This window comes from Antiquaquibacter soli, from assembly GCF_030580675.1.
Classification (GTDB): Bacteria; Actinomycetota; Actinomycetes; order Actinomycetales; family Microbacteriaceae; genus Rhodoglobus; species Rhodoglobus soli.
Genome location: NZ_JAUQUB010000001.1, coordinates 1,464,168 through 1,578,050, shown reverse-complemented (window position 1 = coordinate 1,578,050; position 113,883 = coordinate 1,464,168). Strand labels below are relative to the sequence as shown.

108 protein-coding genes and 4 tRNA genes (2 of these 112 running past the window's edge) are annotated in these 113,883 nt (G+C 68.8%); 74 read left to right on the top strand and 38 right to left on the bottom strand.

All coding sequences use genetic code 11. The annotated features are described in order from the left end of the window. Nucleotides 1–208: the 3' portion of a DUF2510 domain-containing protein gene (locus Q5716_RS07760; protein ID WP_305002504.1), read on the top strand. 356 nt of this gene lie to the left of the window's left edge; 208 of the gene's 564 nt are visible here — the last part of the coding sequence; the start codon falls outside the window, past its left edge; the stop codon is at nt 206–208. Here Q5716_RS07760 and Q5716_RS07755 read toward each other — a convergent pair. Genes Q5716_RS07755 through kdpA form a run of 6 tightly spaced genes read right to left on the bottom strand, consistent with a single transcriptional unit; the run spans nt 205 to nt 8,466 of the window. Next, nucleotides 205–912, bottom strand: a complete 708-nt coding sequence (locus Q5716_RS07755) for a VIT1/CCC1 transporter family protein (protein ID WP_305002503.1) — start codon at nt 910–912, stop codon at nt 205–207. The genes Q5716_RS07760 and Q5716_RS07755 overlap by 4 nt on opposite strands. A 16-nt stretch (nt 913–928) precedes the next feature. Further along, nucleotides 929–1,606 carry a response regulator gene (locus tag Q5716_RS07750; protein WP_305002502.1) on the bottom strand — a complete coding sequence of 226 codons (678 nt, stop codon included), beginning with the start codon at nt 1,604–1,606 and terminating at the stop codon, nt 929–931. After that, on the bottom strand, nt 1,603–4,092 hold the full coding sequence (locus Q5716_RS07745; RefSeq protein ID WP_305002501.1) for a DUF4118 domain-containing protein: 2,490 nt from the start codon (nt 4,090–4,092) through the stop codon (nt 1,603–1,605). The genes Q5716_RS07750 and Q5716_RS07745 overlap by 4 nt, the downstream gene beginning before the upstream one ends. A 3-nt stretch (nt 4,093–4,095) precedes the next feature. Beyond that, on the bottom strand, nt 4,096–4,683 hold the full coding sequence (gene kdpC, locus Q5716_RS07740; RefSeq protein WP_305002500.1) for a potassium-transporting ATPase subunit KdpC: 588 nt from the start codon (nt 4,681–4,683) through the stop codon (nt 4,096–4,098). Nucleotides 4,684–4,705: 22 nt separating this feature from the next. Continuing rightward, nucleotides 4,706–6,784 (bottom strand): potassium-transporting ATPase subunit KdpB, encoded by a 2,079-nt coding sequence (gene kdpB, locus Q5716_RS07735; RefSeq protein ID WP_305002499.1) that lies wholly within the window; start codon nt 6,782–6,784, stop codon nt 4,706–4,708. Nucleotides 6,785–6,786: 2 nt separating this feature from the next. Continuing rightward, a complete protein-coding gene (gene kdpA / locus Q5716_RS07730) occupies nt 6,787–8,466 on the bottom strand; it encodes a potassium-transporting ATPase subunit KdpA (protein WP_305002498.1) in 1,680 nt (559 codons plus the stop codon). 306 nt (nt 8,467–8,772) lie between these two features. Here kdpA and Q5716_RS07720 point away from each other — a divergent pair, with 306 nt between their 5' ends. Next, entirely contained in the window at nt 8,773–9,537 is a 765-nt protein-coding gene (locus Q5716_RS07720) for a putative protein N(5)-glutamine methyltransferase (protein ID WP_305002496.1), read from the top strand. On the opposite strand, the gene ppgK is transcribed toward Q5716_RS07720, so the two are convergent. Then, nucleotides 9,534–10,292, bottom strand: coding sequence for a polyphosphate--glucose phosphotransferase (ppgK, locus tag Q5716_RS07715; protein WP_305002495.1), 759 nt, complete (start codon nt 10,290–10,292; stop codon nt 9,534–9,536). The two genes, Q5716_RS07720 and ppgK, sit on opposite strands and share 4 nt — an antisense overlap. 18 nt (nt 10,293–10,310) lie before the next feature. After that, nucleotides 10,311–11,195 carry a type I methionyl aminopeptidase gene (gene map, locus Q5716_RS07710; protein ID WP_305002494.1) on the bottom strand — a complete coding sequence of 295 codons (885 nt, stop codon included), beginning with the start codon at nt 11,193–11,195 and terminating at the stop codon, nt 10,311–10,313. A gap of 72 nt (nt 11,196–11,267) precedes the next feature. Here map and Q5716_RS07705 point away from each other — a divergent pair, with 72 nt between their 5' ends. Further along, the gene (locus Q5716_RS07705; RefSeq protein ID WP_305002493.1) at nt 11,268–11,438 is read left to right on the top strand and encodes a methionine aminopeptidase; all 171 of its coding nucleotides are present in this window, start codon (nt 11,268–11,270) and stop codon (nt 11,436–11,438) included. Here the strand turns inward: Q5716_RS07705 and Q5716_RS07700 are convergent. Together Q5716_RS07700 and panB are read right to left on the bottom strand one after the other, a co-directional pair. Continuing rightward, complete coding sequence (locus Q5716_RS07700) at nt 11,435–12,250, bottom strand: DUF72 domain-containing protein (RefSeq protein WP_305002492.1); 816 nt, start codon at nt 12,248–12,250, stop codon at nt 11,435–11,437. The genes Q5716_RS07705 and Q5716_RS07700 overlap by 4 nt on opposite strands. A 9-nt stretch (nt 12,251–12,259) precedes the next feature. After that, the gene (panB, locus tag Q5716_RS07695) at nt 12,260–13,075 is read right to left on the bottom strand and encodes a 3-methyl-2-oxobutanoate hydroxymethyltransferase (RefSeq protein WP_305002491.1); all 816 of its coding nucleotides are present in this window, start codon (nt 13,073–13,075) and stop codon (nt 12,260–12,262) included. A 71-nt stretch (nt 13,076–13,146) separates the two neighbouring features. On the opposite strand from panB, the gene glnA (Q5716_RS07690) reads away from it, so the two are divergent. The 3 genes from glnA (Q5716_RS07690) to Q5716_RS07680 all read left to right on the top strand — a co-directional run bounded on the left by glnA (Q5716_RS07690) (nt 13,147) and on the right by Q5716_RS07680 (nt 18,282). Further along, nucleotides 13,147–14,484 (top strand): type I glutamate--ammonia ligase, encoded by a 1,338-nt coding sequence (gene glnA, locus Q5716_RS07690; RefSeq protein ID WP_305002490.1) that lies wholly within the window; start codon nt 13,147–13,149, stop codon nt 14,482–14,484. A gap of 12 nt (nt 14,485–14,496) precedes the next feature. Further along, nucleotides 14,497–17,433, top strand: coding sequence for a bifunctional [glutamine synthetase] adenylyltransferase/[glutamine synthetase]-adenylyl-L-tyrosine phosphorylase (locus Q5716_RS07685; protein ID WP_305002489.1), 2,937 nt, complete (start codon nt 14,497–14,499; stop codon nt 17,431–17,433). A gap of 81 nt (nt 17,434–17,514) precedes the next feature. Beyond that, entirely contained in the window at nt 17,515–18,282 is a 768-nt protein-coding gene (locus tag Q5716_RS07680) for a hypothetical protein (protein ID WP_305002488.1), read from the top strand. Here the strand turns inward: Q5716_RS07680 and Q5716_RS07675 are convergent. Together Q5716_RS07675 and glnA (Q5716_RS07670) are read right to left on the bottom strand one after the other, a co-directional pair. Continuing rightward, nucleotides 18,279–18,917: a hypothetical protein gene (locus Q5716_RS07675; protein ID WP_305002487.1), complete on the bottom strand. Its 639-nt coding sequence runs from the start codon at nt 18,915–18,917 to the stop codon at nt 18,279–18,281. The genes Q5716_RS07680 and Q5716_RS07675 overlap by 4 nt on opposite strands. Before the next feature lie 73 nt (nt 18,918–18,990). Further along, complete coding sequence (glnA, locus tag Q5716_RS07670; RefSeq protein WP_305002486.1) at nt 18,991–20,415, bottom strand: type I glutamate--ammonia ligase; 1,425 nt, start codon at nt 20,413–20,415, stop codon at nt 18,991–18,993. Between the two features lie 136 nt (nt 20,416–20,551). Here glnA (Q5716_RS07670) and Q5716_RS07665 point away from each other — a divergent pair, with 136 nt between their 5' ends. Beyond that, nucleotides 20,552–20,956 carry an RDD family protein gene (locus tag Q5716_RS07665; RefSeq protein WP_305002485.1) on the top strand — a complete coding sequence of 135 codons (405 nt, stop codon included), beginning with the start codon at nt 20,552–20,554 and terminating at the stop codon, nt 20,954–20,956. Nucleotides 20,957–20,975: 19 nt separating this feature from the next. On the opposite strand, the gene Q5716_RS07660 is transcribed toward Q5716_RS07665, so the two are convergent. Genes Q5716_RS07660 through lipB form a run of 3 tightly spaced genes read right to left on the bottom strand, consistent with a single transcriptional unit; the run spans nt 20,976 to nt 23,348 of the window. Next, nucleotides 20,976–21,689 (bottom strand): DUF4191 domain-containing protein, encoded by a 714-nt coding sequence (locus Q5716_RS07660; RefSeq protein ID WP_305002484.1) that lies wholly within the window; start codon nt 21,687–21,689, stop codon nt 20,976–20,978. A 19-nt stretch (nt 21,690–21,708) separates the two neighbouring features. Then, nucleotides 21,709–22,707 carry a lipoyl synthase gene (lipA, locus tag Q5716_RS07655; RefSeq protein ID WP_305002483.1) on the bottom strand — a complete coding sequence of 333 codons (999 nt, stop codon included), beginning with the start codon at nt 22,705–22,707 and terminating at the stop codon, nt 21,709–21,711. After that, entirely contained in the window at nt 22,704–23,348 is a 645-nt protein-coding gene (gene lipB, locus Q5716_RS07650; protein ID WP_305002482.1) for a lipoyl(octanoyl) transferase LipB, read from the bottom strand. The genes lipA and lipB overlap by 4 nt, the downstream gene beginning before the upstream one ends. Nucleotides 23,349–23,455: 107 nt before the next feature. Between lipB and Q5716_RS07645 the strand changes: the two genes are divergently transcribed. Then, complete coding sequence (locus Q5716_RS07645) at nt 23,456–24,793, top strand: protein kinase domain-containing protein (RefSeq protein ID WP_305002481.1); 1,338 nt, start codon at nt 23,456–23,458, stop codon at nt 24,791–24,793. Here Q5716_RS07645 and sucB read toward each other — a convergent pair. The 3 genes from sucB to Q5716_RS07630 all read right to left on the bottom strand — a co-directional run bounded on the left by sucB (nt 24,790) and on the right by Q5716_RS07630 (nt 29,314). After that, nucleotides 24,790–26,298 (bottom strand): 2-oxoglutarate dehydrogenase, E2 component, dihydrolipoamide succinyltransferase, encoded by a 1,509-nt coding sequence (gene sucB / locus Q5716_RS07640; protein WP_305002480.1) that lies wholly within the window; start codon nt 26,296–26,298, stop codon nt 24,790–24,792. The two genes, Q5716_RS07645 and sucB, sit on opposite strands and share 4 nt — an antisense overlap. 60 nt (nt 26,299–26,358) lie before the next feature. After that, nucleotides 26,359–27,732, bottom strand: a complete 1,374-nt coding sequence (gene lpdA / locus Q5716_RS07635; protein ID WP_305002479.1) for a dihydrolipoyl dehydrogenase — start codon at nt 27,730–27,732, stop codon at nt 26,359–26,361. A 97-nt stretch (nt 27,733–27,829) separates the two neighbouring features. Beyond that, nucleotides 27,830–29,314 carry a leucyl aminopeptidase gene (locus Q5716_RS07630; RefSeq protein ID WP_305002478.1) on the bottom strand — a complete coding sequence of 495 codons (1,485 nt, stop codon included), beginning with the start codon at nt 29,312–29,314 and terminating at the stop codon, nt 27,830–27,832. A gap of 81 nt (nt 29,315–29,395) precedes the next feature. Here Q5716_RS07630 and Q5716_RS07625 point away from each other — a divergent pair, with 81 nt between their 5' ends. The 5 genes from Q5716_RS07625 to Q5716_RS07605 all read left to right on the top strand — a co-directional run bounded on the left by Q5716_RS07625 (nt 29,396) and on the right by Q5716_RS07605 (nt 35,164). After that, nucleotides 29,396–30,322, top strand: coding sequence for a proteasome assembly chaperone family protein (locus Q5716_RS07625; RefSeq protein WP_305002477.1), 927 nt, complete (start codon nt 29,396–29,398; stop codon nt 30,320–30,322). A gap of 18 nt (nt 30,323–30,340) precedes the next feature. Then, complete coding sequence (locus Q5716_RS07620; protein ID WP_305002476.1) at nt 30,341–31,669, top strand: MFS transporter; 1,329 nt, start codon at nt 30,341–30,343, stop codon at nt 31,667–31,669. A 166-nt stretch (nt 31,670–31,835) separates the two neighbouring features. Then, on the top strand, nt 31,836–33,230 hold the full coding sequence (locus Q5716_RS07615; protein WP_305002475.1) for an RNA polymerase sigma factor: 1,395 nt from the start codon (nt 31,836–31,838) through the stop codon (nt 33,228–33,230). An 81-nt stretch (nt 33,231–33,311) separates the two neighbouring features. Then, a complete protein-coding gene (locus tag Q5716_RS07610; RefSeq protein ID WP_305002474.1) occupies nt 33,312–34,508 on the top strand; it encodes a Mur ligase family protein in 1,197 nt (398 codons plus the stop codon). Further along, nucleotides 34,505–35,164 carry a type 1 glutamine amidotransferase gene (locus tag Q5716_RS07605; protein ID WP_305002473.1) on the top strand — a complete coding sequence of 220 codons (660 nt, stop codon included), beginning with the start codon at nt 34,505–34,507 and terminating at the stop codon, nt 35,162–35,164. Before Q5716_RS07610 ends, Q5716_RS07605 begins: the two co-directional genes overlap by 4 nt. 3 nt (nt 35,165–35,167) lie before the next feature. On the opposite strand, the gene Q5716_RS07600 is transcribed toward Q5716_RS07605, so the two are convergent. From Q5716_RS07600 to Q5716_RS07590, 3 genes are read right to left on the bottom strand one after another with little or no spacing between them, the layout of a single operon-like run. Then, on the bottom strand, nt 35,168–36,211 hold the full coding sequence (locus Q5716_RS07600; RefSeq protein ID WP_305002472.1) for an alanine racemase: 1,044 nt from the start codon (nt 36,209–36,211) through the stop codon (nt 35,168–35,170). After that, on the bottom strand, nt 36,208–36,894 hold the full coding sequence (locus Q5716_RS15965) for an alanine racemase (protein WP_434056594.1): 687 nt from the start codon (nt 36,892–36,894) through the stop codon (nt 36,208–36,210). Before Q5716_RS15965 ends, Q5716_RS07600 begins: the two co-directional genes overlap by 4 nt. A 17-nt stretch (nt 36,895–36,911) precedes the next feature. Then, nucleotides 36,912–37,142, bottom strand: a complete 231-nt coding sequence (locus Q5716_RS07590; protein ID WP_305002471.1) for a DUF7455 domain-containing protein — start codon at nt 37,140–37,142, stop codon at nt 36,912–36,914. Nucleotides 37,143–37,302: 160 nt separating this feature from the next. Between Q5716_RS07590 and Q5716_RS07585 the strand changes: the two genes are divergently transcribed. Genes Q5716_RS07585 through Q5716_RS07570 form a run of 4 tightly spaced genes read left to right on the top strand, consistent with a single transcriptional unit; the run spans nt 37,303 to nt 42,038 of the window. Next, nucleotides 37,303–39,381, top strand: coding sequence for a DNA gyrase/topoisomerase IV subunit B (locus tag Q5716_RS07585; RefSeq protein ID WP_305002470.1), 2,079 nt, complete (start codon nt 37,303–37,305; stop codon nt 39,379–39,381). Between the two features lie 34 nt (nt 39,382–39,415). Next, nucleotides 39,416–40,939: a carboxylesterase/lipase family protein gene (locus tag Q5716_RS07580; protein WP_305002469.1), complete on the top strand. Its 1,524-nt coding sequence runs from the start codon at nt 39,416–39,418 to the stop codon at nt 40,937–40,939. Between the two features lie 60 nt (nt 40,940–40,999). Continuing rightward, nucleotides 41,000–41,713 (top strand): AzlC family ABC transporter permease, encoded by a 714-nt coding sequence (locus tag Q5716_RS07575; RefSeq protein ID WP_305002468.1) that lies wholly within the window; start codon nt 41,000–41,002, stop codon nt 41,711–41,713. After that, the gene (locus Q5716_RS07570) at nt 41,706–42,038 is read left to right on the top strand and encodes an AzlD domain-containing protein (protein ID WP_305002467.1); all 333 of its coding nucleotides are present in this window, start codon (nt 41,706–41,708) and stop codon (nt 42,036–42,038) included. The genes Q5716_RS07575 and Q5716_RS07570 overlap by 8 nt, the downstream gene beginning before the upstream one ends. On the opposite strand, the gene Q5716_RS07565 is transcribed toward Q5716_RS07570, so the two are convergent. After that, a complete protein-coding gene (locus tag Q5716_RS07565) occupies nt 42,035–44,488 on the bottom strand; it encodes a DNA gyrase/topoisomerase IV subunit A (protein ID WP_305002466.1) in 2,454 nt (817 codons plus the stop codon). The two genes, Q5716_RS07570 and Q5716_RS07565, sit on opposite strands and share 4 nt — an antisense overlap. Before the next feature lie 78 nt (nt 44,489–44,566). On the opposite strand from Q5716_RS07565, the gene Q5716_RS07560 reads away from it, so the two are divergent. After that, on the top strand, nt 44,567–45,625 hold the full coding sequence (locus tag Q5716_RS07560) for an alkaline phosphatase family protein (RefSeq protein WP_305002465.1): 1,059 nt from the start codon (nt 44,567–44,569) through the stop codon (nt 45,623–45,625). Nucleotides 45,626–45,628: 3 nt separating this feature from the next. Here Q5716_RS07560 and sepH read toward each other — a convergent pair whose 3' ends face one another. Next, nucleotides 45,629–46,642 carry a septation protein SepH gene (sepH, locus tag Q5716_RS07555; RefSeq protein WP_305002464.1) on the bottom strand — a complete coding sequence of 338 codons (1,014 nt, stop codon included), beginning with the start codon at nt 46,640–46,642 and terminating at the stop codon, nt 45,629–45,631. 211 nt (nt 46,643–46,853) lie between these two features. Between sepH and Q5716_RS07550 the strand changes: the two genes are divergently transcribed. Then, nucleotides 46,854–47,147 carry a DUF4193 domain-containing protein gene (locus Q5716_RS07550; RefSeq protein ID WP_305002463.1) on the top strand — a complete coding sequence of 98 codons (294 nt, stop codon included), beginning with the start codon at nt 46,854–46,856 and terminating at the stop codon, nt 47,145–47,147. Here Q5716_RS07550 and Q5716_RS07545 read toward each other — a convergent pair. Beyond that, the gene (locus Q5716_RS07545; RefSeq protein WP_305002462.1) at nt 47,144–47,578 is read right to left on the bottom strand and encodes a DUF3093 domain-containing protein; all 435 of its coding nucleotides are present in this window, start codon (nt 47,576–47,578) and stop codon (nt 47,144–47,146) included. The two genes, Q5716_RS07550 and Q5716_RS07545, sit on opposite strands and share 4 nt — an antisense overlap. Before the next feature lie 70 nt (nt 47,579–47,648). Between Q5716_RS07545 and dut the strand changes: the two genes are divergently transcribed. The 6 genes from dut (at nt 47,649) to Q5716_RS07515 (ending at nt 55,927) form a co-directional block, all read left to right on the top strand. Further along, the gene (gene dut / locus Q5716_RS07540) at nt 47,649–48,083 is read left to right on the top strand and encodes a dUTP diphosphatase (protein ID WP_305002461.1); all 435 of its coding nucleotides are present in this window, start codon (nt 47,649–47,651) and stop codon (nt 48,081–48,083) included. Between the two features lie 19 nt (nt 48,084–48,102). Next, nucleotides 48,103–48,690, top strand: a complete 588-nt coding sequence (locus tag Q5716_RS07535; protein WP_305002460.1) for a DUF3710 domain-containing protein — start codon at nt 48,103–48,105, stop codon at nt 48,688–48,690. Continuing rightward, nucleotides 48,687–49,424: a DUF3159 domain-containing protein gene (locus Q5716_RS07530; protein WP_305002459.1), complete on the top strand. Its 738-nt coding sequence runs from the start codon at nt 48,687–48,689 to the stop codon at nt 49,422–49,424. The genes Q5716_RS07535 and Q5716_RS07530 overlap by 4 nt, the downstream gene beginning before the upstream one ends. 139 nt (nt 49,425–49,563) lie before the next feature. Then, the gene (gene acnA, locus Q5716_RS07525; RefSeq protein ID WP_305002458.1) at nt 49,564–52,398 is read left to right on the top strand and encodes an aconitate hydratase AcnA; all 2,835 of its coding nucleotides are present in this window, start codon (nt 49,564–49,566) and stop codon (nt 52,396–52,398) included. 9 nt (nt 52,399–52,407) lie between these two features. Next, the gene (dxs, locus tag Q5716_RS07520; protein ID WP_305002457.1) at nt 52,408–54,348 is read left to right on the top strand and encodes a 1-deoxy-D-xylulose-5-phosphate synthase; all 1,941 of its coding nucleotides are present in this window, start codon (nt 52,408–52,410) and stop codon (nt 54,346–54,348) included. A gap of 70 nt (nt 54,349–54,418) precedes the next feature. Then, complete coding sequence (locus Q5716_RS07515) at nt 54,419–55,927, top strand: S1C family serine protease (protein WP_305002456.1); 1,509 nt, start codon at nt 54,419–54,421, stop codon at nt 55,925–55,927. 63 nt (nt 55,928–55,990) lie between these two features. Here Q5716_RS07515 and Q5716_RS07510 read toward each other — a convergent pair whose 3' ends face one another. From Q5716_RS07510 to Q5716_RS07495, 4 genes are all read right to left on the bottom strand, one after another. Next, a complete protein-coding gene (locus tag Q5716_RS07510) occupies nt 55,991–58,138 on the bottom strand; it encodes a 3-hydroxyacyl-CoA dehydrogenase NAD-binding domain-containing protein (RefSeq protein WP_305002455.1) in 2,148 nt (715 codons plus the stop codon). Beyond that, nucleotides 58,138–59,334, bottom strand: coding sequence for a thiolase family protein (locus tag Q5716_RS07505; RefSeq protein WP_305002454.1), 1,197 nt, complete (start codon nt 59,332–59,334; stop codon nt 58,138–58,140). The genes Q5716_RS07510 and Q5716_RS07505 overlap by 1 nt, the downstream gene beginning before the upstream one ends. A gap of 74 nt (nt 59,335–59,408) precedes the next feature. Then, nucleotides 59,409–60,635, bottom strand: a complete 1,227-nt coding sequence (locus Q5716_RS07500; protein WP_434056607.1) for a ribonuclease D — start codon at nt 60,633–60,635, stop codon at nt 59,409–59,411. Nucleotides 60,636–60,657: 22 nt separating this feature from the next. Then, nucleotides 60,658–61,251: a DUF3000 domain-containing protein gene (locus Q5716_RS07495; RefSeq protein WP_305002453.1), complete on the bottom strand. Its 594-nt coding sequence runs from the start codon at nt 61,249–61,251 to the stop codon at nt 60,658–60,660. Nucleotides 61,252–61,322: 71 nt separating this feature from the next. Between Q5716_RS07495 and Q5716_RS07490 the strand changes: the two genes are divergently transcribed. Continuing rightward, entirely contained in the window at nt 61,323–62,510 is a 1,188-nt protein-coding gene (locus tag Q5716_RS07490; RefSeq protein WP_305002452.1) for an alpha/beta hydrolase family protein, read from the top strand. Here the strand turns inward: Q5716_RS07490 and Q5716_RS07485 are convergent. The 3 genes from Q5716_RS07485 to Q5716_RS07475 are packed head-to-tail and all read right to left on the bottom strand — an operon-like array spanning nt 62,482 to nt 64,546. Continuing rightward, on the bottom strand, nt 62,482–63,195 hold the full coding sequence (locus Q5716_RS07485; protein ID WP_305002451.1) for a dihydrofolate reductase family protein: 714 nt from the start codon (nt 63,193–63,195) through the stop codon (nt 62,482–62,484). The genes Q5716_RS07490 and Q5716_RS07485 overlap by 29 nt on opposite strands. Further along, nucleotides 63,192–63,629 (bottom strand): SufE family protein, encoded by a 438-nt coding sequence (locus Q5716_RS07480; RefSeq protein ID WP_305002450.1) that lies wholly within the window; start codon nt 63,627–63,629, stop codon nt 63,192–63,194. Before Q5716_RS07480 ends, Q5716_RS07485 begins: the two co-directional genes overlap by 4 nt. Before the next feature lie 17 nt (nt 63,630–63,646). Then, nucleotides 63,647–64,546, bottom strand: a complete 900-nt coding sequence (locus Q5716_RS07475) for a sulfurtransferase (RefSeq protein ID WP_305002449.1) — start codon at nt 64,544–64,546, stop codon at nt 63,647–63,649. A 151-nt stretch (nt 64,547–64,697) separates the two neighbouring features. Between Q5716_RS07475 and zapE the strand changes: the two genes are divergently transcribed. From zapE to Q5716_RS07455, 4 genes are all read left to right on the top strand, one after another. Beyond that, nucleotides 64,698–65,717: a cell division protein ZapE gene (gene zapE, locus Q5716_RS07470; protein ID WP_305002448.1), complete on the top strand. Its 1,020-nt coding sequence runs from the start codon at nt 64,698–64,700 to the stop codon at nt 65,715–65,717. A gap of 198 nt (nt 65,718–65,915) precedes the next feature. Next, nucleotides 65,916–67,181, top strand: a complete 1,266-nt coding sequence (locus tag Q5716_RS07465) for an ammonium transporter (protein ID WP_305002447.1) — start codon at nt 65,916–65,918, stop codon at nt 67,179–67,181. A gap of 23 nt (nt 67,182–67,204) precedes the next feature. Continuing rightward, on the top strand, nt 67,205–68,293 hold the full coding sequence (locus Q5716_RS07460; RefSeq protein ID WP_305002446.1) for a hypothetical protein: 1,089 nt from the start codon (nt 67,205–67,207) through the stop codon (nt 68,291–68,293). Further along, a complete protein-coding gene (locus Q5716_RS07455; protein WP_305002445.1) occupies nt 68,290–69,015 on the top strand; it encodes a YqjF family protein in 726 nt (241 codons plus the stop codon). The genes Q5716_RS07460 and Q5716_RS07455 overlap by 4 nt, the downstream gene beginning before the upstream one ends. Here Q5716_RS07455 and Q5716_RS07450 read toward each other — a convergent pair. Beyond that, nucleotides 68,972–69,781 carry an EI24 domain-containing protein gene (locus tag Q5716_RS07450; RefSeq protein ID WP_305002444.1) on the bottom strand — a complete coding sequence of 270 codons (810 nt, stop codon included), beginning with the start codon at nt 69,779–69,781 and terminating at the stop codon, nt 68,972–68,974. The two genes, Q5716_RS07455 and Q5716_RS07450, sit on opposite strands and share 44 nt — an antisense overlap. Before the next feature lie 36 nt (nt 69,782–69,817). Then, nucleotides 69,818–69,890 (bottom strand) — tRNA-Val (locus Q5716_RS07445). Between the two features lie 97 nt (nt 69,891–69,987). Here Q5716_RS07445 and Q5716_RS07440 point away from each other — a divergent pair. From Q5716_RS07440 to Q5716_RS07405, 8 genes are all read left to right on the top strand, one after another. Then, nucleotides 69,988–70,059 (top strand) — tRNA-Gly (locus Q5716_RS07440). Between the two features lie 40 nt (nt 70,060–70,099). Continuing rightward, a tRNA-Cys gene (locus Q5716_RS07435) sits at nt 70,100–70,170 on the top strand. A 33-nt stretch (nt 70,171–70,203) separates the two neighbouring features. After that, nucleotides 70,204–70,278: transfer RNA gene (locus Q5716_RS07430), tRNA-Val, on the top strand. Between the two features lie 113 nt (nt 70,279–70,391). After that, on the top strand, nt 70,392–72,296 hold the full coding sequence (gene thrS / locus Q5716_RS07425) for a threonine--tRNA ligase (RefSeq protein ID WP_305002988.1): 1,905 nt from the start codon (nt 70,392–70,394) through the stop codon (nt 72,294–72,296). Between the two features lies 1 nt (nt 72,297). Beyond that, on the top strand, nt 72,298–72,864 hold the full coding sequence (locus Q5716_RS07420) for an HIT family protein (RefSeq protein WP_305002443.1): 567 nt from the start codon (nt 72,298–72,300) through the stop codon (nt 72,862–72,864). A 65-nt stretch (nt 72,865–72,929) separates the two neighbouring features. Then, nucleotides 72,930–73,832, top strand: coding sequence for a pyridoxal 5'-phosphate synthase lyase subunit PdxS (gene pdxS / locus Q5716_RS07415; protein ID WP_305002442.1), 903 nt, complete (start codon nt 72,930–72,932; stop codon nt 73,830–73,832). Continuing rightward, complete coding sequence (pdxT, locus tag Q5716_RS07410) at nt 73,822–74,418, top strand: pyridoxal 5'-phosphate synthase glutaminase subunit PdxT (RefSeq protein ID WP_305002441.1); 597 nt, start codon at nt 73,822–73,824, stop codon at nt 74,416–74,418. The genes pdxS and pdxT overlap by 11 nt, the downstream gene beginning before the upstream one ends. Before the next feature lie 33 nt (nt 74,419–74,451). Next, the gene (locus tag Q5716_RS07405; RefSeq protein WP_305002440.1) at nt 74,452–75,057 is read left to right on the top strand and encodes a hypothetical protein; all 606 of its coding nucleotides are present in this window, start codon (nt 74,452–74,454) and stop codon (nt 75,055–75,057) included. On the opposite strand, the gene Q5716_RS07400 is transcribed toward Q5716_RS07405, so the two are convergent. After that, nucleotides 75,048–75,446 (bottom strand): hypothetical protein, encoded by a 399-nt coding sequence (locus tag Q5716_RS07400; protein ID WP_305002439.1) that lies wholly within the window; start codon nt 75,444–75,446, stop codon nt 75,048–75,050. The genes Q5716_RS07405 and Q5716_RS07400 overlap by 10 nt on opposite strands. A 51-nt stretch (nt 75,447–75,497) precedes the next feature. On the opposite strand from Q5716_RS07400, the gene Q5716_RS07395 reads away from it, so the two are divergent. The 9 genes from Q5716_RS07395 (at nt 75,498) to Q5716_RS07355 (ending at nt 84,425) form a co-directional block, all read left to right on the top strand. Continuing rightward, a complete protein-coding gene (locus tag Q5716_RS07395; RefSeq protein WP_305002438.1) occupies nt 75,498–76,256 on the top strand; it encodes a YebC/PmpR family DNA-binding transcriptional regulator in 759 nt (252 codons plus the stop codon). A 4-nt stretch (nt 76,257–76,260) separates the two neighbouring features. Further along, a complete protein-coding gene (ruvC, locus tag Q5716_RS07390) occupies nt 76,261–76,842 on the top strand; it encodes a crossover junction endodeoxyribonuclease RuvC (RefSeq protein WP_305002437.1) in 582 nt (193 codons plus the stop codon). Then, nucleotides 76,839–77,441 (top strand): Holliday junction branch migration protein RuvA, encoded by a 603-nt coding sequence (gene ruvA / locus Q5716_RS07385; protein WP_305002436.1) that lies wholly within the window; start codon nt 76,839–76,841, stop codon nt 77,439–77,441. Before ruvC ends, ruvA begins: the two co-directional genes overlap by 4 nt. Before the next feature lies 1 nt (nt 77,442). Next, the gene (gene ruvB, locus Q5716_RS07380; RefSeq protein WP_305002435.1) at nt 77,443–78,486 is read left to right on the top strand and encodes a Holliday junction branch migration DNA helicase RuvB; all 1,044 of its coding nucleotides are present in this window, start codon (nt 77,443–77,445) and stop codon (nt 78,484–78,486) included. 81 nt (nt 78,487–78,567) lie between these two features. Then, nucleotides 78,568–78,996 carry a preprotein translocase subunit YajC gene (yajC, locus tag Q5716_RS07375; protein WP_305002434.1) on the top strand — a complete coding sequence of 143 codons (429 nt, stop codon included), beginning with the start codon at nt 78,568–78,570 and terminating at the stop codon, nt 78,994–78,996. Nucleotides 78,997–79,093: 97 nt separating this feature from the next. Next, the gene (gene secD, locus Q5716_RS07370) at nt 79,094–80,821 is read left to right on the top strand and encodes a protein translocase subunit SecD (RefSeq protein ID WP_305002433.1); all 1,728 of its coding nucleotides are present in this window, start codon (nt 79,094–79,096) and stop codon (nt 80,819–80,821) included. Further along, nucleotides 80,821–81,819 carry a protein translocase subunit SecF gene (secF, locus tag Q5716_RS07365; protein ID WP_305002432.1) on the top strand — a complete coding sequence of 333 codons (999 nt, stop codon included), beginning with the start codon at nt 80,821–80,823 and terminating at the stop codon, nt 81,817–81,819. Before secD ends, secF begins: the two co-directional genes overlap by 1 nt. A gap of 2 nt (nt 81,820–81,821) precedes the next feature. Next, the gene (locus tag Q5716_RS07360; RefSeq protein WP_305002431.1) at nt 81,822–82,142 is read left to right on the top strand and encodes a rhodanese-like domain-containing protein; all 321 of its coding nucleotides are present in this window, start codon (nt 81,822–81,824) and stop codon (nt 82,140–82,142) included. Between the two features lie 33 nt (nt 82,143–82,175). Continuing rightward, entirely contained in the window at nt 82,176–84,425 is a 2,250-nt protein-coding gene (locus Q5716_RS07355) for a RelA/SpoT family protein (protein ID WP_305002430.1), read from the top strand. On the opposite strand, the gene Q5716_RS07350 is transcribed toward Q5716_RS07355, so the two are convergent. The 3 genes from Q5716_RS07350 to Q5716_RS07340 form a co-directional block, all read right to left on the bottom strand. Further along, nucleotides 84,412–84,951, bottom strand: coding sequence for a type IV toxin-antitoxin system AbiEi family antitoxin (locus Q5716_RS07350; protein WP_305002429.1), 540 nt, complete (start codon nt 84,949–84,951; stop codon nt 84,412–84,414). The genes Q5716_RS07355 and Q5716_RS07350 overlap by 14 nt on opposite strands. A gap of 73 nt (nt 84,952–85,024) precedes the next feature. Then, nucleotides 85,025–86,254, bottom strand: a complete 1,230-nt coding sequence (locus Q5716_RS07345) for a DUF349 domain-containing protein (RefSeq protein ID WP_305002428.1) — start codon at nt 86,252–86,254, stop codon at nt 85,025–85,027. Nucleotides 86,255–86,340: 86 nt separating this feature from the next. Further along, nucleotides 86,341–87,129: a peptidylprolyl isomerase gene (locus tag Q5716_RS07340; protein ID WP_305002427.1), complete on the bottom strand. Its 789-nt coding sequence runs from the start codon at nt 87,127–87,129 to the stop codon at nt 86,341–86,343. A gap of 97 nt (nt 87,130–87,226) precedes the next feature. On the opposite strand from Q5716_RS07340, the gene Q5716_RS07335 reads away from it, so the two are divergent. The 15 genes from Q5716_RS07335 to nusB all read left to right on the top strand — a co-directional run bounded on the left by Q5716_RS07335 (nt 87,227) and on the right by nusB (nt 100,479). Next, nucleotides 87,227–88,558, top strand: coding sequence for a replication-associated recombination protein A (locus Q5716_RS07335; protein WP_305002426.1), 1,332 nt, complete (start codon nt 87,227–87,229; stop codon nt 88,556–88,558). Nucleotides 88,559–88,726: 168 nt separating this feature from the next. Further along, nucleotides 88,727–89,356 carry a 30S ribosomal protein S4 gene (gene rpsD, locus Q5716_RS07330; protein WP_305002425.1) on the top strand — a complete coding sequence of 210 codons (630 nt, stop codon included), beginning with the start codon at nt 88,727–88,729 and terminating at the stop codon, nt 89,354–89,356. Nucleotides 89,357–89,430: 74 nt separating this feature from the next. Continuing rightward, nucleotides 89,431–89,808: a DUF948 domain-containing protein gene (locus Q5716_RS07325; protein ID WP_305002424.1), complete on the top strand. Its 378-nt coding sequence runs from the start codon at nt 89,431–89,433 to the stop codon at nt 89,806–89,808. Nucleotides 89,809–89,850: 42 nt separating this feature from the next. Continuing rightward, the gene (locus tag Q5716_RS07320) at nt 89,851–90,075 is read left to right on the top strand and encodes a hypothetical protein (RefSeq protein ID WP_305002423.1); all 225 of its coding nucleotides are present in this window, start codon (nt 89,851–89,853) and stop codon (nt 90,073–90,075) included. Nucleotides 90,076–90,131: 56 nt separating this feature from the next. Next, complete coding sequence (gene alaS / locus Q5716_RS07315; RefSeq protein ID WP_305002422.1) at nt 90,132–92,786, top strand: alanine--tRNA ligase; 2,655 nt, start codon at nt 90,132–90,134, stop codon at nt 92,784–92,786. Nucleotides 92,787–92,788: 2 nt separating this feature from the next. Then, a complete protein-coding gene (ruvX, locus tag Q5716_RS07310; RefSeq protein WP_305002421.1) occupies nt 92,789–93,250 on the top strand; it encodes a Holliday junction resolvase RuvX in 462 nt (153 codons plus the stop codon). Continuing rightward, complete coding sequence (mltG, locus tag Q5716_RS07305) at nt 93,251–94,693, top strand: endolytic transglycosylase MltG (protein WP_305002420.1); 1,443 nt, start codon at nt 93,251–93,253, stop codon at nt 94,691–94,693. Then, on the top strand, nt 94,686–95,516 hold the full coding sequence (locus Q5716_RS07300) for a shikimate dehydrogenase (RefSeq protein ID WP_305002419.1): 831 nt from the start codon (nt 94,686–94,688) through the stop codon (nt 95,514–95,516). Before mltG ends, Q5716_RS07300 begins: the two co-directional genes overlap by 8 nt. Nucleotides 95,517–95,546: 30 nt before the next feature. Beyond that, nucleotides 95,547–96,752, top strand: a complete 1,206-nt coding sequence (aroC, locus tag Q5716_RS07295) for a chorismate synthase (RefSeq protein WP_305002418.1) — start codon at nt 95,547–95,549, stop codon at nt 96,750–96,752. Beyond that, nucleotides 96,745–97,254 carry a shikimate kinase gene (locus Q5716_RS07290; RefSeq protein WP_305002417.1) on the top strand — a complete coding sequence of 170 codons (510 nt, stop codon included), beginning with the start codon at nt 96,745–96,747 and terminating at the stop codon, nt 97,252–97,254. Before aroC ends, Q5716_RS07290 begins: the two co-directional genes overlap by 8 nt. Further along, complete coding sequence (gene aroB, locus Q5716_RS07285; protein ID WP_305002416.1) at nt 97,247–98,323, top strand: 3-dehydroquinate synthase; 1,077 nt, start codon at nt 97,247–97,249, stop codon at nt 98,321–98,323. Before Q5716_RS07290 ends, aroB begins: the two co-directional genes overlap by 8 nt. Further along, nucleotides 98,320–98,964: a LysE family translocator gene (locus tag Q5716_RS07280; protein ID WP_305002415.1), complete on the top strand. Its 645-nt coding sequence runs from the start codon at nt 98,320–98,322 to the stop codon at nt 98,962–98,964. The genes aroB and Q5716_RS07280 overlap by 4 nt, the downstream gene beginning before the upstream one ends. Nucleotides 98,965–98,989: 25 nt before the next feature. Beyond that, nucleotides 98,990–99,430 (top strand): type II 3-dehydroquinate dehydratase, encoded by a 441-nt coding sequence (locus tag Q5716_RS07275; protein WP_305002414.1) that lies wholly within the window; start codon nt 98,990–98,992, stop codon nt 99,428–99,430. 43 nt (nt 99,431–99,473) lie between these two features. Then, nucleotides 99,474–100,037: an elongation factor P gene (gene efp, locus Q5716_RS07270; RefSeq protein ID WP_305002413.1), complete on the top strand. Its 564-nt coding sequence runs from the start codon at nt 99,474–99,476 to the stop codon at nt 100,035–100,037. Nucleotides 100,038–100,065: 28 nt separating this feature from the next. Then, nucleotides 100,066–100,479, top strand: a complete 414-nt coding sequence (gene nusB / locus Q5716_RS07265; RefSeq protein ID WP_305002412.1) for a transcription antitermination factor NusB — start codon at nt 100,066–100,068, stop codon at nt 100,477–100,479. Between the two features lie 9 nt (nt 100,480–100,488). Here nusB and Q5716_RS07260 read toward each other — a convergent pair whose 3' ends face one another. Next, nucleotides 100,489–101,253, bottom strand: coding sequence for a glycoside hydrolase family 16 protein (locus Q5716_RS07260; protein WP_305002411.1), 765 nt, complete (start codon nt 101,251–101,253; stop codon nt 100,489–100,491). A gap of 91 nt (nt 101,254–101,344) precedes the next feature. On the opposite strand from Q5716_RS07260, the gene Q5716_RS07255 reads away from it, so the two are divergent. From Q5716_RS07255 to rpoZ, 12 genes are all read left to right on the top strand, one after another. Then, nucleotides 101,345–102,175 (top strand): ABC transporter ATP-binding protein, encoded by an 831-nt coding sequence (locus tag Q5716_RS07255; protein WP_305002410.1) that lies wholly within the window; start codon nt 101,345–101,347, stop codon nt 102,173–102,175. A gap of 12 nt (nt 102,176–102,187) precedes the next feature. Beyond that, nucleotides 102,188–103,225: an aliphatic sulfonate ABC transporter substrate-binding protein gene (locus Q5716_RS07250; RefSeq protein ID WP_305002409.1), complete on the top strand. Its 1,038-nt coding sequence runs from the start codon at nt 102,188–102,190 to the stop codon at nt 103,223–103,225. Beyond that, entirely contained in the window at nt 103,218–104,108 is an 891-nt protein-coding gene (locus Q5716_RS07245; RefSeq protein ID WP_305002408.1) for an ABC transporter permease, read from the top strand. The genes Q5716_RS07250 and Q5716_RS07245 overlap by 8 nt, the downstream gene beginning before the upstream one ends. Before the next feature lie 75 nt (nt 104,109–104,183). Continuing rightward, nucleotides 104,184–104,711 (top strand): bifunctional pyr operon transcriptional regulator/uracil phosphoribosyltransferase PyrR, encoded by a 528-nt coding sequence (gene pyrR, locus Q5716_RS07240; protein WP_305002407.1) that lies wholly within the window; start codon nt 104,184–104,186, stop codon nt 104,709–104,711. After that, on the top strand, nt 104,708–105,652 hold the full coding sequence (locus Q5716_RS07235) for an aspartate carbamoyltransferase catalytic subunit (protein WP_305002406.1): 945 nt from the start codon (nt 104,708–104,710) through the stop codon (nt 105,650–105,652). The genes pyrR and Q5716_RS07235 overlap by 4 nt, the downstream gene beginning before the upstream one ends. Further along, complete coding sequence (locus tag Q5716_RS07230; RefSeq protein ID WP_305002405.1) at nt 105,649–106,950, top strand: dihydroorotase; 1,302 nt, start codon at nt 105,649–105,651, stop codon at nt 106,948–106,950. The genes Q5716_RS07235 and Q5716_RS07230 overlap by 4 nt, the downstream gene beginning before the upstream one ends. Next, nucleotides 106,943–107,440 carry a PH-like domain-containing protein gene (locus Q5716_RS07225; protein WP_305002404.1) on the top strand — a complete coding sequence of 166 codons (498 nt, stop codon included), beginning with the start codon at nt 106,943–106,945 and terminating at the stop codon, nt 107,438–107,440. The genes Q5716_RS07230 and Q5716_RS07225 overlap by 8 nt, the downstream gene beginning before the upstream one ends. Next, nucleotides 107,437–108,585 carry a glutamine-hydrolyzing carbamoyl-phosphate synthase small subunit gene (gene carA / locus Q5716_RS07220; protein ID WP_305002403.1) on the top strand — a complete coding sequence of 383 codons (1,149 nt, stop codon included), beginning with the start codon at nt 107,437–107,439 and terminating at the stop codon, nt 108,583–108,585. The genes Q5716_RS07225 and carA overlap by 4 nt, the downstream gene beginning before the upstream one ends. Next, nucleotides 108,585–111,893: a carbamoyl-phosphate synthase large subunit gene (carB, locus tag Q5716_RS07215; protein ID WP_305002402.1), complete on the top strand. Its 3,309-nt coding sequence runs from the start codon at nt 108,585–108,587 to the stop codon at nt 111,891–111,893. Before carA ends, carB begins: the two co-directional genes overlap by 1 nt. After that, complete coding sequence (pyrF, locus tag Q5716_RS07210) at nt 111,886–112,713, top strand: orotidine-5'-phosphate decarboxylase (protein WP_305002401.1); 828 nt, start codon at nt 111,886–111,888, stop codon at nt 112,711–112,713. Before carB ends, pyrF begins: the two co-directional genes overlap by 8 nt. Continuing rightward, entirely contained in the window at nt 112,710–113,639 is a 930-nt protein-coding gene (gene gmk, locus Q5716_RS07205) for a guanylate kinase (protein WP_305002400.1), read from the top strand. Before pyrF ends, gmk begins: the two co-directional genes overlap by 4 nt. Continuing rightward, a protein-coding gene (gene rpoZ / locus Q5716_RS07200; protein WP_305002399.1) for a DNA-directed RNA polymerase subunit omega crosses the window boundary here: on the top strand, nt 113,632–113,883 show its 5' portion. The gene runs 9 nt beyond the window's last position; the window shows 252 of its 261 coding nt (coding positions 1–252); the start codon lies at nt 113,632–113,634; the stop codon falls past the right edge of the window. The genes gmk and rpoZ overlap by 8 nt, the downstream gene beginning before the upstream one ends.

The following is a 113,883-nucleotide window of genomic DNA, read 5'->3' as shown; positions in this document are numbered from 1 at the left end:
GCTCGTGCCGAGCATCCTCGCCATCGTCCTGGGCGCCCAGGCGCTCACACGATCGAATCAGTTGCGCGCGGCGGGTCAGGAGGACAAAACCAGGGGACTCGCGGTCGCCGGGTTCGCCATGGGCGTCGTCGGGGGCGTGTGGGGGCTCATCCAGGGACTGATCTTCGTGATCGGCTTCCTGCCGGTGTTCTTCTTCGACGTCTCCTAGACCACGCCCGAGGTGTTGAGGAGTGTCCCGACGAGGAACGTCACCGCGAGGGCAAGCGCTCCGCCGACGACGATGCGCACCGTCGGGCGCAGCCAGTGGGCGCTGCCGATGCGCGCGCTCGTGATCCCCGTGAGGGCGAGCGCGATGAGCACGGCCGCGAACGTGACGGGCACCCGCCAGTCCGGCGGGGGCAGGAGAATGGCGAGCATGGGCAGGACGGCCCCGATGAGGAAGGCCAGGGCGGATGCTCCGGCTGCCTGCCACGGGCTCGCAACGTCATCCTCGGTGATCCCGAGCTCCGCCTCGAGGTGGGCGGTGAGGGCGTCGTGGTTCGTAAGCTCTTCGGCAACCCGCTCCGCGGTCGCGCGGGAGAGCCCCTTGCCCTCGTAAAGCCCGATGAGCTCCTCGAGCTCCTCATCGGGGAGCGAGGCGAGCTCCGCCTTCTCCTTCGCGATGAGGGCGCGCTGGGTGTCGCGTTGGCTCGACACCGAGACGTACTCGCCGAGCCCCATCGAGATCGATCCTCCGATGACGGCTGCGACGCCCGCGACGAGGATGGGAGACAAGTCGGACGTGGCCCCGGCGACACCGACGACGACGGCCGCGACGGACACGATTCCGTCGTTGGCCCCCAGAACGCCGGCGCGCAGCCAGTTCAACCGACCGGACAGGCTGCCCTCGTGCGCTTCTCCCGGATGGCTCATGGGGCGAGTGTAGCGCTCACCTGTCGGGGACGAAGCGGTAGCCCATGCCCGCCTCGGTGAGCAGGTAGCGGGGGTTGGACGGGTCGGGCTCGAGCTTCTTGCGGAGCTGCGAGAGGTAGAGCCGCAGGTACCCCGTGTCGCTCGTGTACTGAGGACCCCAGACCTCCGTGAGCAGTATCTCGCGCGTGACAAGCCGGTCGGGGTGGCGCAGGAGCACCTCGAGGATGCGCCACTCGGTCGGGGTGAGTCGAACGGGGCTACCGGCGCGGGACGCGAGCCGGGCAGCGAGATCGACGGCGACGTCCCCGAACTCGACGACGGGCTCATCCGGCGCCGGAGTAGCGCGACGGGAGAGCGCGCGAACTCTCGCGAGGAGTTCGTCGGCGGAGAACGGTTTCGTGACGTAGTCGTCCGCACCCGCATCGAGGGCCTCGACCTTGTCCCAGCTCTCGGTGCGTCCCGACACCACGAGGATGGGCACGTCGGTCCAGCCGCGGAGGGCCTCGATCACCTCGAGTCCCGTGAGTCCGGGCATCCCCAGGTCGAGCACGACGAGGTCGGGATGGGTCGCAATCGCCTGATCGAGAGCACCGCGCCCGTCCTCAGCCACGACGACGTCGTATCCGCGCGCGCCGAGCGTGATGCGGAGGGCGCGGACCATCTGCGGGTCGTCGTCGGCGATCAGTATCCTCACGGCGTCTCCGCACTCGCGAGGGGCAGCTCGAGCACGAGGGTGAGTCCGCCGCCCGGGGTGTCCTCGGCGTCGATGGTGCCGCCCATCGCCTCCAGGAATCCCTGGGACAGCGCGAGTCCGAGCCCGATCCCCGTCGAGCTGTCGGTGTCGCCGAGTCGCTGGAACGCCACGAAGACATCATCGCGCCTCTCGGGCGGGATGCCCGGACCCGAGTCGATCACCCGGATCTGCGCGTGGTCGCCGAACGTGCTCGTGGCGACGATCGGGGGTTCGCCCCCCGAGAACCGGACCGCGTTGTCGAGGACGTTGACGAGGGCGCGCTGGAGGAGCACGGGATCGGCGACGACCGGCGGGATGCCCGAGCCGAGCTCCAGTCGAACCTCGCCGGGACCGAGTCCCAGCTCCTCGATCGCCCCGCCGACCACGTCGTCGAGTGCGATGGCGCGGGCGTCGACGCCGAGGGCTCCTGCCTGCAGTCGGCTTGCATCGAGGAGCTTGGTCACGAGGTCGGCGAGGACCGCGAGCGACTCGTCGGCCGCAGCGAGCAGCTCTGCCTCGTCGGCCGCGGAGAGCTGCACGTCGGAAGCGCGCAAGGCCGTCACTGCCGCGGTCGCTGCGGCGAGCGGACGACGCAGGTCGTGGCCGACGGCGGCGAGGAGAGCGGTCCGCAGGCGATCGGCGTCGGCGACCGGTCGCATCCGCTCGGCCTCCGACGCGAGGGCGCGCTGGGCCACTGCCGATGAGATCTGGGAAAGGAAGGCGCCGAGGATGCGCCGGTCGGAGGCGGCGAGGTCGGGTCCGCGGAGGTACAGCGAAGCGCCCGAGCCGACGGCGAAGGTCGACTCGACGTCGTCGTCGCTCGCCCGTCGCGCATCCGTCGAGGTGTACGGCGAGGCGCCCTCGATCCGGAGCATCACGCTTGTCATCGCGAAGGACTCACGGAGCCGCGCGACGAGCGCCTGCAGGGCATCCTGTCCGCCGATGACGCTGCCCGCGATGCTCGACAGCGTCTCGGACTCGGCGGCTGCGCGGGTTGCGGCGCGCGATCGCCGGGCGGAGCGGTCGACGACGACGCTGACGAGCACGGCGACGATGACGAAGATGATGAGCGCAAGAAAGTTCTGCGGGTCGGCGATCGTGATCGTGTAGAGCGGCTCGACGAAGAAGAAGTTGAGCGTCAGCCCGCCCGCGACCGCGGCGAGCAGGGCGGGCCAGATACCTCCGACGAGGGCGACCACGACGACGAGGAGCTGGAACAGGAGCAAGTCCGTGGCCACAGCGTCGGGGCTCCGGAAGGCGCTGAGGAGCGCCGTCAGCCCCGGCAGTGCGACCACCACGAGCGCGAACCCCAGGAGACGCCGGCGCAGGGAGAGCGCTCCGCTCGAGGTGGGCAGCTCTCTCGTGCGTGAACCCGAGTGCGAGACGATGTGGACGTCGATCTCGCCGGCCTCGCGGATAACCGTTGCCGCCGTCCCCGGGCCGCCGAGGAGTCGTGCGAGGGCACCGCGGCGGCTTACCCCGATAACGAGCTGCGTCGCGTCGACGCCGCGGGCGAAGTCGACGAGCGCGCGGGGGATGTGCTCACCGACCACCTGATGGAACGATCCTCCGAGGGACTCGACGAGGGACCGCTGCGCCGCGAGTACCTCGGGTGACGAGCGCGCGAGGCCATCCGGGGTCGTCACGTGCACGGCGAACAGCTCGCCCCCGCTCGAGCGGCTCGCGATTCGCGCGGCCCGTCGCACGAGAGTCTCGCCCTCGGTGCCGCCCGTCAGAGCGACGACCACCCGCTCTCGGGCCTTCCACGGGCTGTCGATGCCCTTCTCTGCTCGATAGCGCTGGAGGGCCGAGTCCACCTCGTCGGCGAGCCACAGCAGGGCCAGCTCGCGGAGAGCAGTGAGGTTGCCGAGTCGGAAGTAATTGCTGAGCGCGGCATCCACCCTCGCCGCCGGGTAGACCAGCCCCTCACCGAGCCGATCCCTGAGGGCCTGCGGCGCGAGGTCGACGAGCTCGACCTGGTCCGCCGAGCGGAGCACGGCGTCGGGCACGGTCTCGCGCTGGAGCACCCCCGTGATCTCCCGCACCACATCGACGAGCGATTCGATGTGCTGGATGTTGACGGTGGAGATCACGTCGATGCCGGCATCCAGGAGCTCGGCGACATCCTGCCAGCGCTTCTCGTGCCGTGAACCCGGCGCGTTCGTGTGGGCGAGCTCGTCGACGAGGGCGAGGTCGGGGGAGCGCTCGAGGAGCCCGTCGAGATCGAGGTCGTCGAGCGCGACGCCGCGGTGCTCCACCGCGCGGCGGGGCATGACCTCCAGACCGTCGAGAAGGGCGGCGGTCGCTGCGCGCCCATGGGTCTCGACAACGGCGACGACCACGTCGCGACCGGCGTTCCGCAACCGGCGACCCTCCTCGAGCATCGCGAACGTCTTGCCGACGCCGGGTGCGGCGCCGAGCATCACCCGGAGCCGACCCCGTGCCATGAGCTAGTCCGTTTCCGCGAGTGCGATGTTGAGCTGGAGGACGTTGACCGTCGGCTCGCCGAGATAGCCGAGGTCGCGTCCCTGAATCATAGACTCCACGAGCTCGCGCACGGTCGACTCGTCGAGCCCGCGGGCTGCCGCGACGCGCGGAACCTGCAGGAGCGCGTACTCGGGGCTGATATGGGGATCGAGGCCGGACGCGGAGGCGGTGAGGGCATCCGCGGGGACCCGGTCGGGGTCGACCCCCTCGAACTCGGCGATCGCGGCTCGCCGTGACTCGATCGAGGCGACGAGCTCGTCGTTGCTCGGCCCTAGATTGGAGCCGCTGGATGCCCCGCCGTCGTAGCCGGCGCCGGCCGCCGAGGGCCTCGACTGGAACCACTCCGGCAGGGGAGCGCCCTCAGCGTCGGTGAAGGACTGCCCGAGGAGCACGGAGCCGACGATCTGACCGTCGAGGCGCTCGAGGGATCCGTTCGCTTGGGCGGGCAGCGCCCCTTGGCCGATCGCCGTCACGACGAGCGGGTAGCCGAGTCCGAGCACGAGCGTGAGCACGAGGAGGGCGCGCAGTGCGGTCCAGAACTGTCTGATCATGGGATGTCTCCTTGGTCGGGGCTCAGAAGCCCGGGATGAGGCTCACGACGAGGTCGATGAGCTTGATGCCGATGAAGGGCGCCACGATCCCGCCGATGCCATAGACGAGCAGATTGCGCGACAGGAGGCGGCTCGCCGCGACCGGGCGGTAGTGGACACCGCGAAGGGCGAGCGGGATGAGCGCGACGATGACGAGGGCGTTGAACACGATCGCGCTGAGGATCGCGGAGGCGGGCGAGTGCAACCCCATGATGTTGAGGGCTGCGAGGCCCGGGAACGCACCTACGAACATCGCCGGCACGATGGCGAAGTACTTGGCCACGTCGTTCGCGATCGAAAACGTCGTGAGCGAGCCGCGGGTGATGAGCAACTGCTTGCCGATGCGCACGATGTCGATGAGCTTCGTCGGGTCGGAGTCGAGGTCGACCATGTTGCCGGCCTCCTTCGCCGCCGACGTCCCGGTGTTCATCGCCACGCCGACGTCCGACTGCGCGAGGGCGGGGGCGTCGTTCGTGCCGTCGCCGGTCATCGCGACGAGGCTCCCACCCGCCTGCTCCCGCTTGATGAGCTCCATCTTGTCTTCGGGGGTGGCCTCGGCGAGGTAGTCGTCGACGCCGGCCTCGGCCGCGATCGCTTTCGCCGTCAGCGGGTTGTCTCCCGTGATCATGACCGTGCGGATGCCCATGGCCCTCAGTTCCGCGAAGCGCTCGCGCAGACCGGGCTTCACGACGTCCTTGAGATGGACGACGCCGAGCACCTGACCCGCGCCTGTGGCATCGCGCTCGGCGACGACGAGCGGGGTGCCGCCCGACTGGGATACAGCGGTCACGATGTCGTCGAGGTCGGGCGGAACCGCGCCGATCCACGAGGCGACCATGGATCCCGCTCCCTTGCGCACCGAGGAGCCGTCGGCGAAGTCGAGCCCGCTCATCCGAGTCTGGGCGGTGAAGGGCACGACCGTCGCGTCCTGCGGAACCGCAGCACCTCGATCACCCAGGAGCTCGACGGCGAGGTCGACGACCGAGCTGCCCTCGGGGGTCGGATCGGCGAGCGAGGAGAGCCGTGCCGCCGTCACCAGGTCGTCGAGAGGCACCCCCGCTACCGGGAGGAATTCGCTCGCCCGGCGGTTGCCGTAGGTGATCGTGCCTGTCTTGTCGAGGAGCAGGGTCGTGACATCGCCCGCTGCCTCAACCGCCCTGCCGGACATCGCGAGCACGTTGTGCTGCACGAGGCGGTCCATCCCTGCGATGCCGATCGCGCTCAGGAGCGCCCCGATGGTGGTCGGGATGAGGGTGACGAGCAGCGCGACGAGCACCGGAACGCTCACCGGGCTTCCGACGAAGCCCGCGATCGGGCCGAGGGTGAGCACGACGACGAGGAACACGATGGAGAGACTGGCGAGGAGGATCGTGAGTGCGATCTCGTTCGGTGTCTTCTGCCGGGCCGCGCCCTCGACGAGCCGGATCATCCGGTCGACAAAGGTCTCGCCGGGCTGAGACGTGATTCTCACGACGATACGGTCGGACAGGACGCGCGTGCCGCCCGTGACGGCGCTGCGGTCTCCGCCGTGCTCCCGGATGACGGGGGCCGACTCGCCCGTGATGGCCGACTCGTCGACGGACGCGATACCCCAGACGATGTCCCCGTCGCCGGGGATGGTCTCCCCGGCCGACACGACGACGTGGTCGCCCACCGTCAGCTCGGCGCTCGACACCTCGTCGGCGCGGGTCGTCGACGCGGAGGCGTCCGTCGTGGCGTCGTAGTGCTCGACGCGGTGGGCGACAGTGGACGTCCTCGTCTGTCGCAGGGTCGCGGCCTGCGCCTTGCCGCGCCCCTCGGCGACCGACTCGGCGAGATTCGCGAACACGACCGTGGCCCAGAGCCAGAGGGCGATGCCGGCCGTGAAGAGCGGTGCCTCGTCCGCGACGCCGAGTAGGGGTTGGACGACCGCGAGGAGCGTCGTGAGTGCCGCACCGACTTCGACGATGAGCATGACAGGGTTGCGCCACATCGAGCGCGGGTCGAGCTTGCGCAGTGCGCCGGGGAGCGCCGCGCCGAGCTGCCGGGGCGAGAGCGTCCGGGGTGAGGTGGTCGTGGACATGGTTACTGAAGCCCTTCCGCCAGGGGACCCAGCGCGAGAACGGGGAAATAGGTGAGTGCGGAGACCAGGACGATCGTCCCCGCGAGGAGGCCGCCGAATTGCACGGTGTGGGTCGGGAGTGTTCCCGTCGTCGGCGGCACTGCGTCCTGTCCCGCGAGCGAGCCGGCGAGGGCGAGCACGAACACGATCGGCAGGAAGCGGCCCAGGAACATCGCGACCGCGAGAGCGGTGTTGAGCCACGGCGTGTTGGCCGTCAGTCCGGCGAACGCCGATCCGTTGTTGTTGGCCGCCGACGTGAACGCGTAGAGCACCTCCGAGAATCCGTGGGTGCCGGGGTTCCAGATCGACGTCGACTCCACGTCGGCGCGCACCGGAGGGATCGCGAAGCTCAGCGCTGTCCCGACGAGCACGAGAGTCGGCGTCGTGAGGATGTAGAGGCTCGCGAGCTTGATCTCCCGCGCGCCGATCTTCTTGCCGAGGTACTCGGGGGTCCGGCCGACCATGAGTCCGGCGATGAAGACGGCGATGATCGCGACGACGAGAATGCCGTAGAGACCGGCGCCCACGCCCCCCGGCGCCACCTCGCCGAGCATCATGTTGACGAGCGCCATCCCGCCGCCGAGCGCCGTGTAGCTGTCGTGCATGGAGTTGACCGCGCCCGTCGAGGTGATGGTCGAGGTGGTGGAGAACACCGTCGATCCGATGATGCCGAATCGCGCCTCTTTGCCTTCGAGCGCGCCGCCCGCAGCCTGGGGCGCGGTGCCGCCGCCCGAGAGTTCGGCCCACGTCATGAGCGACACCGAGACGAGGAACAGCGCTGCCATGACACCGGCGATGGCGACCCCCTGCCGGTCGTCGCCGACGATGCGACCGAAGGCCCGCGGAAGGGCGAACGGGATCGCGAGCATGAGGAGGATCGAGGCGAGGCTCGTCCACGGCGCCGGGTTCTCGAACGGGTGGGAGGAGTTCGCGTTGAAGAAGCCTCCTCCGTTGGTGCCGAGAAGCTTGATCGCCTCCTGCGAGGCCACGGGGCCGCCCGGGATGACTTGGGTGCCACCCGTGATCGTCGACACCTCCTGGAAGCCGGCCAGGTTCTGAATAACGCCGCCCGCCATCAGGACGACGGCGGCGACGATCGAGAACGGGAGCAGGATCCGCAGGGTCGACCGGGTGAGGTCGACCCAGAAGTTGCCGATCTCCCCGCGGCGTCGGTAGGCGAAGCCGCGCGCGAGGGCGATCGCGATCGCGATGCCCACGGCGGCCGACAGCACGTTCTGCACGGCGAGGCCGAGCAGCTGGACGGCGTAGCCGAGCGTGAGCTCGGGGGAGTAGCTCTGCCAATTGGTATTCGTCACGAACGAGATCGCCGTGTTGAATGCGAGATGCTCGCTCGTCGCAGGCAGACCGAGCGAGTAGGGAAGCCACTGCTGGGTGCGCTGGAGTGCGTACACGACGAGGATGCCCACGGCGGAGAACGCGAGCACGGACCGCACGTACGCGCCCCAGGACTGCCCGGAATCCGGGTCGGCGCCGATCAGGCGGTAGAAGCCCCGCTCGATTCGCCAGTGCCGCGGCGAGGTGAGCGCGACGGCCAGGTAGTTGCCGAGCGGGATGTAGAGCGCGACGAGGACCGCCGCGATGGTGGCGAGTTGCGCCACGAAGAGCCAGACCGTCGCATCCATCAGAAGCGCTCCGGCTTCACGATGGCGACGACGAGAAGGGCGATGGCCGCGAGGGCGAGGACGGCGGCGGCGATCTCGATGACGATCACAGTCGCTGCACCCCCCGCGCGACGAGGGCGACGAGCGCGACGAGCGCGAGCACGGCGCCGATGAAGACGACATCGAGCACGGTTGCTGGACTTCCTTTCGAGGAACTGACGAGTACGCAGTCAACGCCTCGGCGGGTGCCCTCCGCCCGGTCCTCACGAAATCCTCACGCCCGAGCGCCGATCCCGTGCGCTCTCCTCACGGCGGTAGGGTTCAGGGATGCCCGACCTCGACCCGATCGTCGCCCGGCTGCGCGCCGCCGGCTGCGTGTTCGCCGAGGAGGAGGCCGCCGTCCTGCGCTCGTCCGCCCGCGATGAGGCTGAGCTCATCGCCTTCGTCGCCGAGCGCGAGACGGGGGTGCCGCTCGAGCACGTCGTCGGGTGGGCGGAGTTCTGCGGACTCCGGGTGATCGTCGAGTCCGGCGTCTTCGTACCGCGTCCGCGGACGGAGCGGCTCGTCGAGCGCGCCCGGGAGTTCGTACGTGCCGGGGATGTCGTGGTGGATGCGTGCTGCGGTTCGGGAGCTGTGGGGCTCGCCCTCGCGACGCTCGAGCCGGGCATCCGGCTTATCGCCACCGACATCGACGAGCGCGCGGTCGCCGTCGCGCGACGCAACCTGGTCGGCGTCGGCGAGGTCGTCGTCGGGGACGCGCTCGATGCTCTGCCCACCGCGGTCCTCGGCAGCGTTGCACTGCTCGCCGTCATCGCGCCCTACGTGCCGACGGGCGACATTCCCCTCCTGCCCCACGAGGCCCGCGACTTCGAGCCGCTGCTCGCCCTCGACGGCGGGCCCGACGGTCTCGGTGTGCTGGCGCGCGTGGTCGGGGACGCGCCCCGTTGGCTCGCGCCCGGCGGAGTGATCATCACCGAGGTCTCCGAGCAGCAGGCTCCCGCCGCTGCGCGACTCATCCGGGCGGCGGGTCTTGCCGCGGAGATCGACAGCGACGAGGAGTCCGGCTCGACCCTCGTGCTCGGTCGGGCCTAAGCGGGCGGGGCGGGCTGCGCGGCGAGCGCGGCGGCGCCGAGGATGCCCGCGTTGTTGCGGTGCACCGCCGGCACGATCGGGGTCTGGAGGTGCAGGAGCGGGAAGAACTCCTGGTAGTTCTTCGACACGCCGCCGCCGACGACGAAGAGATCCGGGGAGAACAGCGACTCGAGGTGCGTGTAGTACTTCTGCAGCCTCTTCGCCCACGCCTTCCAGCTGAGCCGGCCCCGCTCCTTCGCGGAGTAGGCGGCCCTCCGCTCCGCGTCTCGACCCCACAGCTCGAGATGGCCGAGCTCCGAGTTCGGTATGAGCACGCCGTTGTAGATGAGCGCGCTCCCGATTCCCGTGCCGAGGGTCGTGAGCAGGACGAGGCCCGGAACGCCCTTCGCCGCGCCGTAGCGCACCTCGGCGTAGCCCGCGGCATCCGCGTCGTTGACGAAGTGGATGTCGCGGCCGAGTGCCTTCTCGAAGAGCTTCTCCGCCTCGAGGCCGATCCACTTCTTCGACACGTTCGCGGCGGACATGGTCCGCCCGTTCCGCACGATCGCGGGGAAGCAGACGCCCACCGGTACGCCGTCCTCCAGACCGCCGAGTTTGTCGATGAGCTCGACGACCGTCTTCACGATCGCGTCGGGCTCGCCGCCAGCGGGGGTGGCGAGCTTGAGCCGCTCGCTCACGAGCTCGCCGGTCTCGACGTCGACGATGGCCGCCTTGATTCCCGTGCCGCCGATGTCGACGCCGAGTGCCTTGCTCATGCTGTGTTCCTTGACTGCTCAGGGGAGGGTGAGGATGTCGGCACCGCTCTCGGTGACGACGAGGGTGTGCTCGAACTGGGCGGTGAGTGACTTGTCCTTGGTGGTGACGGTCCAGTCGTCGTCCCACATCTCCCACGCCCACGTGCCGGGGTGCTCGGGAGTGCCGAGGGTGAGCATCGGCTCGATCGTGAAGACCATGCCGACCTCCATCACCCGGTCGAAGCCGGGGGCGGCGTCGTAGTGCGGGATGACCAGGCCGGAGTGGAAGGATTCGCCGACGCCGTGGCCCGTGAAGTCGCGCACGACGCCGTAGCCGAACCGCTTCGCGTAGGACTCGATGGCGCGGCCGATCACATTGATCTGGCGACCGGGCATGACGGCTTTGATGCCGCGGTTCATCGCCTCGCGCGTGCGGTCCACGAGATCGACGACCTCGGGCGCCGCGTCGCCGACAATGAAGGTCTTCGAGAGGTCGCCGTGCACGCCCTCCTGGAATGCCGTGATGTCGATGTTGATGATGTCGCCGTCCTGCAGCACGGTGTCGTCGGGGATGCCGTGGCAGATGACCTCGTTGATGCTCGTGCACACCGACTTCGGGAAACCGCGGTAGCCCACCGTGGAGGGATAGGCGCCCTGGGACACGATGAACTCGTGCGCGATCACGTCGAGCTCCTCGGTCGTGACGCCGGGGCGGATGGCCTCGCCGACGAGTTCGACGGCGCGCGCGGCGATGCGGCCGGAGCGCCGGATGCGCTCGATCTCGTCAGGGCTGTACACGTCGTCGCCGGCGTATTCGCGGGGACCAGGGCGACCGACGTACTCCGGGCGGGGGATCGAGGCGGGCACGGCCCGCTGCGGGGAGACCCGACCCGCGACGAGGTGGCCGGATGCGTCGCGGGGCATAGTGTTGATCCTACTTTCCCCTCGCTCGACGAAGATAACCGGGCGCTCGACGAAGATAACCGGGAGGACGACATGGCCGAATGGTGGTACAACCACGTGACCGGTGAGGTCGAGGAGGGGCCGCAGTCCCTCGGAATCGACCGCGACGGGCCGTTTGCGTCTCGCGAGGAGGCCGAGCGGGCTCCCGAGATCGCCGCTGAGCGCGCCCGCCGGTGGGCCGCCGAGGACGCGAGCGAGAACTAGAGCCGCTCAAGCAGGCTCATCGCGTCGATCGGCGCGCGCACCTTCGTGTCGTTGTCGAAGTAGACGTACGAGTCGAGGCCCTCGGCTGCCCACCCGGTGACCGTCGCCGCCCACCGGTCGAGGTCGGCGGGCTCGTAGTAGCCGCCGGGGTACTTCTTCTCGTCGGCGTGCAGTCTCGCGTAGCGGAAGTCGGTCGTGGCTTCGTCGATGACCGGCCACTTGCCGGCCGAGTCCCCGAATGCGATCGCGACCCCGTAGCGACGCGCGAGCTCGACGAACTCGGGGGAGTCGAAGGTGCGGTGGCGTACCTCGAGCGCGTGGCGGACGGGACGGTCGGCATCCGTCTCGAGGTGCTCGCGGCCGTGCATCCGGGCGCTCCGCTCCTCGGCGAGGGCGACGGCAGCGGGCGTGCCGTGCGGGAGTTGCTCGAGGAAGCGCTCGAGCAGGTACGGCTCGAACTCTAGGCTCGGCGGCAGCTGCCACAGGATGCACCCGAGCTTTCCGCCGAGCGCCAGGATGCCCGACGCGAAGAAGTTCGCGAGCGGCTCGTGCACGTCGTCGAGGCGGCGGATGTGCGTGATGAACCGCGGTGCCTTGACGGAGAACACGAAGTCGTCCGGCGTGGCATCCCGCCACGAGACCCAGCTCGACGGCTTCTGCAGGGAGTAGAACGAGCCGTTGAGCTCGATCGAGGTGACGTGGGTACTCGCGTAGGCGAGCTCGTTCTTCTGGGTGACGCCCTTCGGGTAGAAGGTGCCGCGCCAGTCGGGGTAGACCCACCCGGCCATGCCGACGACGATCCGCCCCGTCACCGTCGGTGCCTAGTCCTCGTAGGAGTGCTCGGGCCCGGGGTAGCTGCCTGCCTCGACGTCGGTGCGGTAGGCCGATACGGCGTCCGTGAGCGTCTGGCGCAGGTTCGCGTACTGCTTGACGAACTTGGGGATTCGACCCTTCGTGAACCCGGCCCAGTCGGTCCACACGAGCAGCTGGCCGTCGACGTGGGGCCCGGCGCCGACGCCGATGGTCGGGATGCGCAGCTCCGCTGTAACGCGGGCGGCTGCTTCCGCCGGCACCATCTCGAGCACGACCGCGAAGGCGCCGGCATCCTGCACCGCTCGGGCGTCCGCGAGGAGCTGCTCGACCTGCTCGCCCCGCCCCTGGATGACATGGCCACCGAGACCGTGCTCGCTCTGCGGGGTGAAGCCGATGTGCGCCATGACGGGGATGCCCGCCGACACGATCCGGCGGATCTGCTCGGCACTGCGCACGCCGCCCTCGAGCTTGACCGCGTGGGCGGCCGTCTCCTTCATGAACCGGAAAGCGGTATGCAGTGCTTCGTCGGGGCCGGTCTCGTAGGAGCCGAACGGCATGTCGGCGACGACGAAGGCGCGCTTCACGGCACCCGCGACGGCGCGGGCCAGGGGGATGAGGTCGTCGATCGTGACCGGGAGCGTCGTGTCGTAGCCGTACACGTTGTTGCCCGCCGAGTCGCCCACGAGGAGGAAGTCGATTCCCGCCTCGTCGAATATGCCCGCCGTGAGCTGGTCGTAGCTCGTGAGGCCGGTGATCTTGATGCCGTTCTCCTTCGCCCGTTGGAAGTGTCGGGTCCGGACGCGCTTCAGTGCCTCATCAGCCATGTCGACAGTCTAGGTTGCCAGTAGCCTAGGAGGGGTGCCGCGGGCGCCGCGTAGATGACTGAGGGAGCTTGATGGACAAGCAGCGCGACTTCGTTCTTCGGACGATCGAAGAGCGGGGTGTGAAGTTCGTGCGACTGTGGTTCACGGACGTCGTGGGTACGCTCAAGAGCGTCGCGATCACGCCGGCCGAGGTCGAGGGCGCCTTCGCCGAGGGGCTCGGTTTCGACGGCTCCGCGATCGAGGGATTCACCCGCGCGTACGAGGCCGACATGCTCGCCCTGCCCGATCCGTCGACGTTCCAGATCCTCCCGTGGCGCGGCGAGATCGACCCGACCGCGCGGATGTTCTGCGACATCTCCACGCCCGACGGCCAGCCCTCGCTGTCCGATCCCCGCAATGTTCTCAAGCGGGCTCTCGCGAAGGCCGCCGACCGCGGGTTCTCCTTCTACACGCACCCGGAGATCGAGTTCTACCTGCTCAAGTCCTCGAAGCTCAAGAACGGCGCCCCGGAGCCCGTCGACTCCGCAGGTTTCTTCGACAACGTCCCCGGCGGTACCGCGCACGACTTCCGCCGACGCTCGGTGCGGATGCTCGAGGACCTCGGCATCTCCGTGGAGTTCAGCCACCACGAGGCCGGTCCCGGCCAGAACGAGATCGACCTGCGGTACGCCGACGCGCTCACGACCGCCGACAACATCATGACGTTCCGCACCGTGGTCAAGGAGGTGGCGATCGAGCAGGGCGTGTACGCCACGTTCATGCCGAAACCGCTGTCGGGTCATCCCGGATCGGGGATGCACACCCACATGTCGCTCTTCGAGGGCGACACGAACGCGTTCTACGACCCGTCGGGGCACTACCAGCTCTCGAAGATCGGCAAGCAGTTCGTCGCGGGACTGCTGCGCCACGCTCCTGAGATCACCGCAGTGACGAACCAGTTCGTCAACTCCTACAAGCGGCTCTGGGGCGGCGACGAGGCTCCGAGCTTCGTCACGTGGGGCCACAACAACCGCTCGGCGCTCGTGCGCGTGCCGCTCTACAAGCCGGGCAAGGGGCAGAGCGCGCGGGTCGAGTACCGCGCCATGGATTCCGCCGCGAACCCGTACCTCGCGTTCTCGCTGCTGCTCGCGGCGGGTCTCAAGGGCATCGAGGAGGGCTACGAGCTGCCGCCCGAGGCGGAGGACAACGTGTGGGAGCTCTCCGACGCAGAGCGCCGCGCCCTCGGCTACGAGCCGCTGCCCGCGAGCCTCGACCGGGCGGTCTCGCTCATGGAGGACTCCGAGCTCGTCGCCGAGACGCTGGGTGAGCGCGTCTTCAACTACGTGCTTCTCAACAAGCGCCGCGAGTGGAAGGCATACCGGGCCCAGGTGACGCCGTACGAGCTGGAGAGCAACCTCGAGATCCTCTAGGTCGCCGCTGTCATGACCCGTGCTCCCTCGACGCTGACCGAGCTCGCGCGGCTCGGTTTCGCCGAGCTCGGCGAGACGAGCGAGCGACTCGGCGAGCTCGACGCGCCCGATCTCGTGCCGTACTTCGCGTCTGCGGCAAACCCCGACCAGGCGCTGCGCCTTCTGATGGGGTTGCGGGCCGTGGCATCCGACCACCTCATCCCGCTGCTCGCAGACACCGAAGCGGCCGGCCGGCTCGTGCGCGTCCTCGGCGCGTCGGAGGGGCTCGCGTCGTTCCTCGCGCGGCATCCGGAGCAGCTGGATGCCCTGCTCGAGCCCCTCGGAGCCCCGCCGACGGCGGCCGACTATTCCGACGATCTCGAGGCCGCGGTGGAGGGGCTCTCGGGCGAGGCCGCGTGGGTGGCCTTGCGCATCCGCTACCGCCGCCACCTGACCCGGCTCGCCGCGTGGGACCTGGAGCACGCCGACCCGATCCTGGCCCTCGACCGGGTTGCCGCGGCACTCGCCGACGTGGCCGGTGCGGCGCTCGACGCGTCGCTGCTCGTGGCGCGCCGGGACGCGCCGTTCCCGCCGGACCAGATCGCGGCGACGAAGCTCGCGATCATCGGGATGGGCAAGGCGGGCGCGCGCGAGCTCAACTACGTGTCCGACGTCGACGTGATCTTCGTCGGCGAGGGGAGCGAGGGTCTCGCCGACGACCGCGCGGTCGAGATCGCCACGCGACTCGCCATGCTCACGATGCGGGGCATCCACGAGCTCGCGACCGAGCCTTCCCTGTGGGAGGTGGACGCGAACCTGCGGCCGGAGGGCAAGGACGGCGCGCTCGTGCGCACCCTCGAGTCCCATGTCGCGTACTACGAGCGCTGGGCGAAGGGCTGGGAGTTCCAAGCGCTGCTCAAGGCTCGGCCGCTCGCGGGTGACGTCGAGCTGGGGGAGCGCTACGTCGCTGCCATCTCGCCGATGGTGTGGTCGAGCGCCTCCCGCGAGGGGTTCGTTGAGTCGGTGCAGCGCATGCGCGAGCGGGTCACCGAGCACATCCCGGCATCCGAGGTGGACGTCCAGCTGAAGCTCGGGCCGGGCGGACTCCGGGACGTCGAATTCACCATCCAGCTGCTGCAGCTCGTCCATGGCCAGAGCGACCCGCGGGTGCGGCAGCGCGACACCCTCTCGGCCCTTGTCGCCCTCGCCGACGAAGGCTACATCGGTCGGGTGGAGGCGGCCGAGTTCGGCCAGGACTACCGGTTCCTGCGACTTCTCGAGCACCGGCTTCAGCTCAGCCGCCTGCGGCGCACCCACCTCATGCCGACGGATCTCGAGGCGCTGCGTATCCTGGCGCGGGCTACGGGCCTCGCGACGAACGCCGACGACCTCGCCGAGCAGTGGCAGCGCACCAAGCACGCGGTTCGCAGGCTCCACGAGCGGCTCTTCTACCGCCCCCTTCTCTCGGCGGTCGCCGCGCTTCCCGAGGACGGTCTCTCTCTCACGAGCGAGCAGGCCGTCGCGCGGCTGGCTGCGATCGGGTTCCGCGACCCGCGCGGTGCGCTCAACCACATCGCCGCCCTCACGGGCGGGGTGTCGCGTCGGGCGACGATCCAGCGCAACCTGCTTCCCGTCATGCTTCAGTGGTTCGCGGAGGGCGCCGACCCGGACTACGGGCTCCTCGCCTTCCGCAAGCTGAGCGAGGACCTCGGCGAGGCCTACTGGTTCCTCCGGATGCTGCGCGACTCGTCCGGCGCGGCCCAGCGCCTCACGAGCGTGCTCTCCGGATCGCGTTTCGTCGGCGCGCTGTTCGAGCGGATCCCCGAAGCGGCGGCGTGGCTCGAGAACGAAGACGAGTTGCGCCCTCGTCCGCTCGAGCAGCTCCTCGAGGAGACTCGAGCGACGATCGCTCGGCACGCGGACGACGAGGATGCCGCGGCGAGCGCCCTGCGCACGGCCCGTCGCCGCGAGATCCTCCGCCTCGCTCTCGCCGGGATCGTCGGCACCATCACGATCGGCGAGCTCGGTCATGGCTTGTCCGACATCACGACCGCCGTCCTGACGGGTGCACTCGCGATCGCCCACCGTTACGGCGACGGCATCGAGTTCGGGATCATCGCGATGGGGCGGTACGGGGGAGCGGAGCTCGGCTTCGGCTCGGATGCCGACGTGATGTACGTCTACCGGCCGGCCGGGGCATCCGACGAAGAGGCGCAGCAGCGGGCCGAGCAGATCGTGCACGCCCTGTCGCGGCTGACCGAGGACCTGCGCATCCCGCTCGACCTCGACATCGGTCTGCGTCCCGAGGGGAAGAACGGCGCGATCGTTCGCTCCCTCGAGTCGTACCGCGCGTACTACGCGCGATGGTCGCTGACGTGGGAGGCCCAAGCGCTGCTGCGTGCTCGCGGTGTCGTTGGAGACGCGCCGCTACTGGACGCGTTCGAGGAGCTTGCCGACGAGGTGCGTTATCCGGCGAGCATCTCGGAGCAGGACGTTCGCGAGGTGAAGCGCATCAAGGCTCGCGTCGAGAACGAGCGCCTACCCCAGGCCGCCGACCCGGCCCGGCACCTCAAGCTCGGCCGGGGGTCGCTGAGCGATGTCGAGTGGTTTGTCCAGCTCCTCCAGCTGCAGCACGGGGCGCGGGTGCCGGGCCTGCGCACCACGTCGACCCTCGAGGCCCTCGCCGCCGCGGAGACGGAGGGATTCGTGGATGCCGCGGACGCGGGTCGCCTCCGGGACGCCTGGATCCTCGCCTCTCGTGCCCGCTCGGCCATGACGCTGTGGACTGCGAAGACCTCTGACGTGCTGCCGACGGATCATCAGCAGCTCGAGGGCGTCGCCCGTCTGCTCGAGTACCCACCAGGTTCGGCGAGCCGCTTCGAGGACGACTACCTGCGCGTCACGCGGCTCGCCCGGCAGGTGTTCGAGCGGCGCTTCTACGGCGATTCGCGGCCGGGCAGTAGGCGGTAGTAGGTCTGCCGAGACCCAAGAGCAATCGACTCGTTACGCGAATGAGACAGCAGCGCGAGCGGTGTCTCCTAGCGTGAAGTCATGCGCCGTTCCTGGGTACTGGGTCTCATCGGCCTAGTGATCGTGCTGACGTTGTCGGGCTGCGTGCGCTTCTCCGGATACGGAGTCCGGCTGAACGCTTCAGGTACGGTCGACGCCGTGAATTGCGGCAGTTCCCACGCTGTGACGAGGATCCTGACCCAACCCGATTGGGAGGTCGTCAGCGTGTTCGATAACGAGGTACGTCGTAGCGAACTCGTCGTCGACGAATGGACGTGGTCCGGGACGTCGCCGGTGCCATACGCTCCTGAGCGCCCTTGCGCGCTGGGAGCCCAGTTCGTGTCCGGTCCCGTGAGCCCGTCCCTGCCCGCTGTTGTTCTGGTTGCTGCGGTGGTGTCGACGGCACTCGCTGCACTCCTGCTCGCCATCAGACTGACGCTGAGCACGCACCGTCATCGGCGCTCGGACGCGGGGGATCGGCGCTTCTGGCTGACAGTCGGCCTGCTCGGTGTGCCGATGGCGGTCGAAGTCGCACTGGGCGTCCCTCGTCTGCTCGAGGACGATCCGACAGCCCTCGTGCTCCCCCTGCTCTTGGGTGGTCCGCTCAGCGTCATTCCTGCTGTCGAGTTCGTGGTGGCTGCAGGGCTGATTCGACCCGCGGAGTGGGCGGCGTTCGGCTATCTTTTGGTGTCGCTCGCCACACTTGTCGCTATCCCGGCGTGGGCTTTCATCTCCATCGTAGGCGTCCGTCGGCTCACTCAGTCCAGTGCCGAGCGGAGCTCCAGGGGGAGTCTGCCCAGCCAGGCCTAGGACCGCCGGTGCCACGTGCCGACGTGCTCGCGCGTCGGCGTCCAGGTGGCCAGAGCCGCGGCATCCAGCCCGCTCATCCGTGTGGTCGGGATGCTCCCGAGCAGCGGTGATGGATTGCCGGAACGACGGCGGATGCCCTCCGCGACGCTCGACACGGACAGATCGATGTCGACGCTTGCCACGACGAGGTCGTCGCCTGAGGCGAGGGTGGCGGCTCGGGCGATGATCGTACGGACTCGCCAGTCGTCCCAGAACGGTGGTCGTGGCCGGTATGGGTCGGGGAACTCCACGGGCGCCGCGAGTTCCATCTCGAGAGGGAAGCGCACGACGCTGTCGAGGCTGATGTTCTGCGAGAGGGACTCGAGCTGGGCGGGTGCCGCGAGCCAGTTCGAATGCCACACGATGTCAACGCCTGCCGCGGCCTGAGTGCGCAGAGCGTCGAGGGCGGACTCGAGTACGATGACGCTTCGGTCGCGCCCGTGCGGATCCGTAATCTCGAGCTCTCGAGCGCCGGCGGGGACGGGAGTCCCGGAGTAATCGCCCGAGCCCTTGTACGACGCGTACTCGAGCACCGGGTCGACGGTGTCGATGAGGAGGGTCGCGTCGACGTCGAGGAGGAGCGTGCGCCGTGCCATCCCTCAAGTATGCGGCGCTTAACGGCGACGGGGCCGCCTCCCGAAGGAAGCGGCCCCGCGCTGTGCAGGATGCCTAGACCGAGAAGTACAGCTCGTACTCGAACGGGTGCGGACGCTGCGAGGAGGGGATGATCTCCTTCTCGCGCTTGTACGCGATCCAGGTCTCGATGAGGTCCTTCGTGAAGACGTTGCCCTCCATGAGGAACTCGTGGTCCGCCTCGAGCGCGTTGAGGCACTCGGCGAGCGAGCCGGGGACCTGCGGGATGAGCTTGGCCTCCTCGGGGGGCAGCTCGTACAGGTCCTTATCGACGGGCTCGTGCGGCTCGATCTTGTTCTTGATGCCGTCGAGGCCAGCCATGAGCTGCGCGGCGAAGGCGAGGTAAGGGTTGCCCGAGGCGTCCGGCGCGCGGAACTCGATGCGCTTGGCCTTTGGGTTCGTTCCCGTGATCGGGATACGGATCGAGGCGGAGCGGTTACCGGCCGAGTAGACCAGGTTGACGGGGGCCTCGAAGCCCGGCACCAGGCGACGGAACGAGTTCAGCGTCGGGTTGGTGAAGGCGAGCACCGCGGGAGCGTGCTTGAGGAGTCCGCCGATGTACCAGCGGGCGATGTCGGAGAGTCCGCCGTAGCCCTTCTCGTCGTAGAACAGCGGCGAACCGTCGTTCCACAGCGACTGGTGGGTGTGCATTCCCGAGCCGTTGTCGCCGAAGAGCGGCTTCGGCATGAACGTCGCGACCTTGCCCCACTCGAGGGCGGTGTTCTTGACGATGTACTTGAACTTGAGGATGTCGTCCGCCGCGTTCACCATCGTGTTGAAGCGGTAGTTGATCTCCGCCTGGCCGCCGGTGCCGACCTCGTGGTGGGCGCGCTCGAGGATGAGACCGGCGTCGATCAGCTTGAGGCTGATGTCGTCGCGAAGGTCGGCCTGCTTGTCGATCGGGCTGACGGGGAAGTAGCCGCCCTTGTAGGGGGTCTTGTTGGCGAGGTTGCCGCCCTCCTCGACGCGACCCGTGTTCCAGGCTCCCTCGTCGGAGTCGACGGAGTAGAAGCTCTGGTTCTGGGTGACCGAGTAGCGGACGTCGTCGAAGATGTAGAACTCGGCCTCGGGGGCGAAGTAGGCGGTGTCGGCGATGCCGGTCGAGGCGAGGTACTTCTCCGCCTTCTTGGCGACCTGGCGCGGGTCCTTGCCGTAGATCTCGCCGTTACGCGGGTTGTAGATGTCGAACACCATGATCAGCGTGCGCTCAGTGCGGAACGGGTCGATGTAGGCCGTCGTCACGTCCGGGATCAGCTGCATGTCCGACTCGTGGATGTTCGCGAAGCCGCGGATCGACGAACCGTCGAACAGCTGGCCGACGGAGAAGAACTCCTCGTCGACGGTGGACGCCGGGATGTTGAAGTGCTGCTGCACGCCGGGGAGGTCGGTGAAGCGGATATCAAGGAACTTGACGTCGGTGTCCTTGATGAACTTGAGCACTTCGGAAGAATCACTGAACATGTGAAGGACTCCAATGAGCTTGGTGCTGAGCGGACGCAGACGCGGCCATTAGCGAGGCTAGGGGTTCGGGGTTTCCCGGTCGTCACGCAATTGTTTCCGGCATGTTACGGCTGTCGCCCGTGGGTAGTGTTGAAGGATGCCCGACCGCCCTACCCCTTCCGCCGACTGGCCCGGAAAGCGACTCGGGCTCCCCGAGCGCGGTCCCCGATCGATCGGTCGTATCGGCCGCCGGATCGCCGCACTCGCCATTGACTGGGGCACGGCGGTGCTGATCTCGATCGCGTTCTTCTCCTACGACGCCCTCGCGACGCTCGCCGTATTCGCCGTCGCGCAGATCGTGCTCCTGCTGACGGCGAACGGGAGCGTCGGCCACCTCATTCTCGGCTTGCGCGTCGTGCCGGTGGCCGGTGGCTACCTCGGGGTGTGGCGACCGTTCGCACGGACGGCGCTGCTGTGTCTCGTCATCCCTGCCGTCATCTGGGACAAGGACCAGCGCGGGATGCACGACCGCCTGTGCGGCACGGTGCTCGTCCGACGTTAGGACCGACTGCGCGCGAGAGCTACCGCGGTCGCGGCGCGCGTGCCTTGAGCGGGTCCATCCCCTTCGGGATCGGCAGCCCGTTCTTGCCGAGCGAGTTGAGCCGGTTGGAGACGGCGAGGATCTCGGGCTTGCGGAGCACGGCCTTGAAGCTGTTGAGCTTGCCGGGGAGCTTGTGCAGGGGAGTGGACTCCGGGTCCGGCCCCACGTAGACGAAGTTGATCGGCACATTGGGGAGAATGCGCGCGACGGCCCGGCGCTGCTCATCGAGCATGTGCTGGGTGCGGCTCCGCGGTCCCTCGCCGATGAGGGCGACCCCTCCGCGCCCGACAGCGCGGTAGACGGCATCCTGGGTCTTGGGGCTCACGACGACGGGCATCTCGCTCGCCGTCCAACCCCGTCGCAGCGAGCTCTTCAGCACCGCGCCCACCGCGCCCGCCTGCCCCGCGATCTGCGAGTAGGCGGCCTTCTCGGCCCGGCGGCCGAGCACGATGAGGAACACGAGAACACCGCCGAGGAGGCCGGCGATGATGTAGAGCACGAGCCCGATGACGTTGTCGGGCGAGAGCAGGAGGCCGAGCACGACTCCGGCCGCGGTGGGGGCCAGGAAGGCGAGGAGCATGTACCAGATGGCGAGATTGTCGTAGCGACGCGTCATCTGGAAGACCTGGTACATCTGCTTGAGACGACCGGGCTCTTTCTGCGGCTTCGGGGCGGTGGAGTCAGAACGTGCCATGCACTAAGGATACGTCCCGTCAGGACACGGCTTGCGCGAACCCGAGGCTCTCATCCGCGAGGTGGCGGAGCTCGGCAGGGATCGGCCGTCCCTTGGCCACCATCGACCGCGCCCACAGCCGCCCCGCACGGTAGCTCGATCGGACGAGCGGCCCGGCGAGCACGCCCAGGAAGCCGATGCGCTCGGCCTCCGCGCTGAACTCGACGAACTCTTCCGGCTTCACCCATCGGGCGACGGGAAGGTGTCGGGGCGACGGCCGGAGGTACTGGGTGATCGTGATGATGTCGGTTCCGGCGTCGTGGAGGTCGTGCAGCGCCTGGACGACCTCGGCGGGTTCCTCGCCCATGCCGAGGATGAGGTTCGACTTCGTGATGAGGCCCGCCGCGCGTGCCTGCGAGAGCACGTCGAGCGAGCGCTCGTAACGGAACGCGGGCCGGATGCGCTTGAAGATGCGGGGAACGGTCTCGACGTTGTGGGCGAAGACCTCGGGTCGCGAGGAGAACACCTCATCGAGCAGGGAAGGCGTGCCGGAGAAGTCCGTCGCGAGGATCTCCACCCCCGTGCCGGGATTCTGCTCGTGGATCTGCCGTACGGTCTCGGCGTGCAGCCACGCGCCCTCATCGGGGAGGTCGTCACGAGCGACCCCCGTGATAGTCGCGTAGCGCAGATTCATCGTGCGGACCGACTCCGCGACCCGCCGGGGCTCATCGGTGTCGTAGTCGGCGGGTTTGCCGGTGTCGATCTGGCAGAAGTCGCAACGTCGCGTGCACTGGGACCCGCCGATGAGGAAGGTCGCCTCGCGGTCCTCCCAGCACTCGAAGATGTTCGGGCAGCCGGCTTCCTGACAGACGGTATGGAGCCCCTCGTCCTTGACGAGGCCTTGGAGCTCGCGGTACTCCGGTCCCATCCGGGCGACGGTGCGGATCCACTCGGGCTTTCTCTCGATCGGGGTCTGTGCGTTGCGCACCTCGAGCCGCAGCAGCTTTCGGCCGTCGGCCGCGTTCGCGGGGTGCGTCATGCGGCCACCGTCCCCAGGGAGAGACGGAGGTGGCCCTCGATGATCGGCGCCACATCCTCCGGGGTGACCGTCCGGCCCAGTTCGCGACTGATGGATGTGACGCCCGCGTCCTGAATGCCGCACGCGATGATCTTCGAGTACGCGTCGAAGGAGTTGCTGCAGTTCAGTGAGAATCCGTGCATCGTGACGCCCTCCGCCACACGAATGCCGATTGCCGCGATCTTCTCTGCTCCCACCGGCCGGTCGTAGCCGACCCAGACGCCCGAGCGGCCCTGGACACGCCCTGCCGCGACCCCGAGCTCGTCCAGAGCCGCGATGAGCATCCCTTCGAGTCGGCGGACGTAGCCCACGACGTCGATCGGTTCCGCGAGGCGCACGATGGGGTAGCCGACGAGCTGCCCGGGACCGTGCCACGTAATCTTCCCCCCGCGGTCGACGTCGATCACGGGGGTGCCGTCGCTCGGTCGCTCGATGGGTTCCGTGCGCTTGCCTGCGGTATAGACCGATGGATGCTCGAGGAGGAGCACGGTGTCAGGGCGGGAGCCGTTCACGACGGAACGATGGATTGCGCGCTGAAGCTCGAGGGCTTCGATGTACGGCACGGAGTTGGCGCTTAGCCCCGTGACGACAATGTCGACCACAGGGCGAGTCTATTCCTCTTGTCCGCCTCAGGGGCTTTTCCGCTCCGATTCTCCCCAGCGGGCGCTCGCGGGCGGCAGCGGGCGGTGCCGACGATGAGAGTGGAGGGATGACTCTCGCGATCGTCGGTGGCTATCGGCTCGTTCGGAAGCTCGGGGAGGGGCCGCACGCCGTCACGTGGCTCGGGCATCCTGTCGACGACTCCGCTCCCGCGGCGGTGAAGCTCTACCGCTCAGCGGATGCTGAAGCGCCGGCGCGGGAGATCGAGTCACTGGCACGGGCCGCCGGGCCCCACGTCGTCGGCATCCTCGACGTCGCGACCACCGCCGACGGGAGAGTGGCGCTCATCCTCGAGAGACTGCGGCCCGAGACTCTCGCGGGGCTCCTCGCCAGTGGCCCGTTGCGCAGCGGCGAAGCGGTCACGATACTCGCTCCACTCGCCGATGCCCTCGATCGGCTTCATCGCGCCGGCGTCGCGCATGGCGCTGTCTCGGCTGCTGCCGTGGGCTTCAGCGACACCGGCGCGCCGGTCCTCGCCCGCTTCGGTTCCTCGCAGCCCAGCAGTGCGCCCCCCACTGCGGCGGAGCGGGAGTCGAGCGAACTGTTCGAGGCCGACCGTCGCGCCTTCGCGGTGCTCTGCGCGGCGGTCCTCGACGCGATCCCGGGTGCCGAGGGAGTTCAGGAGTGGCTGGCCGTCAGCTCCGAGAGGGCCGACTGGCTCGCCGCCCTGGGGCCGCGCTTGTTCGCATGGTCGGCGCCCGAGCCGGTTTCCTTCACCCGCTCGGATCCTCCGCGCTCGCGCGCCGTCCAGCCTGTGCCGCGCCGTCCCCGCGCACCCGCCCAACCCATTCTCGGGACGATCGACCGCCTCGCGGCGGCTGTCTCCGCCGACCGGCTCGACTGGCTGCGGCGCCAGGCGGCGAGCGTGCGCCCCCGATTCTGGGTCGCCGGGGCCGCAGCCGTGTGCGCGCTCGTGCTCGGGATCGCGCTCGTCCCCGCGTCGGCGGAAGCGGAGCGCGAGGAGCCGAGTGTCGAGACCGCTCCTCAGCCGCTCACCTCACCGAGCGACAGCGGCGAGTCTCTTGCAGATACCCCGGCGACCGATGATCCCGCTTCTCTCGCCGTGCTCGGGGATGACCCGGCCGCGGCATCGCTCGTGCTCCTCGAGGCGCGCGAACGATGCATCCGCGACCTGTCGATCCTGTGCCTCGACGACGTGGACCAGCCGGGCTCGAGCGCATTCGAGCGGGATGAGGAGCTCATCCGCTCGATCCAAGGCGGTGCCGAGGTGGCGCTCCCGGCTGCGCCGGTGGAGGCGAGCGTCGACGAGCTGCTCGGAGGCAGTGCCATCGTGGTCGTGACCCACCCCGACGGACAACCGGCCTCGATCCTCGTGATGAGGAGCGAGGCCGGTTGGCGCGTTCGGGACTATCTCGACGAGGGCTAGATTCCCAAGCGGCCGGCGAAGTCGCCGCCCTCGAGGCGGTTCTTGACGGCCGTGAGGAACCGAGCCGCGTCCGCGCCGTCGACGATGCGGTGGTCGTAAGACAGGGCCAGGTACACCATGGACCGGATCGCGATCGCGTCGCCGCCCGCATCGCTCACGACGACCGGCTTCTTCGTCACAATTCCCGTGCCGAGGATCGCCGACTGCGGGAGGAAGACGATAGGCGTGTCGAACAGCGCGCCCCGCGACCCGGTGTTGGTCAACGTGAAGGTTCCGCCAGCGAGCTCGTCGGGCTTGAGCTTGTTCTCGCGAGTGCGCTCGGCGAGGTCCGCGATCTGTGCGGCGAGCTCCGCGATGGACAGCTCGCCCGCGTCGCGAACGACAGGAGTGAGCAGTCCGCGCTCGGTGTCGACCGCGATGCTGAGGTTCTCGTGCGGGGGGTAGACGATCGAGTCACCCTCGATCGTCGCATTGATGATCGGGTAGGCCTTGAGCGCTTCCGCGGCCGCCAGGGCGAAGAACGGCAGGAAGGAGAGCTTCACGCCGGTCTTCTGCTGGAAGGCGCCCTTGACCTGGTCGCGGTAGGCGGCGACCGCGGTCACGTCCACCTCGACGACCGAGGTGAGCTGAGCGGAGGACTGCATCGAGATGACGGCGCGCTCGGCGATGACCTTGCGGAGGCGGGACATCGGTACCGTCGTGCCGCGCAGCGCGGAGACCTCGAGAGGCGCGGTGGCCGCGGCAGCCGGAGCCGTCGTGGGAGCGGCGGCCGAGGAGGTGGCCGCGAGTACGTCCTGCTTGCGGATGCGGCCGCCCACGCCAGTGCCCGACACCGTGGAGAGGTCGACACCCTGCTCGTGAGCGAGCTTGCGCACGAGAGGAGTCACGTACCCGGCGAACGCCTCGGCGCCTGCGGGGGCCGCTGCGGGGGCCGCGATGGGAGCGGCAGGAGCCTGGGCCGCTGGTGCCTCGACCGGAGCGGGGGCCGGGGCTTCGGCGGGAGCCGCAGGGGCGGGTGCCGCCGAGGGGGCCTCAGCAGCGGGGGCCTCAGCGGCGGGGGCCTCAGCGGCGGGGGCCTCAGCGGCGGGGGCCTCAGCGGCGGGGGCCGGGGCGGGCGCGGTCGGAGCCTCGGGCGCGGGGGCAGGCGCGGGAGCCTCAGCCTCGGGGGCCGCGGCCGGTGCCGGAGCCGGCGCCTCAGCCGGCGCGGGAGCCTCAGCGGGGGCTGAGGGAGCCTCGGCGGGCGCTGCGGGAGCCTCCCCGGCGCCCGACCCATCACCGATCGTCACGAGGGCGGTGCCGACCTCGACGGTCTCATCCTCGGCGACCAGGATCGCCTCGATCACGCCGGCGACGGGCGAGGGGATCTCAGTGTCCACCTTGTCGGTCGAGACCTCGAGCAGAGGCTCGTCGACCTCCACACGGTCGCCGACCTTCTTGAGCCAGCGGGTAACCGTTCCCTCGGTGACACTCTCACCGAGTGCCGGAAGGTTGACGGATTCGCTCATCAGTGATGCTCCTTATAACGCTTCTGTTTACTTAGCTTAGTTCCGGCACTCGCAGCGGGATCAGATCCCGTGGAGCGGCTTGCCCGCGAGTGCGAGGAACGCCTCGCCGAGCGCCTCGTTCTGCGTCGGGTGGGCGTGGAGCAGAGGGGCGATGTCCTCGGGGTAGGCTTCCCAGTTCACCGCGAGCTGCGCCTCGCCGATGAGCTCGCCGACGCGCGCACCGATCATGTGCACGCCCAGAACGGGTCCATCGATCTGGCGCACGACCTTGATGGAGCCCGACGTCCCGATGATGTGGCTCTTGCCGTTGCCGGCGAGGTTGTAGTCGTAGCTCTTGACTGCGTCGGCACCGAACTTCTCGACGGCCTTCGCCTCGGTGAGGCCCACCGACGCGACCTCGGGGTCGCTGTAGGTCACCTTGGGGATGTTGACGTCCTCGATGACGACGGGGTTGAGGCCGGCGATCTCCTCGGCGACGAAGATCCCCTGCTGGAATCCTCGGTGAGCCAGCTGAAGCCCCGGGACGATGTCGCCCACGGCGTAGACACCCGGGACGTTGGTGGCGAGGCGCTCGTTGGTGAGCACGAAGCCGCGATCCATCGCGATGCCGACCTCCTCGAACCCGAGGTTCGCGGTCGACGGCCCACGGCCGACGGCGACGAGGAGCAGCTCCGCCTCGACGGTCTCGCCGTTCTCCAGAGTGACGACCACTCCGTTGTCATCCTGCGTCACGCTCTGGAAGCGGACACCGAGCTTGAAGTCGATGCCGCGCTTGCGGTACGCGCGCTCGAATTGCTTGGAGATGGCCTCGTCCTCGTTGGGCACGAGGTGGGGAAGGGCCTCGATGATCGTGACCTCGGATCCCCACGAGCGCCAGACGCTCGAGAACTCGACGCCGATGACGCCGCCACCCAGCACCGCGACCTTCTTCGGGACGAAGTCGAGTTCGAGCGCCTGCTCGGAGGTGATCACGCGACCGCCGATCTCGAGACCGGGGAGCGTCCGGGAGTAGGAGCCGGTCGCGAGAACGACGTTCTTGCCGGTCACCGTGTCATCCCCGACCTGCACGGTCGTGGGGGAGACCAGGCGGCCCTCGCCCGCGATCGTCGTGATGCCGCGCGCCTTGATGAGGCCCTGGAGGCCCTTGTACTTCGACGCCACGACCTCTTCGCGGTACGCCGTCACGCCGGAGATCTCGACGCCGCCGAACGTCGTGGTGATGCCGTACTTCGCCGACTCGCGAGCGACATCCGCGACCTCTGCGGAGTGCAGCAGCGCCTTGGTGGGAATGCAGCCGACGTGCAGGCAGGTGCCGCCGAGCTTGTTCTTCTCGATGAGCCCGACGGACAGGCCGAGCTGGCTGGCTCGCAGCGCTGCGGCGTACCCCCCGCTCCCGCCGCCCAGAACAACAAGGTCGAAAGTGTGCTCAGCCAATCCCAGCAACTCCTCTGTAAGGGTCTGATGATCCGGTCGATCGAGTGGTGGCGATGGCCGGACGAGGGGGGTGAAGAAACCCGCCTGAAAAACCTTACTACCTGCGGGAGAAGTCCTCGGCGAGCTCGAGGAGCGCCCGCACGGCGACGCCGGTCGGTCCCTTGCCGGTGAACCCCCAGCCGGCGGCACCGTTGTTCGCCGGCCCGGCGATGTCGAGGTGGGCCCACGGGATGGGCTGGCCGGTCTCCTCGGAGGTGCCCACGAAGTCGCGCAGGAACGCGGCGGCGATGAGCATCCCCGCCGCCGTGTTGCCGGGCTTGACGTTCGCGATGTCGGCGACGTCAGACGCGAGCAGAGGGCGGACCTCGGACGGGATCGGCATGGGCCAGAGAGTCTCGCCGACGCGATTTCCCGCGTCCACGACGCGCGAGACGAGCGCGGTGTCGCCCATCGTTCCCACGTAGCGGTTGCCCAGCGCGACGAGTGCGGCCCCGGTGAGGGTGGCGACATCGATGATCGCGTCCGGCTGCTCCTCGCTTGCGGCGACGAGGCCGTCCGCCATCACCAGCCGGCCCTCGGCGTCGGTGTTGAGCACCTCGACCGTCTTGCCGCCACGGATTCGGATGACGTCACCGGGTCGCATGGCGGAGCCCGACGGCATGTTCTCGGCGATGCACAGCCAGCCTGTGATGCGAACCGGAAGGGCGAGACGGGCCGCCGCGAGAGTCACGGCGAGGACGGTTGCCGCCCCGGTCATGTCGTACTTCATCCCGATCATGGATGCCGGCGGCTTGAGCGAGAGCCCACCGGTGTCGAACGTGATGCCCTTCCCCACGAGGGCGAGATGCCGCTGCGCCCCCTCGGGTGCGTACTCGAGCTTGACGAGTCGCGGCCCTCGCGTCGAGCCCATCCCCACGCCGAGGATGCCCCCGAAGCCGCCCTCGCGGAGAGCCTCCTCCGCAAGGACCTCGACAGACACGCCAGAACCTTCCGCGAGCTCCACGGCGCGCGCCGCGAGCGTCTCGGGGTACAGGTCGAGGGGGGACGTGTTGACGAGGTCGCGGACGGTGTGCACGGCCTCAGCGACGGCGGTGGCACGGGCCACCAGTTCGTCTCCGCCGGGGCCGACGACCGTGATCGACGACGCGGGGAGCTTCGTGGACTCGAGCGACGCGGAGCGGTACTCCGTGAACGCGTACGCCCCGAGCGCGGCCCCCTCGAGGATCGCGAAGGTGTCGTCCTCGCCCGAGGTCGGGAGCGCGAAGACGAGTGAGGAGACCCCGCGGAGCTGCCGGGATGCCGAACCCGCCGCGTATCGGAGGTCGTGCGCCGTGACATCCCCTCCGCCCACGCCGACGAGCGCGATGCTCTCCGTCGCCGCCGCGCCGGAGGGAACGCGCCGTACCTCGTCCTGCGCACCGGTCACGCCGATCGCCTCGAGGGCGGCGGCGAGTTCTGCAAGCGCGGGCTCATCCGACAGCAGCCGCGGCCCCTCGTCGGTCTTGCTCACACCGAGCACGAGCACGTCGGCTTCGAGGGAGAGAGGGGAATCGGTGGTTACGGAGAGCGCGGGGACGGTCATCCGGCCATCGTAATCGCGTGTTCGCTGTGGGCATGATCGCGTCGCCGGGGTGGGTGCGCGGGCCGAGGATACAGTGGTCGTATGCGCGAACCTGACGGGCTGTACGACCTCTCCACGGACATCGTCGATGTCCCGCCGGGACTGCCGCTCGTCGCCGCCCTGACCGGCTTCGCAGACGCCGGGTCGGCGGTGACGCAACTGAGCGACTACCTGCTCGACACCCTCGAACACTCGACGGTCGCCCTGTTCGACACGGATGCCCTGCTCGACTATCGGGCGCGTCGTCCCACCATGTACTTCGATCAGGACCACCTGACGGACTACCGGCCCGCGTCCCTCGCCCTGTACCTCGCGAAGGACGAACTCGACCAGCCGTTCCTGCTCCTCACCGGGTTCGAGCCCGATTTCCAGTGGGAGCGGTTCACCGCGGCAGTCATCCAGCTCGTGCAGCGGTACCGGGTGAAGTCGACGACGTGGGTGCATGCCATCCCGATGCCCGTTCCGCACACGCGACCGATCGGCGTCACCGTGAGCGGCAACCGCCTTGAGCTCATCGACTCGATGTCCGTGTGGAAGCCGCGCACGCAGGTTCCGTCGAACGCGCTCCACCTCGTCGAGTACCGACTCCAGGAGCTCGGTCACCCGATCGCTGGATTCGTGCTGCTCATCCCGCACTACCTCTCCGACACGGAGTACCCGACTGCAGCGGTCACCGCCCTCGAGAGCGTCAGCGCGGCGACGGGGCTCATCTTCCCGACCGATCGGCTCCGCGAGGAGGGCCGCGAGTTCGCGGCGAAGATCGATGGACAGGTCGAGAACAACCAGGAACTCGCCAAACTCGTCGGCACGCTCGAGGAGCGCCACGACAGCTACATGCAGGACAACCCCCTCAGGTCCCCCCTGACCGATGAGGACGGCGAGCTGCCGACGGCGGACGAGATCGCGGCAGAGCTCCAGAACTTCCTCGCCATCCGGCGCGGGGGAGAGGACGAGTCGATCGGCGAGTAGCGCCTAGCATGGGGGACGATGAACTCCCGGCGATCCTGGCTCGTCTTCGCGGTCGTCGTCCTCGCCTACCTCGTCTCGGTCCTCCAGCGCACGTCGCTCGGCGTCGCTGCCATCGAGGCGACTGATCGCTTCGGCGTGACGGCGGCGGCGCTCTCGACCCTGGCCGTCGTTCAGCTGCTCGTCTATGCCGCCCTGCAGGTTCCCGTGGGCGTCATGATCGACCGCGTAGGCCCTCGGTTCCTCATCCTGCTCGGCGCGGCCCTCATGTGCGCCGGACAGGTCACCCTCGCCCTGGCGCCCGACATCGGCACCGCCGTTCTGGGTCGTGTCCTTGTCGGTGCGGGCGACGCGATGACGTTCACCTCCGCGATCCGCCTTCTCGCCTCCTGGTTCGAGGGTCGCGCCTTGCCCATCGTGACGCAGCTGCTCGGTACGTCCGGCCAGATCGGCCAGGTACTCTCGGCGCTTCCCTTGGTCACTCTCCTGCACACAGCGGGTTGGACGCGCACCTATCTCTCGGCGGCGTCGCTGTCGGTGGTGGTGGTTGTCGTGGTGGCGGTCGCCGTGCGGGGCAGGGCCCCGGCTGCCGAGGCCGCCCAGAGCTGGCACCAGTCGATCCGTCAGCTCCGCGAGAGCCTTGCCCGCCCCGGAACCCAACTCGGGTTCTGGTCGCACTACGTGACCCAGCCGTCGGTGACGATGTTCTCGATGCTCTGGGGGTTTCCGTTCCTCTCCATCGCGCTCGGCTACGGGCCCACTGCCGCGGCTGCCCTGCTCACCCTCGTCGTCGTCACGGCCGCCGTGACGGGCCCGCTGCTCGGGCTGCTCTCGGCGCGCTTCCCGCTCCGCCGGTCCTCGATCGTGCTCAGCATCGTCGCCCTCATGGGAGCGGCGTGGGTCGCGGTGCTCGCCTGGCCGGGGCCGCCGCCTGCCTGGCTGATCATCGTGCTCATCGTGGTGATCGCGACGGGCGGTCCCGGATCGCTCATCGGGTTCGACTTCGCCAGGACGTTCAATCCGCTGCGCTCGCTCGGCTCGGCCAACGGCGTGGTCAACGTCGGAGGCTTCACTGCGAGCTTTGTGACGATGTTCTTGGTCGGAGTGCTGCTCGACGCGATCGATCGTCTTCGCGGCGGCACGAGCATCCCGAGCGAGCTCTATTCCCTCGATTCGTTCCGCCTCGCCTTCCTGGTGCAGTTCCTCGTCGTCGCCCTCGGAGTGGTCATGCTGCTCATCGCCCGACGCCGCACTCGCGCTCGGCTGCACGAGGAGGAGGGAATAACCGTGGCCCCGTTGTGGGTTGTCTTGGTAAGGGCGTGGCGCCGACGGCGGTCGAAGGGGCAGTGACCGCAGGAGCCAGCGAAGCGCCGTATGGCCGGACGGCGGCTCAAAGCGTGCAATAATTGTCTCTAAGACCCGGTCTTGTCCTTGTCGCATTCCCCTCTGAGGGGCACGTGCGATCAGGGGACTTGACATGGGTCTTAGTACTGCCCAGAAACGGGAAGGTGTTCTCATGGCAACCCGATCCACGACTTCTGCCACGAAGTCCGCGACCACGACGGCGTCAAAGGCGACGACCGTGCGCAAGGCCGCAGCCGAATCCGCGGAGGAGCCGGTGACCACCGCGAAGGCGACGGCGACGAAGGCAACGACCAAGGCGCCCGCGGCGAAATCTGCCAAGGCCCCCGCCAAGGCCGCCTCCAAGTCGAAGCAAGCCGCCCCTGCGGACGACATCGACGAGGCGGCGGACGAGGTCGTCGAGCCCGAGGAGATCGAGGAGATCGAGGACGACGACGCGGAGGCGCCTGTCTCCGACAGCGCCGACGATTCCGACGACGACTCCGACGAGGCGAAAGAGGATTCCGACGACGACTCCGACGACGACGAGGAGAAGTCGACGGGTAAGGACGAGGAGCTGCCCACCGGCGCGCTCGTGCTCTCCCTCGTCGACGACGAGGATGAAGTCCCCGTCTACTCGACGGCCATCACGGGAGCGACGGCCGACCCCGTCAAGGACTACCTCAAGCAGATCGGCAAGGTCGCGCTCCTCAACGCCGCCGAAGAGGTCGAGCTCGCCATGCGGATCGAGGCGGGACTATTCGCCGAGGACAAGCTGTCGCACATGTCCGCGAGCGAGCAGCGGTCGCAGCTCGGCCGCGAACTGCAGTGGGTGGCGAAGGACGGCCAGCGCGCCAAGAGCCACCTGCTCGGCGCGAACCTCCGCCTCGTCGTCTCGCTCGCCAAGCGCTACACCGGTCGCGGCATGCAGTTCCTCGACCTCATCCAGGAGGGCAACCTCGGCCTCATCCGCGCGGTCGAGAAGTTCGACTACACCAAGGGCTTCAAGTTCTCGACCTACGCCACGTGGTGGATCCGCCAGGCGATCACGCGAGCCATGGCCGACCAGGCCCGCACGATCCGCATCCCCGTGCACATGGTGGAGGTCATCAACAAGCTCGCGCGCGTGCAGCGCCAGATGCTTCAGGACCTGGGTCGCGAGCCCACGCCCGAAGAGCTGAGCCGCGAACTCGACATGACCCCCGAGAAGGTCATCGAGGTGCAGAAGTACGGCCGCGAGCCGATCTCGCTGCACACCCCTCTGGGCGAGGACGGCGACAGCGAGTTCGGCGACCTCATCGAGGACACCGAGGCGGTCGTGCCTGCGGATGCCGTCGGGTTCACGATGCTTCAGAAGCAGCTCGAGAGCCTGCTCGACTCGCTCTCCGAGCGCGAGGCGGGTGTCATCCGGATGCGCTTCGGACTCGGCGACGGGATGCCGAAGACCCTCGACCAGATCGGCGACACGTTCGGCGTCACGCGCGAGCGGATCCGCCAGATCGAGTCGAAGACGATGGCCAAGCTCCGCCACCCGTCCCGGTCGCAGTCGCTGCGCGACTACCTCGAGTAGGAGCGGGTCCTGACGGCTCTGGCGATCGTCGCCGGTCGCATCGCGCGCGCTCTGCTGCGGTTGCGAGGCGGCGGCTCGGCCGTGCCCGGGCGCGTTCTGCTCGCCCTGAACCCGCGCTTCCTGTCACGAGCCGTCGAGCGGATGCCGCTCGGCGTCGTGTTCGTGTCGGGGTCCAACGGCAAGTCGACGACGACGCACATGCTGGTGAGCATCCTGCGCGCGCACGGCGTGTCGGTCTTCTCCAATCCGACCGGTGCCAACCTCCCGCAGGGCATCGCCTCGGCGATGCTCGCGAGCGTTCCGCTCGATGGACGTTTGCGCGAGGATGTCGCGGTGCTCGAGGTCGACGAGGCCTTCGGGCCCCGCCTCGCTCAGCAGCTCGCCCCGCACAGCGTGCTGCTCGTCAACCTGCAGGTCGACCAGCTGAACCGGTTCTACGAGCCCGCCCGAGTCGCGGGGATGCTCGAGCAGTTCGCCCGCGTCGCCACCCGGCATCTCGTGATCAACGGCGACGACCACAACCTCGTCGCCCTAGCGGAGCGGATCGCCGGGTCGGGCGCCGAGCGATGGGAGTTCGCCGTCGACCCGGCCCTGCTCGACGCGGGGCCGGCGTGGCTCGCTCGCGGCGACAATCCTGCTCTCGCAGAGGCGGGCGTGCGAAAGGACTCGGCGGTGACCGTCGAGTCGCTCGAAGGGCGCACTGCTGCCCTCTCGGTCGGAGGGGCTCGCTTCCCGGTCTCGCTGCCCGCGCGGGGGCTGCACTACGCCGTCGATGCTGCGGCCGCGACGGCGATGGCTCGTGCCTTGCTCGGTGATCGGTTCGACAGCGAAGCCGTGGCATCCGGGCTCGCCGCCATGGAGCCTGTCTACGGTCGCGGCGAGGTGCTGCACGTGAACGGCGAAGACATCGAACTGCTCACCATGAAGAACCCGCCGAGCCTTCAGGTCAACCTCGACTACCTCGAGCCGCACCCCGAGCAGGTGTTCGTCGCGGTCGACGAGGGCACGCCGGATCCGTCCTGGATCTACGGATCGGATCTGTCCCGACTCGATCATGTCGATGTCCTCACGGGCACGAAGGCCTGGCAGCTCGCCACCCGGTTCGCGTACGACGAGATCCCGGTGCACCGGGTGATCCCGGAGCTCGCCCCCGCGCTTGACGCGTTTCTCGCCCTGCCGAAGCCCTCTCGCGGGGTGAAGACCATGATCGTCAACTACGAGCAGATGATGCTCGTCCGCAAGCAGCTGGGCTTCCTCGAGCTGGAGGGTCGACCGTGATCACGATCCTCCACCTCTACCCCCGAGAGCTCGGGATCAACGGCGATGTCGGCAATGTCCTCGCTCTCCGCCGACGAGCTCAGTGGCGAGGCGCCGAGGTGCGCGTCGTCGATCACGAGGTCGGGGCCCCGCTGCCCGAGGTCGCCCACCTGGTCCACATCGGCAGCGGTCCGCTCTCCGCCCAGCAGCTGGTGCTCGACGATCTTGCGGCGATCGCGCCGACCCTGCGCTCGTGGGCTGCGGACGGGGTCCCCTTCCTCGCCGTGGCCGGGGGATGGCAGCTCCTGGGCCGATCCCTCGTGCTGACCGATGGCACGGTCCTGCCGGGTGCGGAGGTGCTGCCGAGCGATGCAACCCTCACCGACCGCCGGATCGTTCGTGAGGTGTGGAGCGACGACGTCGCCGGGTTCGAGAACCACGGCGCCCGGACCACTGTCGACGGTCGACCGGTCGAGTGGCCCGTCGCCCGGTTCGGGTCGTCGATCGCGACGACCCTGCACGGCCCGTTCCTGCCGATGAACCCGACATTCGCGGACGAACTGCTCACCGTCGCGGCCGATCGGGCGGGAGTCGAACTCGGCGCGGCAGGCGAGAGCATCGCTCTCGTGGACGACTATGCGGCCCGGTCGCGTCGTGCGATCAAGGGCCGGCTCTAGAGCTCAGCCCCGGTAGACGCGGGGAAGGCGCTCGCTTGCCCGGGCCACGATCTCGTCCCCGATCGTGTCCGCCCAGTCGGCCCATTCTTCGGCGGTCGGCTCTCCGTCGTCGCCCGAGCCGAACAGCACGACTTCGTCGCCCACGGCAACAGTGGAGCCCGCCACGTCGAGCGAGAGGGAGTCGATGCCGATCTCGACGATCGGATGGCGCGAACCGGCGACCCACGCTTGGGCGCGACCCGCGGCGGGCGCGGGGATGCCGTCTGCGCTGCCGATAGAGAGTGACGCCACTCCGCCGTCGACCGCGGCCACGGGAGCGCGCACACTCATCACGGGTCGGAGTCCGAGGTCGCGCGCGGTCTCGTCGTCGAAGGGGGAGATGCCGTACGCCGCGATCCCGAACCGCACGAGTCCGAGGCGGGCCGCGGGCATCCGGATGCCCGCGGAGCTCGCGGCCAGGTGGAGCAGGGGGGGAGTGCATCCCCGAGCGGCCGCTACCGCGACCGACTCCTGGAAGAGGGTGAGGGCGGCGGCATCGTCCTCGGGCGAGGCATCGGCGAGGTGCGACCAGAGGGCGGAGATCTCGACGCGACCGGCGCGCTCCGCAGCGAGCGCCGCATCGACGAGCGCGGGCCAGTCCTCGGGGTTCGCCCCGTTGCGGTGGAGACCGGTGTCGACCTTGAGATGGATGCGCGCGGGGACCGAGTGCGCGGCCGCCGCGATCGCCTCGACCTGCCACGTCGCGGAGACGCCGAGGTCGATGCCTGCGTCCACGGCGGCGGCGAAGTCGGCACCGGGTCCGTGCAGCCACGCGAAGAGCGGCGCGGTGATGCCCGCGCGGCGCAGCTCGAGGGCGGCGGGGATCTCGAGGACGGCGAGGCTGTCTGCGCCGGACTCGAGCGCCGCGAACGCGAGCGGGACGAGCCCGTGCCCGTAGGCATTCGCCTTGACGGCGAGCATCGTCCGTGACGGCGCGACGAGCGAGCTGAGCGTGGCGACGTTGTGGCGGAACGCCGCGAGGTCGATCTCGATCCGAGGGGCGGTCACGAGTACACCCTCTCCACGCGCGAGCCGATCCCCGCCGTCAGATCGAGAGCGGAGCGTTCGGTGTGCGCAGCCCAGTCGAGGGCGCTCGGCGCGTTTCGGCCGAAGAGTACGGCGTCATCCCCGACACTCGGGTGGCGATCGCCGCAATCGACGACGAACTGGTCCATCGCGATGCGGCCGACGAGCGGGAGCGGCTCACCGCCGATGGCGACGCTCGCGCGATTCGACGCAAGCCGCGGCACGCCGTCGGCGTAGCCGAGGGCGACGAGGGCGAGGGTCGTCGGCGCCGGGGTGCGATAGGTGTAGCCATAGGAGACCCCGGCGTCGGCACCCACGGGCTTGACCGCGATCACCTCGCCGACGAGCGTGAGGACCGGGATGCCCGACCCGTCGACCCCGTAGGCCTCCGCACCGAGGAGGCGTCGTTTCGACGGCACGGTCATGAGCGCTGAGCGCCGGATGCCCGGGAGCACGGACTGTCCGGGCGAGACGCGCACCGTGCCGACGCCCGTCGCGAGCGCCGTTCGGATGATCGGGCCGACGCCGTGGCCGTACGCGTCGGCACGGGCATCTAGGATCAGGTCCGGGTCGGCCTCGAGCGCGCTCAACAGGTTGGCCTCGAGCGCGGCGAGATCGACGAGAGCCGATCGCCGCACGGCCGCGGCTCGGCCGACGGAACTCACGGGGGGCGCTGCGGGGATTACTCGGCGGCGGAGGTCTCGAGAAGCCGCGCCGACTCGTCGTGCCAGTTGAGCGCGGTCGGGAACAGCTTCTCCTTGAACTTCGCCCCGTGGTGAGCGCAGAACAGCAGCTCTCCGCTGGACAGCGTCACCCGGATGTACGCCTGCGCGCCGCAGCTGTCGCAACGGTCGAGAGCGGTGAGCGAGTAGTCCAGCTCGTCGGCGACGTTCTCGGTAGTGATCTGAGACATGGTCTGCTCCTTACGGCTGGCGGGTGGATGTCCGTTACCCAATACAAGCACGAGCGTGTTACAGCATTGCGTCAATTGACGGGTATTTCGCTGAACGCGTATCCGGGACGAGCCGCCTAGGCTGGAGTCCGATCCCGGCCTGCCCGACCTAAGGAGAGCCATGTCGTCTGCCGACTATTCCGCCAGGCACCTCTCGGTGCTCGAGGGGTTGGAGGCGGTGCGCAAGCGCCCGGGCATGTACATCGGCTCGACCGACTCCCGAGGTCTCATGCACTGCCTGTGGGAGATCATCGACAACTCCGTGGACGAGGCTCTCGGGGGTTACGGCAATCGCATCAGCGTCATCCTGCATCCGGACCAGAGCGTCGAGGTCCGGGACGTCGCCCGCGGCATCCCGGTCGACGTGGAGCCGAAGACGGGGCTCACGGGCGTCGAGGTCGTGTTCACGAAGCTCCACGCCGGCGGAAAGTTCGGCGGTGGGTCCTACGCGGCCTCGGGCGGTCTGCACGGCGTGGGCGCGTCCGTGGTCAACGCCCTCTCAGAGCGCCTCGACGTCGAGGTCGACCGTGACGGCAAGACCTGGGCGATGTCGTTCCACCGCGGAGAGCCTGGTGTGTTCGCCGACTCGGGCGAACCCACGCCCGATGCGCCGTTCACCCCGTTCGTCTCCGGGAGCGAACTCCGCGTCGTCGGAAAGGTCGCGAAGGGCGTCACCGGCACGCGCATCCGCTACTGGGCCGATCGGCAGATCTTCACCAAGGGCGCGACCTTCCAGACCGACGACCTGCTCGACCGGATGCGGCAGACGGCCTTCCTCGTGCCGGACCTCGCCCTGCACCTCACCGACGAGCGAGGCGAGGAGCCGCGCAGCGAGACGTTCCATTTCGAGGGCGGCATCGCGGAGTTCGTCGAGCACCTCGCCCCGGACGCCCCGGTCACTGACACCTGGCGCCTCACGGGAGAAGGCGGCTTCACCGAGACCGTCCCCGTCCTTCAGGAGAGCGGGGCAATGGTGCCGACCGAGCTGCAGCGCGAGTGCCAGGTGGACATCGCCCTGCGCTGGGGCACCGGGTACGACACCGTGTTCAAGAGCTTCGTCAATATCATCGCGACGCCCAAGGGCGGGACTCATCAGTCCGGCTTCGAGCAGGGCCTGCTCAAGTTCTTGCGCGCCGAGGTGGAGAAGAACGCTCGTCGGCTGAAGGCCGGCAACGACAAGCTCGAGAAGGATGACGTGCTCGCGGGTCTCACCGCGGTGCTCACGGTTCGCCTTCCCGAGCCTCAGTTCGAGGGCCAGACCAAGGAGGTCCTCGGGACGCCGGCTGTGCGGTCGATCGTGGCCGGGGTCGTCGCGAAGGGCATGGCGGCGAAGTACGCGTCGTCCAAGCGCGACGACAAAGCGCAGTCCGCGCTCCTGCTCGACAAAGTCGTGGCCGAGATGAAGTCGCGGATCTCCGCGCGGGCCCACAAGGAGACCCAGCGCCGCAAGAACGCCCTCGAGAGCTCGTCTCTGCCCGCCAAGCTCGTCGACTGCCGATCGAACGACGTCGCCAACAGCGAGCTCTTCATCGTCGAGGGCGACTCGGCGCTCGGCACCGCGAAGCTCGCCCGAGACAGCGAGTACCAGGCGCTCCTTCCGATCCGGGGCAAGATCCTCAACGTTCAGAAAGCCTCGGTCTCGGACATGCTCTCCAACGCCGAGTGCGCGTCGATCATCCAGGTGATCGGCGCGGGCTCGGGCCGCAGCTTCGATCTCGAGGCGGCGCGCTACGGCAAGGTGATCATCATGAGCGACGCGGACGTCGACGGCGCCCACATCCGCACCCTGCTGCTCACTCTGTTCTTCCGCTACATGCCCGACATGATCCGTGACGGTCGTGTGTACGCGGCGGTGCCGCCGCTGCACCGCGTCGTCGTCATCAACCCGGGCTCGAAGCCGAACGAGACGATCTACACCTACTCGGAGGACGAGCTCCAGGGCGTGCTCGCCGGTCTCAAGAAGTCGGGCAAGAAGTACCAGGACCCGATTCAGCGCTACAAGGGGCTGGGGGAGATGGACGCCGACCAGCTCGCCATCACGACGATGGACCGATCGCACCGCACACTGCGCCGGGTCAACGTCGGCGACGCAGAGATGGCGTCCTCCGTCTTCGAGCTGCTCATGGGCAACGACGTCGCACCGCGCAAGGAGTTCATCATCGCCGGCCAGGGGCTCGACCGGGACCGCATCGACGTGTAACCGGAGGTTCACCCGCGAGGCCTAGCCTCGACACATGCGCGTCGAGGTGACCGGGGGTACCGTCGAGGGAGTTGTGCGGCGGGGCGTGCGCATGTGGCGGGGGATCCCCTATGCGGCGCCGCCGGTGGGGGCGCTGCGGTTGCGCTGCCCGCAGCCCGTGGTGCCGTGGGCGGGCATCCGGCCCGCCATCGCCTTCGGGCCGGTGGCGCCGCAGGACCGTAATGGACAGTTCGCCGGGCCGCCCACCAGCGTGGCCATGTCGGAGGACTGCCTCACGCTCAACGTCATCGCGCCACTCGACCCGCCGACGGACGCGTTGCCGGTGATGGTGTTCATCCACGGCGGTGCGTACAGCGTCGGGTCATCCCGGGAGATCCGCGGTCAGGGCGAGCGACTCGTGCGAGAGGGCCCGGTGGTGTTCGTCAACCTCAACTATCGCCTCGGCGCCCTGGGCTATCTCGACTTCTCCCGGTGGTCGACTACGGATGCCCGACTCGACAGCAACCTCGGACTGCGTGACCAGCTCGCGGCCCTCGAGTGGGTGCAGGCCAACATCGCCGGGTTCGGGGGCGATCCCGCGCGGGTGACGCTCTTCGGCGAATCGGCGGGCGGCAACGCCGTCACCACGCTCCTCGCCGTGCCCCAAGCCGAAGGGCTCTTCGCACGTGCGATCGCGCAGAGCTCGCCGGCCAACGCTGTCTACCCCGCCGAGATCGCGGCGGAATGGGCGGGCGAGTTCCTCGAGCTGCTGAGCGAAGAGGTGGATGACTCGAGCACCGAGAGCACGACGTCGGACGACGCCGCGGAGCTGCTGCTCTCGTCGAGCGTCGACGCCCTCGTCGCCGCCACCACGAGGATGCAGCGACTCGTACCCGACGCACGACCGGGCACCATGCCGCTTGCTCCCGTGATCGACGGCGAGCTGCTGCCCGAGCGGCCGCTCGACGCCGTGAAGGCTGGCCGTGCGCATCGGGTGCCGCTCATCATCGGCACGAACGACCGGGAGGGCTCGCTCTTCCGTGGGCGACTCGACATCCTCGCCAGCAACCCGCGACGGATTCGGGCGATCTTCGCCCGCACGAAGAAGAAGGCGCGCCGAACCCTCAAAGCGCAGTATCCCGGGCTGCCCGCGGCTCGACCGGCGGCGGACTTCGGGGGAGATTTCGCCTTCTGGTTCCCGAGCGTGAAGCTCGCAGAGCGACATTCACGGTTCGCTCCCGTATTCATGTACCGATTCGACGTCGCCACGCGCCTGCTTCGCCTGACCGGTCACGACGCCACACACGGCCTCGAGCTCTTCGCCCTGTTCGATCGCATGTCCGGGGCGTTCGGCCGACTTCTCGGCGTGCTCGGAGGACGCCGGGCGTTCGTGCGTGCAGGGCGGCGGATGAACCGTGCCTGGTTGTCGTTCGCGCGGGACGGGCATCCCGGTCCGCACTGGCCCGCCTATTCGGCACGGTCCCGCCGCACGCTCATCATCGACCGCGAGGACCGCGTCGAGTCCGACCCCCGGCGCGAGCGCCGGCGCGCGTGGCAGGACTTCGTGCCGCACGTGTAGGGCCAGTGCTCGCCAATCGGACGTGGCGCCCGCGGCGTGCGTCCCGCGAGGATGATCGCCATGGACTCGGATCGACTGCAGGCTGCTCGGGGAGCTGCCGCACGCGACGCCCTTCTCGTCGTGCTGAGCTACATCCCGTTCGGCCTCGCCGCGGGAGCGGCGATGGCGACGACCGGCGTCGATCCGCTGCTGTCTATCGCGACCTCGCCGGTCGTCTTCGCGGGAGCGGCGCAGCTCGCCGCGGTGCAGCTCCTCGGCGCGGGCGCCGGTATCGCACTCATCGCCGCGACCGTCGCCGTCATCAACGCCCGCCACCTGCTCTACAGCGCCGCCCTCCAGCCCCACCTCCAGTCGTGGTCGAGGCCGCAGCGGCTCCTGGCCGCCTACCTCCTCGCCGACCCGGTCTACGCCCTGGCGGCCGCTCGCTTCGAGAAGTCCGACGGGGGCGGCACCGAGCGAGAGAAGCGCGCGTACTACTTCACCGCGGGGGTCACGTGCCTCGTCGGTTGGAGCGCGCTCGTCACCATCGGCGTGCTCGTGGGCGGGTTCATCCCCGACTGGGTGCCCCTGGAGCTCGCAATCCCGCTGACGTTCCTCCTGCTGGCCCTGCCGCTCGTCCGCGACCTGCCGGGTCTCATCGCGGGCGCTGTGGGCGGCCTCGCCGCGCTTGCCGCGAGCGGGTTGCCGATGGGCGTGAGCATCCTCGTGGGAGCGGCCGCGGGCATCTTCGCCGGCGCCCTCGCGATGGGCCACGAGGAGGCCGCTCGTGCTTGAGCTCGTCGCGGTGCTGGTCTCGGGGCTCGTGACCTTCGTCACGCGGGTCGTGTTCCTGCTGGATCGGAGGCTGCGGCCGCCGAAGCGCGTCGTGCGGTACCTGCCGCTCATCGGGCCGGCGGTCCTCGCGGCGATCGCGGTTCCGGGCATTCTCGCGCCGAGGGGTGAGCTCACGTGGGCCGAATCGGTACCCGCGCTGGTCGCTGCCGTTGTCAGCTGGCTGCTGTGGCGGTGGAGCCGTCAGACGTGGGTAGGACTGCTCGGCGGGCTGGTGAGCTGGTGGGGGATGCTCGCCCTGCTCGCTCTCCTGGGCGTGTCGCGTTAGACCTGCTCGCCGACCGACCCGACGACGTTCTCGAGCACGGCGCCCGAAGCATCGCGCTTGGAGCCCGAATCGGGGAGCGCGCGTGCTGCGCCGTCAGTACCCACCGCGAGAGCGGGGGCGGGGCCCACCCACGCCAGACCGAGCACGTCTTCGCCCTTGAGGAAGGCGTGCGCCCGCACGCCCCCCGTTGCGCGCCCCTTGCCGGGGAACTCGGCGAATGAGGACACCTTGGCGCGACCGGGGTCGGCTCCCGCGATGGTGGCCGTCGACGTGGAGACCGTCACCACCACGTTGTCGACGCCGGGATCTATCGCTCCGAAGAACGCCACGCTCGCCTTCGCGCTGAGGTTGATGCCGGCCATTCCTCCGGCGGCAGCACCCTGGGGGCGCACCGCCGAGGCGGGGTAGTGCAGGAGCTGGGCATCCGAGGAGACGAAGACGAGTTCGTCGGTGTCGCCGCCCTGGGCGACGCCGACGACCTCGTCACCGGGCTTGAGGGCGATGACCTCGAAGTCGGGCTTGCCCGGCCAGCCTCCGGGCGCGACCCGCTTGACGACGCCCTGCCGGGTACCGAGGGCGATCGGCTGGTCCGAGTCGAGCGACACCAGGCCGAGCACCTTCTCCTTGGGGCCGAGCGCGAGGTACTCGCCGATCCTGGCCCCCGCCGCGAGCTGGATGGAGTTGGCGGGCACACTGGGCAGATCGACCGCCGTGAACCGGATGAGGCGGCCGCTCGCCGTGATGGCGCCGATCTCGCTCCGGCTCGTGGTCGTCACGCGGGAGCGGATCGCGTCGTGCTTGCTGCGCCGGCGGGGCGCGCCGGGAGCAGAGTCCTCCGTCAGGTCGACGCGGATCGCCCGACCGGTCGTCGAGAGCAGCACCTCGCACGGGGCGTCAGCGATCTCGAGCACCGGCGCGCTCTTGCGAGCGGCCGCTGAGGTCGCGACCGAGGGTCGGGCCTGCGTGAGCAGCGTGCGGCGGGGGGTCCCGAATCGCTCGGCGACCTCTTCGAGCTCGGTCGAGACGAGGTGGCGGATGCGCGCGGGGTCGGCGAGGATGCCCTCGAGCTCGGCGATCTCCGCCTGCAGCTTGTCGCGCTCGGCCTCGAGCTCGATGCGGCTGAAGCGGGTCAGGCGGCGGAGCCGGAGCTCGAGGATGTACTCGGCCTGCAGTTCGCTGAGGTCGAAGACGTCGATGAGGCGGGTACGCGCCTGCTCGCTGTCGTCGCTCGTGCGGATGACCTGGATGACCTCGTCGATGTCCAGGATCGCGATGAGGAGGCCCTCGACGAGGTGCAGCCGTTCCTTGCGCCGCGCAAGACGGTACTCGCTGCGCCGACGTACCACCTCGAGGCGGTGGTCGAGGTAAACCCGCAGGAGGTCTCGCAGTCCGAGGGTGCGCGGCTGGCCCTCGACGAGAGCGACGTTGTTGATCGAGAAGCTGTCCTCGAGCGGGGTCAGGCGGTAGAGCTGCTCGAGCACCGCCTCCGGGCTGAATCCGGTCTTGATGCCGATGACGAGGCGCATGCCGTGCTTGCGATCGGTGAGGTCTGTGACATCCGAGATGCCGTTGATCTTCTTGCTCGTGACCCCGTCCTTGATCTTCTCGATCACGCGCTCGGTGCCGACGAGATAGGGAAGCTCGGTGACGACGAGACCGGTCTTGCGAGCCGTGATCGACTCGACGGACACACGTGCGCGCGTCTTGAAGGCGCCGCGGCCGGTCGCGTAGGCGTCCTTGATGCCGTCGAGCCCGATGATCGTCCCGCCCGAGGGCAGGTCGGGACCGGGGACGAAGGCCATGAGGTCCTCGAGCGGGGCATCCGGATGCTCCAGCAGATGCCTCGCGGCGCCGACTACCTCGATGAGATTGTGTGGCGCCATGTTGGTGGCCATGCCGACCGCGATGCCGGAGGCTCCGTTCACGAGGAGATTCGGGAACGCGGCAGGCAGCACACCGGGCTGCATTAAGGAGTTGTCGTAGTTCGGTACGAAGTCGACGACGTCCTCGTCGAGGTCGTCGGTGAGGGCGAGCGCGGCCGCCTGCAACCGGGCCTCGGTGTACCGGGGGGCCGCGGGGCCGTCGTCGAGCGAGCCGAAGTTGCCGTGGCCGTCGATGAGCGGCACGCGCATGACGAAGTCCTGGGCCAGTCTCACCATCGCGTCGTAGATCGGAGCGTCACCGTGAGGGTGGAGCTTTCCCATCACGTCGCCCACGACGCGCGACGACTTCACGTGGCCGCGATCGGGCCGCAGACCCATCTCGGTCATCTGGTACAGGATGCGGCGCTGAACCGGCTTGAGCCCGTCCCTGGCGTCGGGGAGCGCGCGGGAATGGATGACCGAGTACGCGTACTCGAGGAACGATCCCTGCATCTCGGTCGAGACATCGACGTCCTCGATGCGCTCGCCTGCAGGCGTGACAGTGGGGGGATTTTCGCGGGTAGCCATAGGATTGCCCCCATGCTACCGGCGGCCCCACGCGACGCTGCGAGCCTGGCCGATGTGCTCGAAAGTTCGTGTCGCGCAGTGCTCGGCGAGGGCGGTCGCCTCGCTCTGCCGTCTGTCGACCGAGCGGTCGTGGTGCTCGTCGACGGCCTCGGAGTCGAGGCGCTCCGCGCCCGGTCGGGCCACGCGCGGCGGCTCGCGGCGGCGCTCGGACCCAAGGACGCGATCGCTGCGGGATTCCCGACGACGACCGCGAGCGCGATCACGACTCTGACAACCGGCCGGCTCCCCGGTGCCCACGGCATCGTGGGCTACTCCGTCGCCGACCCGGACCGGGACGCCGTCGTCAACCAGCTCACGGGGTGGGACGAGCGACAGGATCCGGCGACCTGGCAGCGCGAGCGCACCCTCTTCGAGCGGGCGAGCGCCGACGGCCTCGATGCCGTGGTCATCGGCCCGGAGCGCTATCGCGATTCCGGGTTCTCACGAGCGGCGCTGAGGGGTGCGCGCTACCTCGCGGGATCGAGCGTCGACGACCGAGTCGATGCGGCCATCGCCTGGTTGCGCTCCGGTGCACGGGGTATCGCCTATCTCTACATCCCGGAACTGGATGTCGCGGCACACGCGAAGGGCTGGGAGTCGGGTGAGTGGACGGCTGCGCTCGAGGGGGTCGATGGGGCCCTCGGGAGGCTCGCGACAGCGTGCGGTCCGCGCGACGGGATGCTCGTCACCGCCGATCACGGAGTGCTCGACGTCCCCGCTCACGCCCACGTGCTCGTCGACGAGCATCCCGGCCTGCTCGACGGCGTCCGGCACGTCGCGGGCGAGCCCCGGTGCCTGCAGCTGCGCTTCGAGCCGGACGCCGACCCTGACGCGGTCGTCGCTCGCTGGAAGGACGCGGAGTCGGACCGCGCGTGGATCGCCACTCGCGATGAGGTCGTCGAGTCGGGGTGGTTCGGTGCCGTGGACCCCGTCGTCGCACGCCGAATGGGTGACCTGTTCGTCGCGGCGCGCAAGGCGGTGGCCTACTACGACGGACGGACGGCCGGAGCGTCCCGGCGCATGGTGGGGCAGCACGGCTCCGCATCGCCCACCGAGCTTCGAGTGCCGCTGCTGCGCTTCGGCGGGTTCGAGCGCTAGCGACTACGCGGGGTCGTCGTCGGGGCGGGCGCCGAAGACGATCTCGTCCCACGTGGGCATCGCGGCGCGGCCCTTCTTCCGCGTCGTCGGCTGCGGAGCGGTGGAGCGCTGCCCGTTCGACTCGTCCTCGATGACGGAGTCGATCGGGACGTCGACCACTCGGATGCCTCCCGTCGAGGGGTGCGCCGCTCGGGCGTCCTCGTCGCCGAAGCCAGCCGACTCGCGCTCCCCACGGCGGCGGCGCAGCGCTTCCAGGAGGTCGGCCGTCTGGTTGCCCTGGACGGGCTCCTCCTCCGCTCGGGACCGGGGGAGCGCGACGGGGGCCGGCGGAGCGGGGGCCGGGGGCTCATCCGCGGGTGAGTCGTCAACGAGAAACGCACCACTGTCGAATCGGGGCGCGTCCACCTCGACCGGCTCGGTGGGGCCGACGGCACGCAGCCGGGGGATGAGAGAGCCTGCCGCTTCGCCCTGCTGGGAGAGTGTGACGGCCTCGTTGTTGAGCGGCACGAGCGACTGCTTGCGGGGGTCGAACTGCCACCGCGCGTCGTGATCGATCTGGTTCGCTGTGAAGGACAGCTTGACGATCCAGCCGCCACCGGTCTCCTTCCAACTCGCCCAGCGCTCGTTGGTGCCGGACACGTCGGCAAGCCGCTGCCGGATGGCGACGCCGAACGTCGTGCCCTGCGCCATCGGGTCGGTGTCGGACGCCGTCCGCACGGGAACATCGAGGGCCGAGTTCACGACGAACTCGCGCTCCGCGAGCACCGGGCCCTCGAATCGCTGGATGTACTCGAGCGGTGCCCCGGTGATCGACGCGACATCCTGGGCCGACATCCCGGAACGAATGTGCGCCTGGATGTCCTTGGGGGCGATCCGGCGCGAGGCGCCATGATCGATGGGCGCCTGGCGCAGCCCCGCCTGAACGACGTCCTCGGCGGGGATGCGGTAGCGCACGCCGTCCTCGGACGCGACGATGAGGGCGCCGCCCTCGGTTCCGACTACGCGCAATTCCTGCATGCTTCAACGACCTCCAGTCGTCCGATCCGGACCAGGATGACACGCGCGGAAGCCGATGCTCGGGAATAACTAGGGCGTGCCGGAAGTTGATTCGGACGCATGAAAGCGACGGCCGTTCAGTGGTTTGCTATTCGCAATCGATTGATGCACACTGTCCCCGCCGTTTTCGATACGGAACCTCACGAGCGACGCACATAAGAAGTGGATAGGCATGGCTACCGACTACGACGCCCCCCGCAAGACCGACGATGACTCGGAGTCGATCGAGGCCCTCAAGGAGCGCGTGCCGGACAAGACCTCGGGGTCGATCGACAACGACGACGCCGACAACCCCGGAAGTTTCGAGCTCGCCGGCGCCGACCTCTCCGACCTCGATCTCGACGTCGTCGTGCTTCCGCCCCAGGCGGACGAGTTCACGTGCGTGAGCTGCTTCCTCGTGAAGCACCGCTCGCAGATCGACCACGAGTCGAAGCTCGGGCCGATCTGCCTGGAGTGCGCGGCCTAGTCCCCGCGAAGGGCCTCGGCGAGAGCATCCGGGTGCCTCGTGGAAAGCAGCCAGTACGGCGTCGGGTCCTTCGGGTCGGTGATCTCGACCTTGACCACCGGGTCGACCCAGCCGCGGATGAGGAGCCACGCCCGCGCGTCGAGGCCCGGTCCGCGCTCCTGGCGCGCTGAATCGCCGCGCGCCGTAGCCACCGCGCCGACGAGCGAGAGCGGGATGCGCGCTTTGCCTGCGACGAGTTCCGCGTCCGTCACCTCGATCCGAGGGGCGGCGAGGAGCAGGAGCGCCACGCAGCCCGCGTAGAGCACGACGGCGACGATGATCCCGGCGAGCTCGCTGATCGGGAGGAACACCAGCAGGCTCGCCGGGATCACGAGCGCGGTGGCCAGATACAGCCAGGGGGCGGGCCAAAGTCGTTCGGCGTACTTCACCATGCCCCTATTCGATCAGACTTCGGGGAGCGGCGCTCACGGGGCGCCCAGTGTTCTCCACTAGCCTCGACTCGTGACTCAGAACGTCGACGTGCTCATCTCTGCGGCGTACACGCCTGCGTATGCGCACCCCGGGGATGCCGGCGCCGACCTCCGCGCCGCCGAAGCCTTCGTCCTCGCACCGGGGGATCGCGCGACTGTCCCCACCGGCGTGTCGATCGCGATGCCTGACGGCTACGTCGGGTTCGTCGTGCCTCGGAGCGGCCTCGCCGCTCGCCACGGCATCACCATCGTGAACAGCCCGGGAACGGTGGATGCCGGCTACCGGGGCGAGATCCGGGTGACGATCCTCAACACCGATTCGCGCGAGCCGTTCTCGATCGCCGTCGGCGACCGGATCGCGCAACTCATCCTCATGCCCGTCTCGCGGGCCCGGTTCATCCCGGTCGAGACCCTTCCCGGAAGCCACCGGGGCGAGGGCGGCTTCGGCTCGACCGGACACAACTAACCCAGATCAGGAGAATTCCGTGAGCGATACCGACAGCGGCGCGATCGAGCAGCCGAAGTCCGGCCCCGCCGACCGCGCGACAGCCGGCCCTCTCGATGAGGCCGAGGCGAACGCCGTCCGTCCCTACGTCGACCTCGGCGGCGTGAAGATCCTCCCGCGGCCGGAGCTCGGGCTCCGGCTCGAGGTGGAGGAGGGCAGCAAGCGGGTCGTCGCGGTCAGTCTCGACTACGCCGGTTCGACGCTGCAGGTCCAGCCCTTCGCCGCGCCGCGGTCGAGCGGCCTGTGGCATGAGATCCGCGCACAGATCGTCGATCAGATCGCCCGACAAGGCGGCACCACGACGCCCCAGGACGGCGTCTTCGGACCGGAGCTCCTGGCGGAGATACCCGTCGCCGGGGCCGCACCCCGACACGCCCGCTTCATCGGCGTCGACGGTCCCCGCTGGTTCCTCCGCGGCGTCATCGCGGGGCAGGGCGCGACGGATCGCGAGGCGGGCGCGAAGGTCGAGGACCTCTTCCGTTCGATCGTCGTGGTGCGCGGCACGACGCCGATGCCGCCGCGCGACCTCATCCCGCTGCACATGCCCGCGACGGGTGCACCCGCGTGAGCGATCGAGCCCCCGACGCCGAGCCGGATCTGCGGGAGGCCTTCGCTGCAGCCGCCAAGCGGTCCGGTCTCGGCCGCGTCGCCCCCGGGGAGACCCCGACGAGCTCGGCCCTGCTCGCCGCGATGGGCGGGGTTCGCGGGATCGTCGAGTCCGTGCTCCCGGGCCTCGGGTTCCTCGTCGTCTACGCGATCACCCGTGAGCTCGTCCCCTCCGTGCTCATCCCGCTCGGCATCGCGGTCGTCTTCGTCGTCGTCCGCCTGGTCGCCCGGCAGCCGTGGACGTCCGCGGTGGCGGGAGTGCTGGGCGTCGGGATCTCTGCCGGGCTCGCGCTCATCACGGGCCGGCCGGAGGACAACTTCGTGCCCGGCTTCCTCATCAATGCCGGATTCCTGCTCGCCCTCCTGGTGAGCCTCGCGGTGCGCTGGCCGCTCATCGGCGTCATCGCGTCCCTCGTCACCGGCGAGGGGTCGTCCTGGCGGTCGGACCGCGCGAAGGTGCGCGTGGCGCTCATCGCGACCCTCCTCTGGTGCGGTCTGTTCGCCGTTCGACTCGGCGTCGAGCTGCCCTTGTACTTCGCGGGTGAGACGGCGGCCCTCGCCACCACGAAACTCGTCCTCGGCGTACCGTTCTACGCGGCGCTGCTCTGGGTGACGTGGCTCCTCGTGAGGGCGGCGTGGTCACGCGGCCCGGCAGACGGCGCGTCGGAGCCGGAATCGGAGCCCGCTTCCCAGTAGGGTAAAGTATCTTGATATCGAGATACTTTGTGACTGGGGAGACTGCCCGACCGGGCATCCCGAGTCTTAGGCTTACCTTGCTGGCAGGCGCTCAGCGCTCCAGCGAGGATTGACCACAGGTCAGCAAGGGAGACGGACAGTGTCAGCAGTCAACAGCTTCGGTTCGAAGAGCACCCTCACGGTCGGTTCGACCGATTATGAGATCTTCCGGATCGACGCCGTCCCCGGCTACGACTCGCTCCCGTTCAGCCTCAAGGTGCTGCTCGAGAACCTCCTGCGCACTGAGGACGGCGCGAACGTCACCAAGGCCCAGATCGAGGCCCTCGGGTCATGGGATGCCGCCGCCGAGCCCGACACCGAGATCCAGTTCACCCCCGCTCGCGTCGTCATGCAGGACTTCACCGGCGTGCCCTGCATCGTCGACCTCGCGACGATGCGCGAGGCCGTCACCGCGCTCGGCGGCGACCCCAACCGCATCAACCCGCTCTCGCCCGCCGAGATGGTCATCGACCACTCCGTCATCGCCGACCTCTTCGGCACCGAGAACGCCCTCGAGCGCAACGTCGAGATCGAGTACGAGCGCAATGGCGAGCGCTACCAGTTCCTCCGCTGGGGACAGACCGCCTTCAACGACTTCAAGGTCGTGCCCCCGGGCACCGGCATCGTCCACCAGGTCAACATCGAGCACCTGGCGAAGGTCATCTACGACCGCACCGTCGACGGTGTGCTGCGCGCCTACCCCGACACGTGCGTCGGCACCGATTCGCACACCACGATGGTCAACGGACTCGGCGTGCTCGGCTGGGGCGTCGGCGGCATCGAGGCCGAGGCCGCCATGCTCGGCCAGCCCGTCTCGATGCTCATCCCGCGCGTCGTCGGCTTCAAGCTCACGGGTGAGATCCCCGCTGGAGTGACCGCGACCGACGTGGTGCTCACGATCACCGACATGCTCCGCAAGCACGGCGTGGTCGGCAAGTTCGTGGAGTTCTACGGAGCGGGAGTGGCATCCGTTCCGCTCGCCAACCGCGCGACCATCGGCAACATGAGCCCTGAGTTCGGCTCCACCGCTGCGATGTTCCCGATCGACGAGGTCACGATCGACTACCTGCGCCTCACGGGGCGCAGCGACGAAGCGATCGAACTCGTTGAGGCCTACGCGAAGGCGCAGTCCCTGTGGCACGACCCCGCCAACGAGCCGAAGTTCAGCGAGTACCTCGAACTCGACCTCGGCACCGTCGTCCCGTCGATCGCGGGACCCAAGCGCCCGCAGGACCGCATCCTCCTCTCGGAGGCGAAGGCGCAGTTCGAGAAGGACATCCTCGGCTACGCGACACCCTCGACGTCGGAGGACATCGTCGATCTCGAATCGAAGCACTCGTTCCCGGCCTCGGACCCCGGATCCGTGCCGGGCGAGGAGCAGGAGGAGACGCGCGAGGTTCACATCTCGAGCGGCGGTCCGGCCGCGGCATCCAAGCCGGTGAAGGTGCACACCCCGGATGGCACGAGCTACATCCTCGACAACGGCGCCGTCACCCTCGCGGCGATCACGTCGTGCACGAACACGTCGAACCCGTCCGTCATGCTCGCCGCGGGCTTGCTCGCGCGCAACGCCCTCGACAAGGGACTGAAGACCAAGCCCTGGGTCAAGACCACGCTGGGCCCCGGCTCGAAGGTCGTCACCGACTACTACGAGAAGTCCGGCCTCGACAAGGCGCTGGAGGGCCTCGGCTTCTACACCGTCGGATACGGCTGCACGATCTGCATCGGCAACTCCGGTCCGCTCATCGAGGAGGTGTCGGCCGCGATCAACGAGAACGATCTCGCTGTCACCGCCGTCCTCTCGGGCAACCGCAACTTCGAGGGCCGCATCAGCCCGGACGTCAAGATGAACTACCTCGCGTCGCCGCCGCTCGTGGTGGCCTACGCGCTGGCGGGATCGATGCACTTCGACTTCGAGAACGACGCTCTCGGGACCGACCCCACGGGGAGCCCGGTCTACCTCCGCGACATCTGGCCGAGCCCGGATGAGGTCCAGGCGACGATCGACCAGAACATCTCGCGCGAACAGTTCATCAAGCAGTACGCGACGGTGTTCGACGGCGACGACCGATGGAAGAACCTGCCGACCCCGGATGACGCGACCTTCCAGTGGGACGAGAACTCGACCTACGTGCGCAAGGCGCCGTACTTCGACGGCATGTCGATGGAGCTCACGCCCGTCTCCGACATCTCGGGCGCCCGGGTCCTCGCAACCCTCGGCGACTCTGTGACGACCGACCACATCAGCCCCGCCGGCAACATCAAGGCGGGCACCCCGGCGGCCGACTACCTGACGGCCCACGGCGTCGATCGCAAGGATTTCAACTCCTACGGCTCGCGCCGCGGCAACCACGAAGTCATGATCCGGGGGACGTTCGCGAACATCCGCCTCAAGAACATGCTCGTGAGCGCGGTCAACGACGGTGCCGTCGTCGAGGGCGGCTACACGCGTGACTTCACCCAGCCGGGCGGGCCGCAGTCGTTCATCTACGACGCGAGCATGAACTACCAGGCTCAGGGCACGCCGCTCGTCATCTTCGGCGGCAAGGAGTACGGCTCCGGATCGTCGCGCGACTGGGCGGCGAAGGGCACGAGCCTGCTGGGAGTCAAGGCGGTCATCACCGAGAGCTTCGAGCGCATCCACCGCTCCAACCTCATCGGCATGGGCGTCGTCCCGCTGCAGTTCCCTGCCGGTCAGAGCTGGGAGTCGCTGGGTCTTGACGGCACTGAGATCGTCTCGATCGAAGGCCTCGAGCTGCTCAACGAGGGAGTGACTCCGAAGACCGTGCGTGTGACCGCCGCCCCGAGCGAGTTCTCCGCGCCCGGGAAGCAGGCCGTCGAATTCGACGCGGTGGTCCGTATCGACACGCCGGGGGAGGCGGACTACTACCGCAACGGCGGCATCCTCCAGTACGTGCTGCGGAGCCTCGTCTAGGCTTTCGTCATGAGCCTTCTCGAGGGCATCCGCGGTCCACGAGACCTGGATGCACTGACCATCGACCAACTCGGCGAGCTCGCTGGGGAGATCCGTGACTTCCTCGTGCGCGAGGTGTCGAAGACGGGCGGTCATCTCGGACCGAACCTCGGCGTGGTCGAGCTCACGATCGCGATGCACCGAGTCTTCGACTCTCCCCGCGACGCGATCATCTTCGACACTGGCCACCAGAGCTACGTCCACAAGCTCCTGACGGGTCGCCAGGACTTCAGCAAGCTCCGCAGCGAGGGAGGGCTCGCCGGCTACCCGCAGCGGTCGGAGTCGCCCCACGACATCGTGGAGAGCTCCCACGCCTCCAGTTCGCTCTCCTGGGCGGACGGCATCTCGAGGGCCTTCACGATGACCGGGCAGGAGGACCGCTCCGTCGTCGCCATCGTCGGAGACGGCGCGCTGACCGGCGGGATGACGTGGGAAGCCCTCAACAACATCACCGACGACAACAGCCGCAACCTCGTCATCATCGTCAACGACAACGGGCGGTCCTACGCGCCGACGATCGGCGGGATGGCCCACTTCCTCAACAACGTCCGCACGCGCCGTTCGTACCGCAACCTCTACTCGACCAGCCAGCGCCTGTTCGAAAAGTTCGGGGCACCGGGCCGCGCGCTCTACCGCGGCATCCGGGGTGGCACACACGGGTTCCTCTCGCGGTTCACCAACAACGAGGCCCTCTACTCCAATCTCGACATCAAGTACCTCGGGCCCGTGCACGGCCACGACCTGCGGGCCCTCATCGAGGTGCTCGAGCAGGCAAAGAACTTCGGGGCGCCGGTCATCGTGCACGCCATCACCGAGAAGGGGCGCGGCTACCAGCCCGCGCTGCTCGACACCGCCGATCAGTTCCACGCGGTGGGCCAGATCGACCCCGAGACGGGGGAGCCGATCGAGGTCGCGAGCAAGCCGTCGTGGACGAGCGTCTTCGCTGACGAGATCGTCCACCTCGCCGACGCCGATCCGCGACTCGTGGGGATCACTGCGGCCATGCTCCGTCCGACGGGCCTCCACAAGCTCGCCGAGAAGTACCCCGACCGCGTGCTCGACGTCGGTATCGCCGAGCAGCACGCGGTGGCTTCGGCCGCCGGCCTCGCGTTCGGCGGGCTGCATCCCGTCGTCGCGCTCTATGCGACGTTCGTCAACCGGGCCTTCGACCAGGTGCTCATGGATGTCGCGCTGCACAAGGCCGGCGTGACGTTCGTGCTCGACCGCGCCGGCGTGACCGGCCCCGACGGTGCGAGCCACCACGGGATGTGGGACCTCGCCATCCTCCAGGTCGTGCCGAACATCCGTATCGCCGCGCCGCGGGATGCCACCCGCTTGCGCGAAGAGCTCGGAGAGGCCGTCGTCGTGCACGACGCGCCGACCGTGATTCGCTTCTCCAAGGGCAGTGTTGGGACCGAGTACGACGCGGTCCGCCGCACCGACGACGGCGTCGACGTGCTCCGCGAGGCGCCCCACAAGGACGTGCTCATCGTCACGGTCGGGCCGATGGCGAAGATCGGCCTGCAGGTCGCTGAGCGCCTCGCTGCACAGGGCATCGGCGCGACGGTCGTCGATCCGCGTTGGGTGGTGCCGGTCCCGCAATCGCTCATCGGCCTTGCCGCAGATCACCGCATCGTGATCAGCATCGAGGACGGCGTCCGCGTCGGAGGTATCGGAACTCGCATCCGTCAGGACCTTCGATCCGCAGGTGTCGACACAGCGGTGACGGAACTCGGCCTTCCGGACGAATTCCTGGAGCACGGTAGCCGCGAGTACATCCTCGAGCAGGTGGGGCTGACGCCCCAGGACATCGCCCGCGACGTCGTGGCGCAGGTGCTGGGAAGCAAGATCCCCGTCGCCCGACCACTGCCGGACGACGCCCCGGTATCGCCCCGAACTCACCCGGCCTAGCTCTCGCGCCCGAATCCTCGTCATCTATAGGATGCGTGTGTCATTCCGCATTCTCTCGAGAGGACCATCCGTGCCGTCGCTTTCCAGGAACGGGGCGCGCGCATTCGGCGCCGTCGCCGTCGCGGCTTTCGCAGCAGCCACCCTCACCTCGTGCTTCGGCGGGCCCAGCCCCGTGAAGTTCGAAGACGTCCAGACCGCCACCATCCAGATCCAGGCTGAGGGCACCTTCGTCGATCCGCTCACGCTCGACCCCAGCGCCTTCGGCGGCCGCGGCTCGGGCTTCTTCATCAACCAGGACGGCATAGCGGTCACCAACAACCACGTCGTGACCGGCGCGGGAACCCTCAAGGTCTGGGTCGGCGGTGATCAGGGCACGACGTACGGGGCGACCGTGCTCGGCGCGTCGGAGTGCCTCGACCTCGCGGTCATCAAGGTCGACGGTTCCGGGTTCCCGTTCATGGGCTGGTACGAGGGCGACATCAAGGCGGCGCTCGACGTGTACTCCGCTGGCTTCCCGCTCGGCGACCCGAACTTCACCCTCACTCGCGGCATCGTCTCCAAGGCGGATGTCGCTCAGGAGGACTCGTGGGCATCGCTCGACCACGTCATCGAGCACGACGCGCGCATCCGCGGCGGCAACTCGGGAGGTCCGCTCGTCGCCGACAACGGCCGTGTTGTGGGAGTCAACTACGCGGGCAACGACGAGCTCGACTACAACTTCGCGATTCACCGCGATCAGGTGACGCCGGTCCTTCAGGACCTGATCGACGGCAAGGCGGTCCAGAGCCTCGGCGTCAACGCCGAAGCCCTGTTCCCGCTCGACGATGGAACGCCTCAGGGAATCTGGGTCAAGTCGGTCAAGGCGGGTGGCCCCGCCGACTCCATCGGCGTCGAGCCCGGTGACGTGCTCGTCGACATGGGCGGCGTCGCGCTCGCGCGGCAGGGCACCCTGGAGGAGTACTGCGAGGTCATCCGCACCCAGGGTAACGACGCGGTGATCGACGTCACCGTCTATCGCCCGTCGGACAACACGTATTACGAGGGCCAGTTCAACGGTAAGGAGCTCGAGGCAACCTCGACTGGCGACACCGGCACCGACACGCCGTCGACAGTGGGCAGCTTTGTCACGGTGACGGACGACAGCGGGGCGCTCAGCGTGAACGTTCCCGATACGTGGGCCGATGTCAACGGCTCTGCGGCGACCGACGCCGCGGGAGTGAGTTTCGCGGCGCTCTCGGCCTCGCCGAGCCTCGACGGCTACGCGTCGTCGTGGGGGACCCCCGGGGTAGAGCTCTACGCATCGCCCGACGCGGTCGGCGACGACATCGCCACTCGGCTCGACGAGTTCTCCCAGGTCGATTGCACCCTCGATGGGTCCGGTGAGTACAACGACGGGTTCTACGTGGGCCAGTACAACTACTTCACGGGCTGCGGCGGCTCCGCCACGGATCTCGTCGTGGTGGTGGCCAAGGACGTCGACAACACGCACCTCATGATCGTGAGGGCGCAGCTCGTGGACGACACCGACAAGTCGGCCGTGCTGGACGAGATCTTGAACAGTTTCATCGCCTCGTTCTAACCCCGATAGTGACGAAGGCGCGGCCCCGGGAAGCCGGGACCGCGCCTTCGTCGACGTTCTCTGCTACTCCACGCCGCGGATCGGCGGGTGGTGGAAGGTGTCGCCGAACGCACGCTCCGACGCCCCCACGCGGTCGAGATAGGGCGTGACGCCACCCATCTGGAACGGGTAGCCAGCCCCGAGGATCATGCACAGATCGATGTCCTCCGCCGCGGCGACCACCTGGTCTTCGAGCATCCGGTGGATCTCGTCGGCGAGGCCGTCCTCGAAGCGAATCCGGAGCGCATCCGCGGAGAGCGCCGTCGCGCCAGCCGGGCGGTGCTTGTCGACGATGGCCTGGGCTTTCGGGTCGATGCCCTTCACCTTGCCCTTGCCGTCCTTCTCGAGAATGTGGCCGAACTCAGCGAGCTCGTGCAATGCCTTGCTCTCGAAGAACCGGTCGGGGAAGGCAGCGTGGTGGGTGTCGAGCACGTGAGCTCCGACCTTGAGGCCGACCAGCTCGAGGAGCACGAAGGGGTCCATCGGAAGCCCGAACGGCCGGACGGCCTCGACCACAGTGTCAAACGACGTTCCCTGCTCGACGGCGTGCATCGCCTCGCCGAGAACCTTGGCGAGGACCCGGTTCACGACGAAGCCCGGTGTATCCCGGGTGATCACGGCGTTCTTGCGGAGGTTCTTCGCCGTCTCCATGGCGGTCGCGAGCGCAGCATCCGTCGTGTGCGGGGTGCGCACCACCTCGATGAGCGGCATGACCGCCACGGGGTTGAAGAAGTGGAATCCCACGACTCGCTCGGGGTGCTCCAGCTTCGCGCCGATCTGTTCGACCGAGAGGGACGACGTGTTGGTCGCGAGGATCGTCTCGGGGGAGATGAACTTCTCCACGTCGGCGAAGACGGACTGCTTGGCCTCGAGCTCCTCGAAGATCGCCTCGATCACCCAGTCGCAGGAGGCGAAGTCGGCCTTGTCCGTCGTGCCGGTCACGAGTGCCTTGAGACGGTTGGACTCATCGCGGGAGATGCGCCCCTTGCCCAGAAGCTCGTCGATCTCGCGGTGAATCCACGCGACACCGTCGTCGACGCGCGATTGGTCGAGATCGGTGATGACCACCGGGACCTGCAGCCGCCGGACGAAGAGGAGCGCGAACTGCCGGGCCATGAGCCCCGCCCCGATCACTCCGACCTTCGTCACCTTCTGGGCTAGCGCCTTGTCGGGAGCGCCCGCCGGTCGCTTCGCCCGCTTCTGGACGAGGTTGAAGGCGTAGATGCTCGCCCGGAACTGGTCCCCGCTGATGAGGTCGGCCAGCGCCTCGTCCTCGGCGGCGAATCCCGTCTTCTTGTCGCTGCTCTTGGCGGCCTTGAGGAGGTCGAGCGCGCGGTACGGGGACTTCGCGACGCGTCCGATCCGGCTCGCGAGCATCTTCTCGGCGATACCGATGGCGATGTCCCACTTCGCGACCCGCTCGATCTTGCCCGGCTCGTTCTTGCGCTTGACCTTGATGCGACCGGAGATGACCCCGTCCGCCCAGCGGATCGAGTCCTCGAGGAAGTTCGCGGGCTCGAACATGACATCGGCGATCCCGAGCTCGAAGGCCTCGGGGCCCTTGAGCATGCGGTTGTTCTTGAGCGGGTTCTCGATGACGACTTTGAGGGCGTTCTCGATTCCGATGAGGTTGGGGAGCAGCCAGGCGCCGCCCCAGCCGGGGATGATGCCGAGGAAGACCTCGGGCAGGGCGAGTGCCGGCACGGAGCTGTCGATCGTGCGGTAGTGCGCGTTGAGAGGGATCTCGACGCCGCCACCGAGCGCGAGGCCGTTGATGAAGACGAAGGACGGCACCCCGAGTTCGGAGAGCTTGCCGAGAGCCCAGTGGCCCAGTTGCGCCATCTGGAGCCCGGTCTCCCGGTCGGGGATTTCGCCCACCTTCGACAGGTCCGCTCCCGCGGCGAAGATGAAGGGCTTGCCGGTGACGGCGAGGCCAGCGATCTCCCCGCGGGATGCTCGCTCCTTCTGCTCGTCCAGTACTCCGGCGAACTCGAGAAGGGTCTGCGGGCCCAGGGTGTTCGGGCGGGTGTGGTCCATGCCGTTGTCGAGGGTGACGAGGGCGAGGGTCTTCCCTCCGGAGATCGGGACGTCCCGCACGAAGGAGTGTGTGACGACCTCGTCGGCGGAGAGCTCGGCGAGCTTGGCGAATCGGTCGGGGGTGGCCGTGGTCATTACTTCGCTCCCTTGTAGTGGGGGTTCTCCCAGATGACGCTGCCGCCCTGACCGAGCCCGATGCACATCGCGGTGAGACCGTAGCGGACATCCGGTCGCTCGGCGAACTGAGCTGCGAGCTGGATCATGAGGCGCACGCCGGATGAGGCGAGCGGATGCCCCATGGCGATCGCCCCGCCCCACTGGTTGACTCGGGGGTCCTCGTCGTCGATGCCGAAGTGATCGAGCAGCGAGAGCACCTGGACGGCGAAGGCCTCATTGAGCTCGAACAGGCCGATGTCGTCGATCGTGAGGCCCGCCTTGCGGAGCGCCTTCTCGGTCGAGGGGACAGGTCCAATGCCCATGATCTCGGGCTCGACTCCGGCGAACGCGAAGCTCACCATGCGCATCTTGGGGGACAGTCCGAGCTCCTTGGCGGCGTCGGCGCTCGCGATGATGCTCGCAGTTGCTCCGTCGTTGAGTCCCGACGAGTTGCCCGCGGTCACTCGGCCGTGCGGGCGGAACGGGGTCTTGAGGCCGGCTAGCCCTTCGAGGGTCGTCTCGGGCCGGAGTGCCTCGTCGCGAGTCGCCAGCCCCCAGCCCTCGTCGCTGCGAATGGCCACCGGGATCAGATCGGGCTGGATCTTGCCCGCCTCGTAGGCTGCGAAAGCCTTCTTCTGGCTGCCCATCGCGAAGCGGTCGGCGCGCTCCTTGGTCAGCTGCGGGAAGCGATCGTGGATGCGCTCCGCGGTGTTGCCCATGTTGAGGGCATCCGCACTGACGAGCTTCTCGGCGAGGAAACGGGGGTTCGGATCGGCGCCGAATCCCATGGGGTGGCGGCCCATGTGCTCGACACCGCCGGCGATGCCGATGTCGTACGCGCCGAAGCCGATCGCGCCGGCGATCGTCGTCACCGAGGTCATCGCACCGGCGCACATGCGATCAATGGCGTAGCCCGGGACTGAGCGCGGCAATCCCGCGAGGAGAGCTGCGGTGCGGCCGAGCGTCAGGCCCTGGTCACCGGTCTGGGTGGTCGCCGCGATCGCGACGTCGTCGTACCGGTCCTTCGGGATCTGCGGGTTGCGCTCCAGCAGGCCGATCATCGCCTTGACCACGAGGTCGTCTGCGCGCGTCTGCCAGTACATGCCCTTCTCGCCGGCGCGACCGAACGGGGTGCGGACCCCGTCGACGAATACGACTTCAGCTCTCTCGGCCACAATGCCTCCACTTTCCTTGGGTCGGAACGATCCTAAGGAGGCTCCCGAGAGGCACCGGAATCCTTTGATTCTTCCTACGAACCCTCGTCCGGTGCCTGTTCGGGGCTTTGGCTGGCTTCGACAAAGGCTTGCGCGATCACCTGTGCTGTTGCGTCAAGCTGCCACGGCCGCGCTCCGAGCGCCCGGAGAGCATCCCGGATGCTCGACTCGGTGGGCTCGCCCGGGGGCGTCCACGCGACCCGCCGGAGGGACTCGGGCGTCAACACATTCTCCAAGGGTATCGAGAGGGCGGACGCGACCTCGGTGACAGCAGCCCGCGCGAGCTTCAGCCGACGGTCCGCTTCCGGATTCTTCTCAGACCACACCCGCGGAGGTGGAACGCTGTCGCCCGCGACCCGCAGGGCGGGGAGGTCCTCGGTGGACAGACCGACCTGGATGGCGGCCCACCACCTATCGATCTGGGAGCGGCTCGCGCGCCCCGTGAACTCCTTGATGCCGGCCAGGTCGCGCTTGGACTCGGGCATCGCCCGTGCGGCGGCGACGAGAGCGGAGTCGGGCACGAGCCGTCCCGGCGCGATGTCGATCTCGCGTGCATAGGCATCCCGAGCCATCCAGAGCTCCCGAGCGATCGCGAGTCCGCGCTGTCCGCGGACCGTGTGGAGCCCGCCGAGTCTGCGCCACGGCTCCGCGCGGACGACGACGAAGTCTCGGGCGAGCACGGACTCGAACTCCTGGGCCGCGATGTCGGTCTTGCCGTCCCGCTCGAGAACGTCGGCGAGCTTCTCCTTGAGATCGACGAGCAGCTCCACGTCGAGCGCGGCATACACGAGCCAGGACTGGGGAAGGGGCCTCGTCGACCAGTCGGCCGCGGAGTGCTCTTTGGCAAGGTGGACTCCGAGCAGTTCCTCGACGACGGTGCCGAGGCCGACCCGCGGTAGGCCGGCGAGCCGGGCAGCGAGCTCCGTATCGAACAGCCGGGTGGGGTTGAGACCGACCTCGCGCAAGCACGTGAGGTCCTGACTCGCGGCGTGGAGGACCCACTCCTCACCCGCGATGACGTCGTTGAGCTCGGCGAAGTCGCCGATCGCCGGCGGATCGAACAGGAAGGTGCCGGAGCCGCGCCGGAAGATCTGGATGAGGTAGGCGCGCTGCGAATAGCGGTAGCCGGATGCCCGTTCCGCATCGATCGCGATCGGGCCGTGGCCACCGCGGATCGCCTCGACGGCCGCGAGGTAGCCGTGGCGATCGTCGATCACCTCGACGACCGCGTGCTCGGCCTGCACGGGGCCCTGCGCCTCGATCGGCGCAGGATTCTCGTCGGAGCTACTCACGACCTACTCGGCGGGCAGACAACAGGCTCACTCCCTCGGCCGCCGGCGGGAGTCCGGCGAGCATGCATAACAGGTCACCCCAGCTTTCCACATGACTGCCGAGGTGCTCATCCGTGGGCGTCCACGAGGCCCGGAGCTCGATCTGGGCGCCGTCGCCCTGGGACTCGAGCTCGCCGAAGCCGGTGGAGAGGATGCGCGTGGCTGTGCCCGAAGCGGCGAGGTGCTGAGCCCCGCGGTTGCGGAGCGCATCCAGAAGCCACGACCACGTGACGTCCGCGAGGAACGGGTCGACGCCCATCTCGTTCTCAAGGGGGGCTTGGGCGTAGCAGATCACTCTGAAGACGCCGTCCCATGCTTCAGGTGCCGAGGCGTCGTAGAGCAGGACGAAGCGGCCGGTCCCGAGATCGGAGTCGGCGCCGTGACGGGCGGGGGAGACATCCGCAGCGAGGGCGAACGACCATGGGGCGAGCGTACCGGGGGCGGGAATCTCGCTCACCACGAGCTCGGGCCGCATCGCGGCACGTTTGATGGAGTCGACGGCCGCCGCGAAGGGAGCAGGAGGCTGTGCTGTCTGCGTGTCGGGCACAGCAGAACACTAGGCTTGAGCGCGGATTTCCCCGGCGAGGCACGCCGCGGGCGATGCGAGGGCGAGGACTGATGGCACGCACGGGCGGCTCGTGGTCGGGGCGACGGATCGCAGTGGTGGCTGCCGCGCTCGCCCTCGGCGCGGTCGCGCTGTCGGCGGTGGGCGCGGCGGCCGCGGTGACGGTCTACTTCGCGCGAACGGTCGTGACGCCTCCCCGGCGCCGGGCGGAGGACTTGCGCATCCTCGCGGTCACGGAGTCGACCGTCACTCTCTCAGCGGCGGAGGACTCGCTCACGCCGGGCGAGTACAGCCTGTGGTTCTCTCAGGATGCCGGACACGCCCGCGTGGGGGAGATTCTCGAGTATTCGGCCGAGTCCGTGACGCGCGTGCTCCTCGGCGTCGATTTCGGCGACCTGCACTCCGCGCGTGCGGGCCGGTTCAGCGGGTGGTTCTACCTCTCTCCCGGTGAACTCGGAGTGCCGTGGGAGGACGTGTTCGTGGACACCGAGCTCGGTCCCGCACCGGCATGGCTTGTGCCGGCCGAGGCGCCAGGGGATCGGTGGGTCATCCAGGTGCACGGTCGCGCGGTCCGCCGACAGGAAGCGTTGCGTGCCATCCGCGTGTTCCGCGCCGCGGGTTACTCGAGCCTGGTGATCTCCTACCGCAACGACGGCGACGCCCCGCCCAGCCCGGACCACCGCTACGCGCTCGGCGACACCGAATGGCGCGACGTCGAGGCGGCGATCCGGTTCGCCCTCGATCGCGGCGCCCGCGAGGTCGTGCTCATGGGCTGGTCCATGGGAGGTGCGACCGTCCTGCAGTGTCTGACGCGCTCCGAACTCGCCTCGGTGGTGAGGGGAGTGGTTCTGGACTCGCCGGTCGTCGACTGGGTGACGGCTCTCGCCTACCAGGCCCAGCTCAACCGACTGCCGCCATTCGTCCGCGAGGGGGTTCTCACCCTCCTCTCGAATCGCTGGGCGGGCCCGATCACCGGGCAGTCTGCCCCGATCGACCTCACCCGCCTCGATCTGGTGGCGCGCGCCGCTGAGCTGTCGGTGCCGGTGCTCATCCTGCACAGCGTCGATGACGGCTTCGTACCCGCGACGGCTTCGGAGGCCCTCGCGTACGCGCGGCCCGACATCGTCACGTTCGAGCGGTTCACGACCGCCCGTCACACGAAGATCTGGAACTACGACCGCGAGCGCTGGGAGAGCGCCATCGCGGCCTGGCTCACGCGGCTCTCGTCGACCAGCGGGTGAAGACGAATCCGGCGTCGTCGACGAGCACGTGGCGGAGGGCGAGCGGGTGCTCGGACAGCGGCCCTGCCCCGAGGAGAGGGAGCGAGGCGTCCCTCAGCACCGGGCTCGTCGTGAGGCACACATCGTCCACGAGCCCCGCCTCCAGCATCGCCCCCGCGAGCGTGGGGCCGCCCTCGCACACGATGCTCGAGCAGCCGGCGTCGCGGAGCACCGCGAGCGCGTCGGCCGGATCGATCCGCCCGGCACTCGCGGAGGCGACGAGGATGAGGGCACCCGGCACCGCTCTCCGCGCGTCGTCGGCCGCTTCGGCCGGGCAGACGACGATCACGCGCTCTGCTTGGTCGGGGTCCAGGCGGTGGCCGCGCAGGTCGCCTGTCGAGGTGAGGATCGCGAGGCGGGAGCGGCGGGGGACCTGGTAGCCCTCCGTCCGCACGGAGGCGGCGCCCACGAGGACCGCGGCGCTCAGTTCGCGGATCACCCCCAGGATGCGCCGGTCGCTGGCGCTCGTGAGCGATTCCGACGTGCCGTCCGGCCCTGCGGCGCTCCCGTTCGCGCTCGACACGAGGTTGAGCCGCAGCCACTGGCTGCTGTCGGGGGAGTACCAGTCGAGCAGTCGAGCGCGCGAGGCCGCGTCATCCAGGTCGACCGATTCCGCGGGCTGCGGATGCACGCGGCTGACGATCACGCGGCGATCTTCTCGCGAACCTGCCGCTTCGTGCGGCCGAGCAGGGCCTTCATCCCGCGGATCCGGAGGGGGCTGACCGCTTCGGTCAGTCCGATCGTGTTGGGGTAGTCGTCGGGCACCGAGAGCACCTCGTCCGCGGTGAGTCCCGCGAGCCCCTGAACGAGGATCGACGCGAAACCGCGGGTCGTCGGCGCCTCCTTGGGCGCTGTGGCGTGGAGGTGCACGATCCCCTGCCCGTCGACCTCGACGAAGATGAAGACGGGTGACTGGCACTCCTCGACGCGCTCGAGCAGATCGGGGTGTTCTCGGTACCGCTCGGGGAGCTCGGGGAGCTCGTTCGAGAACTCGAGCAGTAGCTGAAGCCGGTCCCTCGTCTCGAGCGCGAGGAACTCCTCGCGGATCTCGGCGAGCTGGTGCGGGGTCGACTCGGTCACCCGATCAGCCTAAGCCGCTAGCGGGAGGGCACCGCGCCGGGGTCGGCGCCCTTGACGATCGGCACGCGGACCGCCGAGCCCCACTCGGTCCAGGACCCGTCGTAGTTACGGACCTTCTCGAAGCCCAGGAGGTGCGTGAGCACGAACCAGGTGTGGCTCGAGCGTTCGCCGATGCGGCAGTACGCCACGATGTCGTCGCCCTCCTTGAGGCCGGCGCCCTCGCGGTAGATGGCGTCGAGCTCCGGAACCGGCTTGAACGTGCCGTCCTCGGCGACGGCCTTCGCCCACGGCACGTTCTGAGCGCTCGGGATGTGGCCGGCGCGGAGCGCGCCCTCGTCCGGGTAGGCGGGGGCGGTGGTGCGCTCCCCGCTGTACTCCTCCGGGGAGCGGACGTCGACGAGGGGGTTGCCGAGATGGGCGAGGACGTCGTCCTTGTACGCGCGCAGCTTCGAGTCATCCCGCTCGACGACCGGGTAGTCGACCGGCGTCGGTTGCGGTACCTCGGTGGTGTAGGCGCGGCCGTCGGCCTCCCACTTGGCTCGGCCCCCGTCGAGCAGCCGCACGTCCTCGTGACCGAAGAGGCTGAAGACCCACAGCGCGTATGCGGCCCACCAGTTGTTCTTGTCGCCGTAGATCACCACCGTGGTGTCTCGAGAGATGCCCTTCGCACCGAGGAGCTTCGCGAATCCCTCGCCGTCGATGTAGTCACGCTCGACGGGGTCGTTGAGGTCGGTGTGCCAGTCGATCTTCACGGCGCCCTCGATATGGCCCGTCTCGTAGAGCAGGACGTCTTCGTCAGACTCGACGACGACGAGGCCGGGGGTACCGAGGTGGGCTTCGAGCCACTCTCCCGTCACGAGCCGGTCCGGGTGGGCGAACTGGGCGAGCTGCGGGGCCGGGTCGAGTTCGACGGGCATGGTTCCTCCAGTGGTCAGGGTCTGTCGGGATGCCCGGTCTCAGGCGGCTAGGCTTGACGGGCTCCCCGACGAATCTACGCATTGCCCCTGTGACCGCACAGGGGGCCCGTAAGAGTTCGACACATACCCCCGATTCAGATCGAGATCGCTCATGAGTGCCGAATCCCCGACCGCCCCCGGCCGGATCATCGATCGATCGCCTTCGCTCAGTGGCGCTGAGATGGTCGCTCAACTCGTGCCCCCGCGGCAGTTCGCGACGGCGAGTCTCGACAACTACCGACCCGACCGTGACTACCCGTCCCAAGGAGCCGCGGTCGCCGCCATCAGGACGTTTCTCTCCGGGTTCGGCGGCGGGGGCGGGGGAGGGCTGTTCTCCCGGCGCAAGTCCACGCCGGTCCTCCCCGGCATCTATCTGGACGGCGGGTTCGGCGTGGGTAAGACGCACTTGCTCGCCGCTCTCTGGCACGCCGCTCCCGGACGCAAGTACTTCGGGACCTTCATCGAGTACACGGCGCTCGTCGGCGCGCTCGGCTACGCCGAGACGGTCGCGCTTCTCAAGGGCGCCTCGCTGCTGTGCATCGACGAGTTCGAGCTCGACGACCCCGGCGACACGCGACTGATGGCCCGGTTGCTCGGCGAGCTCGCCGCATCCGGCACGAGGATGGCGGCGACGTCCAACACGCCGCCGAACGCGCTCGGCGAGGGCCGCTTCGCCGCGCAGGACTTCCTGCGCGAGATCGACTCGCTCGCGTCGCGGTTCACGACCCTGCGCATCGATGGCCTCGACTACCGTCGGCGGGACACGGATGCCCACGCGCGCGTCTCCGCCGACGTCGCCGCCGACCTCGCCGCCGTGACCGGACCGACCACCCTCGACGCCTTCCCGGACCTCCTCGCCCACCTCGCCCGGGTGCATCCGTCCCGCTATGTCCGCCTCGTCGAGGGGCTCGCTGCCGTCGGGCTCACCGGGGTCAGCGTGTTCGGAAGCCAGACGGACGCCCTTCGCTTCGTCGCCTTCGTCGACCGGCTCTACGACGGACAGGTCCGGGTCATCGCGGACGGAGTGCCTCTCGACTCGGTGTTCCCCGAGGACATGCTGTCCGGCGGCTACCGAAAGAAGTACCTCCGCGCGGTGTCGAGGCTCATCGCGCTGACCACCGGCACGGCCTAGCCTCCCGGTCGGCTTTTTCCCAGCAGGTCGGGGGCCCCCGAAACACACTGTTTACACGAGGCCCTCCCGTGTAACAGAACAGAAACACGCCCGGCACTCCCGGTGAAACCTCCCCTCGCCAAACTGGCTGGCGTACCCGAGGCACCCGCTCTCGCGACCCGACGGTGCATCCTTCGCAGCAACACAGAGAGGTACACAATGGATCAGGGCAACACTGCCTTCCTTCTCCTGGCATCAGCACTCGTGCTGTTGATGACGCCCGGACTGGCATTCTTCTACGGCGGCCTCGTCAAGGCGAAGAGCGTCATCAGCATGATGATGATGAGCTTCGGCGCGATCGGTCTTATCGGCGTCCTGTGGGCGATCTACGGCTACGCGATCGCGTTCCCGGGAGCCGAGGGGACGCTGTTCCCGTGGACGATCGACCCCGGAGCGATCTTCCTCGGCAACCTGCTGGAGACGCCGGAGGGCGCCGCCTTCCCGCCGCTCGCCTTCGTCGCCTTCCAGGCCACCTTCGCGATCATCACCGTCGCGCTCGTCTCGGGTGCCATCGCGGACCGGGCGAAGTTCGGCTCGTGGATGATCTTCGCGGGTATCTGGGCGACTGTCGTGTACTTCCCGGTCGCGAGCTGGGTCTTCAACTTCGGCCTGGCCGAGGACGGCAGCTTCGCCTACGGCGGCTGGATCACCCACGGCCTCCAGGACGTCTTCGGGCTCGGCGTGATCGACTTCGCCGGTGGAACCGCGGTGCACATCAACGCCGGTGCTGCGGCGCTCGCCCTCGCGCTCGTCCTCGGCAAGCGCGTCGGCTTCGCGAAGGGTGCCCACGTGCCCCACAACCCGCCGTTCGTTCTCCTCGGCGCCGGCCTCCTGTGGTTCGGCTGGTTCGGCTTCAACGCGGGCTCGGAGCTCGCGGCCGACAACACGGCGGCGATCGCATTCGTCAACACGATCATCGCGCCGGCCGCCGCGCTCCTGGCGTGGCTCGTCGTCGAGAAGATCCGCGACGGCAAGCCGACCTCGATCGGTGCCGCTTCGGGTGCCGTCGCCGGTCTCGTCGCCATCACGCCGGCCTGTGCCTCGCTCCTGCCGGGGTGGGCCATCCTCCTCGGTGTCCTCGCCGGTGCGCTCTGCGCCCTTGCGATCGACCTGAAGTTCAAGCTCGGCTTCGACGACTCCCTCGACGTGGTGGGCATCCACCTCGTCGGCGGTGTGATCGGAACGCTGTACCTGGGCTTCTTCGCCAACGGCACGGGCCTCTTCATGGGCGGCGACGGAACCCAGCTGCTCGTTCAGGCCATCGCGGCCTTCGCGGTGATGATCTACTCGTTCGTCCTGGCCTGGATCATCGGCTTCGCGATCGAGAAGACGATCGGCTTCCGCGTGAAGAACGAGGACGAGATCGCGGGCATCGACTCCATCGTCCACGGCGAAGAGGGCTACGTCCTCGCCGACGCGAAGTAGTTCCTGCACACAGTGATTGAGGGGTGTCGCTCTCCGGAGCGGCACCCCTTACTGTTGTGACCGTGGGGCAGACCGTGCACGACTGGCCGATCATCCTTCTGGCCGTGGGCTCCCTCGGCGCAATGGCAGCTTCTCTCGCTGTCCTGTACTCGAGGCTGCTCCCGGCGGGCTCCTGGCTCCACTCCTTCGGCATCTCGGCCGCGTGCGCCGCACTCGGCGCCGCCCTGTGGTTCGTCGTCATCGCCCTACTGATCCCCGAGGCGGTGACGGGCCTCTTCGTGCCGATCGGGATGATGGGCGCCGTCGCGGCGACCCTCGCGTCCATGGCCATGCGCGCGACCGACCCCCCGACGTCGGCGGTCCTCGTCTTCTCGGCGGCGTGGAGCCTTCTCGTCTTCGTGCCGGTGGCGCTGGCGACCTTCATTACGGGAGTCGTGGGTGTCGCGCCCGTCGATCACGCGGGCTCGCTCGTCGTCAATGTCGCCGGAGGAGCGGCAGCCTTCGGCATCCTCCTCGTGCGCAGCGAGCCGTCCGATGTGCCAGCGACCGTCGTGCCCCGCTGGGTGTCTGCTCTCGCCGTCACTCTCCTCGTGGGCGCCTGGCTCGCGTGGCTCGCCGCCGCAGAGCTCGCCTTCGACGAGGCCGCGGCGACGGCGGTCGGTAACGGAGTGCTCGGCGGTGCGGGAGGCGTCGTGGGCTGGCTCGCGGTGCAGCGCATTCGACACCAGTCGAGTTCGCTCGCTGCTGTCGCGGCCGGTCTCATGAGCGGACTTGTGGCGGTCAGTGCCGGTGCACCCCTGCTGTCCCCGGTCGCCGCAGTATCGACAGGGGTGATCGCCGGCGGCGTCGCCTGCCTTGTCACGCTCGGGCGTATAGTCGCATCGGGTCGTGAGCAGTGGTTCCTCCCGGGCACCCACCTCGTCGCGGGGGCGGTCGGACTCGTTCTCGTCGGGCTCGTAGCGAACGACGCCGGTTTCCTCTTCACCGGGCAGATCGGATTCATCCAGGACCAGCTCGTCAGCACCGTCGTCGTGTCTCTGTACTCCGCGGGGGTGTCGTTCCTGCTCTGGACACTCCTCGCGCGATTGCGTCGCCGCCGGACGACCTCGTGATCGAGCCGATCGACCCCGCTCCACCCGGATTGCCGGGACGCGTGGTCGCGAGTCAGCAGTGGCGGGATGTCACCTTCCTGCACTGGCGCAGCGACCCGGCGACGATCGCGCCCCTGCTGCCGGCCGGGTGCAGGCCGGACATCGCCGACGGAGCGACGTGGGTAGGGCTCATCGCGTTCCAACTCGCGCGCGCCACGCTAGGCCCATCGCCGGCGATCCCCTACTTCGGATCCTTCACGGAAGTGAACGTTCGGCTCTACGCGATCGATGCCTCAGGTCGGCGAGGAGTCGTGTTCCTCTCGCTGGAGGCATCCCGATTGGCCGCTGTGGTCGCGGCGAGGATGGCGTTCTCGATTCCGTACTTCTGGTCGTCGACCTCGCTGCGACGGTCGGCGGACGCCATCGAATACCGTGCGGACCGGCACGTCGGTGCCGGCCACTCGCGCCTCTCGATCCGCCCGGGGGCGCCGCTGGGGGAGTCCGCGCCGTTGGACGATTTCCTGACTGCGCGCTGGGGTCTGTTCGCGCGACGATGGGGCCGGACGCACTTCCTCCCCAATTCTCACGAGCGATGGCAGCTGCACTCTGCTGAGCTCCTCAGTCTCGATGACTCGTTGCTCGCTGCGGCGGGCGTGCCTGTTTCCGGTGCGCCGGAGTCCGTGCTCTTCAGCCCGGGCGTCACGGCTCGGTTCGGCCGTCCCCGTCCTGTGCCGGCGGGGTGATCGATTCGCCGAGGGCGATGCGGCTGAGAAGGGTTCCGCCGGCGACGGCAGCCGGCATCATGATCACCGCCCCGAGGGGGATGAGGAAGACGAGGTAGCTCGCGATGCCGAAGCCGAGTGTCCTGGCGCGGGACCGGCCGAGGGCCGCCCGCCGCTCCCTCAGCGTGCGACCCCGAGCGTCGAAGGCAAGGCCGGTGAGCTCGAGCGCCAGTAGCCAACCGCCGAACACGGCGCCGAGAACGAGGACGAGGATCTGCCCGACGACGGGGATCAGACCGATCACGAACAGCGCGAGCGCAAGCAGCACCGCGGGAATGACGAGACGGATGCCCGCCCCCACGCCCCTCCAGAACGCACGCCACCACGGCAGACCCGACTCCGGTACCTCGCCGAAGCGACGCTCGACGTGCATCCAGATCCGCTCGTAGAACGGCTGGCCGACGAGGAGGGTAAGGGTTGTGTAGGCGTAGACGGCGATGAGGATTGCTGCAGCCAGGAGGCCGAGACCGGCGAGGATGCGGGTCCCGGTGCGGTAGGGCTCCTCCCACCCAGCGGCGAACGGAGTGACCGCCTCCGCGATCCGCTCGAGGTTGGCGCCCAGGGCGATGATTCCCGCGACGAATGCAAGCCCGACGACGAGTGCGGGGATCATGCCGAGCACCATGAGCCTCGGAGCGCTCGCCCACACCCGGAGGCCGCGGAAGAGCATCCCGACTCCCGAGAGGAATTCGCTCACCGGGGTGGGTCGTCGCTCGCGCCGGGCCATGGGGGAACTCTAGCCCGCGGGAAGGGGAGATCTGGGTGGGCGATACCGGACTCGAACCGATGACCTCTTCCGTGTGAAGGAAGCGCGCTACCAACTGCGCCAATCGCCCGCGGGCTCCCATCTTGCCACAGCCCCCGGCGTGTCACGAATTGGCACGGCGTCGAATCATCGGTTAGTGTGTTCCAGCACGCAGAAATGCGAGCAACGCGGATGTGGCGCAGTGGTAGCGCATCACCTTGCCAAGGTGAGGGTCGCGAGTTCGAATCTCGTCATCCGCTCGAGTGGGAAGTGTCAGCCTCGCTGTCGCTACCCGCACGCGGTGGCGTGGCCGAGAGGCGAGGCAACGGCCTGCAAAGCCGTGTACACGGGTTCAAATCCCGTCGCCACCTCGAGGACCACACCTCGGTGTGACTCACAAGCACGGGCGATTGGCGCAGCGGTAGCGCGCTTCCCTGACACGGAAGAGGTCACTGGTTCGATCCCAGTATCGCCCACCAGAAGAGCCCCGGGAGACCGGGGCTCTCGTCATATCCGGCTCCCGACCGGCACTAAACTCGCCAGGGTGAGTAAGACCGGATTCGACCTGTTCACCGACCGATCCGTCGTCGCGATGCGCGTCAACGGCGAGCTCAAGGATCTCGCGGCGACGACGACAGAGTCGGACGTCGTCGAGCCGGTGACGATCGATTCGCCGGACGGCCTCAACATCCTCAGGCACTCGACTGCTCACGTGCTCGCGCAAGCCGTTCAGTCGATCAACCCCGACGCCAAGCTCGGCATCGGTCCGCCCGTCACGGACGGCTTCTACTACGACTTCGACGTCGAGCAGCCCTTCACCCCGGAGGACCTCAAGGCGATCGAGAAGGCGATGGACCGGATCATCCGCCAGGGCCAGCGCTTCCAGCGCCGGGTGGTGACGGATGACGAGGCTCGCGCGGAGCTCGCGAACGAGCCCTACAAGCTCGAGCTCATCGGGCTCAAGGGTTCTGCTGCCGAGGGCCAGGACGGCGAGTCCGTCGAAGTCGGCGGATCCGAGCTGACGATCTACGACAACGTCGACGGCAAGACCGGCGAGGTCTACTGGAAGGACCTGTGCCGGGGTCCGCACCTGCCGAACACCCGCATGATCGGTAACGGCTGGTCGCTCGTGCGCAACGCCGCCGCTTACTGGCGCGGCTCGGAGAAGAACAAGCAGCTCCAGCGCGTCTACGGCACTGCTTGGCCGACCAAGGAGGAACTGCGCGCCTACCAGGAGCGACAGGCGGAGGCCGCACGTCGCGACCACCGCAAGCTCGGTGCCGAGCTCGACCTGTTCTCGTTCCCGGAGGAGATCGGCTCCGGGCTCGCCGTCTTCCATCCGAAGGGCGGCATCGTCCGGGCCGAGATCGAGAACTACATGCGCGAGCGGCTGCTCGCCCATGAGTACGAGCTCGTCAACACCCCCCACATCACCAAGGGGCACCTCTACGAGATCAGCCAGCACCTCAACTGGTACCGCGACGGGATGTTCCCCCCCATGCACCTCGACGAGGAGACCGACGCCGAGGGCAACGTCACCCGGCAGGGGCAGGACTACTACCTCAAGCCCATGAACTGCCCGATGCACAACCTGATCTTCCGTGCGCGCGGCCGCAGCTACCGCGAACTGCCGCTGCGCCTCGCCGAGTTCGGCACGGTGTACCGGTACGAGAAGAGCGGAACCCTGCACGGCCTCACCCGGGTGCGCGGTCTGACCCAGGATGACGCGCACATCTACGTCACCCCCGACCAGGTCAAGGCGGAGATCGCCCGGCAGCTCGACTTCGTCTTCGAGACACTCCGCGGCTACGGGCTCGAGAACTTCTACCTCGAGCTGTCGACTCGCGACCCGGAGAAGTCCGTGGGCACCGACGAGCAGTGGGAGGTCGCGACCGAGACCCTGCGCGAAGTCGCGATCGACTCCGGACTGCAACTCGTCGCCGACCCCGGGGGAGCGGCCTTCTACGGCCCGAAGATCTCGGTCCAGGCCACCGACGCCATCGGGCGCACGTGGCAGCTCTCGACCGTGCAGCTCGACTTCAACCAGCCGGAGCTCTTCGAGCTCGAGTACACCGCCGCGGACGGCTCGCGCCAGCAGCCCGTCATGATCCACCGCGCGCTGCTCGGCTCCATCGAGCGGTTCTTCGCGATCCTGCTCGAGCACTACGCGGGAGCCTTCCCGGTGTGGCTCTCGCCTGTGCAGGTGGTGGGCATCCCCGTCTCCGAGGAGCACGAGGCCTACCTCGGCGCGATCATCGAGCGCCTGAAGTCCCACGGCGTGCGTGCCGAGCTCGACACCTCGAGCGACCGCATGCAGAAGAAGATCCGCACCCATACCCTTCAGAAGGTGCCGTACCAGCTCATCGCCGGTGCCGAGGACTCCGCCAACGGGTCGGTGAGCTTCCGGCTTCGGGACGGTAGCCAGGAGAACGGGATCCCCGTGGATGACGCGGTCGCCAGCATCCTCGAGGCGATTCGCACCAAGGCTCAGGTCTAGCGTGCGCGACTACGACGGCACCGAGCTCGGCAATGTCGAGAACGCGGCGTCCTTCGCGGCCGTCCCCGACGCCTTCCAGCGGCTGTGGACCCCGTACCGCATCGCATACATCAAGGCGAACAGCGAGCAAGAGCCGACGGGCGACGACTGTCCCTTCTGCACGGCCCCGACGCTCTCGGACGAGCAGGCTCTCATCGTGCACCGGGGCACGCACGCGTACGTGCTGCTCAACCTGTACCCCTACAACAGCGGACACGTGCTGGTGTGCCCGTACCGTCATGTTGCCACGTATGACGAAGCCACCGACGCGGAGGTCGCCGAGATCGGTAGGCTCACTCAGGTCGCGATGCGCGTGCTCACCGAGACCGCGCAGTGCCACGGCTTCAACATCGGCATGAACCAGGGCCGGATCGCGGGCGCCGGCGTCGCCGAGCACCTGCACCAGCACATCGTGCCGAGGTGGGCGCTCGACTCGAACTTCTTCCCCATCGTCGCGGGCACGAAGGCCGTTCCCCGCCTGCTCGGGGAGGTTCGCGAGGAGATCGCGAACGCCTGGCCCGCGGCCTGACACCAACCACGGGTGCTCGATTGGCCGCGGAGCGGCGCATCCACCCCCGCGTAGAATCTAGGAACATGAGCACGAACACCGAGACCACCGAGCCCGGCACCACGCGAGTCAAGCGCGGTCTTGCCGAGATGCTCAAGGGCGGCGTCATCATGGACGTCGTCACCGCCGAGCAGGCGAGGATCGCCGAGGACGCGGGAGCCGTCGCCGTGATGGCGCTCGAGCGCGTCCCGGCTGATATCCGCGCCCAGGGCGGCGTCGCCCGGATGAGCGACCCGGACCTCATCGACCAGATCATCGAGACGGTGTCGATCCCCGTCATGGCGAAGGCCCGCATCGGCCACTTCGTCGAGGCGCAGGTGCTCGAGGCCCTCAAGGTCGACTACATCGATGAGTCCGAGGTGCTCTCGCCCGCCGACTACGTCAACCACATCGACAAGTGGAACTTCACGGTCCCGTTCGTCTGCGGTGCGACGAATCTCGGCGAGGCTCTCCGCCGCATCACCGAGGGAGCGGCGATGATCCGGTCCAAGGGCGAGGCGGGCACGGGCGACGTCTCCGAGGCGACCAAGCACATCCGCACCATCACCGGCGAGATCAACGCGCTGAGGTCCAAGACCAAGGACGAGCTGTACGTCGCCGCCAAGGAGCTGCAGGCCCCCTACGAGCTCGTGCGCGAGGTCGCCGAAACCGGCAAGCTGCCCGTCGTGCTCTTTACGGCAGGCGGAGTGGCGACTCCCGCGGACGCGGCCCTCATGATGCAGCTCGGCGCGGACGGCGTGTTCGTCGGCTCCGGCATCTTCAAGTCGGGCAACCCCGCGCAGCGCGCGGCCGCCATCGTCAAGGCGACGACGTTCTACGACGACGCCTCGGTCATCGCCGAGGTCTCGCGGGGGCTCGGCGAGGCAATGGTCGGCATCAACGTCGCCGACCTCGCCGCGCCGCACCGCCTCGCCGAGCGTGGCTGGTAGCGCGCTCCCGGTCGGCGTCCTCGCCCTCCAGGGCGACGTTCGCGAGCACCTGGCGGTGCTCTCCGATCTGGGTGCGGATGCCCGGCCCGTACGCCGCCCGGAGGAGCTCGACGCCGTCCGCGGGCTCGTGATCCCCGGCGGCGAGTCGAGCGTGATGGACAAGCTCAGCCGGCTCTTCGGGATGCGGGAGCCGTTGAGGCAAGCGATCGCCGACGGCATGCCCTTCTATGGGACGTGTGCGGGTCTGATCATGCTCTCCGACACCGTGCTCGACGCGATCGAGGGTCAGCAGACGCTCGGGGGTCTCGACGTCGTGGTCCGGCGGAATGCATTCGGCGCTCAGGTCGATTCGTTCGAGACCGATCTCGACATCCCCGTGATCGGCGATCCGCCGGTGCACGCGGTGTTCATTCGAGCACCCGTCGTCGAGTCGGTCGGTGCCGCCGTCGATGTCCTCGCGGCTCTGGGTGACGACCGGATCGTCGCCGTCGAGCAGGGGGCGCTGCTCGGGACGTCGTTCCATCCCGAGATCACGGGGGACACCCGCTTTCACGAGTACTTCCTGTCGAAGGTGCGCTCCGCCTGATCAGGGTGCCGGGCATCCTGGCATCATGGGCGCATGAGACTGTACTCGGATTTCGCCGACCACCGGGCCCGTCAGATCACCGCGGACGTCATCGCGATCGTGCAGATCGGGCTGTGGGTCTGGCTCGGGGTGAGCGTCTTCACGGTGGTCAACAGCCTTGCCGGGTTCGGCCAGCAGATGGAGCAGGCGGGCGCCGGGTTCCGCGAGACGATGACCGAGGTGGGGGAGTCCCTCGGCAACGTTCCGCTCATCGGCGGAGGCATCCGGGTGCCGTTCGACGGGGCGAGCCAGGCCGGCGGCGCGCTCGAGGCGGCGGGGCAGTCGCAGCAGGATGCGGTGCTGCAGCTGGCGCTCGTGCTCGGCATCGGCATCGCCGCACTCCCGATCGTGATGATCCTCGTACTGTGGTTGATCCCTCGCATCCGCTTCGTCCGAAGGGCCGGTCGGGCTCGACGCGTCCTCGAGAGCGCGGCCGGGGTCGACCTCCTCGCCCTGCGGGCCCTCGCCACGCAGAAGCTCTCCGCGATCGCGAAGATCGACACGGATGCGATGGCCGCGTGGAGGCGCGGCGACGACCGTGTGCTGCGCGAGCTCGCCGCGCTCGAGCTCAAGTCGTCAGGGGTGCGGATTCAGTCCTGATCGATGCGTCGTGCTTTCGGTCGGGATCCTCGGACAACCTCGAACGGGGTCAGTCCTCGAACGTCGCGCGCTGACCCCAGGGACGCGGTGCCTCGCTCCGAGCGGTCGACGCGCGCGGTGTAGCCGAAGACGAGCGACACGCGCACCTCGGGTTGGTTGTGGCGTCGCATCCGTCGCACGAGCGCGAGCTCGAAACCGTCGTCGGCCGGCCCCCACTGCGCCTCGAGCTCGTCGACCTCGCCGTGCTGCGGGCGCCAGTCGTCGATGAAGTGCTGCATCGCGCGGATGCCCTCAGCCAGCGTGAGCGAGTCCAGCTCGAGCCGTTCTTCCGCGAGGAGGCGGAGGAGAGCGTTTCGCGCGTACGCGATTCGGAACCAGCGTGAGGGCACCCGCCGATGCTACGGCAGGGGGCGGCCCGGCGCCTGGATAGGATGTTCTGCATGTCAGGCCACTCCAAATGGGCGACGACGAAGCACAAGAAGGCCGTCATCGACGCGCGCCGTGCCAAGTCCTTCGCCAAGCTCATCAAGAACATCGAGGTCGCCGCGAAGATCGGCGGTGCTGACCTCGCCGGCAACCCGACGCTCTTCGACGCCGTCCAGAAGGCGAAGAAGACCTCGGTGCCCAACGACAACATCGACCGCGCGATCAAGCGCGGGGCGGGCATCTCGGGCGAGGCGGTCGACTACCAGACGATCATGTACGAGGGCTACGGGCCCAACGGCGTGGCTCTGCTCATCGAGTGCCTCACCGACAACAAGAACCGCGCCGCCGCTGACGTCCGTACCGCGATGAGCCGCAACGGCGGCACCCTCGCCGACCCCGGCAGCGTCGCGTACAACTTCCAGCGCAAGGGCGTCATCTCCATCACCAAGACCGACGCCGTGACCGAGGATGCGATCCTCGAAGCGGTGCTCGATGCGGGTGCCGAGGAGGTCAAGGACCAGGGCGGTGGCTTCGAGGTCATCACGGAGCCCTCGCAGCTCGTCGAGGCGCGCACGGCCCTCCAAGAGGCGGGTATCGACTACGACTCGGCCGAGTCCGAGTTCGTGCCGAACCTCGAGGTCGACGTCGACGCGGAGACCGCGCGCAAGGTGTTCAGGCTCATCGACGCCCTCGAGGACTCCGACGACGTTCAGAACATTTATTCGAACTTCGCCGTGTCGCCCGAGGTTCAGGCCGAATTGGACGAAGACTAGAGGCATGTCACTTCGAGTCCTCGGTATCGACCCTGGGCTCACCCGGTGCGGCGTCGGCATCGTCGATGTATCGCCGACCCGGGTTGCGACGCTCGTGAGCGTCTCCGTCATCCGGACTCCGCCGGAGCTCGCCCTCGAGCAGCGCCTCCTCGCGGTGGCGCAGGGGATCGCGGCGGCGATCGACGAGTTCGCCCCCGCAGCAGTCGCTCTCGAGAGGGTCTTCGCGCAGCACAACCTCCGCACGGTGATGGCTACCGCTCAAGCGAGTGGGGTGGCGCTCCAGGTGGCCGCGTCGCGCGGATTGAGCGTCGGGCTGCACACGCCGAGCGAGGTCAAGGCGGCGATCACGGGGTACGGCAGTGCGGACAAGCGACAGGTGGGAACGATGGTGGCGCGCGTGCTGCGACTCGAGGAGGTCCCCCGACCGGCGGACGCGGCGGATGCCCTCGCCCTCGCCATCTGCCACGCGTGGCGGTCGGGCGCCTCGGGTGCCCCGAGCGCTCCGGGCGTGCGGGTGACCGCGCTGACTCCCGCTCAGCGTGCGTGGCGTGATGCGGAGAACGCGACCCGGAAGGTCGGCTCGTGATCGCCTCGGTGCGCGGAACGGTTCTCGCCGCCCTCGGAACCACGGCGGTCATCGAGGTTGGCGGAGTGGGGTTCAGCGTGCAGGTCACACCTCAGCACGCGCTCGCGCTCCGGGTCGGGGCAGAGGCGATGCTGCACACCGCGCTCATCGTCCGCGAGGACGACCTCTCCCTCTACGGTTTCGCGGACGCCGACGAGCTGCAGGTCTTCGATCTGCTCCGGTCCGTCACCGGAGTCGGTCCGAAGAGCGCACTCGGTGTGCTCGCTGCGATGAGTCCGGTCGAGGTGTCGCACGCCGTCGCGGTCGAGGACGACGCGGCATTCCGCAAGGTCTCCGGTATCGGGCCCAAGACGGCCAAGCTCATCACGGTGTCGCTCGCGGGAAAGCTCTCCGTGGTGGCACCGGCTCGGGCATCCGGAGCTCGGGTCGCCACCACCGTGGGGGAGGACGTGACCGTCGCCCTCGTCGGCCTCGGCTGGCCGGAGCGAGTCGCGGCCCAAGCGGTCGAGGATGCTCTCGCCGTCGCGACCGACGCCGACCGAGCCGCCGTGCCCGCGCTCCTTCGCCTGGCCCTCGCCTCCCTCGGGCCGAGGAGCTGACATGGAGCCGCAATCCGTTCTCAGCCCGGACCCGGAGTCGGATGCCGAGCTCGCCTTCGAGGGCGCGCTGCGTCCGAAGTCTCTCGCCGAGTTCGTCGGGCAGTCGAAGGTGCGCGGACAGCTCGAGCTCCTGCTCCAGGCCGCGGCGATTCAGAGCCGCACTCCCGATCACATCCTGCTCGCGGGTCCGCCCGGGCTCGGCAAGACGACCCTCGCGATGATCATCGCGCAGGAGAGCGGGCGTCCCCTGCGGATGTCGAGCGGGCCGGCCATCCAGCACGCCGGCGACCTCGCCGCCGTGCTCTCCTCGCTCACTCCCGGTGAGGTGCTCTTCATCGACGAGATCCACCGGATGGCGCGGTCGGCGGAGGAAATGCTGTACCTCGCCATGGAGGACTTCCGCATCGACATCATGGTGGGCAAGGGCGCCGGGGCGACCTCGATCCCGCTCGACCTTGCGCCGTTCACCCTCGTCGGCGCGACGACCCGCGCCGGGCTCCTGCCCAATCCGCTGCGCGACCGCTTCGGCTTCACGGCCCACCTGGAGTTCTACGAGGAGGGCGAACTCGAGCAGGTCCTGACCCGCGCGGCGCGCCTTCTCGACCTGTCGGTGGACCGGGATGCTCTCGGCGAGATCGCGCGCCGATCGCGCGGTACGCCTCGAATCGCGAATCGACTCCTGCGCCGAGTACGCGACTATGCGCTCGTCAAGGGCACCGGTGCAGGCATGGACGCGGTGCATGCCGCCCTCGACCTGTACGACGTCGACGCGCTCGGTCTCGACCGCCTCGACCGGGCCGTCATGATGACGGTCCTGCGCCGGTTCGACGGCGGTCCCGTCGGCCTCAACACCCTCGCCGTGTCCGTCGGCGAGGAGGCGGAGACCATCGAGTCGGTGGTCGAGCCCTTCCTCGTTCGGATCGGCCTTCTCACCCGCACGCCGCGGGGTCGCGTCGCCACCCGCGACGCGTGGCGGCACTTCGAACTCGCTCCGCCCGCGGCGGGCTCCCCAGCTAATCCGGGCCTCTTCGGCGATGACCTATAATTCTTAGGCAGTCGCTCAGCTTCGCATCCGTAGACTGACGGCCACTCGGCCGCGCGGCCGCTCCTCCTCGGAAGGTAACCCATGGACCCGTTAACAATCGGGATGCTCGTCATCCTCGCTGTGCTGATCTTCTTCATGTTCCGCAACAGCCGCAAGCGCCGCCAGCAGGCCGAGGAGCTGCAGACCAAGATGGTCCCGGGCGCCCGAGTGATGACCAACTACGGCCTCTTCGGAACCCTCAAGGCGGTTGACGAGGTTGCCAACCAGGCCGAGCTCGAGATCAGCCCCGGAGTCGTCGTGACGGTGCACCGCCAGACGCTCGCGAAGGTCGTCGACGAGACCGCCGTCGAGCCGGGTGCTCCCCGCTCGGTCGAGGAGGCCATGGAGATCGCGAACCGCGAGCAGGCCGAGCGCGAGGCCGCGGAGGCGGCGGAAGCGACCGAGCCCGCCTACGGCGAACGCGTCGAGCCGGCGAAGAAGCCCCGTTCGACCAAGAAGACCGGCGAGTAACCACTAGCCTTGGGTGCTGGCCCTGCATTGCGGCAGGGCCAGCCGTTCCCGGTGCGCCCGCATCCGGGCTCCGAGCCGAAGAAAGCAGAGTTCGCAGTTGGCCAGATCAACTCCCGTGAAGAAGGCGTGGCGTTCGCTCGCGTGGCTCGGGGTCATCACCGTCGGACTCACGGCGCTTCTCGCGGGAGGCGTGCTCTTCAGCACTGCCACGTGGGCGCCGAAGCTCGCCCTCGACCTCGAGGGCGGCACGCAGATCATCCTCGCGCCGCGGCTCGAGAGCGGGCAGACCGTCACTCAGGAGCAGCTCGACCAGGCCGTCTCGATCATCCGTGACCGCATCGACGCCGCGGGCGTCGCCGAGGCCGAGGTCACCACGCAGGGCGGGCAGAACGTCGTCGTCTCGATTCCGGGCGAGCCGGACGCGCAGACCCTCGCGCGAATCCAGTCGTCGGCGAAGCTCGAGTTCCGCCCGGTGATCTACACGGATGTCGCGACCTCGTCGTCTGTCGACTCCACCTCGAGCCCGACGCCGGAGCCGACCGACTCGAGCAGTCCCACCCCCGAGCCGCTCGCGACGACCGCGACCGCGGCGCCGACGGACGCGAGCGACCCGAACTGGGTCAGCCCGGCGCTCTACGACGAGTACCTCAACTTCGACTGCTCGACGCTCGAGGACACCAACGCCAACGTCGCTCCCGCGGACGAGCCCCTCATCACGTGCGAGCAGGACGGCAGCTTCAAGTACATCCTCGGGCCCGTCGAGGTGTCCGGTGAGACGATCAGCGATGCCACGAGCGGCCTCGTTCCCAACTCCCAGGGCGTCAGCACGGGCGTGTGGGGTGTGTTCATCACGTTCAACGGCGAGGGCACGGAGCAGTTCGCGCAGGTCACGGAGCGGCTTTACGGATTCCCCGACACCGACCCGCGCAACCGCTTCGCCATCGTCCTCGACGGCGCGGTGATCTCCGCGCCCACGACCAACGCGATCATCACGGACGGCAAGCCCGTGATCAGCGGCAACTTCACGCAGGAGACCGCCAAGGTGCTCGCTGACCAACTGAAGTTCGGCGCGCTCCCCATCGGCTTCGAGGTGCAGTCCAACGAGACCATCTCCGCGACACTCGGCACGACGCAGCTCCAGAGCGGCATCATCGCCGGCCTCATCGGCCTCATCCTCGTCGTGATCTACTCGCTCTTCCAGTACCGGCTGCTCGGCACGGTCACGATCGCTTCGCTCGTCGTCGCGGCCGTCCTGACCTACCTCGTCATCGCGATCCTCTCGTGGCGCCAGGGCTACCGCCTGTCGCTGGCGGGGGTCGCGGGACTCATCGTCGCGATCGGTCTGACGGTCGACTCGTTCATCGTCTACTTCGAGCGGATCAGAGACGAGCTCCGCGACGGTCGCGCTCTCGAGGGCGCCGTCGAGGCCGGGTGGAAGCGGGCGCTTCGGACGATCTACTCCTCGAAGACGATCAACCTGCTGTCCGCGATCATCCTGTTCTTCCTCGCCGTCGGCAACGTGCGCGGTTTCGCGCTCACGCTCGGTATTACTGTCGTCATCGACGTCATCGTGGTGGTGCTCTTCACCCACCCGATGCTGCAGCTGCTCGCCGCGACGAAGTTCTTCTCGAGTGGGCATCCGGCGAGCGGACTGGATCCGAACGCACTCGGCGCTGTGTACCGCGGTCGTGCGCAGTTCCGCGAGCCGGTCGTCGCACCGAAATCGGGAGCGAGCCGTGAGGCGGCGAAGCGTCAGACCATCGCCGAGCGCAAGGCGGCCGAGCTCGACGCCGCCAGTACCCGCACCAAGGGGAAGGATTCCTGATGGCCGGCGCATTCGCCAAGTTCGGCAACGACCTCTACACGGGCGCTCGCTCGATCGACTTCGTCGGCAAGCGTCGAATGTGGTACTCGATCGCCGCGGTGCTGATCCTCGTCTCGATCATCGTCCCCATCCTCCGGGGCGGTTTCGTCTTCGGCATCGAGTTCCGGGGTGGCTCGGAGTTCGTGGTGTCCGAGGTTGCCGATGTCGAGGAGCAGCTCGCCACCGACGCCGTGAACAGCGTCGTCGCCGAGGCGAACCCGCGCGTCTCCGTCGTCGGATCGAACTCGATCCGCGTTCAGACCGAGCAGCTCACGCAGGAGGAGTCCGGCCAGGTCCGCGACGCCCTGGCCGCCGCCTACGACGTACCCGTATCGGATGTCGCCGCGTCCTTCATCGGCCCGACCTGGGGAGCGGACATCACGGGGGCCGCCATCCGGGCGCTCATCGTGTTCATCCTCGTGGCCGCGCTGTTCATGGCGCTCTACTTCCGTACCTGGAAGATGGCCCTCGCCGCGAACCTCTCGCTCTTCCACGTCATCATCATCACCGTGGGCGTGTACGGCATCTTCGGCTTCGAGATCACACCCGCAGCGGTCATCGGCTTCCTGACTATCCTCGGGTACGCCCTCTACGACACGGTCGTCGTCTTCGACAAGGTCCGAGAGAACACGGCCGAGGACGGGGACGAATCGAGGCGAACGTTCGCGGAGTCCGTGAACCTCGGTGTGAACCAGACGCTCGTGCGATCGATCAACACTGGTGTGGTGGCTGCCCTGCCCGTCGCATCCATCCTCTTCATCGGCGCGTATGTGCTCGGTGCGGGAACACTGCGCGACATCTCGCTCGCGCTCTTCATCGGCATCGTGGTCGGTACGTACTCGACGATCTTCATCGCTGCTCCGTTGTACTCGCAGTTGCGCGAAGGGGAGCCCGCGATCAAGGCGCACACGAAGAAGGTGCTCGCAGCTCGGGCGCTGAGCGGCGCGTCGGCGAAGTAGCCATGGACGACCTGCCCGAGATCGACGTCGACGCGGCTATCGCCGCCGTCGAGAAGGGCGCCGTGCTCGTCGACGTCCGCGAGCAGCACGAGTGGGATTCCGGCCACGCGCCGAGTGCAATCCTGCTGCCCCTCTCGGAGATCGGCAATCGGCTCGATGACGTCCCCGAGGGCGAGATCCTCGTCATCTGCCACAGCGGTATGCGGTCTGCGCGCGTCACCGCCGCGCTCCTCGAGCTCGGCCACGAGGCAGTCAACGTCGCGGGGGGCATGGTCGCGTGGCAGGCTGCGGGGGGCCCCGTCGTCACCGCGGATGCTCGATAGACCCGATTTAGAATTGAATCGGGAGGAGCACGAATGACCGAGACTCAGTCGACCGCCTCCCTGCGCACGCTCTTGCCACGGCTGTTCTCCCGGGCCCAGCCGGCGGGGGCCGTCGATCGCTTGATCAAGACCGTGCGGATGCACCACCCCAAGGCCGACGTCGCCCTCATCGAGCGCGCCTACACCGCCGCAGAGCGCGCGCACCGCGGTCAGCTGCGCAAGAGCGGCGAACCGTACATCACGCATCCCGTCGCGGTCGCGCAGATCCTCGCTGATCTCGGCATCGGTTCCAAGACGGTGGCGGCGGCGCTGCTGCACGACACCGTCGAGGACACCGACTACTCGCTCGACCTGCTCCGTCGCGACTTCGGAGACGAGATCGCGATGCTCGTCGATGGCGTCACCAAGCTCGACAAACTCAAGTACGGCGACAGCGCCCAGGCCGAGACCGTGCGGAAGATGGTCGTGGCGATGTCCAAGGACATTCGCGTGCTCGTGATCAAGCTTGCGGACCGGCTGCACAACGCGCGGACGTGGGGGTTCGTCGAGGAGGCATCCGCGACTCGTAAGGCGACCGAGACGCTCGAGATCTACGCCCCATTGGCGCATCGGCTCGGGATCCAGGCCATCAAGCTCGAGCTCGAGGACCTGTCGTTCGCCGTACTCCACCCGAAGCTCTACGTCGAGATCGAGAGCCTCGTGACGAAGCGCACTCCGCAGCGCGAGCAGTTCATGCAGCAGGTCATCGACGCGGTCAATGACGACCTCAAGGCGTCGAAGATCAAGGGAACCGTGGCGGGTCGGCCGAAGCAGTACTACTCGATCTACCAGAAGATGATCGTGCGTGGCCGCGACTTCGACGAGATCTACGACCTGGTGGGCATCCGCGTGCTCGTCAATTCCGTTCGCGACTGCTACGCCGTCCTCGGCTCGATCCACGCGCGGTGGAACCCGATTCCCGGTCGCTTCAAGGACTACATCGCCACGCCGAAGTTCAACCTCTACCAATCGCTGCACACGACCGTGATCGGTCCTCAGGGCAAGGCGGTCGAGATCCAGATCCGCACCCACGAGATGCACCAGCGGGCCGAGTTCGGAGTCGCCGCGCACTGGAAGTACAAGGAGCGTGTCGCCGGCGGCAAAGGGGACGACGGCGCCACGACATCTGTCGATACCGACATGGCGTGGCTCGCCCACATCACCGACTGGCAAGCCGAGACGGAGGACCCGGGGGAGTTCCTCGACAGCCTGCGCTTCGAGATCGGTGCGAAGGAGGTCTACGTCTTCACGCCTCAGGGCAAGGTGATCGGCCTCCCCGCAGGCGCTACGCCCGTAGATTTTGCCTACGCCGTCCACACCGAGGTCGGGCACCGCACGATGGGCGCGAAGGTCAATGGTCGGCTCGTTCCGCTCGAGTCCACTCTCCAGAGCGGGGATTCGGTGGAGGTCTTCACGTCGAAGAACCCCGATGCGGCACCCAGCCAGGACTGGCTCAACTTCGTCAAGAGCACTCGCGCCCGCAACAAGATCCGGGCGTGGTTCACGAAGGAGCGCCGCGACGAGGCGATCGAGCAGGGCAAGGATGCGATCGCGCGAGCGATGCGCAAGCAGAACCTTCCCCTCCAGAAGCTCATGAGCCAGGACTCGTTTGCCGCCGTCGCTGCTCAGATGCGCTACGACGACGTCTCGGCGCTCTATGCGGCGGTCGGCGAGGGGCACATCTCCACGCAGTCGGTCATCGAGAAGGTCGTCGCCTCGCTGCACACCGAGGCGGAGAACGAGGACGACCTCACGTTCGTCCCCAAGGCTCGGAGCCGGGCGCTCAAGAACAGCGACTCGGGGGTCCTCGTGCGCGGCGCCCCCGACATCCTCGTCAAGCTCGCCAAGTGCTGCACGCCGGTTCCGGGGGATGACATCGTGGGCTTCGTCACCCGCGGCGCGGGCGTGTCCGTGCACCGGCAGGACTGCAACAACGTCAAGACGTTGCTCCAGGAACCGGAGCGGATGATCGACGTGGAGTGGGCGCCCAACTCGAAGACGGTGTTCCTCGTGCAGATCCAGGTGGAGGCGCTCGACCGCTCTGGCCTGCTCTCGGACGTGACCCGTGTCCTCAGCGAGAACCACGTCAACATCCTCTCCGCGACCGTCTCGACGTCGAGCGAGCGCCTCGCGCTCAGCCGCTTCGTCTTCGAGATGGGCGACACCACCCACCTCGACCGCGTGCTCAACGCGGTGCGCCGGATCGACGCCGTCTACGACGTCTACCGGGTCAACTCGGGCTGATCCCCAGTCGGGCCATCGCCCGGTTCTTGTGCGGGAGCTTCGTGCGCTCGAGGTCCTCCCGCACAGCTCCGGGGTCGTCGGCGAGGGCGGAGAGCCGTTCGGCGATCGACTGCTCGAGCGGGCCCCACTCGGGCTGGAATCGCGCCAGGTCGGCGAGCGTACGCGCGGGTGTCGTGACGGCCAGGTCGCCGACCATCGCGATGTCCATGGGGGAGAGAACCACCTCACGCAGCTCGAGCCACGGCCGCACCTGGTGCGAGACCCGGGCACCGAGATCGGTGCAGAACTGGTGGGGCGTCGGCGCCTCGTCGCGCGCACCCCAGATCCACGCGGCGGTCATCCGCTCCGCGATCATCCGCTCGTGCATGCCGTGCGCGGCCGCGATGGCCCGGATGCCCGTGCCGTCCGGTTGGTCGACCGGGGTGTAGCACGACCCGACCCGGACGAGCACGCCGTCGCACCGGAGGGCGCTCAGCTCGGCGAGGGGGAGATCATCGGTGGAGAGCACAGCGGGGAGTCGGGCCATGAGCCCATGCTCGTCGGCGTCGCCCGATGGCGATCGCTGTCGATCGTTATCGGTGGATAACTCTGGGCCGGCGCTAGTTGGAGAGGGCGCCGAGCCACGCGCGGCGAGCGTCGAGCGCTTCCTGCGCCGCGGCGATCTTCTTCTTGTCTCCGGAGGCCTTGGCGTCATCGAGTTCGCGCTCGAGCTTGGCGATGGCCTCGTTGAGCTGGCCCAGGAAGCCCTGCTCGCGCTCCTGCCGCTCCGGGTTGGTCCGGTTCCAGTGCTCCTCGTCGAGCTTCCGGACGGCCGCCTCGACCTTGCGGAGCCGGTCCTCGATGACGCGCACCTGATCGCGCGGCACCTTGCCGATCGCATCCCACCGGGTCTGTATCTTCAGCAGGGCGTCCTTGGCCTTGGCCCGATCGGTCTCGGTCAGCAGGGGTTCGGCCTCGGCGAGCAGCTCGAGCTTGAGTGCCAGGTTCGCCTCGAACTCGACATTGTCGCGAGCGTCGATCTCCGACTTCGCGGCGTAGATCGCGTCCCCGGCGGCCTTGAACTTGGCCCACAGGCTGTCGTCGACCTTCTTGCCGGCCCGACCCGCGCGCTTCCACTCGTCGAGCAGGGAGCGGTAGGCGCCGATGCCGTCCGCACCCTGCGGGACCAGCGCTTCGGCTCGTTCGACGAGGCGCTGCTTCGCGGCGCGCGCATCGCGGTGCACGCTGTCCAACTCGGCGAAGAACGCCTTGCGGTGGGTGTCGATGGTGGTGCGCGCCGCGCGGAACCGCTTCCACAGTTCGTTGGCCTCGTTCTTCGGGAGGCGAGGTCCCTCCGCCTGGTGCTTCTGCCAGCGGGCGAAGATGTCGTCGATGGCGGCGGTGACCTGCTTCCACTGCGCCTTCGCAGGATCCTGGGCGGCGAGCTTCTCCGCTTCGGCAACGAGGGCTTCGCGCTCGACGAGTGCCGCGGCGACAGCGGCGCGCGCCTCCTCGGACTGCTTCTCGGTGAGCTCCGACACGGTCCCGCCGAGGGCCTCAAGGCGGCGTTGGAGGGAAGCGAGGTCACCGACGGCATTCGCGCCCGCGATGCTCGAAGACAAGGACGAGACCGTCTTGGCGATGTCGGCCGCGGGAGCGCCGCGACGGGCGCGTTGCTCGAGGAGGGTGACCTGGCCGGCGAGCTCGGTGTACTTGCGCTCGAAGTAGGCGAGGGCCTCCTCGGGCGTGCCATCCGGGTACTGGCCGACGGCGCGCTCGCCCTCCGCCTCGCGGACGAAGACCGTCCCGGTCTCGTCGACACGACCCCACGGAGCCTGTTCGTCTGTCACGTCAATCCCTCGCCTGCGCTGTGTGCCCGTTCGGACGCTTCGGGCGGTCACCAGCTTAGGGCACCCTCCTCGGCGTCGGCCGGGTGTTACTGGATCGTGAAGCTCGTGATCGTCGTGGGAACGACGGGGGCGCCATCGCTCGCGCCGTCGACGGCACCCGCGTCCGCGATCTTCGACACGAGGTCGTCGAGCCCCGACGTCACCTGGCCCACGACCGTGTAGCCGCCCGCGCTGTCCGCAGGCAGGGTGGTGTCCTGGAAGACGATGAAGAACTGTCGACCGTTGCTGTAGGCGTCGTTGCCGGCCCGGGCCATCGCGATCGTCCCGGCGGGGTACAGACCGTCCGCAGGGGCGTTCTCGATGGGCCCGTAGCTGTAGCTGGGGTCCGTGGCGCCGGTGCCGTCGAGGGAACCGCACTGGATGAGCCCTGCGGTGCCGGTCACGAGTCGGTGGCAGGTCTTGTCGACGTAGTACCCGGTGAGGGAGTCGGCGAGGATCGACGACACCGCTTGCGGTGCGAGGGCGGCGTCGAGCGTCACGCCGAGGGTGACGTCGCCGTTGAGCACCAGGGTCCCCGTGTAGGTCTTGCCCTCGGCGAAACCCGGCTCGGGGACGTTGCCGACGTTCTGCCCCTCCGGTGCCAGGGTCTCCGACGCCGAGGGGACCGGCGTCGGTGTACCGGGGCCGCCGTTGAAATAGAAGAGCTGGAGGCCGGTTGCGGCCGCGGCGACCGCGACCACGCCGATGATCGCGATGATGTTGTCGCGACGGCGGCGGGTGAGCCGGTTCTCGTGGACAGCCTGGCGTGCGTTGTACCGGCGCAGGCGCTCCCGAGCCTCGCGTGCCTCGCGCTCGGTGTTCTTGCTGGGTGCCACGGTGCTCCTCGAGAAACGATGGTGGGGTCAGTGAACCCTACGACGAGGGCCGGGCAGCGGGCAAAACGCTGACGGCGGTCCGGATTACGATGGCGGCATGGATGCTCAGCCGGGCCTGAACTCGGGCGCGACCCCGCTGGCCGTCCGGATGCGACCGCGCACGCTCGACGAGGTGGTCGGTCAGAAGCACCTCCTCACCCCGGGCTCGCCGCTCGTGGCGCTCGCCCGCAGCACGGCGGGCGAGCAGAGCTCGGTCTCGATCATCCTCTGGGGGCCGCCGGGAACCGGCAAGACGACCCTCGCGAAGGCGATTGCGCAGAGCTCGGGCCGGAAGTTCGTCGAGCTGTCGGCGGTCACGGCCGGCGTTCGCGACGTGCGCCAGGTGATGGAGGAGGCCCTCTCGGCGCGCGACCTCTACGGGCTGTCCACGGTCCTGTTCCTGGACGAGATCCACCGGTTCACGAAGGCCCAGCAGGACGCCCTGCTGCCCGGCGTCGAGAACGGGTGGGTCATCCTCGTCGCGGCGACGACCGAGAACCCCTCCTTCTCGGTCATCTCCCCGCTCCTGTCGCGGTCCCTGCTGCTCACCCTCGAACCGCTGAGCGACGACGATCTCGGCGAGCTCGTCGATCGTGCCCTCGTCGATGAGCGCGGGCTCCGCGGAGCGGTGGAGCTCTCGGCTGACGCCCGCGCGGCGATCGTGCGGCTCGCCTCCGGCGATGCGCGCCGCGCACTCACCGCCCTTGAGGCGTCGGCCTATGCTGCCGCAGCGGCGGCGGAGGGTCCGGCGCTTCCTGTCGTGACGCCCGAGATCGTGGCCTCCGCCGTCGATCGCGCGCTCCTGAGGTACGACCGCCAGGGCGACGAGCACTACGACGTCATCAGTGCCTTCATCAAGTCGGTGCGAGGCTCCGACGTCGATGCCGCGCTGCACTACCTCGCCCGGATGATCGAGGCGGGGGAGGACCCGCGGTTCATCGCGCGCCGGGTGATCATCAGCGCGGCGGAGGATGTCGGGATGGCCGACCCACAAGCGCTGCTCGTCGCGACGGCCGCCGCTGACGCCGTCCAGTTCATCGGGATGCCGGAGGGGCGCATCCCGCTCGCGGAAGCGGTCGTCTACCTCGCGACGGCCCCCAAGTCGAACGCAGCCTATGTCGCCCTGGATGCCGCGATCGCCGACGTCCGAGCGGGACGCATCGGGCGCGTGCCGAAGCACTTGCGCGACGCGCACTATCCGGGGGCGAAGCGTCTCGGCCACGGCAAGGGCTACGTGTACTCCCACGACGCGGAGTTCGGCGTGGCTCGCCAGCAGTACCTTCCCGATGAACTCGTGGGCACCGAGTACTACTCACCGAGCAGCAATGGGAACGAGCGCGACGTCGCCGCTCGCCTGGAGAAGCTGCGTGCGATCATCCGCGGCACCTGACGGGCCGCTGTTCTGGTAAAGTAGTCGGGTTCGGCTGGACGCCGGACACATCCCCTTCCTCGAAGCAGTGCTCCCGGCGCGCCCCGACGTGCGTGTCCGATCAGGAGAGAGGCCGGATGCACGTCCGTGAGCCGCGATCGCCGCGGCCACGTAGCGAAAGGCTCCACCATGCCCACGAAGTCCCAGGACCGCCGCAAGGTCCGTCTCTCCCGCGCTCTCGGCATCGCCCTCACCCCGAAGGCGGCCAAGTACCTCGAGAAGCGCCCCTACGCTCCCGGCGAGCACGGCCGCACCAAGCGCAAGGCCGACAGCGACTACGCCGTGCGCCTCCGCGAGAAGCAGCGCCTGCGCGAGCAGTACGGCATCCGCGAGAAGCAGCTGCGCATCCAGTTCGAGGAGGCGCGCAAGACGGCGGGCCTGACCGGTGAGAACCTCGTCGAGCAGCTCGAGATGCGTCTGGACGCCCTCGTGCTCCGTGCCGGGTTCGCCCGCACGACCGCGCAGGCGCGCCAGCTCGTCGTGCACCGCCACATCCTCGTCGACGGCAAGCTCGTCGACCGCCCGTCCTTCCGCGTGAAGCCGGGTCAGCTCATCCATGTCAAGGAGCGCAGCGAGGGCCTCGAGGTCTTCCAGGTCGCCGCCGCCGGCGGTCACGCCGACGTCCTCCCCAAGGTCCCGGCCTACCTCGAGGTCGAGCTGGACAAGCTCCAGGCCCGCCTGGTTCGTCGTCCGAAGCGTGCCGAGGTCCCCGTGACCTGCGAAGTGCAGCTCGTCGTCGAGTACTACGCGGCGCGCTAGTACCGCATTTCGCTCTACGCTGGAGCGGGTCATCCGATCGGGTGGCCCGCTTCGCTGTTTCCAGGAGGACTCCCATGACGGGTGGTGACATCGCCGGGCTCATCGCTGCCGGCATCTTCGCGGTTCTCGTCGGGCTCCTCGCCGTGCCGTTGGTCAAGCTCGGCCGAGTATTCGATGAGACGAGCACCGCCATCCGCGGGCTCAGCGAGAATGTGACCCCGCTGCTCGAAGAGGCGACGACGACGATCAGCGAGACGAACAAGCAACTCGCTCGCGTCGATGCGATCACGAGCAGTGTCGAGGAGGCCACCAGCAATGTCTCTTCGCTCGTCGCGCTCTTCGCGGCTACCGTCGGCGGACCGCTCATCAAGATCGCCGGGTTCTCGGCGGGGGTTCGCGCGGCGATCGTCGGACTGCGGCAGGGCCGGAGGTCCGCCGCGCCGACGAAGTAAGCTGGAGGCCTCAGCTTTCCCGCACGAACTCTAGGAGCAGTCATGAAGGGCCTTCTTCTGCTGGTGGCCGGCGTCGCCATCGGATTCGTCGTCGCTCACCAGGTCGCCAAGACGCCCGAGGGCAAGCGCTTCTTCGAGGATGTCGACTCGAAGGCGCGCGAGTTCGGTGCGGCCGTCGTCGACGGGTACAAGGCTCGCGAAGCCGAGCTGCGCGCCGCCGTGGCCGAGGCCGAGGAAGCGATCGCCGACCTCACGCGCTCGCGCTAGACCCGCTCGACCGTTCATCCCGGGGTTCTCCCCGCCGTTACCGACCCCAGGAATTCATGCAGACCGCTGACATCCAGAACCGCTGGCTGACCTTCTTCGGGGACCGCGGGCACACCGTCGTCCCCTCCGCCTCGCTCGTGAGCGACGACCCGACGCTGCTGTTCACCGTTGCCGGCATGGTGCCGTTCGTCCCCTATCTCACCGGGCTGGTCCCGGCGCCCTTCCCCCGCGCGACGAGCGTGCAGAAGTGCATCCGCACTCTCGACATCGAGGAGGTCGGCAAGACGCCTCGGCACGGCACGTTCTTCCAGATGAACGGCAACTTCTCGTTCGGCGACTACTTCAAGGAAGGCGCGATCACCTACGCCTGGGAGCTTCTCACTAGCGAGGAGTCGAAGGGCGGCCTGGGGTTCGATGAGAAGGACCTGTGGGTCACCGTCTACAAGGACGATGACGAGGCGATCGAGCTCTGGAAGAAGGTCGCGGGCCTGAAGGACGAGCGAATCCAGCGCCTCGACAAGGACACGAACTACTGGTCGACGGGCCAGCCCGGCCCTGCGGGCCCCTGCTCGGAGATCTTCTTCGACCGCGGGCCGAAGTACGGCATCGACGGAGGCCCCGCGACGGACGACGACCGGTACGTCGAGATCTGGAACCTCGTCTTCATGCAGTACCTCCGCGGAGAGGGCAGCGGCAAGGAGTTCGAGATCCTCGGCGAGCTCCCGAAGAAGAACATCGACACCGGCATGGGCATGGAGCGCGTCGCGTTCATCAAGCAGGGCGTCGAGAACATGTACGAGATCGACCAGGTCCGGCCGGTGCTCGACAAGGCGGCCGAGCTCTCCGGGCGGCGGTACGGCCACAACCACGACGACGACGTGCGGATGCGCGTCATCGCCGACCACGTCCGCTCGAGCCTCATGCTGATGTCGGACGGGGTCACCCCGAGCAACGAGGGCCGCGGATACATCCTGCGTCGACTGCTGCGGCGCAGCGTGCGTGCCATGCGCCTGCTGGGCGTCGAAGACCCTACCTTCGCCGAGCTGTTCCCGGCGTCGCGCGACGCGATGAAGGCCCAGTACCCGGAGGTCTCCACCGAGTTCGACCGCATCTCGCGGCTCGCGCTCGGGGAGGAGGAGACCTTCCTGCGCACCCTCGCGAGCGGCACGAGCATCCTGGATGTCGCGGTCTCCCGCTCGCAGCAGGCGGGCTCCACGGAGCTCCCGAGCGACACGGCGTTCCTGCTCCACGACACCTACGGCTTCCCGATCGACCTCACTCTGGAGATCGCGGAGGAGGCGGGACTGTCGGTGGACCGCGACGCCTTCGATTCGCTCATGCAGCGCCAGCGCACCCTCGCCAAGGAGGACGCGAAGTCCAAGAAGCAGCACCTCGCGGACCTCTCCGTGTACAGCGCGTTCCGCGCGCAGGGCGAGACGGTGTTCACCGGCTACGAGTACCTCACGACGGACAGCACGATTCTCGGCATCATCGTCAATGGCGAGTCGGTAACGAAAGCGGTTGCGGGCGATATCGCGGAGGTCATCCTGGCCGAGACGTCGCTCTACGCCGAGTCCGGCGGCCAGGAGGCCGACGCGGGCACCATCGTCGGCAGCGGTTTCGAGCTCGAGGTGCTCGACGTCCAGAAGCCGGTGAAGGGGCTCATCAGCCACAAGGTGCAGGTCACCTCGGGCGAAGTGGGAGTCGGGGATGCCGCGACGACGCTCGTCGACCCGGAGTGGCGGCGTGGCGCGACCCAAGCCCACTCGGCGACGCACCTCATCCACGCGGCACTGCGCCAGATCCTCGGCCCGCAGGCGCACCAGTCCGGCTCGTACAACAAGGCCGGCTACATGCGCCTCGACTTCTCGTGGAACGAGGCGCTCTCGCCGGCGACGCGATCCGAGGTGGAAGAAGTCGCCAACAACGCCGTTCGGGACAACCTCGAGGTGACGACGCGGCTGATGGCGCTCGACGATGCCAAGGCGCTCGGCGCCATGGCGCTCTTCGGCGAGAAGTACGGCGACACGGTTCGAGTCGTCGAGATCGGGGGACCCTGGTCGCTCGAGCTGTGCGCGGGCACGCACGTGGGCCGCTCGTCCGAGGTCGGCCTCATCAGCGTGGTGGGGGAGTCGTCCGTCGGAGCCACCAACCGGCGCATCGAGTCCCTCGTCGGACTCGACGCCTTCAAGGACCTCGCGACCGAGCGGGCGATCGTCTCTCAGCTCACGTCGACGCTCAAGACCCCGCGAGAGCAGCTGCCTGACCGAATCGCGGAGCTCATGGCGAGCCTCAAGGCCGCGGAGCGCACGATCGCCCAGTACGAGCAGGCCCAGCTGTCGCAGCGCATCCCCGCGCTCGTCGCCAACCAGCGTTCGGTCGGCGACCTCGTCGCCGTCGTCGAGAACGTCGGTTCCGTCGGCTCGGGCGACGACCTGCGCTCTCTCGTGCTCGCGGTTCGCGACCGGCTCGGCTCGGCCCCGAGTCTGGTGGCTCTCGCCGCCGAGGTCGGCGGGAAGCCGGCCGTCATCGTCGCGACCAACGACGCGTCGAGGGCGGCGGGAGTGAAGGCGGGAGCGCTCGCGAAGGCGGCTGCTGCGGTGCTCGGCGGCGGCGGCGGCGGCAAGGACGACATCGCTCAGGGCGGTGGTGCAGATGTCGCGGCGATCCCCGCTGCACTCGACGCGCTCGTGAGCGCGGTCTCGAGCTGAGCATGCGCGCGGGCGTGCGAGTCGGCATCGACGTCGGCACGGCGCGCATCGGCGTCGCCCGCAGCGATCTGCACGGGATGCTCGCGACCCCCGTCGAGACGGTCGCACGGGGCGATGGCGACCTCGAGCGGATCGTCGAGCTCGTCAGGGAGCTCGACGCGGTGGAGATCGTCGTGGGGCTGCCGATCGCGCTCTCGGGCACCGAGACGGCGTCGACAGCGGATGCCCGCGCCTTCGCGACGGGCGTCGCGCGGCTCGGACTGGCGCCCGTGCGCCTCGTCGACGAGCGGCTCTCGACGGTCTCCGCTCACTCCGCCTTGCGGGGCGCGGGCCGCAGTTCGAGGCAGTCGCGCTCGGTCGTCGATCAGGTTGCCGCCGTTATAATTCTGCAGCACGCCCTCGACTTCGAGCGCTCCGCGGGTCGACCGCCGGGCGCCGTCGTCGACCCGGACGAAGGACCATAGATGGCGAACGAACCGAGCTGGGAAGACTTCTTCACGACCCAGCCCGACGAGCGGTCAGCGCCGCAGCAGGCCGCTCCCGTTCCGGGGGAGCAGTTCCCGCCGCAGCCGGCGTCGCCGACTCCCACCGCTCAGTATCCGGCCATGCCTCAGGCCGCAGCTGCCGCCAGCGACCAGGACGAGGATCCGTTCGGTGGTCTCTTCGGCCCGGCCGATCCGGCACCCGGTACCGCGGGCGCCCCGCTGAGCCGTCGAGAACTCCGCGAGAACGAGGGTCGCCGCGGGCGCGGTGCGGGCGGCGGGTCAGGTCGCGGCTCGGGCGGTGGAGGTCGCGGGTCAGATTCGGGATATCCCCGGGCGCCGCGCAAGCGAAACCTGCTGTGGCTCAAGATCACGCTGCCTATCGTCATCGTCCTCGGCGGACTGGGTGGCGCCGCGGCCTTCGTGTGGGCCAATTATGAGGAGCAGGTCCGCGAGCTGCTGGGCTGGGAGCTCCCCAACGACTACGAGGGCAGCGGGAACGGCGAAGAGGTCATCGTGACAATCCAGTCCGGTGATATCGGCGCAGACGTGGCGAATACGCTGCACCAGGCCGGAGTCACGATGACGTTCGACGCCGTCTACGACATCCTGCTCGAAGACGACTCCATCGGCTTCCTTCCCGGCAACTGGCGCCTCCAGAAAGAGATGAGCGCCGAGTCGGCGATCGCCGCGCTGCAGGACCCCGCCAACAAGGTCACGAACGAGCTCCTCATCACCGAGGGGGCGGTCCTGCCGGACGTGCTCGAGATCATCGCCGAGACGACCGGCATCCCGCTCGCCGACGTGCAGGCTGCAGCGGCGAACCCGCAGGCCTACGGCGTGCCCGCCGAAGCACCCTCGCTCGAGGGCTACCTGTTCCCGGCGACGTACCAACTGGAGGGAACGGAGTCGGCGCAAGACATCCTGCAGCTCCTGGTAAACACGATGTTCGAGCACCTCGACGCCTTCGGTGTCGCGCCCGATCAGCGCCACCAGGTGCTGACGATGGCGTCGATCATCCAGCGCGAGGCCGGATGGAACATCGACGACTTCTACAAGGTCTCCCGCGTTTTCTACAACCGGCTGGACCAGGGGATCAACCTCGAGTCGGACGCGACCGTCGCCTACGGCACGGGGAACCTCCACACGGTGTGGACGACGGACGAGGAGCGCGCGGACGCGAGCAACCCGTACAACACGTACGCCAACCCCGGCATGCCGATCGGCCCGATCGGTCTCCCCGGCGATGACGCCATCTCCGCTGCGCTGAACCCGGCGGACGGTCCGTGGCTGTTCTTCGTGCCCATCAATCTCGCCACCGGGGAGACGGTGTTCTCGGAGACCGTCGACGAGCACCAGGCCGCGGTCGACCAGCTCCTCGCCTGGTGCGACGCGAGCGCGGAGAACGCCGCGTACTGTGAGTGATCCGCGCACGCGGCTCGCGGTGCTCGGCTCGCCCATCGCCCACTCGAAGTCGCCCCTGATCCAGCGCGCCGCCTATCGCGAACTCGGCCTGGACTGGAGCTACGAGGCCGTGGAGATGACCGGCGACCGGCTGCCGGTCTTCGTCGACTCCCTGGATGGGTCGTGGCGCGGACTGTCGCTCACCATGCCGCTGAAGCGCGACATCCTCCCGCTCCTCGACCGCGCGCACCCCATGGTCGAGCGGGTCGGCGGGGCGAACACGGTGCTCTTCGCCGACAACGAGGTGCAGGGCTTCAACACCGACGTGCTCGGCGCGGTCGCCTCATTGCGCTCCGTCGGCGTGGAGTCGCTCGAGTCGGTGACGCTCCTCGGTGCCGGGGCCACCGCAGCCTCCGTCCTCGTCGCCGTCGGCGAGCTCGGTGCTCGACGGGCGGTGGTCTGCGCTCGCACACCCGCTAAAGCGCTCGGCCTCGTGGCGCTCGGTGAGCAGGAGGGCATCGAGGTCGTCGTGCGGGAGTGGTCGGCCGACGTGGGTCCGGGCATCCCTGACGCGGTGATCAGTACGGTGCCGGGCGGTCAGAACGATCTGGTGTTCCCGGAAGCGGTGCGCGCCTCGAGCGTGCTCTTCGACGTGGCGTACGACCCGTGGCCGAGCGCGCTGGCGCTCGCGTGGCAGGAGGCGGGCGGTGCCGTCGTGTCCGGCCTGGAGCTCCTGCTGCAGCAGGCCGTCGGGCAGGTGCGCATCTTCGTCGGCGGCGACCCGGATGCCCCGCTGCCCGACGAGCCGCGAGTGCTCGAGGCGATGCGCGCCGCCGTCGCCTGAGCCGTCGCCGCGCTGTGGGAGGATTGGCGCATGCTTCGTTGGTTGACGGCCGGAGAGTCGCACGGTCCTGAACTGATCGCCATCCTCGAGGGGCTCCCCGCGGGCGTTCCCATCTCGCCGGAGGCGATCCAGGAGGACATGCACCGGCGGTCCCTCGGCTATGGCCGCGGGGCTCGGATGAAGTTCGAGCAGGACGAGCTGACCATCTCGGGCGGCATCCGGTTCGGCGCGACCATGGGCAGCCCCGTCGCCCTGCGGATCGGCAACACCGAGTGGCCGCGCTGGGTCGACGTGATGAGTGCCGTGCCCGTCGATCCCGAGACCCTGCCCAAGGGGCGCGGGGCCTGGCTCACCCGGCCGCGACCGGGCCACGCCGACCTCACCGGCATGCAGAAGTACGACTTCCCCGAAGCGCGGAACGTCCTGGAGCGCGCGAGCGCGCGGGAGACCGCGGCGCGCGTCGCGCTCGGAGCAGTCGCTCGCGCCTTCCTCCGTGCGCTCGGCATCGAGATCGTGAGCCACACGCTGTCGATCGGCACGGTGCGCGTGCCCGACGGTTCGCCTCTCCCCGGCCCGCTCGACGTGCCCGGTCTCGACGCCGACCCGCTGCGCTGCTTCGATTCCGCAACATCGGAGGCGATGGTGGCCGAGGTCGACCGCGCCCACGATGACGGCGATACGCTCGGCGGGGTCGTCGAGGTTCTCGCGTACGGTGTCCCCCCGGGCCTCGGCTCGTACGTGCACTGGGATCGCCGCCTCGACTCGCAGCTCGCGGCCGCGCTCATGGGCATCCAGGCCATCAAGGGCGTCGAAGTCGGCGACGGCTTCGAGACGGCGCGGCGCCGGGGATCGCAGGCCCACGACGAGCTCGTCATCGGCCCCGACGGCATCACCAGGCTGACCGACCGGGCCGGCGGCACGGAGGGGGGCATGAGCACGGGAACTCTCCTGAGGGTTCGCGCCGCCATGAAGCCAATCTCGACGGTGCCTCACGCCCTGCGAACCGTGGACGTTGCCACGGGCGCCGCTGCTGAAGCCCACCACCAGCGCTCCGACGTGTGCGCGGTGCCCGCAGCCGGTGTCGTCGCGGAGGCGATGGTCGCCCTTGTCCTTGCGAACTCCGTCCTCGAGAAGTTCGGGGGAGACTCGCTCGCGGAGACGAAGCGCAACCTCGACGCCTACCTCGCGGCAATTCCCGACGCGCTCGTGACGGCGAGGTCGTCGCAGGGTGAGTGACCGCGCCCTCCTCGTGCTCATCGGCGCGCCCGGGGCGGGCAAGACCCGTACCGGCAAGCGACTGTCGAAACTCCTGGGTGCCCCTCTCATCGATACGGACAGCACGGTCGTCTCCGGGCACGGTCCCATCGCGAAGATCTTCGAGGAGCACGGCGAGCCGCACTTCCGCGCTCTTGAGCGTGCCGCGGTGGCTGCGGCCCTGCGCGAGCCTGCGATCGTCACGCTCGGCGGGGGAGCGGTGCTCGACGCCGAGACGCAGGCCGACCTTGAGGGACTGCCGGTCGTGCAGCTCACTGTGCGACCCGACGCGGTCGAGAAGCGCATCGCGAACGGGAAGCGGCCGCTCGTGTCATCCGGGATCGACGCGTGGGCGGCGCTCGTCGCCTCCCGACAGCCGATCTACGACCGCCTGTCGCAGCTGACCATCGATACCTCCGACGTGCCCCTCGACTCCGTCGCCGTGCGCATCGCCGACTGGCTGGAGACCCGACGCCATGACTGAGACCACCGTCATCCCCGTGACCGGTACGAACCCGTACGACGTGCTCATCGGCCGGGGCCTCCTCGGCTCGATCGCCGACCAATTGGGCCCGCGCGTCGCCAAGGTGCTCATCGTGCACCCGCCCACTCTGGGGGCGAAGGCGGCGGAGCTCCGCGAGAGCCTGCTCGACAGGTTCGAGGTCTACCTGGCCGAGGTCCCGGATGCCGAAGACGCCAAGCGCGTCGAAGTCGCCGCGTTCTGCTGGCAGATCATGGGCCAGACCGACTTCACCCGCACCGACGCAGTGATCGGGCTCGGCGGGGGAGCGACGACCGATCTCGCGGGTTTCGTCGCCGCGACGTGGTTGCGGGGCGTGCGGCTCATCCAGTGCCCGACGAGCGTGGCCGGCATGGTGGATGCCGCGGTCGGAGGCAAGACGGGCATCAATACCGCGGAGGGCAAGAATCTCGTCGGCTCGTTCTACGCGCCGGCCGCCGTCGTCGCCGACCTCGATCTCCTCGACACCCTGCCGCGGAACGAGATTCTCGCCGGCTTTGCGGAGATCGTGAAGTGCGGCTTCATCGGGGAACCCGAGATCCTCGACATCATCGAGCGGGACCCGGATGTCGCGACAGACCCGCACAGCGACGAGTTCCGGCGCGTCGTCGAGCTCTCCGTCGCGCTCAAGGCGCGCGTGGTGAGCGAGGACTTCACCGAGTCGGGACTGCGCGAGATCCTGAACTACGGGCACACCCTCGGTCACGCCATCGAGCACGCGGAGCGCTACCGCTGGCGCCACGGCGCCGCGATCTCCGTGGGCATGGTGTTCGCCGCCGAGCTCGGCCGCATCGCGGGATCGCTCAGCGACGAGGTGGTCGACCGCCACCGCAGCATCCTGAGCTCCCTCACCCTGCCGACCGAGTATCCGGTCGGGCGCTGGCAGACGCTGCTGGCTACCATGCAGCGCGACAAGAAGGCCAGGGCCGGGATGATGCGCTTCATCGTCCTGGATGACGTGGGCAAGCCGACCGTGCTCGCCGGGCCCGAGGAGGCCCTGCTCTTCGCTGCCTACCAGGAGGTCGGCTCGTGACCGTCGCCTCGGCGCTGTGGTCGTTTGCCCTCCTGGCGGGGCTGCTCACCATCATCCCCGGGCTCGACACCGCGCTCGTGCTGCGCTCGTCCCTCACCCAGTCGCGCAGCCACGCCTACGCGACGGCCTTCGGCATCTGCTCGGGGTCGTTCGTGTGGGGCGCGGCCGCAGCCGTCGGTGCCGCCGCCCTGCTTGCGGCCTCGGAGCTCGCGTTCACGATTCTCAAGCTCGCCGGCGCGGCGTACATGGTCTACCTCGGAGTCACGATGCTCGTCGCGAGCTTCCGGCGCCGCGACGAGGAGGTCTCACTGCCCGTCGTGAAGCCGGCGCGCTCCTACCTCGCGTCCTTCGGCAAGGGAGCGCTCACGAACCTCCTCAACCCGAAGGTGGGCGTGTTCTACATCGCCCTCATCCCGCAGTTCATCCCCGAGGGCGTCTTCCCGCTCGGGATGGGGCTGCTGCTTGCGCTCGTGCACGTTCTCGAGTCCCTTGTCTGGTTCTCGGCCATCATCCTCGCGACGCAGTTCGCCCGGAAGTGGCTCACGAGCCCGAAGGTCGTGCGGTGGATCGACCGCGTCACGGGAGGCATCCTGATCGGATTCGCCGCGCTGCTCGCGCTCGAGTCGCGGCCCGCCGTGTGAGCGGCCCCCGATACACTCGGTTCTCGTGACCACCGTCCTCGTCCTCAACGGCCCCAATCTCGGCCGCCTCGGCAGCCGCGAGCCCGATGTCTATGGCAGCGGCACGCTCGAGGACCTGCGCGCGTCGCTCGAGTCTACGGCGACCGAGGGCACGACGATCGACCTCCGGCAGACCAACGACGAAGCAACCCTCATCGGGTGGCTCCACGAGGCTGTCGACGCCGGTCAGCCGGTCATCCTGAACCCGGCGGCCTTCACGCACTACTCCTACGCGCTGCGGGATGCCGCGGCGCTCGTGACCAAGGCCGGGCTGCTCCTGGTCGAGGTGCACCTCTCGAACCCGCACGCACGGGAGGAGTTCCGGCACACGAGCGTCATCTCGGCGGTGGCGACGGGCGTCATCGCCGGATTCGGCTTCGACAGCTACCGGCTGGCGCTGGACCTCATCGAGCGGCGACTCGGGTAGACTCGATCGCCGGTTTCCCCTGACGAACGGACAGAACACCCTCATGGCCTCTACCGCTGACATTCGCAACGGCGTCGTCCTCAACATGGACGGCGGACTCTGGAGCGTCATCGAGTTCCAGCACGTCAAGCCCGGCAAGGGCGGGGCGTTCGTGCGTACCAAGGTGAAGAACGTGCTCACCGGCAAGGTCGTCGACCGCACGTTCAACGCGGGAGCGAAGATCGAGATCGAGACCGTCGACCGTTCCGACTTCCAGTACCTGTACAACGACGGCGACAACTTCGTCTTCATGGATCTGGGCACGTACGACCAGATCACCCTGTCGCCGGCGCAGGTCGGCGACGCCGCCAACTTCATGCTCGAGAACCAGACCGTGACGATCGCGCAGAACAACGGCAGCCCGCTCTACGTCGAGCTCCCGGCCTCCGTGGTCATGGAGATCACGTACACGGAGCCCGGCCTTCAGGGAGACCGCTCCACCGGCGGCACGAAGCCCGCGACGGTCCAGACGGGCTACGAGATCCAGGTCCCGCTCTTCCTCGAGACCGGCACCAAGGTCAAGGTCGACACCCGCGACGGCAGCTACCTCGGTCGCGTCAACGACTGATGTCGTTGACTATCTCGAGGAGCAACTGATGGGTGCCCGGTCCAAGGCGCGCAAGCGGGCCCTCGACGTCCTCTACGGAGCCGACGTCCGCGGCGAGTCGATCAACGAGGCTCTGGCGGCGGAAGCGCTCCGGGCCGCCGCCGACCCGAAGCGCGCCTCCTCCTGGGACTACGCCCGCACGATCGTGGCCGGCGTCGCGGAGCACGGCGATGAGATCGACGAGCTCATCGAGACGTACGCCCAGGGCTGGAGCATCCCGCGCATGCCCGCGGTGGACCGCGCTCTCCTGCGCATCGGCGTGTGGGAGATCCTCTTCAACGACGAGGTCCCCGACAGCGTCGCGATCGCCGAGGCGGTCGAGTCCGCCGGCGCGCACAGCACGGATGACTCGGCCGGTTTCGTGAACGGACTGCTCGGCCGCATCGCCGCCACCCGCGCCTGAACCACCGGCCTAGAGCCGCCGCCACCCGCGCACGAGCGCGACGTCGAAGACCTTCGGGTGGGGCGCGACGTGCTCGAACTCGTACACGGTGAGCATGAGCTGCATGGGGTACCCGGGTGCCTGGGGGCTCTCGTGGACGAGTTCGTCGTCGATGTAGAAGCGACTGCGGCCGGGCATCCATTCGACCGCATAGTCGTGCCAGTCCGTCCCGTCGCCGTCCAATCGGACCTTGACGAAGTCGTCGCGGAGAGCGGGATCGCCCCAGGGATGGATGCCCAGCCCGACGAGCGCGTGGTCGTCGGCGACCTCGCGCCCGAAGACCTCCATGACGCACAGCTCGCCCGACCGCTCGGGGGACTTCTCGTCGCCGATGAGGTACAGGGCGACCATCGCCGCAGCATCCCGCGTCGCGCGCGCCCGGAGCTCGACGACGCCACCGGTGGGCGTGTAGAGCCACTCCTCGGCCTGCTCCTCGCGCACGACGAGGTCGTCCCGAAAGCGCAGCTGGCCGTCCGGGGAGCCCACCCGGCCGGAGCGCGAGCCGGTCTGGAGCGCCGTGGCGCGAAGGGGGCCGTCCCACTCCTCGGCCCACGGCGCCTGATCCTCGTCGATGCGAAGCCGTAGCCCCGAGCCGACCTCGAAGCGCGCCGCCGTCGCCGCGCGACTCGACCAGTGCGGGAGGTAGTACGGGAACCAGTGCGCGGTGTCGAGCTCGGCGGTGCTGAAGTCGTCGGAGAACTCCAGCACCAGCCCTGATCTGTCGAGGGTCGCCATGCCGCCACTCTGCCCCCAGCCTCCGACGAAACATTTCGCCGCGTTACGTCGCGATTGGGCCATACGCCGCGTGCTTCCCTACCGTCGAGGTATGCCCTCCACCGACGCGAGCCCCACGGCGCCCGCGCTCTCGGTGTCCCTCGACGGGGTCGGCCGATCCTTCCCGGCCTCGACGGCGGGGGAGCCCGATCGCCGCGTCCTGCGCGACATCTCCCTCGAGATCGCACCGGGCGAGATCATCTCGCTCCTCGGTCCCTCCGGGTGCGGCAAGTCGACGCTTCTTCGCCAGGTGAGCGGGCTCGACCGCCCCGACGAGGGGGTCGTGACCATCGACGGCTCGCCGCTCGTCGGCATCGACCAGCGCTGTGCAATCGGCTTCCAGGAGCCGCGACTGCTGCCCTGGCGCACGCTCGAGCAGAACGTCGCCCTCGGCCTGCCGCACGGCACACCCCGGTCGGCGGGCCGCGAGCGCGTGTCACAGCTGCTCGACCTCGTGCAGCTCGGCGACGCCAAGCACCTCCGTCCGCGGCAGGTGTCCGGGGGGATGGCCCAGCGCGCGTCCCTGGCCCGCGCCCTGTCGCGCGGCCCCGGAGTGCTCGTCCTCGACGAGCCGTTCGGAGCTCTCGACGCCCTTACGCGGCTCACTATGCAGGATCTCCTGCTGGAGATCCACGCCGCGGAGCCCGCGACGATCCTCCTCGTCACGCACGACGTCGACGAGGCGCTCTACCTCTCCGACCGCGTGGTCCTGCTCGGCACAGAGCCGGGGGAGCGCGCGGGATCGGGGGCGGTCATCCGCTCGATCATCACCGTGCCGGGGTCACGCCCCCGCGACCGCGGCGACAGCACTCTCGCTCACTTGCGTGCCGAGCTCCTCCAGGGCCTCGGCGTCTCGATCCACCATCCTGCCCACACATTCTGAGGACACAGCATCATGAGACTGACCACGAAGCTCCTTCCGATCACCGCCCTTGCCGCGGCCGCAGCCCTCGCGCTCTCCGCCTGCGCGGGCGAGGGATCGGGTGTTGCGCCCGAGCCGGAGTCGACCCTTCCGGGCGAGTGGAGCGCCGACGTGCTGAACATCGACTTCGCGACGTACAACCCGCTCAGCCTCATCATCAAGGACCAGGGCTGGCTAGAGGAGGCCACCGACGGCAAGGTCCAGGTCAACTGGATCCAGTCCGCCGGCTCGAACAAGGCCAATGAGGCTCTGCGCGCCGGCGCCATCGACGTGGGCTCGACCGCGGGTTCGGCCGCCCTCCTCGCGCGATCGAACGGCTCGCCGATCCAGACCATCGACATCTACTCGCAGCCCAACTGGGCAGCGATCCTCGTCCCCGCCGGCTCGACGATCACGAGCGTCGAGGAGCTCGCGGGCAAGTCCGTCGCCGCGACGAAGGGGACGGACCCGTACTTCTTCCTGCTCCAGGCGCTCGGCGAGGCCGGTCTCTCGATCGACGACATCACGCTGCAGAACCTCCAGCACGCTGACGGCAAGGCGGCGCTCGAGTCCGGCGCGGTGGATGCCTGGGCGGGCCTCGACCCGCTGCTCTCGACGAGCGTCGCGACCGCCGGCTCCCAGATCATCTACGACAACATCGACTTCAACAGCTACGGCTTCCTGAACGCGACGGAGTCGTTCATCGAGAAGTCGCCGGACCTCGCCCAGCTCGTCGTCGACGCTTACGAGAAGGCGCGCGAGTACGCCGTGGCCAACCCGGAAGAGACCGCCGCCATCCTCGCCGAGGTCGCGGGCATCGACCCGGAGATCGCGAGCTCCGTGATTCAGGACCGCACCAACCTCGAGGTCGACCCGGTTCCGGGCACAAAGCAGCACGACGTGCTCGCCTTCATCGGCCCGATCTTCGTCGAGTCGGGGGATGTCGCGAGCCAGGACCTCATCGACGCCGCCCTCGAGTCGCTCTTCAACACGACGTTCATCGATAACGCGGACCCGTCGGTCATTGGCTAGAAGCACGTCGAGAACGGTCGCAGCCGACTCCACCACGGAGCCGGCTGCGACCCTCGTCCAGTACTCCTCGCAGTTCGGCTACTCGGCCGCGGGGACCGCGACCGGGCAGCGTCGACGCGGCGGGAGCGGTCGCCGCAGCCCCTGGCTCATTGCCCTCGGAGCGGTACTGCCGCTCCTCATCCTGGGCTTCTGGCAGCTGACCGCGAGCCTGCAGTGGGTGCCGGCCTACCTGCTCCCGTCGCCGGCGAGCGTGTGGTCCGCCGCCGTCGACCTCGCCGAGCGCGGGTACCTGTGGACCGATGTCGGCATCTCGGTGCAGCGGGTTCTGATCGGATTCGGAGTCGGCGCTGCCGTCGGTCTCGTGCTCGGCTCGGTCGTCGGCCTCTCTCGCGTCGCGAGTGCGTTCTTCGCCCCGACGGTCGGCGCACTCCGGGCCGTGCCCTCGCTCGCGTGGGTGCCCCTCCTCGTCCTCTACATCGGCATCAACGAGGACTCGAAGGTCACGCTCATCGCCATCGGCGCGATGTTCCCGGTCTACACGACCGTTGCGGGAGCGCTGCGCCACGTCGACCCGCACCTCGTCGAACTCGGCGGAGCGTACGGGCTGGGCCGCTTCCAGCTCCTGCGCCAGGTGCAGCTGCCGGCGGTCGTGCCGAGCGTCGTATCGGGCCTGAGGCTGGCTCTCGCCCAGTCGTGGCTCTTCCTCGTCGCCGCCGAGCTCATCGCTTCGTCGATGGGCCTCGGCTTCCGACTGCTCGATTCCCAGCAGAACGGCCGCATCGACCGGATGTTCCTGGTGATCATCCTGCTGGGCATCCTCGGCAAGACGACGGATGCCCTGATCGGACTGCTCGAGAGGTACCTCCTCAAGCGCTGGGGTTAGCCCGCGCGTCCGGTATGCTTGAGGCAACCAGACATCCTTTAAGTTCCGTCCTGTGAGGCGGGGAAGGAGGTCAGAGTGACTGCACGCGCTGTGTTGCAGCAGGCTGACATCGCCCGAGCGTTGACTCGGATCTCCCACGAGATCCTCGAGTCCAATCGGGGCTCCTCCGATCTGGTCATCCTCGGCGTTCCCACTCGGGGAGTCCTTCTCGCGGAACGCATCGGGCGCATCCTCGATGACATCGAGCCGGGCGCCGGCACGGTGGGTTCGCTCGATGTCACGATGTACCGCGACGATCTCGCCAGGAATCCCACTCGCGCTCCCGCACCGACCGAGATCCCGGCGGGCGGCATCGACGGCAAGACGGTCGTTCTCGTCGACGACGTGCTGTACTCCGGTCGGACCATCCGGGCGGCCCTCGACGCGCTCAGCGACCTCGGTCGGCCCCGCGCTGTGCGGCTCGCCGTGCTCGTCGATCGAGGGCACCGGGAGCTGCCGATCCGCGCCGACTTCGTCGGCAAGAACCTCCCGACCTCGGCGGACGAGCGCATCAACGTACGGCTCGTCGAACTCGACGGCTCCGAGGAGGTGACGATCCAGTGAGGCACCTCCTGTCCACTGCCGATCTCTCGCGCGATGCCGCAATCACGATGCTCGATCTCGCGGAGGACATGGCGGATGTCGCCACCCGCGAGGTGAAGAAGCTGCCCACGCTGCGCGGGCGCACGGTCGTCAATCTCTTCTTCGAGGACTCCACGCGCACGCGGGTCTCGTTCGAGCTCGCCGCCAAGCGGTTGAGCGCGGACGTCATCAACTTCAGCGCGAAAGGGTCGAGCGTCTCCAAGGGCGAGAGCCTCAAGGACACGGCCCAGACGCTCGCGGCGATGGGCGCCGACGGGGTGGTGATCCGTCACTCCGCGTCGGGCGCGCCCCGGGTCCTCGCGGAGAGCGGGTGGATCGATGCGGGAGTGGTCAACGCCGGCGACGGCACGCACGAGCATCCCACGCAAGCGCTCCTCGACGCCTTCACGATGCGGCGCCGGCTCCACGGCAACGCCTCGCGCGGTAAGGGACTCGACGGAGTACGGGTCGTGATCGTGGGCGACATCCTGCACTCGCGCGTGGCGCGCTCTAACGTCTGGCTGCTCGCGACGCTCGGCGCCGAGGTCTCGCTCGTCGCTCCCGCGACGCTCCTGCCGGTTTCAACGAGCGAGTGGCCCGTGACGGTCGGCTACGACCTCGATGCCGCGATCGCCGACGCACCCGATGTCGTGATGATGCTGCGCATCCAGGCCGAGCGGATGAACGCGGCCTTCTTCCCGAGCGCCCGCGAGTACTCGCGCGAGTGGGGGCTCGACGACGAGCGGGTCGCCCGACTGCCAGCGGATACCATGGTCATGCACCCCGGGCCCATGAACCGCGGTCTCGAGATCTCGGCGGGAGCGGCCGACTCGCCCCGCTCGACCGTGCTCGAGCAAGTCGCCAACGGGGTATCGATAAGGATGGCCGTGCTGTATCACCTACTCTCCGGAAGCGACTCGTGAGCCTGCTGGTGAGGGGGGCGACCCTCCCCGACGGATCCCGACGCGACCTCTCGATCGCTGACGGCCGTTTCGTCGAGTCCTCGGATGCCTCGGCGACGGTCATCGACGCCGACGGGCTGCTCGCCCTCCCGGGCCTCGTCGACCTCCACACGCATCTCCGGGAGCCGGGGTTCGAGCAGAGCGAGACCGTCCTGACCGGGTCGCGCGCTGCCGCCGCGGGGGGCTACACCGCGGTCTTCGCGATGGCGAACACGAGCCCCGTCCAGGACACCGCTGGCGTGGTGGAGCAGGTCCAGTCGCTCGGCGAGCGACACGGCTACGTCACCGTGCGGCCCATCGGCGCCGTCACCGTCGGTCTTGCGGGGGAGCGCCTCGCCGAGATCGGCGCGATGGCGCAGTCGCGGGCCCGGGTGCGGGTGTTCTCCGACGACGGGCACTGCGTGCACGACCCCCTACTCATGCGCCGCGCGCTCGAGTACGTGACGACCTTCGGAGGCGTCGTCGCCCAGCACGCTCAGGAGCCCCGTCTGACCATCGGCGCCCAGCTCAACGAGGGCGCGCTCTCGAGCGAGCTCGGGCTTGCCGGCTGGCCCGCGGTGGCCGAGGAGTCGATCATCGCCCGCGATGTCCTCCTGGCGCAGCACGTCGGCGCGCGACTGCACGTCTGCCACGTGTCGACGGCCGGCTCGGTCGAGGTGATCCGCTGGGCGAAGGCGCGCGGCATTCGGGTGACGGCTGAGGTGACGCCGCACCACTTGCTGCTGACTGAGGAGCTCGCTCGCGGCTACGACTCCCGCTTCAAAGTCAATCCGCCGCTGCGGCGCGACGAGGACGTCGTCGCTCTCCGTGAGGCCCTCGCGGACGGGACGATCGACATCGTTGCCACCGACCACGCCCCGCATCCCGTCGAGGCGAAGGAGTGCGCGTGGGATGAAGCGGCTAACGGAATGGTCGGGCTCGAGTCCGCCCTGTCCGTCGTGCAGGCGGCAGTCGTCGATACGGGCCTGCTGGAGTGGAGCGACGTCGCCCGGGTGATGTCCTCGACTCCCGCGGCGATCGGTCTGCTCGCCGGCTACGACTCGCCCTTCTCGGTAGGCTCGCCCGCCCACGTCACGCTCGTCGATCCGACGGCGCACCGGTCGTTCTCGACTGCCGACCTCCACGGCAAGTCGGTCAATTCTCCCTACCTCGGTCGAGACCTTCCCGGGCGGGTTATCGCCACGGTGCATGAAGGCCGGCCGACCGTGCTGGACGGCGTGCTCCTGGCTCCGGAGCAGGTCGGAGCCGACCGTGTCTAGGGAGTTCCTCCTGGTCCTCGTGCTCGCCCTCCTGGTTGTGCTGCTCGTCCTCCTTCCCGTGGGCTGGTTCGCCCGCCGCCGTCGGCAGGGCGCGCTGGCCGCTCCCGCGGAGGTGCCTGCGTCACTCGGCGCGAGCCGGGGGAGCTTTGCCGGGAAGTACGTCGCGACGACGGCATCCGGCGACCCGTACGACCGCATCGCCGTGCACGGACTCGGTTTCCGCAGCAACGTCGAGGCGGCAGTCACGGACGACGGAGTGCTCCTCGCTCGTCCGGGCGAGCCCGACACCTGGATCCCGCGCGCCGACCTGCGCTCGCTCGATCGCGCGACGTGGACGATCGACCGCGTCGTCGAGCCCGACGGCCTCCAGGTCGTCGACTGGATGCTCGGCTCCCGACGCGTCGCGACCTACCTCCGCCTCGACGACCCGACCGGCTTCGACGCCGCTCTGACCCCGCTGATCCCCACGACCGAAAGGCAGGCCTCGTGACCTCCGCCCTGACCGATCCCGCAGTTCTCGTCCTCGAGGATGGCACCCGATACTCCGGGCGCGCCTACGGGGCGCGCGGGCGAACGCTCGGAGAGGTCGTCTTCGCGACGGGAATGACCGGCTATCAGGAGACCCTCACCGACCCGAGCTACGCGGGCCAGATCGTCGTGATGACGGCTCCCCACATCGGCAACACCGGAGTCAACGACGAGGACCCCGAGTCCTCGCGAATCTGGGTGAGCGGCTACGTGGTGCGCGACCCCAGCCGGGTCGTGTCGAACTACCGGGCGGACGGCTCGCTCGACGACCAGCTCGCCGAGCAGGGGATCGTCGGTATCTCGGGCGTCGACACGCGGGCGGTGACTCGGCGGATTCGGGATGCCGGCGCCATGCGCGGCGGGGTCTTCTCCGGCGAGGATGCCGCCCTCGCGCCGGACGAGCAGCTCGAGCTGGTCCGATCCGGTGCGGAGATGACGGGCCGCAATCTGTCTGCCGAGGTCTCGACGGTCGACGGCTACGTGATCCCCGCCGCTGGGGAGCGCATCGGCAACCTCGCCGTCCTCGATCTCGGCGTGAAGACGTCTACCTTGAACTACCTCGCGGAGCGGGGCTTCGAGGTGCACGTGCTCCCGCAAACCGTGACCCTCGAGGAGGTGCTCGCCCTCGAGCCGGTCGCTGCCTTCTTCTCGAACGGACCCGGAGACCCCGGGGCCTCCGACCAGCACGTCGAGCTGCTCCAGGGCATTCTCCGCGAGAACGTGCCCTTCTTCGGCATCTGCTTCGGCAACCAGCTCCTCGGCAGGGCCCTCGGGTTCGGCACCTACAAGCTGCCGTTCGGCCACCGCGGGATCAACCAGCCCGTCCTCGACCGCGAGACGGGCCGCATCGAGGTCACGAGCCACAACCACGGGTTCGCCGTGCAGGCCGAGATCGGCGACATCCTCGAGTCCTCCACCGGCTTCGGCCGCGTCGAAGTGAGTCACGTCAACCTCAACGACAACGTCGTCGAGGGACTTCGCGCCCTCGACATCCCCGCCTTCTCGGTTCAGTACCATCCGGAGGCGGCGGCCGGTCCGCACGACTCCAACTACCTCTTCGACCGCTTCCGCGACATGGTTCTCGCGCACACGAAGGACAGCAAGTAATGCCCAAGCGGAGCGACATCCAGTCCGTTCTCGTCATCGGTTCCGGCCCGATCGTCATCGGCCAGGCGGCCGAGTTCGACTACTCCGGCACGCAGGCCTGCCGGGTTCTGCGCGAGGAGGGCGTGCGCGTCATCCTCGTCAACTCCAACCCGGCGACGATCATGACCGACCCGGACTTCGCGGACGCCACGTACGTCGAGCCCATCACGTGGGAGGTCATCGAGACGATCATCGCGAAAGAGAAGCCCGACGCGATCCTGCCGACGCTCGGTGGGCAGACCGCCCTCAACGCGGCGATCGACCTGCACAAGCACGGCATCCTGGAGAAGTACGACGTCGAGCTGATCGGCGCGAACTTCGAGGCGATCAACAAGGGCGAGGACCGCCAGATCTTCAAGCAACTGGTCATCGACGCAGGCGCCGACGTCGCCAAGTCGTACATCGCCCACACGCTCGACGAGGCGATCGAGTACGCGGACGATCTCGGCTACCCGCTCGTGATCCGGCCGAGTTTCACGATGGGCGGCCTCGGGTCGGGGTTCGCGTACTCGCGCGAGGAGCTCGTGCGGATGGTCACCGACGGCCTGCACCAGAGCCCGACGACCGAGGTGCTCCTCGAGGAGTCGATCCTCGGCTGGAAGGAGTACGAGCTCGAGCTCATGCGCGACACCGCCGACAACACCGTCGTCGTGTGCTCGATCGAGAACGTCGACCCGGTCGGCGTCCACACGGGCGACTCCATCACCGTCGCGCCCGCGCTCACGCTCACCGACCGCGAGTACCAGAAGCTGCGCAACATCGGCATCGACATCATCCGCGCCGTGGGCGTCGACACCGGCGGCTGCAACATCCAGTTCGCCGTGGACCCCAAGACCGGACGCGTGATCGTCATCGAGATGAATCCGCGGGTCTCCCGCTCGAGCGCGCTCGCGTCGAAGGCGACGGGCTTCCCGATCGCGAAGATCGCCGCGAAGCTCGCGATCGGCTACCGGCTCGACGAGATCCCGAACGACATCACGCGAGTGACGCCCGCGAGTTTCGAGCCGACGCTCGACTACATCGTCGTCAAGGTACCGCGGTTCGCCTTCGAGAAGTTCCCCGCTGCGGACACGCGCCTCACGACGACCATGAAGTCCGTCGGCGAGGCCATGGCGATCGGTCGCAACTACTCGACCGCCCTCCAGAAGGCGCTGCGCTCGCTCGAGAAGCGCGGGTCGAGCTTCCACTGGGCGGGAGAACCGGGCGACAAGGCTGCGCTCCTCGAGATCGCGGCGAAGCCGACCGATGGCCGCATCGTCGTGGTCCAGCAGGCGATGCGTGCGGGGGCGACCGTTGACGAGGTCTTCGAGGCCACCGGGATCGACCCATGGTTCGTCGATCAGATCGCGCTCATCAACGAGGTCGCGGATGCCATCGCCGGGGCTGACTCGCTCGACGAGACCGTCCTCCGCCTCGCGAAGGACCACGGTTTCAGCGACGCGCAGATCGGCCAACTGAGAGGGATGCCCGAGGCCGAGGTCCGGGCGTTGCGCTGGAGCCGCGACATCCGGCCCGTCTACAAGACCGTCGACACGTGCGCGGGGGAGTTCCCGGCGCTCACGCCCTACCACTACTCGAGCTACGACTCCGAGACCGAGGTGGCCCCGAGCGATCGCCGCAAGGTCGTGATCCTCGGCTCGGGACCCAACCGGATCGGCCAGGGGATCGAGTTCGACTACTCGTGCGTACACGCGTCCTTCGCCCTCGCTGATGCGGGGTTCGAGACGATCATGATCAACTGCAACCCCGAGACGGTCTCCACCGACTACGACACGAGCGACCGGCTCTACTTCGAGCCGCTCACGCTCGAGGACGTGCTCGAGGTGATTCATGCGGAGTCGCGGTCGGGCGAGCTCGTCGGCGTCGTCGTCCAGCTCGGTGGGCAGACGGCTCTCGGGCTGGCACAGGGGCTCAAGGACGCTGGTGTTCCGATTCTCGGCACCACCCCGGAGGCCATCGATCTCGCGGAGGAGCGCGGGCTCTTCGCGGGCATCCTGCACGACGCGGGGCTGCTCGCGCCGCGCAACGGCACGGCGATCGATCAGGCCGGCGCTGTCGAGATCGCCGAGGAGATCGGCTACCCGGTCCTCGTCCGACCCAGCCACGTGCTCGGGGGACGCGGCATGGAGATCGTCTACGACACCGAGTCCCTCGTGGACTACTTCGAGCGGGTCAAGGACCAGGCGATCATCGCCCCTGGTTCACCGCTCCTCGTCGACCGGTTCCTGGATGACGCGATCGAGATCGACATCGACGCGCTCTTCGACGGCGACGAGCTGTACATCGGCGGGATCATGGAGCACATCGAGGAGGCGGGCATCCACTCCGGCGACTCGGCGTGCACCCTCCCGCCCGTCACTCTCGGGCGCGACGTCATCAATCGAGTACGTGAGGCGACGCTCGCGATCGCCCGGGGCATCGGTGTGCGGGGGCTGCTCAACGTGCAGTTCGCGATCGGTCAGGGCATCCTGTACGTCCTGGAGGCGAACCCGCGGGCCTCTCGCACCGTGCCGTTCGTCTCGAAGGCGCTCGGCATCCCGCTCGCGAAGGCCGCCTCTCTCGTGATGGTGGGGCGGAGCATCCGCTCGCTCGTCGCCGACGGTCTGCTGCCGGAGCAGGACGGGTCCCTCGTGCCGATGGACTCGCCCGTCTCGGTCAAGGAGGCGGTGCTGCCCTTCAAGCGCTTCCGGACGGTCGAGGGCCACGTCGTCGACTCCGTGCTCGGGCCGGAGATGCGCTCCACCGGGGAGGTCATGGGTATCGACTCGAACTTCCCGCGCGCCTTCGCCAAGAGCCAGGAGGCGGCGTACGGCGGCCTGCCCGCGAGCGGTGCCGTGTTCGTCTCGGTCGCGGATCGCGACAAGCGAGCGATCGTCCTGCCCGTGCTGCGGCTGAGCCAGCTCGGATTCACGATCCTCGCCACGGAGGGAACGGCCGAGGTCCTCGCGCGCAACGGCATCGAGGCCCGAGTGGTGCGCAAGTACTCGATGGGCCAGGAGGTCGTGCCGGGGGAGCCGTCCATCGTCGAGCTCATCAACGCAGGGGAGGTCGACGTCGTCATCAACACGCCGAGCGGACGCAGCGCTCGCGCCGACGGCTACGAGATCCGCACGGCGACCGTGGCCGCCGACAAGCCGATCTTCACGACGATCGCCCAGCTCGGCTCCGCGGTGGCCTCGTTCGAGGCCATCCAGGACGGCTTCGAGGTCCGCTCGCTGCAGGACTACGCCCGAGACCGGGTCGCCCGTCGGGAGGCGGCCCATGCCTGACTTCGGCTCCCGGCTCGCGGCGGTCCTGAGTGATCGGGGACCGCTGTGCCTGGGGATCGACGCGCATCCCTTCCTGCTCGCGCAGTGGGGGCTCGACGATTCCCCCGCCGGGGCGCGTGAGTTCGGCCTCGCAGCGGTCGAGGCTGCGGCCGGACGAGTCGGGGTCGTGAAGCCGCAGGTGGCCTTCTTCGAGAGGCACGGCAGCGCCGGGTACTCGGCACTCGAGGACGTCCTCGCCGCCGCTCGAGAGTCCGGGCTCCTCGTGATCGCCGATGCCAAACGGGGCGACATCGGCTCGACCGTCGAGGCGTACGGCCAGGCGTGGCTCACGCCCGGTTCGCCGCTCGAGGCGGACGCACTGACGGTTGTCGCTTATCAGGGCGTCGGCTCGCTCGGCGAGCCCCTGGCGCTCGCGCGCGAGCACGGCAAGGGCCTCTTCGTGCTCGCCGCCACGAGCAATCCGGAAGCCGTCGCCACGCAGACCGCGGTTCGCTCCTCAGGAACGACGGTGGCGGCGGGAGTCGTGGACGAGGTGGCCGCACTCACCCGGGGCTCGGCGCTCGGGAGCATCGGCGTCGTCATCGGGGCGACTGTCGCACTCGACGACTACGGCGTCTCCCCGGAATCCCTCGAGCGCATCCCCGTTCTCGCGCCCGGCTTCGGTGAGCAGGGTGCGCGGTTGTCGGATCTCGGTCGGCTGTTCGGGTCGGCGAGCGGGGGAGTCGTGGCCAACGTCGGCCGGGGCATCCTGCGCGCCGGCCGCGCCGGACTCGCGGATGCTCTGTCCGCGGCCGCAGCGGAAGCGCGGGCTGCCGCATGAGCCCCCGTCCCATCCCTCCCGACGTCGATCGCGCCGCGGCCTCGAGGGCCGCAGTAGCGGCGCGGAGGGCGCGGGCCGCCGTGAAGGCCTCGGTGGCCGATCGGTCGCGCTCTGCGCTGCACGTCGCGGAGGCGGCGTGGTCCGACGCGGAGAGCGCCGAGGCGGGGCTGCGCGTGACCGAGCTGCTCACGAGCATCCCGACCCTCGGCCCGACGCGAGTGGAGCGGGCCATGGAGCGCCTCGCGATCTCTCCGCGCAAGCGACTCGGCGGGCTCGGTATCCGCCAGCGCGAGAAGCTGCGCGACTTCCTCGCCGACCGTGAGGGCCCGCAGCCCGCGCGACTGACCGTGCTCGCCGGTCCCACGGCGGTCGGGAAGGGCACCGTGTCTGCGTACATCCGCGAGAACTACCCGGACGTCCTGCTGAGCGTCTCGGCGACGACGCGCCGTCCTCGGCCCGGAGAGGTCGACGGCGTGCACTACTACTTCGTCTCCGACGAGGAGTTCGACCGGATGATCGAGACCGGGGAGTTGCTCGAGTGGGCGACCGTGCACAACTCCTATCGGTACGGGACGCCCAGGCCGCCGATCGACGCCGCCCTCGCAGAGGGCAAGCGCGTGCTCCTGGAGATCGACCTGCAGGGTGCCCGATCCGTCCGCGCTGTCATGCCCGAAGCACTCTTGGTCTTCCTGCTGCCCCCGTCGTGGGAGGAGCTCGTGCGACGGCTCATCGGTCGCGGCACCGAATCAGCCGAGGAGCAGCAGCGTCGCCTTGAGACGGCGAAGGTCGAGCTCGCAGCGCAGGACGAGTTCGACGCGCAGGTCGTGAACACCGAAGTCTCCGAAGCGGCGCGAGAAGTCGTAGAATTGATGGATGCGCCTTTTTCGCGCAACGATTTCCCTGAACGAGGAGCATTAAGTGGCTGACAAGCACGCCGGAATCATCGACCCGCCCATCGACGAGCTGCTGTCGAAGGTCGACTCCAAGTACCAGCTCGTAATCTTCGCGTCGAAGCGCGCCCGACAGATCAACGACTACTACGCCGACCTCCACGAGGGCAGCCTCTTCGACAACGTCGGCCCGCTCGTCGACTCCACGATCGACGACAAGCCCCTCTCGGTGGCTCTCCACGAGATCAACGAGGACAAGCTCGAGCTCAAGCGCCTCTCG

Bases quoted from the DNA above. Each gene is read 5' to 3' on its own strand.
- Q5716_RS07755 (WP_305002503.1), bottom strand. From the start codon at position 912: ATGAGCCATCCGGGAGAAGCGCACGAGGGCAGCCTGTCCGGTCGGTTG.
- Q5716_RS07745 (WP_305002501.1), bottom strand. From the start codon at position 4,092: ATGGCACGGGGTCGGCTCCGGGTGATGCTCGGCGCCGCACCCGGCGTC.
- kdpC (WP_305002500.1), bottom strand. From the start codon at position 4,683: ATGATCAGACAGTTCTGGACCGCACTGCGCGCCCTCCTCGTGCTCACG.
- kdpB (WP_305002499.1), bottom strand. From the start codon at position 6,784: ATGTCCACGACCACCTCACCCCGGACGCTCTCGCCCCGGCAGCTCGGC.
- kdpA (WP_305002498.1), bottom strand. From the start codon at position 8,466: ATGGATGCGACGGTCTGGCTCTTCGTGGCGCAACTCGCCACCATCGCG.
- Q5716_RS07720 (WP_305002496.1), top strand. From the start codon at position 8,773: ATGCCCGACCTCGACCCGATCGTCGCCCGGCTGCGCGCCGCCGGCTGC.
- ppgK (WP_305002495.1), bottom strand. From the start codon at position 10,292: ATGAGCAAGGCACTCGGCGTCGACATCGGCGGCACGGGAATCAAGGCG.
- map (WP_305002494.1), bottom strand. From the start codon at position 11,195: ATGCCCCGCGACGCATCCGGCCACCTCGTCGCGGGTCGGGTCTCCCCG.
- Q5716_RS07705 (WP_305002493.1), top strand. From the start codon at position 11,268: ATGGCCGAATGGTGGTACAACCACGTGACCGGTGAGGTCGAGGAGGGG.
- panB (WP_305002491.1), bottom strand. From the start codon at position 13,075: ATGGCTGATGAGGCACTGAAGCGCGTCCGGACCCGACACTTCCAACGG.
- glnA (WP_305002490.1), top strand. From the start codon at position 13,147: ATGGACAAGCAGCGCGACTTCGTTCTTCGGACGATCGAAGAGCGGGGT.
- Q5716_RS07685 (WP_305002489.1), top strand. From the start codon at position 14,497: ATGACCCGTGCTCCCTCGACGCTGACCGAGCTCGCGCGGCTCGGTTTC.
- Q5716_RS07680 (WP_305002488.1), top strand. From the start codon at position 17,515: ATGCGCCGTTCCTGGGTACTGGGTCTCATCGGCCTAGTGATCGTGCTG.
- Q5716_RS07675 (WP_305002487.1), bottom strand. From the start codon at position 18,917: ATGGCACGGCGCACGCTCCTCCTCGACGTCGACGCGACCCTCCTCATC.
- glnA (WP_305002486.1), bottom strand. From the start codon at position 20,415: ATGTTCAGTGATTCTTCCGAAGTGCTCAAGTTCATCAAGGACACCGAC.
- Q5716_RS07665 (WP_305002485.1), top strand. From the start codon at position 20,552: ATGCCCGACCGCCCTACCCCTTCCGCCGACTGGCCCGGAAAGCGACTC.
- Q5716_RS07660 (WP_305002484.1), bottom strand. From the start codon at position 21,689: ATGGCACGTTCTGACTCCACCGCCCCGAAGCCGCAGAAAGAGCCCGGT.
- lipA (WP_305002483.1), bottom strand. From the start codon at position 22,707: ATGACGCACCCCGCGAACGCGGCCGACGGCCGAAAGCTGCTGCGGCTC.
- Q5716_RS07645 (WP_305002481.1), top strand. From the start codon at position 23,456: ATGACTCTCGCGATCGTCGGTGGCTATCGGCTCGTTCGGAAGCTCGGG.
- sucB (WP_305002480.1), bottom strand. From the start codon at position 26,298: ATGAGCGAATCCGTCAACCTTCCGGCACTCGGTGAGAGTGTCACCGAG.
- Q5716_RS07630 (WP_305002478.1), bottom strand. From the start codon at position 29,314: ATGACCGTCCCCGCGCTCTCCGTAACCACCGATTCCCCTCTCTCCCTC.
- Q5716_RS07625 (WP_305002477.1), top strand. From the start codon at position 29,396: ATGCGCGAACCTGACGGGCTGTACGACCTCTCCACGGACATCGTCGAT.
- Q5716_RS07620 (WP_305002476.1), top strand. From the start codon at position 30,341: ATGAACTCCCGGCGATCCTGGCTCGTCTTCGCGGTCGTCGTCCTCGCC.
- Q5716_RS07615 (WP_305002475.1), top strand. From the start codon at position 31,836: ATGGCAACCCGATCCACGACTTCTGCCACGAAGTCCGCGACCACGACG.
- Q5716_RS07590 (WP_305002471.1), bottom strand. From the start codon at position 37,142: ATGTCTCAGATCACTACCGAGAACGTCGCCGACGAGCTGGACTACTCG.
- Q5716_RS07585 (WP_305002470.1), top strand. From the start codon at position 37,303: ATGTCGTCTGCCGACTATTCCGCCAGGCACCTCTCGGTGCTCGAGGGG.
- Q5716_RS07580 (WP_305002469.1), top strand. From the start codon at position 39,416: ATGCGCGTCGAGGTGACCGGGGGTACCGTCGAGGGAGTTGTGCGGCGG.
- Q5716_RS07575 (WP_305002468.1), top strand. From the start codon at position 41,000: ATGGACTCGGATCGACTGCAGGCTGCTCGGGGAGCTGCCGCACGCGAC.
- Q5716_RS07565 (WP_305002466.1), bottom strand. From the start codon at position 44,488: ATGGCTACCCGCGAAAATCCCCCCACTGTCACGCCTGCAGGCGAGCGC.
- sepH (WP_305002464.1), bottom strand. From the start codon at position 46,642: ATGCAGGAATTGCGCGTAGTCGGAACCGAGGGCGGCGCCCTCATCGTC.
- Q5716_RS07550 (WP_305002463.1), top strand. From the start codon at position 46,854: ATGGCTACCGACTACGACGCCCCCCGCAAGACCGACGATGACTCGGAG.
- Q5716_RS07545 (WP_305002462.1), bottom strand. From the start codon at position 47,578: ATGGTGAAGTACGCCGAACGACTTTGGCCCGCCCCCTGGCTGTATCTG.
- dxs (WP_305002457.1), top strand. From the start codon at position 52,408: ATGAGCCTTCTCGAGGGCATCCGCGGTCCACGAGACCTGGATGCACTG.
- Q5716_RS07510 (WP_305002455.1), bottom strand. From the start codon at position 58,138: ATGACCACGGCCACCCCCGACCGATTCGCCAAGCTCGCCGAGCTCTCC.
- Q5716_RS07490 (WP_305002452.1), top strand. From the start codon at position 61,323: ATGGCACGCACGGGCGGCTCGTGGTCGGGGCGACGGATCGCAGTGGTG.
- Q5716_RS07475 (WP_305002449.1), bottom strand. From the start codon at position 64,546: ATGCCCGTCGAACTCGACCCGGCCCCGCAGCTCGCCCAGTTCGCCCAC.
- zapE (WP_305002448.1), top strand. From the start codon at position 64,698: ATGAGTGCCGAATCCCCGACCGCCCCCGGCCGGATCATCGATCGATCG.
- Q5716_RS07465 (WP_305002447.1), top strand. From the start codon at position 65,916: ATGGATCAGGGCAACACTGCCTTCCTTCTCCTGGCATCAGCACTCGTG.
- Q5716_RS07450 (WP_305002444.1), bottom strand. From the start codon at position 69,781: ATGGCCCGGCGCGAGCGACGACCCACCCCGGTGAGCGAATTCCTCTCG.
- thrS (WP_305002988.1), top strand. From the start codon at position 70,392: ATGCGCGTCAACGGCGAGCTCAAGGATCTCGCGGCGACGACGACAGAG.
- pdxS (WP_305002442.1), top strand. From the start codon at position 72,930: ATGAGCACGAACACCGAGACCACCGAGCCCGGCACCACGCGAGTCAAG.
- Q5716_RS07405 (WP_305002440.1), top strand. From the start codon at position 74,452: ATGAGACTGTACTCGGATTTCGCCGACCACCGGGCCCGTCAGATCACC.
- Q5716_RS07395 (WP_305002438.1), top strand. From the start codon at position 75,498: ATGTCAGGCCACTCCAAATGGGCGACGACGAAGCACAAGAAGGCCGTC.
- ruvC (WP_305002437.1), top strand. From the start codon at position 76,261: ATGTCACTTCGAGTCCTCGGTATCGACCCTGGGCTCACCCGGTGCGGC.
- ruvB (WP_305002435.1), top strand. From the start codon at position 77,443: ATGGAGCCGCAATCCGTTCTCAGCCCGGACCCGGAGTCGGATGCCGAG.
- yajC (WP_305002434.1), top strand. From the start codon at position 78,568: ATGGACCCGTTAACAATCGGGATGCTCGTCATCCTCGCTGTGCTGATC.
- secF (WP_305002432.1), top strand. From the start codon at position 80,821: ATGGCCGGCGCATTCGCCAAGTTCGGCAACGACCTCTACACGGGCGCT.
- Q5716_RS07360 (WP_305002431.1), top strand. From the start codon at position 81,822: ATGGACGACCTGCCCGAGATCGACGTCGACGCGGCTATCGCCGCCGTC.
- Q5716_RS07355 (WP_305002430.1), top strand. From the start codon at position 82,176: ATGACCGAGACTCAGTCGACCGCCTCCCTGCGCACGCTCTTGCCACGG.
- Q5716_RS07350 (WP_305002429.1), bottom strand. From the start codon at position 84,951: ATGGCCCGACTCCCCGCTGTGCTCTCCACCGATGATCTCCCCCTCGCC.
- Q5716_RS07335 (WP_305002426.1), top strand. From the start codon at position 87,227: ATGGATGCTCAGCCGGGCCTGAACTCGGGCGCGACCCCGCTGGCCGTC.
- rpsD (WP_305002425.1), top strand. From the start codon at position 88,727: ATGCCCACGAAGTCCCAGGACCGCCGCAAGGTCCGTCTCTCCCGCGCT.
- Q5716_RS07325 (WP_305002424.1), top strand. From the start codon at position 89,431: ATGACGGGTGGTGACATCGCCGGGCTCATCGCTGCCGGCATCTTCGCG.
- Q5716_RS07320 (WP_305002423.1), top strand. From the start codon at position 89,851: ATGAAGGGCCTTCTTCTGCTGGTGGCCGGCGTCGCCATCGGATTCGTC.
- alaS (WP_305002422.1), top strand. From the start codon at position 90,132: ATGCAGACCGCTGACATCCAGAACCGCTGGCTGACCTTCTTCGGGGAC.
- ruvX (WP_305002421.1), top strand. From the start codon at position 92,789: ATGCGCGCGGGCGTGCGAGTCGGCATCGACGTCGGCACGGCGCGCATC.
- mltG (WP_305002420.1), top strand. From the start codon at position 93,251: ATGGCGAACGAACCGAGCTGGGAAGACTTCTTCACGACCCAGCCCGAC.
- aroC (WP_305002418.1), top strand. From the start codon at position 95,547: ATGCTTCGTTGGTTGACGGCCGGAGAGTCGCACGGTCCTGAACTGATC.
- aroB (WP_305002416.1), top strand. From the start codon at position 97,247: ATGACTGAGACCACCGTCATCCCCGTGACCGGTACGAACCCGTACGAC.
- efp (WP_305002413.1), top strand. From the start codon at position 99,474: ATGGCCTCTACCGCTGACATTCGCAACGGCGTCGTCCTCAACATGGAC.
- nusB (WP_305002412.1), top strand. From the start codon at position 100,066: ATGGGTGCCCGGTCCAAGGCGCGCAAGCGGGCCCTCGACGTCCTCTAC.
- Q5716_RS07260 (WP_305002411.1), bottom strand. From the start codon at position 101,253: ATGGCGACCCTCGACAGATCAGGGCTGGTGCTGGAGTTCTCCGACGAC.
- Q5716_RS07255 (WP_305002410.1), top strand. From the start codon at position 101,345: ATGCCCTCCACCGACGCGAGCCCCACGGCGCCCGCGCTCTCGGTGTCC.
- Q5716_RS07250 (WP_305002409.1), top strand. From the start codon at position 102,188: ATGAGACTGACCACGAAGCTCCTTCCGATCACCGCCCTTGCCGCGGCC.
- carB (WP_305002402.1), top strand. From the start codon at position 108,585: ATGCCCAAGCGGAGCGACATCCAGTCCGTTCTCGTCATCGGTTCCGGC.
- pyrF (WP_305002401.1), top strand. From the start codon at position 111,886: ATGCCTGACTTCGGCTCCCGGCTCGCGGCGGTCCTGAGTGATCGGGGA.
- gmk (WP_305002400.1), top strand. From the start codon at position 112,710: ATGAGCCCCCGTCCCATCCCTCCCGACGTCGATCGCGCCGCGGCCTCG.